This window comes from Mycobacterium sp. SMC-18 (genome assembly GCF_045310895.1).
In the GTDB taxonomy this organism is placed as follows: domain Bacteria; phylum Actinomycetota; class Actinomycetes; order Mycobacteriales; family Mycobacteriaceae; genus Mycobacterium.
In genome coordinates this window covers 1-114095 of record NZ_JBJIAL010000016.1, presented here as the reverse complement: position 1 = coordinate 114095, position 114095 = coordinate 1, and the positions used below count along the sequence as shown (strand labels likewise).

At 68.3% G+C, this 114095-nt stretch carries 106 protein-coding genes (1 of these 106 running past the window's edge); 50 read left to right on the top strand and 56 right to left on the bottom strand.

Going from position 1 to position 114095, the window contains the following annotated elements; genetic code table 11:
* A protein-coding gene (locus tag ACJH6J_RS16400; protein WP_212812599.1) for a DUF6461 domain-containing protein crosses the window boundary here: on the top strand, positions 1 to 619 show its 3' portion. It extends 59 nt beyond the left edge of the window; only the last 619 of its 678 coding nucleotides appear in the window; its start codon lies beyond the left edge, outside the window; its stop codon occupies positions 617 to 619.
* Between the two features lie 51 nt (positions 620 to 670).
* Here ACJH6J_RS16400 and ACJH6J_RS16395 read toward each other — a convergent pair whose 3' ends face one another.
* Positions 671 to 1051, bottom strand: a complete 381-nt coding sequence (locus ACJH6J_RS16395) for a DUF2200 domain-containing protein (protein ID WP_212812600.1) — start codon at positions 1049 to 1051, stop codon at positions 671 to 673.
* An 11-nt stretch (positions 1052 to 1062) separates the two neighbouring features.
* Between ACJH6J_RS16395 and ACJH6J_RS16390 the strand changes: the two genes are divergently transcribed.
* From ACJH6J_RS16390 to ACJH6J_RS16375, 4 genes are read left to right on the top strand one after another with little or no spacing between them, the layout of a single operon-like run.
* Positions 1063 to 4482 carry a TM0106 family RecB-like putative nuclease gene (locus tag ACJH6J_RS16390; RefSeq protein WP_212812601.1) on the top strand — a complete coding sequence of 1140 codons (3420 nt, stop codon included), beginning with the start codon at positions 1063 to 1065 and terminating at the stop codon, positions 4480 to 4482.
* Positions 4479 to 4994, top strand: coding sequence for a hypothetical protein (locus tag ACJH6J_RS16385; protein ID WP_212812602.1), 516 nt, complete (start codon positions 4479 to 4481; stop codon positions 4992 to 4994). The genes ACJH6J_RS16390 and ACJH6J_RS16385 overlap by 4 nt, the downstream gene beginning before the upstream one ends.
* Positions 4991 to 6343 (top strand): FAD-binding oxidoreductase, encoded by a 1353-nt coding sequence (locus tag ACJH6J_RS16380; RefSeq protein ID WP_212812603.1) that lies wholly within the window; start codon positions 4991 to 4993, stop codon positions 6341 to 6343. Before ACJH6J_RS16385 ends, ACJH6J_RS16380 begins: the two co-directional genes overlap by 4 nt.
* 33 nt (positions 6344 to 6376) lie before the next feature.
* Positions 6377 to 6985 (top strand): hypothetical protein, encoded by a 609-nt coding sequence (locus ACJH6J_RS16375; protein ID WP_212812604.1) that lies wholly within the window; start codon positions 6377 to 6379, stop codon positions 6983 to 6985.
* A gap of 184 nt (positions 6986 to 7169) precedes the next feature.
* Here ACJH6J_RS16375 and ACJH6J_RS16370 read toward each other — a convergent pair whose 3' ends face one another.
* Complete coding sequence (locus ACJH6J_RS16370) at positions 7170 to 8933, bottom strand: MFS transporter (protein ID WP_212814931.1); 1764 nt, start codon at positions 8931 to 8933, stop codon at positions 7170 to 7172.
* Between the two features lie 185 nt (positions 8934 to 9118).
* Positions 9119 to 10405 carry a multidrug effflux MFS transporter gene (locus tag ACJH6J_RS16365; RefSeq protein ID WP_371824521.1) on the bottom strand — a complete coding sequence of 429 codons (1287 nt, stop codon included), beginning with the start codon at positions 10403 to 10405 and terminating at the stop codon, positions 9119 to 9121.
* 160 nt (positions 10406 to 10565) lie between these two features.
* Between ACJH6J_RS16365 and ACJH6J_RS16360 the strand changes: the two genes are divergently transcribed.
* Together ACJH6J_RS16360 and ACJH6J_RS16355 are read left to right on the top strand one after the other, a co-directional pair.
* Entirely contained in the window at positions 10566 to 11336 is a 771-nt protein-coding gene (locus ACJH6J_RS16360; protein ID WP_212812605.1) for a hypothetical protein, read from the top strand.
* Positions 11337 to 11543: 207 nt separating this feature from the next.
* Positions 11544 to 15215, top strand: a complete 3672-nt coding sequence (locus ACJH6J_RS16355) for a multifunctional oxoglutarate decarboxylase/oxoglutarate dehydrogenase thiamine pyrophosphate-binding subunit/dihydrolipoyllysine-residue succinyltransferase subunit (protein WP_406775653.1) — start codon at positions 11544 to 11546, stop codon at positions 15213 to 15215.
* On the opposite strand, the gene ACJH6J_RS16350 is transcribed toward ACJH6J_RS16355, so the two are convergent.
* Positions 15190 to 16305: a DUF692 domain-containing protein gene (locus ACJH6J_RS16350; RefSeq protein WP_406775651.1), complete on the bottom strand. Its 1116-nt coding sequence runs from the start codon at positions 16303 to 16305 to the stop codon at positions 15190 to 15192. The two genes, ACJH6J_RS16355 and ACJH6J_RS16350, sit on opposite strands and share 26 nt — an antisense overlap.
* Entirely contained in the window at positions 16302 to 17213 is a 912-nt protein-coding gene (locus ACJH6J_RS16345; RefSeq protein ID WP_406775652.1) for a TIGR04222 domain-containing membrane protein, read from the bottom strand. The genes ACJH6J_RS16350 and ACJH6J_RS16345 overlap by 4 nt, the downstream gene beginning before the upstream one ends.
* 242 nt (positions 17214 to 17455) lie before the next feature.
* Between ACJH6J_RS16345 and ACJH6J_RS16340 the strand changes: the two genes are divergently transcribed.
* Positions 17456 to 18292: an SDR family NAD(P)-dependent oxidoreductase gene (locus ACJH6J_RS16340; protein ID WP_318986603.1), complete on the top strand. Its 837-nt coding sequence runs from the start codon at positions 17456 to 17458 to the stop codon at positions 18290 to 18292.
* A 29-nt stretch (positions 18293 to 18321) separates the two neighbouring features.
* Positions 18322 to 19152 carry an SDR family oxidoreductase gene (locus ACJH6J_RS16335; protein ID WP_212812610.1) on the top strand — a complete coding sequence of 277 codons (831 nt, stop codon included), beginning with the start codon at positions 18322 to 18324 and terminating at the stop codon, positions 19150 to 19152.
* A 281-nt stretch (positions 19153 to 19433) separates the two neighbouring features.
* On the opposite strand, the gene ACJH6J_RS16330 is transcribed toward ACJH6J_RS16335, so the two are convergent.
* Both ACJH6J_RS16330 and ACJH6J_RS16325 read right to left on the bottom strand, forming a co-directional pair.
* The gene (locus ACJH6J_RS16330) at positions 19434 to 20294 is read right to left on the bottom strand and encodes a glycine betaine ABC transporter substrate-binding protein (protein ID WP_212812611.1); all 861 of its coding nucleotides are present in this window, start codon (positions 20292 to 20294) and stop codon (positions 19434 to 19436) included.
* 5 nt (positions 20295 to 20299) lie between these two features.
* Positions 20300 to 21442, bottom strand: a complete 1143-nt coding sequence (locus ACJH6J_RS16325; RefSeq protein WP_212814933.1) for an NADP-dependent malic enzyme — start codon at positions 21440 to 21442, stop codon at positions 20300 to 20302.
* Positions 21443 to 21578: 136 nt separating this feature from the next.
* Here ACJH6J_RS16325 and corA point away from each other — a divergent pair, with 136 nt between their 5' ends.
* The 3 genes from corA (at position 21579) to ACJH6J_RS16310 (ending at position 24606) form a co-directional block, all read left to right on the top strand.
* Complete coding sequence (corA, locus tag ACJH6J_RS16320) at positions 21579 to 22685, top strand: magnesium/cobalt transporter CorA (RefSeq protein WP_212812612.1); 1107 nt, start codon at positions 21579 to 21581, stop codon at positions 22683 to 22685.
* A gap of 201 nt (positions 22686 to 22886) precedes the next feature.
* A complete protein-coding gene (locus tag ACJH6J_RS16315; RefSeq protein WP_346416936.1) occupies positions 22887 to 24284 on the top strand; it encodes an NAD(P)/FAD-dependent oxidoreductase in 1398 nt (465 codons plus the stop codon).
* A gap of 43 nt (positions 24285 to 24327) precedes the next feature.
* Positions 24328 to 24606 carry a hypothetical protein gene (locus ACJH6J_RS16310; RefSeq protein ID WP_318986183.1) on the top strand — a complete coding sequence of 93 codons (279 nt, stop codon included), beginning with the start codon at positions 24328 to 24330 and terminating at the stop codon, positions 24604 to 24606.
* On the opposite strand, the gene ACJH6J_RS16305 is transcribed toward ACJH6J_RS16310, so the two are convergent.
* The 6 genes from ACJH6J_RS16305 to ACJH6J_RS16280 all read right to left on the bottom strand — a co-directional run bounded on the left by ACJH6J_RS16305 (position 24603) and on the right by ACJH6J_RS16280 (position 30144).
* Positions 24603 to 25199: a suppressor of fused domain protein gene (locus ACJH6J_RS16305; protein ID WP_318986184.1), complete on the bottom strand. Its 597-nt coding sequence runs from the start codon at positions 25197 to 25199 to the stop codon at positions 24603 to 24605. The two genes, ACJH6J_RS16310 and ACJH6J_RS16305, sit on opposite strands and share 4 nt — an antisense overlap.
* On the bottom strand, positions 25196 to 26371 hold the full coding sequence (locus ACJH6J_RS16300; RefSeq protein WP_406775620.1) for an ABC transporter ATP-binding protein: 1176 nt from the start codon (positions 26369 to 26371) through the stop codon (positions 25196 to 25198). Before ACJH6J_RS16300 ends, ACJH6J_RS16305 begins: the two co-directional genes overlap by 4 nt.
* Before the next feature lie 3 nt (positions 26372 to 26374).
* Positions 26375 to 27211, bottom strand: a complete 837-nt coding sequence (locus ACJH6J_RS16295; RefSeq protein WP_346416938.1) for a carbohydrate ABC transporter permease — start codon at positions 27209 to 27211, stop codon at positions 26375 to 26377.
* Between the two features lie 13 nt (positions 27212 to 27224).
* Positions 27225 to 28124, bottom strand: coding sequence for a sugar ABC transporter permease (locus ACJH6J_RS16290; RefSeq protein WP_346416939.1), 900 nt, complete (start codon positions 28122 to 28124; stop codon positions 27225 to 27227).
* Positions 28121 to 29530 (bottom strand): ABC transporter substrate-binding protein, encoded by a 1410-nt coding sequence (locus ACJH6J_RS16285; protein WP_346416972.1) that lies wholly within the window; start codon positions 29528 to 29530, stop codon positions 28121 to 28123. The genes ACJH6J_RS16290 and ACJH6J_RS16285 overlap by 4 nt, the downstream gene beginning before the upstream one ends.
* Positions 29531 to 29643: 113 nt before the next feature.
* The gene (locus ACJH6J_RS16280; protein ID WP_212812619.1) at positions 29644 to 30144 is read right to left on the bottom strand and encodes a general stress protein; all 501 of its coding nucleotides are present in this window, start codon (positions 30142 to 30144) and stop codon (positions 29644 to 29646) included.
* An 80-nt stretch (positions 30145 to 30224) separates the two neighbouring features.
* Between ACJH6J_RS16280 and ACJH6J_RS16275 the strand changes: the two genes are divergently transcribed.
* Positions 30225 to 30884: a DUF4190 domain-containing protein gene (locus ACJH6J_RS16275; protein ID WP_406775619.1), complete on the top strand. Its 660-nt coding sequence runs from the start codon at positions 30225 to 30227 to the stop codon at positions 30882 to 30884.
* A complete protein-coding gene (locus ACJH6J_RS16270; RefSeq protein WP_212812621.1) occupies positions 30881 to 31111 on the top strand; it encodes a DUF4190 domain-containing protein in 231 nt (76 codons plus the stop codon). The genes ACJH6J_RS16275 and ACJH6J_RS16270 overlap by 4 nt, the downstream gene beginning before the upstream one ends.
* 9 nt (positions 31112 to 31120) lie before the next feature.
* On the opposite strand, the gene ACJH6J_RS16265 is transcribed toward ACJH6J_RS16270, so the two are convergent.
* Positions 31121 to 32086: a CoA ester lyase gene (locus ACJH6J_RS16265; RefSeq protein ID WP_212812622.1), complete on the bottom strand. Its 966-nt coding sequence runs from the start codon at positions 32084 to 32086 to the stop codon at positions 31121 to 31123.
* A gap of 25 nt (positions 32087 to 32111) precedes the next feature.
* Between ACJH6J_RS16265 and ACJH6J_RS16260 the strand changes: the two genes are divergently transcribed.
* From ACJH6J_RS16260 to ACJH6J_RS16240, 5 genes are all read left to right on the top strand, one after another.
* On the top strand, positions 32112 to 33425 hold the full coding sequence (locus tag ACJH6J_RS16260) for a magnesium transporter MgtE N-terminal domain-containing protein (protein WP_406804208.1): 1314 nt from the start codon (positions 32112 to 32114) through the stop codon (positions 33423 to 33425).
* Positions 33422 to 34015: a DUF1003 domain-containing protein gene (locus ACJH6J_RS16255; protein ID WP_133425612.1), complete on the top strand. Its 594-nt coding sequence runs from the start codon at positions 33422 to 33424 to the stop codon at positions 34013 to 34015. Before ACJH6J_RS16260 ends, ACJH6J_RS16255 begins: the two co-directional genes overlap by 4 nt.
* A gap of 119 nt (positions 34016 to 34134) precedes the next feature.
* The gene (locus ACJH6J_RS16250) at positions 34135 to 35637 is read left to right on the top strand and encodes a lytic transglycosylase domain-containing protein (RefSeq protein ID WP_406804207.1); all 1503 of its coding nucleotides are present in this window, start codon (positions 34135 to 34137) and stop codon (positions 35635 to 35637) included.
* 43 nt (positions 35638 to 35680) lie between these two features.
* Positions 35681 to 36814: an Mrp/NBP35 family ATP-binding protein gene (locus tag ACJH6J_RS16245; protein ID WP_061007146.1), complete on the top strand. Its 1134-nt coding sequence runs from the start codon at positions 35681 to 35683 to the stop codon at positions 36812 to 36814.
* Between the two features lie 29 nt (positions 36815 to 36843).
* Positions 36844 to 37848 (top strand): beta-ketoacyl-ACP synthase III, encoded by a 1005-nt coding sequence (locus tag ACJH6J_RS16240; protein WP_061007147.1) that lies wholly within the window; start codon positions 36844 to 36846, stop codon positions 37846 to 37848.
* A 3-nt stretch (positions 37849 to 37851) separates the two neighbouring features.
* Here ACJH6J_RS16240 and ACJH6J_RS16235 read toward each other — a convergent pair whose 3' ends face one another.
* The 3 genes from ACJH6J_RS16235 to ACJH6J_RS16225 all read right to left on the bottom strand — a co-directional run bounded on the left by ACJH6J_RS16235 (position 37852) and on the right by ACJH6J_RS16225 (position 41765).
* Entirely contained in the window at positions 37852 to 38763 is a 912-nt protein-coding gene (locus ACJH6J_RS16235) for an acyl-ACP desaturase (RefSeq protein ID WP_061007148.1), read from the bottom strand.
* Positions 38764 to 38946: 183 nt separating this feature from the next.
* Positions 38947 to 40638 (bottom strand): aldehyde dehydrogenase family protein, encoded by a 1692-nt coding sequence (locus tag ACJH6J_RS16230; protein WP_061007149.1) that lies wholly within the window; start codon positions 40636 to 40638, stop codon positions 38947 to 38949.
* A 41-nt stretch (positions 40639 to 40679) separates the two neighbouring features.
* Entirely contained in the window at positions 40680 to 41765 is a 1086-nt protein-coding gene (locus tag ACJH6J_RS16225; RefSeq protein WP_061007150.1) for an oxygenase MpaB family protein, read from the bottom strand.
* Between the two features lie 143 nt (positions 41766 to 41908).
* On the opposite strand from ACJH6J_RS16225, the gene ACJH6J_RS16220 reads away from it, so the two are divergent.
* Entirely contained in the window at positions 41909 to 42616 is a 708-nt protein-coding gene (locus ACJH6J_RS16220) for a TetR/AcrR family transcriptional regulator (RefSeq protein ID WP_212812629.1), read from the top strand.
* A gap of 5 nt (positions 42617 to 42621) precedes the next feature.
* Here ACJH6J_RS16220 and tatB read toward each other — a convergent pair whose 3' ends face one another.
* From tatB to sigE, 4 genes are all read right to left on the bottom strand, one after another.
* Positions 42622 to 43044: a Sec-independent protein translocase protein TatB gene (gene tatB / locus ACJH6J_RS16215; RefSeq protein WP_406775611.1), complete on the bottom strand. Its 423-nt coding sequence runs from the start codon at positions 43042 to 43044 to the stop codon at positions 42622 to 42624.
* Positions 43044 to 44537, bottom strand: coding sequence for a trypsin-like peptidase domain-containing protein (locus ACJH6J_RS16210; RefSeq protein ID WP_346416948.1), 1494 nt, complete (start codon positions 44535 to 44537; stop codon positions 43044 to 43046). The genes tatB and ACJH6J_RS16210 overlap by 1 nt, the downstream gene beginning before the upstream one ends.
* 84 nt (positions 44538 to 44621) lie before the next feature.
* Complete coding sequence (rseA, locus tag ACJH6J_RS16205; RefSeq protein ID WP_212812631.1) at positions 44622 to 45029, bottom strand: anti-sigma E factor RseA; 408 nt, start codon at positions 45027 to 45029, stop codon at positions 44622 to 44624.
* Positions 45030 to 45119: 90 nt separating this feature from the next.
* The gene (sigE, locus tag ACJH6J_RS16200; protein WP_406784229.1) at positions 45120 to 45953 is read right to left on the bottom strand and encodes an RNA polymerase sigma factor SigE; all 834 of its coding nucleotides are present in this window, start codon (positions 45951 to 45953) and stop codon (positions 45120 to 45122) included.
* Positions 45954 to 46190: 237 nt separating this feature from the next.
* On the opposite strand from sigE, the gene ACJH6J_RS16195 reads away from it, so the two are divergent.
* The 6 genes from ACJH6J_RS16195 (at position 46191) to ACJH6J_RS16170 (ending at position 51753) form a co-directional block, all read left to right on the top strand.
* Positions 46191 to 46940: an O-methyltransferase gene (locus ACJH6J_RS16195; protein ID WP_346416949.1), complete on the top strand. Its 750-nt coding sequence runs from the start codon at positions 46191 to 46193 to the stop codon at positions 46938 to 46940.
* Between the two features lie 259 nt (positions 46941 to 47199).
* Positions 47200 to 47853, top strand: coding sequence for a TetR/AcrR family transcriptional regulator (locus ACJH6J_RS16190; RefSeq protein ID WP_212812633.1), 654 nt, complete (start codon positions 47200 to 47202; stop codon positions 47851 to 47853).
* The gene (locus ACJH6J_RS16185) at positions 47850 to 48773 is read left to right on the top strand and encodes an ATP-binding cassette domain-containing protein (RefSeq protein WP_406804206.1); all 924 of its coding nucleotides are present in this window, start codon (positions 47850 to 47852) and stop codon (positions 48771 to 48773) included. Before ACJH6J_RS16190 ends, ACJH6J_RS16185 begins: the two co-directional genes overlap by 4 nt.
* Positions 48770 to 50407 (top strand): ABC transporter permease, encoded by a 1638-nt coding sequence (locus ACJH6J_RS16180; protein ID WP_212812635.1) that lies wholly within the window; start codon positions 48770 to 48772, stop codon positions 50405 to 50407. The genes ACJH6J_RS16185 and ACJH6J_RS16180 overlap by 4 nt, the downstream gene beginning before the upstream one ends.
* An 8-nt stretch (positions 50408 to 50415) precedes the next feature.
* Positions 50416 to 51090: an isoprenylcysteine carboxylmethyltransferase family protein gene (locus ACJH6J_RS16175; RefSeq protein ID WP_212812636.1), complete on the top strand. Its 675-nt coding sequence runs from the start codon at positions 50416 to 50418 to the stop codon at positions 51088 to 51090.
* A 72-nt stretch (positions 51091 to 51162) separates the two neighbouring features.
* On the top strand, positions 51163 to 51753 hold the full coding sequence (locus tag ACJH6J_RS16170) for a DUF4126 domain-containing protein (protein ID WP_212812637.1): 591 nt from the start codon (positions 51163 to 51165) through the stop codon (positions 51751 to 51753).
* Here ACJH6J_RS16170 and glgC read toward each other — a convergent pair.
* Entirely contained in the window at positions 51750 to 52964 is a 1215-nt protein-coding gene (glgC, locus tag ACJH6J_RS16165; protein ID WP_064857802.1) for a glucose-1-phosphate adenylyltransferase, read from the bottom strand. The genes ACJH6J_RS16170 and glgC overlap by 4 nt on opposite strands.
* A 77-nt stretch (positions 52965 to 53041) precedes the next feature.
* Here glgC and glgA point away from each other — a divergent pair, with 77 nt between their 5' ends.
* Positions 53042 to 54211 (top strand): glycogen synthase, encoded by a 1170-nt coding sequence (gene glgA, locus ACJH6J_RS16160; protein ID WP_212812638.1) that lies wholly within the window; start codon positions 53042 to 53044, stop codon positions 54209 to 54211.
* A gap of 1 nt (position 54212) precedes the next feature.
* Here glgA and ACJH6J_RS16155 read toward each other — a convergent pair whose 3' ends face one another.
* The 5 genes from ACJH6J_RS16155 to folP all read right to left on the bottom strand — a co-directional run bounded on the left by ACJH6J_RS16155 (position 54213) and on the right by folP (position 57226).
* Complete coding sequence (locus ACJH6J_RS16155) at positions 54213 to 54380, bottom strand: DUF3117 domain-containing protein (RefSeq protein ID WP_005059648.1); 168 nt, start codon at positions 54378 to 54380, stop codon at positions 54213 to 54215.
* Positions 54381 to 54533: 153 nt separating this feature from the next.
* Positions 54534 to 55115, bottom strand: a complete 582-nt coding sequence (locus ACJH6J_RS16150; protein ID WP_212812639.1) for a DNA-3-methyladenine glycosylase I — start codon at positions 55113 to 55115, stop codon at positions 54534 to 54536.
* Entirely contained in the window at positions 55112 to 55417 is a 306-nt protein-coding gene (locus tag ACJH6J_RS16145; protein ID WP_212812640.1) for a DivIVA domain-containing protein, read from the bottom strand. Before ACJH6J_RS16145 ends, ACJH6J_RS16150 begins: the two co-directional genes overlap by 4 nt.
* 46 nt (positions 55418 to 55463) lie before the next feature.
* A complete protein-coding gene (locus ACJH6J_RS16140) occupies positions 55464 to 56396 on the bottom strand; it encodes a glucosyl-3-phosphoglycerate synthase (protein ID WP_212814938.1) in 933 nt (310 codons plus the stop codon).
* Between the two features lie 5 nt (positions 56397 to 56401).
* Positions 56402 to 57226: a dihydropteroate synthase gene (folP, locus tag ACJH6J_RS16135; protein WP_212814939.1), complete on the bottom strand. Its 825-nt coding sequence runs from the start codon at positions 57224 to 57226 to the stop codon at positions 56402 to 56404.
* Positions 57227 to 57451: 225 nt separating this feature from the next.
* Between folP and ACJH6J_RS16130 the strand changes: the two genes are divergently transcribed.
* Positions 57452 to 58276: a hypothetical protein gene (locus ACJH6J_RS16130; RefSeq protein ID WP_212812641.1), complete on the top strand. Its 825-nt coding sequence runs from the start codon at positions 57452 to 57454 to the stop codon at positions 58274 to 58276.
* An 86-nt stretch (positions 58277 to 58362) separates the two neighbouring features.
* Here ACJH6J_RS16130 and fadD6 read toward each other — a convergent pair whose 3' ends face one another.
* A complete protein-coding gene (gene fadD6 / locus ACJH6J_RS16125; protein ID WP_212812642.1) occupies positions 58363 to 60144 on the bottom strand; it encodes a long-chain-acyl-CoA synthetase FadD6 in 1782 nt (593 codons plus the stop codon).
* Between the two features lie 11 nt (positions 60145 to 60155).
* Positions 60156 to 60719 (bottom strand): TIGR00730 family Rossman fold protein, encoded by a 564-nt coding sequence (locus tag ACJH6J_RS16120; protein WP_212812643.1) that lies wholly within the window; start codon positions 60717 to 60719, stop codon positions 60156 to 60158.
* A gap of 101 nt (positions 60720 to 60820) precedes the next feature.
* Between ACJH6J_RS16120 and ACJH6J_RS16115 the strand changes: the two genes are divergently transcribed.
* Both ACJH6J_RS16115 and ACJH6J_RS16110 read left to right on the top strand, forming a co-directional pair.
* The gene (locus ACJH6J_RS16115; RefSeq protein ID WP_371824596.1) at positions 60821 to 62479 is read left to right on the top strand and encodes a tetratricopeptide repeat protein; all 1659 of its coding nucleotides are present in this window, start codon (positions 60821 to 60823) and stop codon (positions 62477 to 62479) included.
* A 71-nt stretch (positions 62480 to 62550) separates the two neighbouring features.
* A complete protein-coding gene (locus ACJH6J_RS16110; protein ID WP_212812645.1) occupies positions 62551 to 63417 on the top strand; it encodes a type VII secretion target in 867 nt (288 codons plus the stop codon).
* 126 nt (positions 63418 to 63543) lie between these two features.
* Here the strand turns inward: ACJH6J_RS16110 and abc-f are convergent, their stop codons facing one another.
* The 6 genes from abc-f to ACJH6J_RS16080 all read right to left on the bottom strand — a co-directional run bounded on the left by abc-f (position 63544) and on the right by ACJH6J_RS16080 (position 69977).
* Positions 63544 to 65133: a ribosomal protection-like ABC-F family protein gene (gene abc-f / locus ACJH6J_RS16105; RefSeq protein ID WP_406775602.1), complete on the bottom strand. Its 1590-nt coding sequence runs from the start codon at positions 65131 to 65133 to the stop codon at positions 63544 to 63546.
* Positions 65134 to 65275: 142 nt separating this feature from the next.
* Positions 65276 to 65638, bottom strand: coding sequence for an RNA-binding S4 domain-containing protein (locus ACJH6J_RS16100; RefSeq protein WP_073697652.1), 363 nt, complete (start codon positions 65636 to 65638; stop codon positions 65276 to 65278).
* Entirely contained in the window at positions 65635 to 66699 is a 1065-nt protein-coding gene (gene dapE / locus ACJH6J_RS16095; protein ID WP_406784226.1) for a succinyl-diaminopimelate desuccinylase, read from the bottom strand. The genes ACJH6J_RS16100 and dapE overlap by 4 nt, the downstream gene beginning before the upstream one ends.
* 118 nt (positions 66700 to 66817) lie before the next feature.
* Positions 66818 to 68098 (bottom strand): GAF domain-containing protein, encoded by a 1281-nt coding sequence (locus ACJH6J_RS16090; protein ID WP_318986206.1) that lies wholly within the window; start codon positions 68096 to 68098, stop codon positions 66818 to 66820.
* Positions 68099 to 68121: 23 nt separating this feature from the next.
* Positions 68122 to 68916 (bottom strand): acetoin reductase, encoded by a 795-nt coding sequence (locus ACJH6J_RS16085; protein ID WP_318986207.1) that lies wholly within the window; start codon positions 68914 to 68916, stop codon positions 68122 to 68124.
* A gap of 14 nt (positions 68917 to 68930) precedes the next feature.
* Entirely contained in the window at positions 68931 to 69977 is a 1047-nt protein-coding gene (locus ACJH6J_RS16080) for a 2,3-butanediol dehydrogenase (protein WP_318986208.1), read from the bottom strand.
* A 114-nt stretch (positions 69978 to 70091) separates the two neighbouring features.
* Here ACJH6J_RS16080 and ACJH6J_RS16075 point away from each other — a divergent pair, with 114 nt between their 5' ends.
* Together ACJH6J_RS16075 and dapD are read left to right on the top strand one after the other, a co-directional pair.
* The gene (locus ACJH6J_RS16075) at positions 70092 to 71906 is read left to right on the top strand and encodes an NAD(P)/FAD-dependent oxidoreductase (protein ID WP_318986209.1); all 1815 of its coding nucleotides are present in this window, start codon (positions 70092 to 70094) and stop codon (positions 71904 to 71906) included.
* A gap of 82 nt (positions 71907 to 71988) precedes the next feature.
* A complete protein-coding gene (gene dapD / locus ACJH6J_RS16070) occupies positions 71989 to 72921 on the top strand; it encodes a 2,3,4,5-tetrahydropyridine-2,6-dicarboxylate N-succinyltransferase (RefSeq protein ID WP_318986210.1) in 933 nt (310 codons plus the stop codon).
* Between the two features lie 72 nt (positions 72922 to 72993).
* Here the strand turns inward: dapD and ACJH6J_RS16065 are convergent, their stop codons facing one another.
* Positions 72994 to 73407 (bottom strand): PPOX class F420-dependent oxidoreductase, encoded by a 414-nt coding sequence (locus ACJH6J_RS16065; protein WP_318986211.1) that lies wholly within the window; start codon positions 73405 to 73407, stop codon positions 72994 to 72996.
* Positions 73408 to 73550: 143 nt separating this feature from the next.
* Between ACJH6J_RS16065 and ACJH6J_RS16060 the strand changes: the two genes are divergently transcribed.
* The gene (locus ACJH6J_RS16060; protein WP_318986212.1) at positions 73551 to 74876 is read left to right on the top strand and encodes a hypothetical protein; all 1326 of its coding nucleotides are present in this window, start codon (positions 73551 to 73553) and stop codon (positions 74874 to 74876) included.
* On the opposite strand, the gene ACJH6J_RS16055 is transcribed toward ACJH6J_RS16060, so the two are convergent.
* Positions 74873 to 76270, bottom strand: coding sequence for an acyl-CoA synthetase (locus ACJH6J_RS16055; RefSeq protein ID WP_406784224.1), 1398 nt, complete (start codon positions 76268 to 76270; stop codon positions 74873 to 74875). The genes ACJH6J_RS16060 and ACJH6J_RS16055 overlap by 4 nt on opposite strands.
* A gap of 141 nt (positions 76271 to 76411) precedes the next feature.
* Between ACJH6J_RS16055 and ACJH6J_RS16050 the strand changes: the two genes are divergently transcribed.
* From ACJH6J_RS16050 to ACJH6J_RS16035, 4 genes are all read left to right on the top strand, one after another.
* Positions 76412 to 77395: an NAD-dependent epimerase/dehydratase family protein gene (locus tag ACJH6J_RS16050; RefSeq protein WP_406784223.1), complete on the top strand. Its 984-nt coding sequence runs from the start codon at positions 76412 to 76414 to the stop codon at positions 77393 to 77395.
* Between the two features lie 68 nt (positions 77396 to 77463).
* Positions 77464 to 77961 (top strand): NUDIX hydrolase, encoded by a 498-nt coding sequence (locus tag ACJH6J_RS16045; protein ID WP_318986276.1) that lies wholly within the window; start codon positions 77464 to 77466, stop codon positions 77959 to 77961.
* Positions 77962 to 78075: 114 nt separating this feature from the next.
* A complete protein-coding gene (locus tag ACJH6J_RS16040) occupies positions 78076 to 78312 on the top strand; it encodes a hypothetical protein (RefSeq protein ID WP_318986215.1) in 237 nt (78 codons plus the stop codon).
* Between the two features lie 83 nt (positions 78313 to 78395).
* Complete coding sequence (locus ACJH6J_RS16035; RefSeq protein WP_406784222.1) at positions 78396 to 79415, top strand: isopenicillin N synthase family dioxygenase; 1020 nt, start codon at positions 78396 to 78398, stop codon at positions 79413 to 79415.
* Here ACJH6J_RS16035 and ACJH6J_RS16030 read toward each other — a convergent pair.
* Positions 79403 to 82858: a proline dehydrogenase family protein gene (locus tag ACJH6J_RS16030; protein WP_406784221.1), complete on the bottom strand. Its 3456-nt coding sequence runs from the start codon at positions 82856 to 82858 to the stop codon at positions 79403 to 79405. The two genes, ACJH6J_RS16035 and ACJH6J_RS16030, sit on opposite strands and share 13 nt — an antisense overlap.
* A 69-nt stretch (positions 82859 to 82927) precedes the next feature.
* On the opposite strand from ACJH6J_RS16030, the gene ACJH6J_RS16025 reads away from it, so the two are divergent.
* A complete protein-coding gene (locus tag ACJH6J_RS16025; RefSeq protein ID WP_318986218.1) occupies positions 82928 to 83854 on the top strand; it encodes a LysR family transcriptional regulator in 927 nt (308 codons plus the stop codon).
* 5 nt (positions 83855 to 83859) lie between these two features.
* Here the strand turns inward: ACJH6J_RS16025 and ACJH6J_RS16020 are convergent, their stop codons facing one another.
* Both ACJH6J_RS16020 and ACJH6J_RS16015 read right to left on the bottom strand, forming a co-directional pair.
* Entirely contained in the window at positions 83860 to 84333 is a 474-nt protein-coding gene (locus ACJH6J_RS16020; protein ID WP_318986219.1) for a MarR family winged helix-turn-helix transcriptional regulator, read from the bottom strand.
* Positions 84320 to 85360: a TIGR03617 family F420-dependent LLM class oxidoreductase gene (locus tag ACJH6J_RS16015; protein WP_318986220.1), complete on the bottom strand. Its 1041-nt coding sequence runs from the start codon at positions 85358 to 85360 to the stop codon at positions 84320 to 84322. The genes ACJH6J_RS16020 and ACJH6J_RS16015 overlap by 14 nt, the downstream gene beginning before the upstream one ends.
* A gap of 150 nt (positions 85361 to 85510) precedes the next feature.
* Here ACJH6J_RS16015 and ACJH6J_RS16010 point away from each other — a divergent pair, with 150 nt between their 5' ends.
* Both ACJH6J_RS16010 and ACJH6J_RS16005 read left to right on the top strand, forming a co-directional pair.
* Complete coding sequence (locus tag ACJH6J_RS16010) at positions 85511 to 86635, top strand: sulfotransferase (protein WP_406804216.1); 1125 nt, start codon at positions 85511 to 85513, stop codon at positions 86633 to 86635.
* Positions 86625 to 87917, top strand: a complete 1293-nt coding sequence (locus tag ACJH6J_RS16005) for a hypothetical protein (protein ID WP_318986221.1) — start codon at positions 86625 to 86627, stop codon at positions 87915 to 87917. The genes ACJH6J_RS16010 and ACJH6J_RS16005 overlap by 11 nt, the downstream gene beginning before the upstream one ends.
* A 112-nt stretch (positions 87918 to 88029) precedes the next feature.
* Here the strand turns inward: ACJH6J_RS16005 and dapC are convergent, their stop codons facing one another.
* Together dapC and fdxA are read right to left on the bottom strand one after the other, a co-directional pair.
* Positions 88030 to 89133, bottom strand: a complete 1104-nt coding sequence (dapC, locus tag ACJH6J_RS16000; protein ID WP_406804215.1) for a succinyldiaminopimelate transaminase — start codon at positions 89131 to 89133, stop codon at positions 88030 to 88032.
* A gap of 2 nt (positions 89134 to 89135) precedes the next feature.
* On the bottom strand, positions 89136 to 89456 hold the full coding sequence (gene fdxA / locus ACJH6J_RS15995; RefSeq protein ID WP_029121628.1) for a ferredoxin: 321 nt from the start codon (positions 89454 to 89456) through the stop codon (positions 89136 to 89138).
* A gap of 257 nt (positions 89457 to 89713) precedes the next feature.
* Here fdxA and ACJH6J_RS15990 point away from each other — a divergent pair, with 257 nt between their 5' ends.
* Positions 89714 to 90280, top strand: coding sequence for a PadR family transcriptional regulator (locus ACJH6J_RS15990; protein WP_406775587.1), 567 nt, complete (start codon positions 89714 to 89716; stop codon positions 90278 to 90280).
* The gene (locus ACJH6J_RS15985) at positions 90277 to 92292 is read left to right on the top strand and encodes an FAD-dependent oxidoreductase (RefSeq protein WP_406775586.1); all 2016 of its coding nucleotides are present in this window, start codon (positions 90277 to 90279) and stop codon (positions 92290 to 92292) included. The genes ACJH6J_RS15990 and ACJH6J_RS15985 overlap by 4 nt, the downstream gene beginning before the upstream one ends.
* A 119-nt stretch (positions 92293 to 92411) precedes the next feature.
* On the opposite strand, the gene ACJH6J_RS15980 is transcribed toward ACJH6J_RS15985, so the two are convergent.
* Entirely contained in the window at positions 92412 to 92873 is a 462-nt protein-coding gene (locus ACJH6J_RS15980) for a DUF2231 domain-containing protein (protein ID WP_406804205.1), read from the bottom strand.
* A 128-nt stretch (positions 92874 to 93001) separates the two neighbouring features.
* Complete coding sequence (locus ACJH6J_RS15975) at positions 93002 to 95581, bottom strand: bifunctional FO biosynthesis protein CofGH (RefSeq protein ID WP_406804204.1); 2580 nt, start codon at positions 95579 to 95581, stop codon at positions 93002 to 93004.
* Between the two features lie 213 nt (positions 95582 to 95794).
* Here ACJH6J_RS15975 and ACJH6J_RS15970 point away from each other — a divergent pair, with 213 nt between their 5' ends.
* Positions 95795 to 97126 carry a hypothetical protein gene (locus ACJH6J_RS15970; protein WP_406804203.1) on the top strand — a complete coding sequence of 444 codons (1332 nt, stop codon included), beginning with the start codon at positions 95795 to 95797 and terminating at the stop codon, positions 97124 to 97126.
* A 302-nt stretch (positions 97127 to 97428) separates the two neighbouring features.
* Here ACJH6J_RS15970 and ACJH6J_RS15965 read toward each other — a convergent pair whose 3' ends face one another.
* Both ACJH6J_RS15965 and mshB read right to left on the bottom strand, forming a co-directional pair.
* A complete protein-coding gene (locus ACJH6J_RS15965) occupies positions 97429 to 97881 on the bottom strand; it encodes a hypothetical protein (protein ID WP_082761914.1) in 453 nt (150 codons plus the stop codon).
* Between the two features lie 90 nt (positions 97882 to 97971).
* Positions 97972 to 98859 (bottom strand): N-acetyl-1-D-myo-inositol-2-amino-2-deoxy-alpha-D-glucopyranoside deacetylase, encoded by an 888-nt coding sequence (mshB, locus tag ACJH6J_RS15960; RefSeq protein WP_406804214.1) that lies wholly within the window; start codon positions 98857 to 98859, stop codon positions 97972 to 97974.
* Positions 98860 to 98878: 19 nt separating this feature from the next.
* Between mshB and ACJH6J_RS15955 the strand changes: the two genes are divergently transcribed.
* The gene (locus tag ACJH6J_RS15955; RefSeq protein WP_406804202.1) at positions 98879 to 100180 is read left to right on the top strand and encodes a chloride channel protein; all 1302 of its coding nucleotides are present in this window, start codon (positions 98879 to 98881) and stop codon (positions 100178 to 100180) included.
* Here the strand turns inward: ACJH6J_RS15955 and ACJH6J_RS15950 are convergent.
* A complete protein-coding gene (locus ACJH6J_RS15950) occupies positions 100167 to 102074 on the bottom strand; it encodes an ABC transporter family substrate-binding protein (RefSeq protein ID WP_406804201.1) in 1908 nt (635 codons plus the stop codon). The genes ACJH6J_RS15955 and ACJH6J_RS15950 overlap by 14 nt on opposite strands.
* Before the next feature lie 64 nt (positions 102075 to 102138).
* On the opposite strand from ACJH6J_RS15950, the gene ACJH6J_RS15945 reads away from it, so the two are divergent.
* Positions 102139 to 103011, top strand: a complete 873-nt coding sequence (locus ACJH6J_RS15945) for a hypothetical protein (RefSeq protein ID WP_061001922.1) — start codon at positions 102139 to 102141, stop codon at positions 103009 to 103011.
* A 48-nt stretch (positions 103012 to 103059) separates the two neighbouring features.
* Here the strand turns inward: ACJH6J_RS15945 and typA are convergent, their stop codons facing one another.
* Positions 103060 to 104964, bottom strand: a complete 1905-nt coding sequence (gene typA, locus ACJH6J_RS15940; protein ID WP_061001920.1) for a translational GTPase TypA — start codon at positions 104962 to 104964, stop codon at positions 103060 to 103062.
* A 68-nt stretch (positions 104965 to 105032) separates the two neighbouring features.
* Between typA and ACJH6J_RS15935 the strand changes: the two genes are divergently transcribed.
* Both ACJH6J_RS15935 and ACJH6J_RS15930 read left to right on the top strand, forming a co-directional pair.
* Entirely contained in the window at positions 105033 to 105200 is a 168-nt protein-coding gene (locus tag ACJH6J_RS15935; RefSeq protein WP_110767632.1) for a hypothetical protein, read from the top strand.
* Between the two features lie 93 nt (positions 105201 to 105293).
* On the top strand, positions 105294 to 105566 hold the full coding sequence (locus ACJH6J_RS15930) for a hypothetical protein (protein WP_061001917.1): 273 nt from the start codon (positions 105294 to 105296) through the stop codon (positions 105564 to 105566).
* Here the strand turns inward: ACJH6J_RS15930 and ACJH6J_RS15925 are convergent.
* Both ACJH6J_RS15925 and ACJH6J_RS15920 read right to left on the bottom strand, forming a co-directional pair.
* Positions 105560 to 105946, bottom strand: coding sequence for a (deoxy)nucleoside triphosphate pyrophosphohydrolase (locus tag ACJH6J_RS15925; protein WP_346415227.1), 387 nt, complete (start codon positions 105944 to 105946; stop codon positions 105560 to 105562). The genes ACJH6J_RS15930 and ACJH6J_RS15925 overlap by 7 nt on opposite strands.
* Positions 105947 to 106020: 74 nt before the next feature.
* Complete coding sequence (locus ACJH6J_RS15920; protein ID WP_318986231.1) at positions 106021 to 106875, bottom strand: DUF559 domain-containing protein; 855 nt, start codon at positions 106873 to 106875, stop codon at positions 106021 to 106023.
* A gap of 144 nt (positions 106876 to 107019) precedes the next feature.
* Between ACJH6J_RS15920 and ACJH6J_RS15915 the strand changes: the two genes are divergently transcribed.
* Positions 107020 to 107295, top strand: a complete 276-nt coding sequence (locus tag ACJH6J_RS15915; RefSeq protein WP_064979105.1) for a 4a-hydroxytetrahydrobiopterin dehydratase — start codon at positions 107020 to 107022, stop codon at positions 107293 to 107295.
* Here ACJH6J_RS15915 and ACJH6J_RS15910 read toward each other — a convergent pair.
* Positions 107276 to 108454, bottom strand: coding sequence for a mannosyltransferase (locus ACJH6J_RS15910; protein WP_318986232.1), 1179 nt, complete (start codon positions 108452 to 108454; stop codon positions 107276 to 107278). The genes ACJH6J_RS15915 and ACJH6J_RS15910 overlap by 20 nt on opposite strands.
* Positions 108455 to 108637: 183 nt before the next feature.
* Between ACJH6J_RS15910 and ACJH6J_RS15905 the strand changes: the two genes are divergently transcribed.
* A complete protein-coding gene (locus ACJH6J_RS15905; RefSeq protein WP_318986233.1) occupies positions 108638 to 109423 on the top strand; it encodes a hypothetical protein in 786 nt (261 codons plus the stop codon).
* Positions 109424 to 109468: 45 nt separating this feature from the next.
* On the top strand, positions 109469 to 110515 hold the full coding sequence (locus ACJH6J_RS15900; RefSeq protein WP_406775581.1) for a hypothetical protein: 1047 nt from the start codon (positions 109469 to 109471) through the stop codon (positions 110513 to 110515).
* On the opposite strand, the gene ACJH6J_RS15895 is transcribed toward ACJH6J_RS15900, so the two are convergent.
* The 5 genes from ACJH6J_RS15895 to ACJH6J_RS15875 form a co-directional block, all read right to left on the bottom strand.
* The gene (locus ACJH6J_RS15895; protein ID WP_406775622.1) at positions 110516 to 111931 is read right to left on the bottom strand and encodes a CHAD domain-containing protein; all 1416 of its coding nucleotides are present in this window, start codon (positions 111929 to 111931) and stop codon (positions 110516 to 110518) included.
* A 98-nt stretch (positions 111932 to 112029) separates the two neighbouring features.
* Positions 112030 to 112770, bottom strand: a complete 741-nt coding sequence (locus ACJH6J_RS15890) for an SDR family oxidoreductase (RefSeq protein WP_318986236.1) — start codon at positions 112768 to 112770, stop codon at positions 112030 to 112032.
* A gap of 58 nt (positions 112771 to 112828) precedes the next feature.
* A complete protein-coding gene (locus ACJH6J_RS15885) occupies positions 112829 to 113191 on the bottom strand; it encodes a nuclear transport factor 2 family protein (RefSeq protein ID WP_406775580.1) in 363 nt (120 codons plus the stop codon).
* A 32-nt stretch (positions 113192 to 113223) separates the two neighbouring features.
* A complete protein-coding gene (locus tag ACJH6J_RS15880) occupies positions 113224 to 113652 on the bottom strand; it encodes a MarR family winged helix-turn-helix transcriptional regulator (RefSeq protein ID WP_406775621.1) in 429 nt (142 codons plus the stop codon).
* A 172-nt stretch (positions 113653 to 113824) separates the two neighbouring features.
* A complete protein-coding gene (locus ACJH6J_RS15875) occupies positions 113825 to 113974 on the bottom strand; it encodes a DUF1059 domain-containing protein (RefSeq protein WP_064859942.1) in 150 nt (49 codons plus the stop codon).
* Positions 113975 to 114095 lie beyond the last annotated feature (121 nt).

The following is a 114095-nucleotide window of genomic DNA, read 5'->3' as shown; positions in this document are numbered from 1 at the left end:
GGCGCACTGCCTGACGCTCGTCGGCGACATCACTGCGGCGGAGGTCGTCAACCGTCTCGGCGCCGACGTGCTGGATTCGGTGCAGGGCATCGATGCGCTCTACGAACTGGCTGTGGCCGATGAGGCCGGTGGTTTCGACCCTGGCCTCATCGGCGTGACCGAGATCGGCGGCGCGTGGACGCTGATTGCCGAGATCAACGGCTTCGTCGGGGTCACCGAGCGACTGATCGGACCCCTGTCCCCCGGCCGAACGATTGTTTCGCACTTCAGCAATATCAACGCGGTCCGCCGGTTCCATTGGTGGCGCGACGGGGAACTCGTGGTCGATTTCGACCTGTTGTTTCCGGCCGAGCGGTTCGGCGCCGATCCGGAGGCAGTACGTGACGATCTTGCTGCGATAGGCGTGCCGGTGGATGCCGACCCGGTGGAGATCGCCGGAATCGACTTGGGCGCGGCCGGTTTTGCGCTTGCCGAGCGTCTCACCGACGTACGGTGCACGCCGGACCTGTTCGAGCGCAGCAACTTCGCGGTGGCGCGGGTGGCGACACCCGGCACCGAGGAGGAGCAACGATACGGAGCTGCTCTCCGAACCTCGTGGCGCCACCCGGCGAGCTGGTGATTCCCGGTGCGGAGGCACCAACCTGCGGGAACCAGATGACGCCCGGCCGGATCAGGCCCTGAGCACCTTCTCCATGGCCTTGCCCTTGGCCAGTTCGTCGACCAGCTTGTCGAGGTAGCGGATTTTCTGCATCAACGGGTCCTCGACGTTCTCGACGCGGACGCCGCACACCAGACCGGTGATCAGGGTGGCATTCGGATTCAGTGTCGCCGCAGCGAAGAAGTCCTCGAACGTCGTCTCTGCTTTCAGGTGCTCGGCCAGGGTGGCCTGGTCGAATCCGGTCAGCCAGCAGATGACCTGGTCGAGTTCGGCGGACGTGCGCCCCTTCTTCGCCACCTTGTTGACGTAGTGGGGATAGACCGACGCGACGCTCGTGGTGAAAATCCTGCTCACTCCAGCCAAGGTAACCCCGGTCTGTCGGCGGGCTGCCATATGGTGGCGACGTGTTCCTCAGTCCGACCGATCACGCTGCGCCGGTCATCTACAGCGCATCGGATCTCGCGGCCGCGGCGCGCTGCGAGTACGCGCTGCTGCGCCGGTTCAACGGGCTGCTGGGCTGGGGACCGAAGGCCGTCGTGGACGACGACCTGCTGGCCCGCACCGCAGAACTGGGCGACGCGCATGAGCAGCGGCATCTGGAACAGCTGCGGGAGGCGTCCGGCGACAACGTCACGATGATCGGCCGGCCGCGACCGTACACCGTCGCCGGCCTGCTGGCCGCGGCCGAAGCCACCCGCGCTGCCGTCGACCGCCGGGCACCGGTGATCTATCAGGCCGCGATGTTCGACGGCCGTTTCCTGGGATTCGCCGACTTCCTGATCCTGGAGGACGGCCGCTACCGCCTGCGGGACACGAAACTGGCCCGGTCGGTGAAGGTCGAGGCGCTCCTGCAGTTGGCGGCCTACGCAGACGCGCTGACACAGGCCGGCGTGCCGGTGGCCCCCGAGGTTGACCTGGTGCTCGGTGACGGCACCATCGCCAGTTATCCGGTGGCCGAGCTGCTTCCGGTCTACCTGCCGCGGCGCGCGGCGCTGCAGCGGCTGCTCGACGAGCACCGCACCGGTGGAACACCGGTGTCCTGGGAGACGCCGACGCTGCGGGCCTGCCACCAGTGCGAGGACTGCGAAGTCGAAGTCCGCGAGCGGGACGACCTGCTGCTGGTGGCCGGGATGCGGGTGAGCCAGCGGGCCCGGCTGCTCGACGCCGGCATCACCACCATGCACCAGCTGGCCGAGCACAGCGGCGCGGTGCCGGGGCTCTCGTCGCGCATCGTGGCCAATCTCGTCGGGCAGGCGCGGCTGCAGGTCGCGCCGCCGATCGACGACAAGCCGCAGTTCGAGGTCATCGACCCACAGCCACTCACCGCGCTGCCCGAACCCGACCGCGGCGACCTGTTCTTCGACTACGAAGGCGACCCGCTGTGGACCGAGAACGGCCGGGACTGGGGCCTGGAATACCTGTGGGGCACCCTGACCGCGACGGGACAGTTCCACCCGTTGTGGGCGCACGACCGGACCAGTGAACGGCAGGCGCTCATCGATTTCCTGGCGCTGGTACGCAAGCAACGCAAGCGGTACCCGAACATGCACATCTACCACTACGCGGCCTACGAGAAGAGCACGCTGCTGCGGCTGTCCGGGCGCTACGGCGTCGGCGAGGCCGAGGTGGACGAGTTGCTGCGCAGCGGTGTGCTGGTCGACCTGCTGCCGTTGGTGCGCAAGAGTATTCGCGTCGGGACCGAGAGCTACAGCATCAAGTACCTGGAGCCGCTGTACATGGGCGGTGAGCTGCGTGTCGGTGAGGTCACCAAGGCCACCGACTCCATCACGCAGTACGCGCGCTACACCGAACTCGAGGCGGCCGGCGAACACGAGGAAGCCGCGACCGTCCTCAAGGAGATCGAGGACTACAACCACTACGACTGCCGCTCCACGTTGCGGCTGCGCGAGTGGCTGCTCGGCGTGGCATGGGCCGCGGGCATCGCGCCGCGCGGCCCGGCAGTCGGTGGCCCCGCGCAACCGGAGGCGGCCGCGCCGGCCGACGACGCCACTCAGCGTGCGCTGGCGAAGTACGCGGGCGACGGCACCACGGCTCGCTCGGACAAGCAGCAGGCCGTCGCCATGATCGCGGCCGCCCGCGGGTACCACCAGCGCGAGGAAAAGCCGTTCTGGTGGGAGCATTTCGACCGGCTCAACAACCCGGTGGACGAATGGGCCGACTGCACAGACGTTTTCGTGTCCACGGCAACCCCGCACGTCGCCGTCGACTGGAACATTCCGCCCAAGGCCCGCAAGCCGCAGCGCCAGGTGTTGCTGCGCGGCGAGATCGCTGCCGGCTCGCTCCGGCCCGGCGCCGAGGTGTTCGCACTCTACGAGCCACCTTCTCCGGCAGGACTTTCCGATGATCCCGATGTCCGGGCCGCCGGTACCGCCACGGTGGTGGACTGCAACGAGGACGGCACCGAGGTGCTGATCGTGCACCGCACCGGCAAGGACGGCGACGAGTTCGGCCAACTGCCCTTCGCCCTGACGCCGGGTCCGCCGCCGAACACCAAACCGCTGCGGACCTCGATCGAGACGACGGCTGCCGAGCTCGCCGCCGGGTTGCCGTCGCTGCCGCCCAATGCGCCGCTCGACATCCTGCTGCGGTCCGCCCCGCGCACCCGGTCCACCGGCCCGCTCCCCCGCACCGGCGACGCAGCGCGCGATATCGTCGCCGCCCTGCGGGACTTGGACTCGTCGTACCTTGCGGTGCACGGCCCGCCGGGGACCGGGAAGACCTACACCGCCTCGAAGGTCATCGCCGACCTGGTCAACCTCGACCACTGGCGCATCGGCGTCGTGGCGCAGGCGCACGCCGTCGTGGAGAACGTGCTGAGCAGCGTGGTCAAGGCCGGGGTGGACGGCCGGGTCGTCGGCAAGAAGCGTGCCCCCGAGGGCGCACCGTTCAGCGACGTGCCGGACAACCAGTACGCGCGCTTCATCGAGGACAACAACGGCTGCGTGATCGGCGGCACCGCTTGGGATTTCGCCAACGACGGCCGAGTCCCGCGCGGCAGCCTGGATCTGCTCGTCATCGAGGAGGCCGGCCAGTTCAGCCTGGCCAACACCATTGCCGTCGCACCCGCGGCGAGCAATCTGCTGCTGCTCGGCGACCCGCAGCAGCTGCCGCAGGTCAGCCAGGGCACCCACCCCGAGCCGGTCGACGAGTCGGCGCTGAGCTGGCTGGTCGAGGGCCGCCACACCCTGCCCGCCGAACGCGGCTATTTCCTCGACGTGTCGTACCGGATGCACCCGGCGGTGTGCGCCCCGGTATCGGCACTGTCCTACGACAACCGGTTGCTGGCGGCCGAAAGTGTCAGCGGCGCACGGCGATTGGCCGGTATCGAACCCGGCGTGCACCTGATGACCGTCGAGCACGAGGGCAATGCGACCGACAGTCCCGAGGAGGCCGAGGCGATCATCACCGCCATCGGCGGCCTCGTGGGGAGGCAGTGGACCGACGAGGATGGCACGAAAACCCTTGGCCCCGAAGACGTTCTGATCGTGGCGCCGTACAACGCGCAGGTGGTGCTGCTGCGCGAGCGGATGGACGCGGCGGGCTACGGTGACGTCCAGGTGGGTACCGTCGACAAATTCCAGGGGCGGCAGGCCCCCGTGGTGTTCGTCTCGATGACGGCGTCGTCCATCGCCGAGGTGCCCCGCGGCATGGGCTTTCTGCTGAACCGCAACCGGCTCAACGTGGCGATCAGCCGCGCCAAATACGCTGCGTACGTGGTGCGCTCGGCGCTCTTGACCGACTACCTGCCGTCGACGCCGGACGGGATGATCGAACTCGGCGCGTTCCTGTCGGTGACGGCATGACCATGCCGCAGCCGGGCATACCGGTGCCGCCCGTTCACCACGTCTGGACCGCGGGACCGTCCGATCGTCGGCACTTCACGTGGCTCTCCACCCAGCGAGCCCTGACCCGGTGGCAGCTGTGGTTGATCATCGTCGTCGGCATCGGTTTTGTCTCAGCCGGCGCCGGGTCCATACCGGCGGCCATCGGCATCGCGGTCGTCCTGCTGCTGGTGTTCTTCGGGCTCATCACGGCAATGATCTGGTTCCGCAGCTATCGAGCCTTGGGCCACAACATGTTTCCCGGCGCGAAGTGGGCCTCCGGGTTCAACGACCAGGGGTTCATGCTGGCCACCCCGACCGGAACGGTGACGCTCGACTGGGGTTCGGTCATCGCGATCCGGCCCTCCGCCGCGATGGTGACCCTCCAGACCAAGACCGGCCGCATCGGCATCCCCGCGCCGCTCGTCCCGCCACCGGCTGTCGCATACGCCGCCGGCCAGATCGCCCGTCGACGGCCGGTGTCACGGCCATGACGCTCTTGGATCAGCTGGCATCGATCGTCGGCACCGGGTACGTCACGACCGATCCCGACGTGCTCGCCGGACGCGTCGTCGACCAGACCGGGCGCTACCGCGGCCAGGCCCAGGCGCTGGTCCGCCCCGGCGGCGAGGACGAGGTTGCCGCAGTGCTGCGCGCGTGCCGCGATGCGGGCGCCTGCGTCACGGTGCAGGGCGGGCGGACGTCACTCGTGGCCGGCACCGTTCCCGAGCACGACGACATCCTGCTCTCCACCGAACGGTTGTCGGCGGTCGGCGCTGTCGACACCGCGGAACGTCGCATCCGGGTCGGCGCCGGAGCGACCTGCGCCGCCGTACAGCACGCCGCGACCGCCGCGGGCCTGGTGTTCGGCGTCGACCTCGCGTCCCGCGATTCGGCGACCGTCGGTGGCATGGCGTCGACCAATGCCGGCGGCCTGCGGACCGTGCGCTACGGCAATATGCGCGAACAGGTTTTGGGCCTCGAGGTGGCGTTGCCCGACGGCACGCTGGTGCGGCGGCACAGCCAAGTGCGCAGCGACAACACCGGTTACGACCTGACCTCGTTGTTCGTCGGCGCGGAAGGCACGCTCGGGGTCATCACCGGCCTCGACCTACGGCTGCGCCCCGTCCCGCCCCATCGGGTGACCGCGGTGGCCGGGTTCGACGACCTCGACGCCCTGATCACCACCGGGCGACGGCTCCGGGACACCGACGGCATCGCGGCACTGGAACTGGTCGACGCGCGCGCCAGCGCCCTGACCGCGGAGCACCTCGGTGTGCACGCCGCCGTCGGCGGCGCCTGGCAGCTGCTGGTCGAAATCGCCGGTGACACCGACCAATCCGACATTCTGGCCGACGTGTTGGGCGATGCGGAGCTGACCCGAGAACCCGCGGTGGGCGTCGACGTCAGCGCACAGCAGCGGCTGTGGCAGGTCCGCGAAGCCATCGGCGAGGTGCTGGGCTGGTATGGCCCGCCACTGAAATTCGATGTGTCGCTGCCACTTTCCTCGGTCGCACGGTTTGCCCGTGCGGCGGTGGCGGTCACCGAAGCGCACGCGCCCGAGGCCATCCCCGTACTGTTCGGCCATATCGGCGAGGGCAACCTGCATCTGAACCTGGTGCGCTGCAACGTCTCCGGCGAAACCGAACGAGCCCTCTACACCGCGATGATGAACCTGATCGCCGACTGCGGTGGCAACGTCAGCTCCGAACACGGCGTCGGCACCCGCAAGCGCGACTACCTGACCATGTCGCGCACCGACGCCGACGTCGCGGCCATGCGCACGGTGAAGGCGGCGTTCGACCCGACCGGGTACCTCAACCCCGCGGTGCTGTTCCGCTGATCCGGTCCCAGAGGCTCCGGTAGCGTCAATATGGTGCGCCGATTCGCCGTGGTTGTTGCTCTCGGGCTGCCCTTGCTCGCGATCACCTCAGCACCCGACGGCCACGCCGCCCCGGCCTGCGGCACCACCGATCCGAGCCGCGCGCCCGCGGTCATCACCGGGTTCGACGGCTACGCCGCGGTGCACCTCTGCGACTACGCCGGGCCCAAGCACTACGGCTGGTCGTCGTACCGGTTCAAGACCGCCGGCGGCGTGCACTGCGAGCTGTACGACGGACCGAACTCGTGGCAGTACTACTCCAGCATCACGTGCTGGGGGACGCTGCCGGGCGTACCCGCGGACGTGACCCAGGTGGAAGTCGCGGCCGGCAGCGTGGCGAGTTTCGGCCAGGCCGATGTGAAGCAGAAGGAAACGCAAAACGGTGGCGTGCCCGTCGACCCGGCCAGTTACCGGGAGCTGGCACCCGGCCAGAAGATCGTCGTCCCCGGTGCAAAGGGCTCGGTCGACGAGAACGACGAAGTGTGCGCGACGGCGGGCGACGGCGCCCTCACCTGTGAAATCCAGAATCCCGGCGAGGCCTGGGGCCAGGACAGGAAGACCCACGGCTTCGTGCTGTCGGCGCAGGGTAGCCGCGTCTACTGAGCACGCGCAGAGACCGCCGCTGAGGCATCCGCGAGTGTGCGGACAGATCACAGATCTGCCGTTCCACGCGCGCTGATTGCACACTCGCATGGATTGGTGGCGATCCTGCGGCACGAGCGTGCGAAGAGATCACCGATTCAGCGATTTCGGCGATCTGACTGCACGCTCGCGAACCGATCTTGACTCACATCGAATGCAAACCGTAGACGCCTGGGTCGTCGGCCTCGTCGTCTTCGCGGTAATGCCGCCCCCGGCGCGGTGCCGAAGGCGCATCGGCCTTCATGACCTCCGGCCGACGCGGGCTGTGCCAGTGGTCGACGCGCATCGGGATAGGTGAGGTGCGCGGCTCGTCGGCGTCCTCGGACTCGTAGGGCGCGTAGTCGTCCTCGTAGTCCTCGTCGGGTTCGGCGGGCGCGTCGTACCAGTCCCACGGGTCGGAATCGTCCACGGCGTCGAACTCGGTGCGATCGACGGTGTATTCGACGTAGTCGTCGTCGTCGGGAAAGTAGTTGGGCTCGGGCGGTTCCGGCACGGAGGTCCGGGGCCGCACCAGCGGCGCCGCCGTCGCCTGACCCCGCAGGAACAGCGCGGCGACGACACCGAACAACGCGACGAACGCCGGCAGCAGCAGCGACTGCGACATCGCGGTGGCGAACGGTTCGTGCAGGAACGGCGGCAGGGTCACCGGTGTGCCTTCGCCGGCGACGGGCCGTCCGCCGGCCGGCATCTCGGCGCTGATCCGGGACGTCATGTAGGCAGCCATGCCGGCGCTGCCGAGTACCGAACCGACCTGCCGCGTCGCGTTGTAGACGCCGGATCCGGCGCCGGCCAGCCGCGGCGGCAGGTTGCGGGTGGCGGTGGCCGCCAAGGGCGACCAGATGAACGCCATGCCGATGCCCATGGCGATGAACGGCAGCACCAGCTGCCACAGCGGGGTATCGGGGGTCAGCCCGAACGACAGCCACGTCAGCCCGATCGCCAGCGCCGAAAAGCCCGATCCGACGATCGGCTGCGGCGGGTAGCGGTCGATGAGCTTGCCCACGAGCGGCGCGAGCATCCCGGACACCACCGCCATGGGCGCGGTGAGCAGAGCCGACTCCGTCGCGCTCAAGCCGAGGACGGCCTGGGCATGGAACATCACCGGCAGGATCATGGCGGTGACGCAGAAGCCGATGGTGGCCACGGCGACGTTGGACAGGCAGAAGTCGTTGTCGTGGAACACCGTGAGCGGGATCAGCGGCTCGTCCGGGTTGACCGACTGCCAGTACACGAAGGCGGCCATGAAGCCCAGGCCGGCGAGGATCACCAGCCAGATCCACCAGGCCCAGTCGTGGGTCTGCCCTTCCTGCAGGCCGAACACGATGCCGAACATGCCGACGCCCGACAGCACCACGCCGAGGATGTCGAAGCGGTGGCGCTCGGTCGGCAACTGCGGGACCAGCACCCAGGCCAGCGCCAGGCCGACGATGCCGATCGGCACGTTGACGAAGAAGATCCACTGCCAGCCGAGGTGGTCGACCAGGACGCCACCGGCCAGCGGGCCGACCAGCGTCGCCACCCCGGCCGTGGCGCCCCACACGCTCATGGCCGCGCCCCGGCGTTCGGGCGGGAAGATTCGCGTGATCGTGGACAGGGTCTGCGGCGTCAACAGCGCCGCGCCCAAACCCTGCACGACGCGTGCTGCGATCAGCATCCCGATACTGCCGGACAAACCGCACCACAACGACGCCAGCGTGAACACCGCCAGGCCCGTCAGGTACAGGTTGCGCGGCCCGAAGCGGTCACCGAGCCGGCCCGCGACGAGCAGCGGTACCGCATACGCCAGCAGATAGGCGCTGGTCACCCAGATGACACCGTCGTAGTCAGTGCCGAGCTTCTGCATGATGACGACGTTGGCGACGGCAACGATCGTGGAGTCGACCAGGATCATGAAGAAGCCGAACATCATGGCCCAGAGGGCATGCCACGGCCGACTCACTTGCGCAGCACTCACCGACGAACTCCGGCGGAAATCAACGTATGCATGCAGTGGGTATCAAGTCTGGTGGCCGGCCGATGTGCCGGTCTCGACTTCGACGCTACGGACAGTCGCGGATCCGAACAAGTCAGCAGTTCGGCGCCGCGACCACAGACCTAATGGCGGTGGCGTTCGTGTCCCGATTCGCCCTTGTCGCCGACGGCCAGCAGCGCGAACAGCGCGACCACGACGCCCGTCGTCATCACGCCCGCGAGCGCCAACTCACCGTTGCCCAGTGCGCCGACAAGTGGCGCCACTGCGGCGCCGAGCCCGAACTGGGCAGCACCCAGCGCGGCCGCCGCGGTGCCGGCAGCATCCGGGTGACGAGCCAGCGCGACAGCAGGTGTGTTCGGAATCACGAGCCCCATCGCGGCCAGCATCGCCCACACCGGAATCAGGAAACCGGCCAGCCCGCCCACATGCAGGACGGCCAGCGCGACGAACACCAGGCCGAACACCGACGCGGCGATCAGGGCGACCACAGCGATCTTCTGCGGCTCGAACCGGCGCAGCAGCACGACGTTGAACTGCGTGGAACCGATCAGCGCGATGGCACCGGCCGCGAATACCAAGGCGAACGTCTGCTGATCCAGGCCGTAGCGGCCCTGGAGCACGAAGGCAGCACCGGCGATGTACGCGAACAGGCCCGACATGCCCAGGGCACCGACGAGGACCAGCACCACGAAACGGATATCGCTCAGCACCTCGACGTAAGTCCGCAGGATGGCGCGCAGTTGCAGCGGGCGCCGGTCGGCGACGGCGAGGGTCTCGGGCAGGGCCAGCACCGCGACCGCCAGGATCGCGCCGCCCAGCACGGCGAGCGCGGCGAACACCCAGTGCCACGAACCGCGCAGCAGCACGGCCGCGCCCAGCGACGGCGCCAGCACCGGCGCCACGCCCAGGACCAGGATCAACCGCGACATCACGACGGCCGCGACCGACTCTTCGAACAGGTCACTCACGACAGCGACGGCCACTACAGATGCCGCGGCGGCACCCACACCCTGCAACGCGCGGGCGATGCCCAGCACCTCGATGTTCGGCGCGAACAGGCACAGCAGCGAGGCCGCCATGTGCAGCAGGATGCCGGCGACCAGCGGGCGCCGACGGCCCAGCGCGTCCGACAGCGGACCGACGATCAGCTGGCCGAGGGCCAGGCCGCCCAGCGTCCCGGTCAGCGTCAGCTGCGCGACCGACGACGACAACCCCAGCTCAGAGGCGATGCGGGGCAGCGCCGGCAGGTACATGTCGATGGTCAGCGGGCCGAGTGCGACCAACAGGCCCAGCACCACGATCATCCGGGTACGGCTCGGCGCCGGACGTACTTCCGGGGCCTCGGCGGGCACGCCACTATCGGTCGCGTCGCCTACCGCTGTCAGATCCACAAGGGGCGATGCTGCCATGAATATGGTTAGCAATGCATACCGGTTTTTTCTTCCCGGCAAATCGGCAGCATTCAGATGTGATCGCCGGCTCAGCTGGTGCCGGGCACTCAGATGGCACGCCGATCGTTGACCACGCGTTAGCCTGAATTCCTGTGTACGGAGATGGAGAGGCCGGCCGATGAGTGCTCGCTCCAGCATGAAGGGGCAGTTGCCTGTGAAGCATGACGCCCACACCGAGAACCCTGGCGCTGCCGCCAAGGCGCTCTCGCACATCCTCGAGGGCGGGGCCCGGGTGCAGGCGCCGGCTGTGGCCGCCTACGTGAACCGGCTACGGGAGCACAACCCCGGTGCCACCCCGGCCGAGATCATCACCAAGCTCGAGAAGCACTACATGGCCGCGACCATGGCCAGCGGTGCCGCCGTCGGATCGGCCGCGGCCTTCCCCGGCATTGGCACGCTCGTCGCGATGTCGGCGGTCGCCGGTGAGACCGTGGTGTTCCTCGAAGCGACCGCGGTGTTCGCCCTCGCGGTGGCCGAAGTGCACGGCATCCCGGTCACCGAGCGGGAGCGTCGTCGCGCGCTGGTGCTCGCCGTTCTCGTCGGCGATGAAGGCAAGCACGCCATCGGAGACTTGCTCGGCACCGGCCGCACCAGCGGCGCGTGGCTGGCCGACGGCGCGGCGACCGTACCGCTACCGGCTGTCTCGCAATTGAATTCGCGGCTGCTGAAGTTCTTCGTGAAGAAGTACACACTCAAGCGCGGCGCCATCGCCTTCGGCAAGCTGCTGCCGGTGGGCGTCGGCGCGGTGATCGGCGGCGTCGGCAACCGGTTGATGAGCAAGAAGATCATCGAGAACGCCCGCGCGGCGTTCGGGCCCGCCCCCGCGCGGTGGCGCCAGACGCTGCTCGTGCTGCCGGAGGCGCGGGATAGCAAACCCTCCGCAGATTGATCCACCAATAGGTGGGCTTCCGCCGTCCGCGGAATCGGCCGACGGGTTAGCCTTAGGCGGCACGGGGGCGGGCGACCGCCAACACAACAGAGGGCGGGTACGCCGGGCTGAGGTCCGGCGCTCGTCGGACAGAAGGAAACGAGGCGAATAGCGGCCGTGAGCACATCACCTTCACCATTCGGTCAGAACGAGTGGCTGGTCGAAGAGATGTATCGCAAATTCCGTGAGGACCCGTCCTCGGTGGACCCGAGTTGGCACGACTTCCTTCGTGACTACAACCCCGAACCCATCACGGACACAACGGATTCCGTAACCGTGGCAACCCCCGCGCCCGCCGCCGCACCCGCGGCTCCGGCGGCCGCGCCGGCTCCCGCCGCGGCCCCTGCCGCTCCGGCTGCCCCGGCCGCCGCGCCTGCCAAGGCCGCCCCTGCCAAGGCTGCCCCCGCCAAGGCCGCCGCCGGACCCGCGCCCGCAGAGGACTCCGAGACGCAGACACTGCGCGGCGCCGCGGCCGCCGTCGTCAAGAACATGAACGCGTCGCTGGACGTGCCGACCGCCACGAGCGTGCGCGCCATCCCCGCGAAGCTGATGATCGACAACCGCGTCGTCATCAACAACCACCTCAAGCGCACCCGCGGCGGCAAGATCAGCTTCACCCACCTGCTGGGCTACGCGATCGTCCAGGCCGTCAAGCAGTTCCCGAACATGAACCGGTACTTCGCCGAGGTCGACGGCAAGCCGACGGCCGTCACACCGGCGCACACCAACCTCGGTCTGGCCATCGACCTGCAGAACAAGGACGGTTCGCGCCAGCTCGTCGTCGCGGCCATCAAGCGTTGCGAGACAATGCAATTCGGCCAGTTCATCGCCGCGTACGAAGACATCGTCCGGCGCGCCCGCGACGGCAAGCTGACCGCCGAGGACTTCAGCGGCGTCACCATCTCGCTGACCAACCCGGGCACCATCGGCACCGTGCACTCGGTGCCGCGCCTGATGCGCGGCCAGGGCGCCATCATCGGCGCCGGCGCCATGGAGTACCCGGCCGAGTTCCAGGGCGCGAGCGAAGAGCGCATCGCCGAGCTCGGCGTCGGCAAGCTCATCACCCTGACGTCGACCTACGACCACCGCATCATCCAGGGCGCCGAGTCCGGTGACTTCCTGCGCACCGTGCACCACCTGCTGCTCGACGACGACTTCTACGACGAGATCTTCCGCGAGCTGGGCATCCCCTACGAGCCGGTGCGCTGGCGGATCGACAACCCGGACTCGATCGCCCACAAGAACGCCCGCATCATCGAGCTGATCGCGGCCTACCGCAACCGCGGCCATCTGATGGCCGACATCGACCCGCTGCGGCTGGACAAGACCCGCTTCCGCAGCCACCCCGACCTCGACGTCAACACCCACGGCCTGACGCTGTGGGACCTGGACCGCGAGTTCAAGGTCGACGGCTTCGCCGGCAAGCAGTTCATGAAGCTGCGCGATGTGCTGTCGGTGCTGCGCGACGCCTACTGCCGCCACGTCGGTGTCGAGTACACCCACATCCTCGAACCCGAGCAGCAGAAGTGGCTGCAGGAGCGCGTCGAGGTCAAGCACGACAAGCCCACGGTCGGTGAGCAGAAGTACATCCTGTCCAAGCTCAACGCCGCCGAGGCCTTCGAGACCTTCCTGCACACCAAATACGTTGGGCAGAAACGCTTCTCGCTGGAAGGCGCGGAGGCCGTCATCCCGATGATGGACGCCGCCATCGACCAGGCGGCCGAACACAACCTCGACGAAGTGGTCATCGGCATGCCGCACCGCGGCCGCCTCAACGTGCTGGCCAACATCGTCGGCAAGCCGTACTCGAAGATCTTCAGCGAGTTCGAGGGCAACCTGAACCCGGCGCTGGCGCACGGCTCCGGCGACGTCAAGTACCACCTCGGCGCCACCGGCCACTACCTGCAGATGTTCGGCGACAACGAGATCGACGTGTCGCTGGTCGCCAACCCCAGCCACCTCGAGGCCGTCGACCCGGTTCTGGAGGGCCTGGTCCGCGCCAAGCAGGACCTGCTCGTCGGCGACGAGCACGACGACAGCGACGCCCACGGCCGCTTCTCGATCATGCCGATGATGCTGCACGGCGACGCCGCGTTCGCCGGCCAGGGCGTGGTCGCCGAGACCCTCAACCTGGCGCTGCTCAAGGGCTACCGCACCGGCGGCACCGTCCACATCATCGTGAACAACCAAATCGGATTCACCACGGCGCCAACGGATTCACGCTCCAGCGAGTACTGCACCGACGTGGCGAAGATGATCGGCGCGCCGATCTTCCACGTCAACGGCGACGACCCCGAGGCCTGCGCCTGGGTCGCCCGCCTCGCCGTCGACTTCCGTGAGGCGTTCAAGAAGGACGTCGTCATCGACATGCTGTGCTACCGCCGCCGCGGTCACAACGAGGGCGACGACCCGTCGATGACCCAGCCGTACATGTACGACGTCATCGACACCAAGCGTGGCGTCCGCAAGACCTACACCGAAGCCCTCATCGGCCGTGGTGACATCTCCATGAAAGAGGCCGAAGACGCCCTGCGCGACTACCAGGGCCAGTTGGAGCGGGTCTTCAACGAGGTCCGCGAGCTCGAGAAGCACGAGCTCGCCCCCAGCGAGTCGGTGGAAACCGACCAGACCATCCCGCAGCGCCTGCTGACGGCGGTCGACAAGTCGCTGCTCGCCCGCATCGGCGACGCGCACCTGGCGGTGCCCGAGGGCTTCAACGTGCACCCGCGTGTCAAGCCGGTGCTGGAGAAGCGCCGCGAGATGGCCTACGAAGGCAAGATCGACTGGGCGTTCGCCGAGCTGCTCGCCCTGGGCTCGATGGTCGCCGAGGGCCGGCTGATCCGGTTCTCCGGACAGGACACGCAGCGCGGCACCTTCACGCAGCGGCACGCGGTGCTCATCGACCGCGTCACCGGCGAGGAGTTCATCCCGCTGCAACTGCTGGCCACCAACACCGACGGCACCCCGACCGGCGGCAAGCTGCTGATCTACAACTCGGCGCTGTCGGAGTTCGCCGCGGTGGGCTTCGAGTACGGCTACTCGGTGGGCAACCCTGACGCCATGGTGCTGTGGGAAGCCCAGTTCGGTGACTTCGTCAACGGCGCGCAGTCGATCATCGACGAGTTCATCAGCTCCGGCGAGGCCAAGTGGGGCCAGCTGTCCGACGTCGTGCTGCTGCTGCCGCACGGCCACGAGGGCCAGGGCCCGGACCACACGTCGGGCCGCATCGAGCGGTTCCTGCAGGTGTGCGCCGAAGGTTCGATGACGGTCGCCATGCCGTCGACCCCGGCCAACTACTTCCACCTGCTGCGCCGGCACGGTCTCGACGGCATCCACCGCCCGCTCATCGTCTTCACCCCGAAGTCCATGCTGCGCAACAAGGCCGCGGTCAGCGACATCAAGGACTTCACCGAGATCAAGTTCCGCTCGGTGCTCGAGGAGCCGACCTACGAAGACGGCGTCGGCGACCGGTCGAAGGTCACCCGGGTGCTGCTCACCAGCGGCAAGCTGTACTACGAGCTGGTGGCCCGCAAGGCCAAGGACAAGCGCGATGACATCGCGATCGTGCGCATCGAGCAGCTGTACCCGCTGCCCAAGCGCCGGCTCAACGCCACGCTGGACCAGTACCCGAACGTGCAGCAGTACTTCTGGGTGCAAGAAGAGCCGGCCAACCAGGGCGCCTGGCCGACCTTCGGCCTGAGCCTGCCCGAATTGCTGCCCGAGAAGCTGACCGGCATCAAGCGCATCTCCCGCCGGGCCATGAGCGCGCCGTCGTCGGGCAGCTCGAAGGTGCACGCCATCGAGCAGCAGGCGATCATCGACGAGGCGTTCGCCCCGTAGCGTCGAACCTGAGCTTGGGTGCGAACTTCCGCCGGAATTTCGCACCCAAGCTCATTTTCGGCTGAGTATGGGCTCGCTTGTGGGCCAATGCAGCGCCGGCCACCGCAACACGGTCGGCATCGAATCCCGCCGGCGGGCCGGACAGCCCCAGCAGTGCCTGCAGCAGCGTGTCCTCGGCATCGGCCAGCGCACTCCGGGTGAGGTCCGACGGCTCGGCCCCCACTCGACCGGGTCGCCGCTGTGGTCCCGCGGCCCAGGGCCGTACCACGTCATCGCCGACTCGTCCGACAGCCGACCTGATTGCGGCCAACTCCCGAGCCAGCACGCTGGGCGCCGGGTAGGCGCCGTCGCGTTCCAGCATGACGGCGGGTAGCACGGTTCGGCTCGCGAGCTCGGCGAGCAGGTCCAGGATCGGCTCGGCGACGTCGGCGGTGTGGGTGTCGTGCCAGATGCCGTCGCGCAAGGCTCCCCCGGCGACGTGGACGTAGGCGATCCGATCCAACGGCAACGTATCGAGCGCAGCGATCGGATCGGCGCCGAAGTTGACGGCGGACGTGTACAGGTTGGCCACGTCCAGCAGCAGGAGCGCGCCCGTGCGCTCGATGATCTCGCACAGGAACTGCGCTTCGGTGAACTCGTCGTCGGGCCAGGACACGACGGACGCCACGTGTTCGAGGGCCAGCGGGACGGCCAACGCGTCCTGAGCGATCCGGACGTTGGCCACGACGACGTCGAGCGCGGCACGGCTGCGCGGCACCGGCAGGAGATGCCCGGCTTCGCGGTTTCCGGCACGCACGAAGGCGATGTGCTCGCTGACCAACGGGGCACCCAGGGCCGCCGCACACGCGCCGAGGTGCTCGAGCCGGGCGGGGTCGGGCCGCTCCGCACCGCCCAACGAGAGCGAAATTCCATGTGGCACAACGGGAATTCCGCGACTACGGACCGCCTCCAGCGAAGCCGGCAGGGCGCCGGGCCGGATGCCTTCGGCGATCACCTCCATGAACTCGACACCGGGCAGTCGCTCGATGGTGAGGTCGATCTCGGGCCGCCAGCCGATACCGACGGCAGGCCCGGGAGCTCCGGTGGTCATCCGCCGCACCCGCCGCAGCCGCCACAGCCACCGCCGCCACATCCCCCACCACCACCGCCGCAGCTGCTGCCGCTGCCGCAACCGCCGCCGCCCGTGACACCGACGCTGCCGAGCAACGAGGTACGCAGATCGTCGTCGGTCAGCGCGACGAAACCGAGCAGCGCGACGCCGACAACCTGTGCCTGACGGGCCGCGTCGGTGCGTCCGGTCTCCGCCGCAGGCTCGGCCAGGGCCACCCCGGACTCATACCGGTTGCGCATGCCCTGCAGGGCGAGTTGCCCTTCGGCGGACGGGCGGTGTGCCGCATCGGCAAGGAAAGCGCGCACCAGGACGAGTGTCGACAGACCGGTTGCCACCAGGAAAACGAACAGCAGAATGACCTTGTGGTGCAGCTCGATGCCGTTGATCAACCGGAGCACACCGACGACCCACACCGCGCACGGCAGCAGCGCACACGCCCGCAGGACGGTGGTCGACCCGCTGTCCAGAAGCAGGCCCCGGGCACGCAACCGCTCACCGATCGCCACGATCCGGGGATGCTTGCGCAGCCGCTTCATCGCCGTCCTCCGGCGGTGCGTGGCGGACACACCGTCGGCCACGGCAGCGTCCACATCGTCGATCAGCGTGGCGCCGGCGGCGACGGTGAGCGTGCCGCCGCGGGAAACCAGAAGCCGGTCGCTCAAGGCCAGGTTCGCGATCGCCGTGCTGACGGTACGGCCCGGCCCGCCGGCCAGATACGCGGTCTCATAAGGGTCCAGCAGCGGCCGCGGATTCGCGGCAGCGGTTTCCGCCGTTCCCGAGTGCGTCAACACGGCCCGGAAGCCGTACATCAACGCCAGCGCAAGCAGATACGTGACGAGATAGACGCCCAGAAACTGCGGTCCGGTCAGGCCCCACGATGCTGTCATCGGAATCAACTCCCTGCCGTCGGGTCGAAGAAGAGAAGCAATGCAGCGAGCGTCGCGGCAGGGGCGGCGTGCGTCGATGAAAATGGGCCCGCACCGGCCATTTCCTAGCATGATTCACAGGTTGAGGGCGGTTTGGTACCGTTTGGTACCGCAGCTCTCGCAGCGCCACCCGGTGCTATCCGACACCGGCGGTACCGGCTACTGTCGCTAGCAGCACGCGCATCGACCACAAGGGAGTGAACATGTCGGGCTTCGCCGGGAAAGTCTGTGTCGTCACCGGAGCCGGATCGGGTATCGGTCAGGCCCTCGCCATCGAGCTCGCCCGCTCGGGCGCCAAACTGGCGATCAGTGACGTCAACACGGAGGGCCTCGCCGAGACCGAGGAGCGGATCAAGGCCATCGGCGCCCCCGTCAAGGCCGACCGCCTCAACGTCACCGAGCGCGAGGCCTTCGCCCTCTACGCCGACGCCGTCGCCGAGCACTTCGGCAAGGTCAACCAGATCTACAACAACGCCGGCATCGCCTTCACCGGCGACATCGAGGTCAGCCAGTTCAAGGACATCGAACGGGTCATGGACGTCAACTTCTGGGGCGTCGTCAACGGCACCAAGGAATTCCTGCCGCACCTCATCGCCTCCGGCGACGGGCACGTCGTCAACGTCTCGAGCGTCTTCGGCCTGTTCGCCGTCCCCGGCCAGGCCGCCTACAACGCCTCCAAGTTCGCCGTCCGCGGCTTCACCGAGGCGCTGCGCCAGGAGATGAAGCTCGCCGGCCACCCCGTCAAGGTCACCACCGTGCACCCCGGCGGCGTGAAGACCGGTATCGCGCGCAACTCCACCGCGGTCGAAGGCATCGACCCGAAGGAACTGGCGAAGACCTTCGACGCGAAGCTGGCCAAGACCACGCCCGAACGCGCCGCCAAGATCATCCTGGAGGCCGTCCGCAAGGGCCACGCCCGCGTGCTCGTCGGACCGGACGCCAAGCTGCTGGACCTCATCATCCGGGCCACCGGCTCGGGCGCGTACCAGGATCTGTTCTCCCGCGTCACGTCCCGCGTGATGCCGTCGCGCTCGCACTGACACCCACCACCCAACGCAAAGGAGCGGTCATGGAGGGATTCGCCGGCAAGGTCTGTGTGATCACCGGAGCCGGGTCGGGTATCGGTCAGGCGCTGGCCATCGAGCTGGCGCGCTCGGGCGCGTCGCTGGCGATCAGTGACATCGACACCGAGGGCCTGGCCAAGACCGAGGAACAGGTCAAGGCCATCGGCGCACCGGTGAAAGCCGACCGGCTCAACGTCGCCGAGCGGGAAGCCTTCGAGCTCTACGCCGACGAGGTGGTCAAGCACTTCGGCAAGGTCAATCAGGTCTACAACAACGCCGGCATCGCCTTCACCGGTGATCTCGAGGTCAGCCAGTTCAAGGACATCGAGCGGGTCATGGACGTCGACTTCTGGGGCGTTGTGAACGGCACCAAGGTCTTTCTGCCGCACCTGATCGCCTCGGGTGACGGGCACGTCGTCAACGTCTCGAGCATCTTCGGCCTGTTCGCGGTACCCAGCCAATCCGCTTACAACGCAGCCAAATTCGCCGTCCGCGGCTTCACCGAGGCGCTGCGCCAGGAGATGAAGCTCGCCGGGCATCCGGTGAAGGTCACCACGGTGCACCCCGGCGGCATCAAGACGAACATCGTGCGCAACTCGACCGCGGCGTCCGACATCGACTCCGCTGGCCTGAACAAGCTCTTCGACAGGGCGGCCCTGACCACGCCCGAACGCGCCGCGCAGATCATTCTCGAGTCGGTCCGCAAGGGCCACGCCCGGGTGCTGGTCGGGCCCGACGCCAAGATCGTCGACGTGATCGTCCGCATCACCGGGTCGGGCGCCTACCAGGGTCTCTTCGCGGCCATCGCCGGACGGGTGCTGCCGAAGCTCGGTTGACTCCCGGGCCAGTTGTGCGACCCCTGCCCGCGGGCGCCGAGACACGGGTGGACTTGTTCACCAACAGCGGCGGGGCGATAAGTCCCTGAGCGCAACCGGGACGACGATCCGCGGGTTGTTGTTGAAGCCAGGGACGTTTCGCGGCGCGGAACGGTGCGTGGCTTCAATCAGAATGGCTACTGCTCCCCGCGATTGAAACCACGCACTTCGCACCAGGTTCACCCACTACTGGTGAGCAGCGCGAGGGCATGTGAACCCCTGACCGCGGATTGCCCGCGCGGCTAGTGGTCCAGCGGATGCTGGGCCAGCCACGCACCCGCCACGGCCGCCGGATCGGCACCCTTGTCGACCTGACCGATCATGTCGGTCAGCGTCGCGGTGTCCAGTTCGCCGGCAATTCCGTTGAGCGCCAACACCTGTTGCTCGGCCAGGACATTGCGCCGGTACAAGGGCACCACGTTCTCGGCGCGGATCAGCGACGTCCGGTCGGTCAGTACCGTCACCCCGGACGGTACCGCGGGCGCCGCCGTCGAGGTCCAGGCCACCGTCACCGCACCCGCCTGCAACGCGTCGAAAAGGCTTGCGCTGTCCTTGAATTCACGAGCGGCCGGCAGGATGCAGTCCCCCACCCGAGCCGGATGCGCGTCGCCCGTCACCACCCCGACGGACAATCCGCCGCAGTGCCCCGGCAGCGCCGCGACATCCCGCTTGGCCCAGCGGTCCGCGGTCGCCGCGGTGACCGCGACGGCCGGCTTGTCCTGTGCCGACGCCGTGTAGTCGGCGGCGGCGACACCTTCGGGCAGCGCCGAGATCATCGACCGGTACACCTGCTCGTCGGCCCGTGCCGTGGCATGCGGGACGAATCTGACGAGCAGTTCACCGGTCAGCCCGGGCGCCACCGTCACATCGGCGGAGTCAAGTGCCGCAACAGGATCCGGGACCAGGTGCACCCGGGTCGGGATACCGAAGTACCCCAGCGCCGCCGAGTACAGATGCGCGAGCAGTTTCGACTCGGCGGTCGGTGCCGCGCCGACGGTCAACGCCGGAGGCCCGGGCACGGACTGCCCGCTGCTGCAGCCCGCCGTCGCCGCGGTGAGCAGTGCGGCCAGCGCCACACCGCCCGCCGCGACCCGGCGGCTCATGGTGTTCAGGCTTGCGAGGCAGCCGCCACCGCGGCCGCCACGGCCGGCCCCACGCGCGGGTCGAGCGCGCTGGGCACGATGTAGTCGACCGACAGATCGTCACCGACGACCGAGAAGATGGCTTCTGCGGCAGCCACTTTCATGGCCTCGGTGATCCGGCGGGCACCGGCGTCCAGGGCGCCACGGAACACGCCCGGGAACGCCAGCACGTTGTTGATCTGGTTCGGGAAGTCGCTGCGACCGGTCGCCACCACCGCGGCGTACTTGCGCGCGACATCCGGGTGGATCTCCGGGTCCGGGTTGGACAGGGCGAACACGATGCTGTTGGGCGCCATCTCGGCGATGAATTCCTCGGGCACCAGGCCGGCCGAGACGCCGAGGAAGACGTCGGCGCCGTCGAGCGCCTCGGCGATGCCACCGGTGACGCCACGGGGGTTGGTGCGGCCGGCGAGTTCGGCCTTGAAGGAGTTCAGGTCGTTACGACCGGAGTGCACGACACCCTTGCTGTCGAGGACGATGATGTCGCGAATGCCGCTGGCCAGCATGATGTTGGTGCAGGCCACACCGGCCGCACCGGCGCCGGAGACCACGACCTTGAGGTTGTGCATGTCGCGCTCGAGCACCTTGGTGGCGCCCAGCAGCGCGGCGAGGACCACGATGGCGGTGCCGTGCTGGTCGTCATGCATGACGGGGCAGTCCAGCGCCTCGATGACGCCGCGCTCGATCTCGAAACATCGCGGCGCGGAGATGTCCTCCAGGTTGACGGCGCCGAACGTCGGACGCAGCCGGATCAGGGTCTCGACGATCTCGTCGGGGTCCTTGGTGTCCAGCACGATCGGGATGGAGTCGAGGCCGCCGAAGGTCTTGAACAGGGCGCTCTTGCCCTCCATGACCGGCAGCGAGGCCGCCGGGCCGATATCGCCGAGGCCCAGCACGGCGCTGCCGTCGCTGACGACCGCGACCAGGCGGTTGGCCCAGGTGTACTTCTTGGCCAGGGTCGCGTCGGCCGCGATGGCACGGCTGACCTGCGCGACGCCGGGGGTGTAGGCGATCGACAACGCACGCTGGGTATCCAGCGGCTCGTTGAGGGCTACGGAGAGCTTGCCCCCTTCGTGGGCGGCGAAAATTTCCGCATCTTCGATGACCACCTGGGGTGTGCGCACAGCACCTGACTTATCTGACACCGCGTCAGGCTACTTCACTCAATTGTTACTCGCCGGTTCCGCGTAGCATTTGCGACTGGTCTACAGATCCGAGAAGTCCGCCCCACGGGAGGTCAGCCGCATGCCCTCGTTCCGCGCGCTCCAACCATCGAACTTCCGTCCCGTCCCGAAAAAGACGCACGCCGGCCCCGATGCCAGCTCCATCCACGTTCCGGTCGCCCGCGCCACTGTCGACTGCGGCGTCTACTCCATGGGCGCGCGGCTGCCCGGCAAGTACACCCACGGTGCCGCCGTCGCCAAGGTGCGCGAACTGCGCGCGGCCGGCGCCGAGGCCTTCGTGTGGATCGGGCTCCACGAGCCCGACCAGCACCAGATGCAGGCCGTCGCCGATGTCTTCGGGCTGCACGAACTGGCCGTCGAAGACGCGGTCTGCGCCCATCAGCGGCCCAAGCTGGAACGGTACGACCAGACCCTGTTCCTGGTGCTCAAGACGGTCAGCTACGTTGAACACGAGTCCGTGGCCAATGCCCGCGAGATCGTCGAGACCGGCGAGATCATGGTGTTCGTCGGGCCCGACTTCGTCGTCACCGTGCGGCACGGCGAGCACAGCGGACTGGCCGGTGTGCGGCACCGGCTCGACGAGTCGCCCACCATCCTCACGCTGGGGCCGTACGCGGTGATGCACGCCATCGCCGACCATGTGGTGGACAGCTACCTCGAAGTCACCGCGCTGGTCGAGACCGACATCGACACCATCGAACAGAGCGTCTTCTCCTCACACACCCAGACCGACATCGAGAGCATCTACCTGCTCAAGCGCGAAGTGGTCGAGCTGCGGCACTCGGTGAATCCGCTGACGATGGCGCTGCAGCGACTGCTGTCCGACCACAACGACCTGATCTCCAAAGAAGTCCGCCGTTACATCCGCGACGTCCACGACCACAACAGCCAGGCCGCCGATCAGATCACCGGGTTCGACGACATGCTGAGCTCACTGGTGCAGGCCGCGCTCGGCAAGGTCGGGATGGAACAGAACGCGGACATGCGCAAAATCTCGGCGTGGGTCGCCATCGCCGCGATGCCCACGATGATCGCCGGCATCTACGGCATGAACTTCGACAACATGCCCGAACTACATTGGCATTACGGCTATTTCGCCGTGCTGACGGTGATGGTGCTGGTGTGCACGGCGTTGTACCGGACGTTCCGCCACAACCACTGGCTGTAATTCAGCTCGGGCGATGAGCGCGCGCCGTAGCCGCTGACGGCAATTCGCTTGGCACGCAGGGCCCGGGTTGGCTGATGTTGCCGTCCGGCCCAAAACCGATCTCGGATCGATTTTTCCTTGACGGCGACGATCGCCGACACCTAAACTCAATATCGAATCGAGTTTTGGTTTTACGAGCGGGCGGCCAGGAGGCAGCGAGAAATGACCAACCCACAGAGTGTCGACCGTGACGTCGACGTGGTCGTCGTAGGCGCCGGGCTGTCCGGCCTCACCGCGGCGTATCGGCTTTCCCAACAAGGACTTTCGGTAGTGGTACTCGAAGCCGGTGATCGGGTGGGCGGCCGGACCGTCAATGTCGACGTCGGCAACGGCGCCGTCACCGATGGTGGCGGTCAATGGATCGGCGCCCTGCACACGCGGATGTACGCGCTGATCGAAGAGCTGGGACTGTCGACCTTCCAGACGTACACCGCGGGAAACACCATCTACCTGCAGCACGGGAAGCGTCGCACCTACACGGGCACCATCCCGCCGCTGGGCCCCCTCGCCCTGCTCGACTTCGCGCAGGCCCAGTTCCGGCTGGAACGAATGGCCAAGCGGGTGCCCGCCAAGACACCGTGGACGGCGAAGAAGGCCGGCGCCTGGGACAGTACGACGCTCGGCCACTGGCTGGACACGAACTGCCTCGTCGACGAGGCACGACACCTGTTCACCACCTGCTTCACCATGATGTATGCCGAAGACCCGCACCGGGTCTCACTGCTCAAGGTGCTGCACCAGATCGCCACCTCGGGCGGAATCAGCTTCATGGTCAACACCCGAGACGGTGCACAGGACTCCCGGGTGGTCGGTGGCATGCAGCTGGTGTCCACGACGCTCGCCGACCGGCTGGATGACCGGGTGCTGCTGGACTCTCCCGTCACCGAGATTCACCAGCTCGACCACGAGGTGCTGGTCCGGTCGGCGCGTGCGGACGTGCGCTGTCGGCGCGTCATCGTGGCCATGAGCCCGGCCGACGCGGGCCGGATTCGTGTCACTCCCGAACTGCCGGTGCGTCGCTCGGCCCTGCAGCGGGCCTGGCACAACGGCACCGAAACCAAGGTGTTCGCGGTCTACGACAAGCCGTTCTGGCGCAAGCAGGGCTTCAACGGATCGGCCCTCACCGACCTGCCGATCGCGCATTTCGTGGTCGACAACTCCCCGGCGGACGGCAGTGTGGGCGTCTTGCTGGTCTTCGTCGGCACGGCAGGCGCAGGTCCGGGCTTCACCTGGACCGACGAGGTACTCAACGATCCCGCGGCGCGCCACGCGGCATTCGTGCGCGACCTGGTCACGCTGTTCGGCCCCGAAGCGGCGAATCCCGTTGAAGTGGTGGAGAAGTCCTGGGTCGACGAACCGTGGATCAACGGTTGTGTCGGCACGCGCGCACCGGGGGTGCTGACGGGATACACCGACGCCGCGACCGTCCCGGTGGATCGGCTGCACTGGGCCGGCACCGAGACCGCGCCCGAGTTCGAGAGCTACCTCGAAGGAGCGGTACGCGCGGCCGAACGCGCCGTGGCCGAGGTTCGCACCGCGCTGAGTGACACCGTCCTCTAGCAAAACGGACCGCCGGTGACAACCGTTCGGGCATGATCTTCCAATGAAAATTGGGCGCAGCTCCACCGTAGTCGCGTTGGTCGTTGCCAGTGGTGTGCTCACCGGCATCACCGCACCCGCCGCCCACGCCAATGGCGCGGACGCCGTGATCAGAGACCTCGAGGCCGAGGGCTACACCGTCAGGATCAACTGGCTCAACGGCAACAAGCCGGTGCTCCTGCCCCGCTGCACCGTGGTCCGCGTCAACAACCCGTCCTCCGACGAACCGGCCGAGGGTGACGTCGTGTGGGCCGACGTCACCTGTCCGAACAACACGTCCTAGGCCCGAGGTTCGGCGGCCCGGCGTCGCTGATCGAGGACGTCGACGCCGTCCTGCTGCCACGCATCCCGCATGGCGGCGGCGCCTTTGAGCCGCACCCAGGCGGCCTCGGTCGCGGTGATCGGTGTGGCGCTGAGGATCCGCACCGGCTGGTACGGCTCAGGCAGCTCGACGTCACCGATCTCGCTGACGCCCAACAGGAATGCGGTGAACGCCGCCCCCTGCCAGACCGGCTGCTGCAGATCGATCAGCGCATCCGGTTCCAGGATCAGGCCTTCGACGGCCGGTGCCGACGCCAACACCGCGATCGAGCGAGCCAGCGCCGTCGGGGTCGGACCGCGCAGGGACAGCACCGCCTCCGCCCGCGGGCCGCTGATCCCGTCGGCCACCATGTCCATCGGGTCCGTCATGGGGTAGCGCGAACAGCCCAGGGACGCATAGTGATACACGTCCCCGTCGGTCGGCCCGTAACGCAGTACCTCGATGGGGTCGGCACCGAGGAACGTGACGCTGGCGCCCACCGGATCGGCGGTGCTGCCGCGATCGGCGAAATGCGTTGTCAGACGGGCACGAACCGCGCCGAGGACGTCGGTCACTGCGGCAACGACAGGTTGCGGCCCGTGGCCGGGTCGAACAGCGTCAGCTTGGAGGTGTCCAGGGCCAGCTCGATCCGGCTGCCCGCCGTCGCGGGCGACTTGGCCGAAACCCGTGCCACATAGGTGTTTTCGCTCGATCCGGCGTCCGCGGTGTCGTCGGCCAGCTGTTCCAACTGGGCGGCCTGGGCGCCGGCGCCTTCGAGCCGGAAGTGCACGTACTTGTCCGCACCGAGCGATTCCACCAGCTCGGCGTCGACCTCGAAGGTCAGCGACTGGATGCGCGCGTAGGCGTCGATCACCGAGGCGTCGTCGAACTGTTCGGGGCGCACGCCCGCGATCAGGTCGGCCGACGGCCGCTGCCGCTCCAGCGCCGCGCGCGCGTCGTCGCTCAAGGTGACCTCGCCGAAGGGCAGCTGCACGCCGACGTCGGTCCGCGTGGCCGGGAAGAAGTTCATCGACGGGGAGCCGATGAAGCCGGCGACGAACAGGTTCGCGGGCTCGTTGTACAGCTCATCGGGGGTGCCGACCTGTTGTGCGACACCGCCGCTCATCACCACCACCCGGTCCCCCAGCGTCATCGCCTCGGTCTGGTCGTGCGTGACGTAGACGGTGGTGGTGCCGAGGCGGGCCTGCAGCCGGGCGATCTCGGTGCGCATCTGCACCCGCAGCTTGGCGTCCAGGTTGGACAGCGGCTCGTCCATCAGGAAGGCCTTGGGGCTGCGCACGATGGCGCGTCCCATCGCCACGCGCTGACGCTGGCCACCGGAAAGCTGGGCGGGCTTGCGGTCCAGAAGTGCGGTCAGGTCAAGGATTTTCGCGGTCTCCTCGACCTTGGCCGCGATCTCGGCCTTCGGCAGCTTCGCGAGGGTGAGCGGGAACGCGATGTTCTGCCGCACCGTCATGTGCGGGTAGAGCGCGTAGGACTGGAACACCATCGCGATGTCCCGGTCCCGGGGCTCCTTCTCGTTGACCCGCTCGCCACCGATGCGCAGTTCGCCGGAGCTGATGTCCTCGAGCCCGGCAATCATGTTGAGCGTGGTCGACTTTCCGCACCCCGACGGCCCGACGAGGATCAGGAACTCACCGTCGGCGATGGTCAGCGACAGGTCCTGCACCGCGGTCGCCCCGCCGGTGTAACTCTTGGTGACGTGGTCCAAAACGATTTCGGCCATGAACTACCCCTTCACCGCACCGGACGTCAGGCCCGCGACGATCCGTCGTTGGAAGATCAGAACAAAGATGATGATCGGCACCGTGATGACCATCGCCCCGGCGGCGATGGAACCGGTCGGCTCCTCGAATTGCGAACTGCCCGTGAAGTTCGCGATTGCCACGGGCGCGGTGATGGCCCGCTGCGTGGCGGTCAGCGACAACGCCAGCAGCAGGTCGTTCCAGGCGAAGATGAACACCAGGATCGCCGCGGTGACGATGCCGGGCGCCGCCAGCGGCGCGATGACCTTCCGGAAGGCCTGCCCCGGCGTGGCACCGTCCATCTTGGCGGCCTTCTCCAAATCCCAAGGGATTTCCCGGAAGAACGCCGACAGGGTGTAGATCGCCAGCGGCAGTGCGAAGGTGATGTACGGCAGGATCAGGCCCGGCCAGGTGTCGAACAGCCCGACGGTGCGCTCGATGTTGAACAGCGGTGTCACCAGCGAGATCTGGGGGAACATCGAGATCAGCAACGCCAGGCCGACCAGCAGCCGCTTGCCCGGAAAGTCCAGGCGCGCCACGGCGTAGGCGGCCATGCCACCGATCGTGACGGCGATGGCGGTGGTGATGAGCCCGATACCGATCGAGTTGAACAATGCCGAGCCGAAGGCGCCGCCGGTGAAGATGCCCTTGTAGTTGTCGAAGGTGATCTGACGCGGAATCAGGTTGCCGTCCTTGACCGATGACGTCGGCTTGAGGGACAGCGAAAAGATCCAGAGCACCGGCAGCAGCGCGTAGATGACCACCAGGACGTTGACCACGCCCCAGCCGGCCAGCCGGCCGCCACTTCTCTGCCCGCTCATCGCCCCACCCATTTCACTGCACCTCGGCCTGCGCACCGGGCGCCGCAGCACCGAAGATCTTGATGTAGATGAAGGCGATGATCGCGACGGTCGCGAAGATCAGCACGCTGATCGCCGAGCCGAGCCCGATGTTGAACGCCTTGAACAGGTTGTCGTAACCCAGGATCGACACCGAACCGGTGTTGTTGGTGCCGCCGGTGAGCACATAGATGTTGTCGAAGATCCGGAACGCGTCCAGCGTGCGGAACAACAGGGCCACCAGGATGGCCGGTTTCATCAGCGGCAGAGTCACTTTGGCGAACCGCTGCCAGCGGCTCGCGCCGTCCATCTCGGCGGCGTCGAGCAGTTCCCGGGGCACCAGCACCAGCCCGGCCAACAGCAGCAGCGACATGAACGGCGTCGTCTTCCACACCTCGGCGAGCACCACGATGGCCAGCGACGGCAACTGTTCGGTCAGCGGCGCGGTGCCCGTGGGCAGCAGGTTCGCGAGGTATCCGGTGCCCGGCGTCCACGCGTAATACCAACTGTAAGAGGCGGCCACGGTCACGATGCCGTACGGAATGAGGATGGCCGTGCGCACGACGGCACTGCCGAACATGGTCCGGTGCATCACCACCGCCAGCGCCATGCCGAGCACGAACTCGATGGCCACCGATACCACCGTGATGCCGAGGGTGACCACGAACGCCGTCCACCAGTAGTGGTCGGTGAGGATCGTCGTGTAGTTGTCCAGCCCCACGAACCGCGTCTCCGCCGGCGCCGCGAGGTTGTCCCGGTGCAGGCTCAGCCACACCGCATAGGCGACGGGATACGCGGCCACCGCCAGCATGACCAGCACGGCTGGGGCGATCAGGAGGTAGGCGAGCCGGCGCTCGGGGTTGGCTGCCGCGTTCGCAACTCCGGTGTCGCTCACGGGATCAGCCCCTTGCCGTCGATCGCCTGTTGCACCTCGGACGCCAGCTTGTCGGCGGTGCGCTCCGGGTCGATCTTGGTGACCGGGGCCAGCGTCGCCGAAATCCGCGTCGACACCGCCTGATACTGCGGCGTGGCCGGCCGGACCGCGGCGTCGGCGAGCTGGCGGCGGATCACCGCGTACTGCGGGTACTTGGCCTGGAACTTGGCATCGTCATACAGCGACGCGCGGACCGCGGGCAGTCCGCCCTCCACCGACGTGAACTGCTGGTTGGTCGCGCTGCGCATGCACCGGATGGCCTCGAAGGCCTCGGCCTTGTGCGTACTGGTCTTGCTCACCGCAAGATTCAGGCCACCGATGGTGACCTTGGCCGGCACCCCGGGCTGCACCGACGGGTAATCCGCGAAGCCGAACACCTTCTTGCTCTCGTCGTAGGCGGTGGCGAACTGCGCATCGTCGGGTGCGAAGGTGCCGACATCGTTGATGGCGCCCTTGAGCTCCGCGTGCTGATCGAGCGGCAGGAACGGCACGCCGCCCTTGACCGCGTTCTCCAGCAGCGACGGCAGCACGAACGGCCAGTTCACCTCGAGCGCGGCCTTGCCCTGCTCGAGAGCGAGCCGCGCCGTCCCCTCGTCGGTCTGGGTGATCGACGGGTCGGCGCCGGGTGCGGTGGCCACCGACTTGATGACCTGCAGGGCCTTGACCGTCGCGGCGCGGTGCTCAGGGGTGTCGGTCAAGGTGACGGTCTTGCCGTCGTCGGACAGCACGCTGCCGCCGGCACTGGTCAGCAGGGTGTTGAACCAGACCACCAGGCCCTCGTACTGCTTGGCCTGCACGGCAATCCAGCTGGGTCCGCCGGCGGCGTGCAGCCGCGTCGCCTGCGCCACCATGTCGTCCCAGGTGGCCGGCGCTTCGGGCATCAGATCGGCCCGGTACCAGAGCATTTGGGTGTTGGTCGTGATGGGCGCGGCGAACAGCCGGCCCTGCCACTGCGCGGTCTTCAGCGGTCCAGGCAAGGTGTCGTCGGCAGCGTCGGCTTCCGCTTTTCCGGCCGGGTCGTCGGCAAGCGGCACGGCCCAGCCGGCCTCGGCGAACTCGGCGGTCCACACGACGTCCAGGCCCATGATGTCGAGGGTCTTGTCGTTGCCGGTCAGCCGGCGCGCCAGTTGCAGCCGCTGATCGTCGGCTCCCTTGGGCAGACTGACCTGCTTGATGCTGAAGCGGCCGCCGAGTTCGGCGTTGCACCGCCTGGCGAGGGCCGAGAACGTCGCCTTCTCATTGGCCGACGTGTAGACGCTGACGACGGTGCCGCCCCCACCGGAACCGCAGGCGGAGACCAACGTGGCGGCCGTGCACGCCGCCGCACCCGCTGCCAGCGCAGCCCGCAGCTTTCCCGCGCGCACCACGGACGCCTCCTGTCTCACGGGAACCTCCCGCGCGCAAACCGTAGAGCGCCGCGGGTGTGCCGTGCAACATATCGCCGCTCAGTGGCGGATATGGCGACCGAGGCCCGAAGGCCCTAGAGCGACAGGCGGCCCAGCAGGTCGCGGCCCTGTTCGGCGCACACCGGATCGCACAGCACGTCGTAGCGGCCCGCGACGAGTTGCATGGTGGAGCTGAAATCCCTTGTGCCGCGGGACATCGCGTACTGCACGCCCGAGGTGATCAAGCCGAAGAAGATGCCGGCGATCAGGCCGGTGAGCAGCGAGCCCCACGCGTTCGTGCCGAAAAGCCCGAGCACCAGGCCGATGAACAGACCCAGCCACGCCCCGGTCAGGATGCCGCCGGCGAGTACCCGCGGCCAGGTGAGCCGCCCGGTGACGCGCTCCACCTGCATCAGGTCGACGCCCACGATGGTCACGTGCTGCACCGGAAACTCTTGATCCGACAGGTAATCGACGGCGCGCTGCGCCTCGGCATAGGTCGGGTACGAACCGATGGGCCAGCCCTTGGGCGGGGTCGGCAATCCGGGCTGACCACCCGGGCCCGGGGTCCGGTCAGGCTGCAGCGGATTCGTCATGCCCCTGGTCTCCTGTCACTCGCCGCGGAACGCACTTCGGCTACCACGATGCCATGAACTCGTGCGCTAGGTTGGTCGGCATGACAAGTCCGGGCGGGCAGTCGGGCCAACCCTCCTGGGATCCGTCGAGACCGGCCGGATCCGTGCCGCCGCCGACCGGCACCGATGCCGAAGCGACCAGCGACTACCCGGTGTACGAGTACCCGGCGACAGAAGAGCCGGGGCCCACTTCCGCGCCATGGCAGCAGGGTCCGCCCGCGCCCGCGCCACAGGTCCCACCGCAGCCACCGACGGGTCCGTTTCCGGTGCCTCCCGGGCCGCCGTCCATGCCTCCCGGCCCGCCGCCGGGCTTCTACGGTGCGCCGCCTGCCGGGCCGTACGGCCCGCCGCCGGGCGCGGCACCGCCGGGATACCTGCCACCGGCCGGATACCTGCCGCCCCCGCTGTACTCGTCGTATCCGGCGCCGAAGTCGAACGACGGCATGGCCATCGGGTCGCTGGTGTCGTCGCTGGTCGCCTTGCCGCTTTACTTCATCTGCTTCGTATTCGGTCCGGTCGGCTCGGTACTGGGCATCGTGCTGGGCACCGTGGCCTTGGCACAGGCTAAAGGCCGGCCGCGCACCAGCGGCAGAACCATGGCCATCGCGGGCATCGTCATCGGTGCCGTCACGCTCGTCGTCGGCCTGGTCGGCTTCCTGCTGTTGGTCGACTGGGCCTCACGCCAAGAACCGACCTTGTGATCGGCGCCCGCGTGAACCGGCTGGCGGTCGGCTCGATCGTGTGCGCGCTGACCGGCGTGGTGTTCGGCCCCCTGGCGCTCATCGGCGTCGGGCTCGGCGTGGTGGCCTACGAGCGCATCCCCGGCAGCGGCACCCGCGGGAGCCTGCTGGCCCTGACCGGCATCGGGTGCGGCGCGCTGGCGTTCCTGCTCAACCTGTTCCTGGTCGTCCGCGTCCTCGGCGGCTAGCCGGCGCGCTCACGCCGGCGGCGTGAACCGCTCACCGGTGCGCGTCATCCCGGCGGCCCGGCCCTTGCCCGCGATCACCAGCGCCATCTTGCGGCTGGCCTCGTCGATCATCTCGTCGCCCAGCAGCACGGCGCCGCGGGCACCGCCCGCCTGCGAGGTGTGCCATTCGTACGCCTCGAGAATCAGCTCGGCATGGTCGTAGTCGGCCTGCCGCGGACTGAAGATCTCGTTTCCGGCGGCGATCTGGTCTGGGTGCAGCACCCACTTGCCGTCGTACCCCAGCGCCGCGGTCTGCCCCGCGACGCGCGTGAACGCCTCGGTGTCCTTCACCTTGAAATACGGGCCGTCGATTGCGTTGATGCCGTGTGCCCGCGCCGCCACCAGGATCGTCATCAACACGTGGTGATAGGCATCGCCGACGCCGTAACCGACGGGCTGCTCGCCGACGACGAGGGTGCGCATGTTGAGGCTCGCCATCAGATCGCCCGGCCCGAAGATCAGCGCCTGCACCCGCGGCCCGCCGGCGATGGCGTGGGCGTTCACGAGCCCCTTGGCGTCTTCGATCTGCGCCTCGATGCCGATGCCGCCGACCGGCAGCCCGAGCGTGCGCTCCAGTTGGGTCAGCAACAGATCGAGCGCCTGCACGTGCGAGACGTCGCTGACCTTCGGTAGCACGATGATGTCCAGCACGCCGCCGCCGTGCGCCACCGCGGTGACGACCTCGATCACGTCTGCGTACGTCCACGGCGTGGTCCAGTCGTTGACCCGGAGGCCGCGCAGCTGGCCCGCCCAGCCCGGCTCGCACAACGCCTGCGCCACCCGGGTCCGCGCCGCGGCCTTGGCGTCGGCAGCCACCGCGTCCTCGAGGTCGAGGAACACCTGATCGGCAGGCAGCGTCTTGGCCTTGGCGATCATCTTGTCGCTACTACCCGGAACGGACAGGCAGGTACGGCGGGGCCGATACAGGTTCTCCACGACCCCACTCTCTACCCTGTGGAGCATGGTGGCGGTCAACAGGGTCTACGTGGCCAGACTCGCTGGACTGGTCGTGCTGGGCCCCGACGGAGAGTCGGTCGGCCGGGTCCGCGACGTGGTCGTGAGCATGGGCATCGTCCGCCAGCAGCCGCGGGTGCTCGGCCTCGTCGTGGAATTGACCACGCGCCGAAGGATATTCGTCCCGATCCTGCGGGTGACCTCCATCGAGCACAACTCGGTCACCCTCACGGGAGCGACCATCTCGCTGCGTCGCTTCGAGCAGCGCCCCGGCGAGGCGCTGGTACTCGGGCAGATTCTGGACACCCGCGTCCGCGTCACCGACCCGGAGCTGCAACAGCTCGCCGGCATCGACGTCGTCGTGGTCGACCTCGCGATCGAGCAGGCCCGGTCGCGTGACTGGCTGGTGACCCGCGTCGCCGTGCGTCACCGCCGCCTGGGCCGGCGCACCACGGTGCACGTTGTCGACTGGAAGAACGTCACGGGGCTGACGCCGTCGGCGCTCGCGCTACCGGGACAGGGCGTCGCGCAGCTGCTGGAGCAGTTCGAGGGTCAGCGTCCCGTCGAGGTCGCCGATGCCCTGCGCGACCTGCCGGCCAAGCGCCGGCACGAAGTCGTCAAGGCCCTCGACGACGACCGGCTGGCCGACATCCTGCAGGAGCTCTCCGAACCCGAGCAGGCCGAGTTGCTCAACCAGCTGGGCACCGAGCGCGCCGCCGACGTGCTCGAGGAGATGGACCCCGACGACGCCGCCGACCTCCTCGGTGAGCTCGACGCCACCCGGGCCGCCGTGCTGCTGGACCGCATGGACCCCGAGGATTCCGAGCCGGTGCGCCGCCTGCTGCAGCACTCGCCCGACACCGCCGGTGGTCTGATGACGCCCGAGCCCGTCGTGCTCACCCCGGACACCACCGTCGCCGAGGCGCTGGCCCGCGTCCGCGACCCCGAGCTGACGCCGGCACTGGCGTCGCTGACGTTCGTCACCCGGCCACCGACCGCGACGCCGACCGGCCACTACCTGGGCTGTGTACACACCCAGCGGCTGCTGCGCGAACCGCCGGCCAGCCAGGTCGGCGGCATCATCGACAGCGACCTGCCGGTGCTGTCCCCGACCAGCTCACTGGCCGAGGTCACGCGCTACTTCGCCGCGTACAACCTCGTGTCCGCACCGGTGGTCGACGACGAGAACCACCTGCTGGGCGCCGTCACCGTCGACGACCTGCTCGACCACCTGCTGCCGTCTGGCTGGCGCAGCGCGGACGAACCCGGGCCGGACTCGACGCAGGCCATCACTGACAACATCTCGGGAGCCGGCCGGTGAGCGAGCCTTCGGCGCGGCAGCGCCTGGACATCCCGCGCACGTCCCGTTTCCGGTTGACCCCACGGGTCGACGTCGAGGCCGTCGGCCAGTTCAGTGAGTCGATCGCCCGGTTCCTGGGCACGGGCAAATATCTGCTCATCCAGACGGTGATCGTGGTCATCTGGATCGCCTTCAACCTGATCGCGATCAGCCTGCAATTCGACCCGTATCCGTTCATCCTGCTGAACCTGGCGTTCTCGACCCAGGCCGCGTACGCCGCGCCGCTGATCCTGCTGGCACAGAACCGCCAGGAGAACCGGGACCGCGTGTCGCTCGAAGAGGACCGCAGGCGCGCGGCCCAGACCAAGGCCGACACCGAATTCCTGGCCCGCGAACTGGCCGCGCTGCGGCTGGCCGTCGGCGAGGTGGCGACCCGCGACTACCTCCGCCGCGAACTCGACGAGCTGCGGGCGTTGATTGCTCAGCAGAACGGCGGCAAGAGCGGATCCGGCAAGCGCAAGACCGGAAAATCCCGGCCGCCGGTCGAGGAAGACGACGCTTTCAGCGGCACGCCGGCCGACTCTGCCGACTCCGCCACCGCAGCCGAATAAGAGATTCCATTGTCCGGAATCATTGCTACGACAAGCGACCGTGGAGTAGGTATGGTGACTTGGATCACAACACAGGTCACCGGGGTCACTCCGGTATTCCACTTTCATAGGATGGCTTAGTGCACAACGGGGGCGACACCGCTGATTTCGCGGACGACGCTGCGCCTACTACTGAATCCCACGCACTTTCCGGCGACTCCGCGCTGGTCGACGACGCCATCGAGGATTACGACGCCGCCGTCGACGACGACTCCGGCGTCGTTGCCGAAACCGCACCCGGCCGTCGCCGACAGATCGCCAGGGCGCTGCGCCGGCCGCTGGCCGGTGTCGCCGTCGTCGCGCCGCTCGTCTTGATGCTTGCCGTCGGCGGTTCCGCGCCGACTCGGCAAACAACCGCACACAACAGCGCCACCACGGGCGTCACGCCGCTGGCGGCCGTCACCCCCACCACGCCCGGCCCACGCAACCGGGCCGGTATGACGGTCGTCGCGTCCGATCAGATTCCCCGCGCGCTGCACATGGATCCCACCACCGCCCTGTCACCGCCGCCGGCGTCGCTGGTGATGGCGCCCGGCGGACTGCGGATCCCGCCGGTCGTCCTCAACGCCTACCGCACCGCCGAGAAGATCATGGCGACCAACGCACCGGGCTGCGGGATCAGCTGGAACCTGCTGGCCGGTATCGGCCGCATCGAGTCCGGCCACGCCAACAGCGGCGCCACCGACGCGCGGGGCACCGCGCTCACCCCGATCCTCGGACCTGTCCTCGACGGCACGCTGGCCGGCAACGAGGTCATCGTGCAGAGCATCTCGGCCGGGCGGGTGACCTACGCCCGGGCGCTGGGACCCATGCAGTTCCTGCCCGGCACCTGGGCCCGGTATGCCGCGGACGCCATCGGCGACGGCAAGCCCGACGTGCAGAACGTCTACGATGCCTCGCTGGCCGCGGCCCGCTACCTGTGCAGCGGTGGGCTGAACCTGCGTGATCCGTCGCAGGTGCTGACCGCGATCCTGCGCTACAACAACTCGATGCCGTACGCCCAGAACGTGCTCGGCTGGGCCAAGGCCTATGTCACCGGTATCGCCCCGGTCGACCTGCCGCCGATCGTCGGCCCGCCGCCCGCCATCGGCGACCAGCACCTGGACAACCCCGAGGGACTGGGGCCGGGACTGCCGATCAACGCCATGGGCCTGCCGTCCGACGATCCGCTGGCGATGACGCCCGCGCTGCAGATGGGCCGCATGGGTCCGCTGCCCGGCCCGGCCGAACCGAAACAGAACTGCGCGGTGTTCTGCCTGCAGGGCGGCCCGGCGCCGAGCGCGGCGCCCATCCCCGCCCTGGACGCGCCGGCGCTGGACGCACCCGCGCCCAACCCGTTCAACCTGCCGCCGTTCCTGCTGCCGCAAGCTCCGCCGCCCGCGCCCGTCGCGCCGGCACCGGCTCCCCCGGGACCCATCCCGGTCACCGCAGTGGGCGTCGGCACGCCGGCCGCCGGACCGGTCGGCGCCGCACCGGGACCCGCGCCCGGTCCCGCCGCGGTCCCGGCAGCACCGGCTCCCGCCGGTCCGCTGCCCGCGGAGGCCATGGGTCCGCCGCCGCCCGCCTTCCCCGGCCTACCATGACCAGCTGCCGGTGCGCTGACCGGCAGTTATAAACTCGCGGGTAATGTCTGCTGAGCTGAAAGCCGCCGTGCGCGCCGCACTGGGCAAAGTCATCGATCCTGAACTGCGCCGTCCGATCACCGAGGTCGGCATGGTCAAGGACATCACGGTCGAGTCCGATGGCGCGGTGCACGTCGAGATCTACCTGACCACGTCGGCCTGCCCGAAGAAAACCGAGATCACCGATCGGGTCACCGCGGCCGTCACCGACGTGCCGGGCACCGGGGCCGTCAAGGTCACCCTCGACGTGATGAACGACGAGCAGCGCGCCGAGCTGCGCAAGCTGCTGCGCGGCGACGACAAGGAACCGGTCATCCCGTTCGCCCAGCCCGGCTCGCTGACCCGGGTGTACGCTGTGGCGTCGGGCAAGGGTGGCGTCGGCAAGTCCAGCGTGACGGTGAACTTGGCGGCCGCGCTGGCCGCCAAGGGCCTGTCGGTCGGCCTGCTCGACGCCGACATCTACGGCCACTCGGTGCCCCGGATGATGGGTGTGCAGGATCGCCCCACCCAGGTGGATTCGATGATCCTGCCGCCGGTTTCGCACGATGTGAAGGTCATCTCCATCGCGATGTTCACCCAGGGCAACACCCCGGTGGTGTGGCGCGGGCCGATGCTGCACCGGGCGCTGCAGCAGTTCCTGGCCGACGTGTACTGGGGTGACCTCGACGTCCTGCTGCTCGACCTGCCGCCCGGCACGGGCGACATCGCCATCTCGGTGGCGCAGTTGATCCCCGGCGCCGAAATCCTCGTCGTCACCACACCGCAGATGGCTGCCGCCGAGGTCGCCGAGCGCGCCGGCGCCATCGCGGTCCAGACCCGTCAGCGCATCGTCGGCGTCGTCGAGAACATGTCCGGACTGACCCTGCCCGACGGCACCACGATGCAGCTGTTCGGCGCGGGCGGCGGCGCGCAGGTCGCCGAAAGCCTCACGCGCACAGTCGGTGCCGAGGTTCCGCTGTTGGGCCAGGTCCCGCTGGACCCGCAGCTCGTGAGCGCCGGCGACACCGGTGTGCCCCTGGTGCTGTCCGATCCCGACTCGGCTGCCGGAAAAGCACTGCGCGGTGTCGCCGACAAATTGTCCAGCCGCAAGCGCGGACTGGCGGGCATGTCGCTCGGGCTCGACCCGGCCGGGCGCTGACCCCTCCCTCGTCCGACAGGAAACCTCAAGTGACACATATCCATACGCGCAGCGGCGCACAGAACGTCGGCCTGCTGAGCGTGGCGGCCTACCGCCCGGGCCGCGTCGTCACCAACGACGAGATCTGTCAGACCATCGAGTCGTCGGACGAGTGGATCTACTCCCGCACCGGTATCAAGAACCGGCGATTCGCCGGTCCCGACGAGTCCGCAGTCACGATGGCGTGCGAGGCCGGACGCCGCGCCTGTGCCGCGGCGGAGCTGTCCGGCTCGGACATCGACGCCGTCATCGTGGCCACCAGCACCAACTTCCGCAACACCCCGCCGTGCGGCCCCCAGGTCGCCACCGAGATTGGCGCACAGGGCATTCCGGCATTCGACATCGCCGCGGGCTGCGCGGGATTCGGCTACTCGCTGGGCGTGGCCGCCGACATGATCCGGTCCGGTAGCGCGGGCCGCATCCTCGTGGTGGGCTCGGAGAAGCTGTCCGACGCCATCGACATGACCGACCGCAGCAATGCCTTCATCTTCGCCGACGGCGCCGCCGCGGTGGTCGTCGGACCGACCGAGGAGCAGGGCATCGGGCCGACCGTCGCCGGCAGCGACGGCGAGCAGTCCAGCGCCATCGTGCAGGACCTCAGCTGGATCGACTACACCGAGAACCCGGCCGGCCCAAGGCCTTTCCTGCGCATGGAGGGCCAGACCGTCTTCCGCTGGGCGGCCTTCCAGATGGTCGACGTCGGCAAGCGTGCCATCGCGGCCGCCGGCCTGACGGTCGACGACATCGACGTGTTCATCCCCCATCAGGCCAACGGCCGGATCAACGAGCTGCTCACCAAGGGGCTCGGACTCAGCCCGGAAACCGTTGTCGCCCAAGATATCCAGGATGCCGGCAACACCTCGGCCGCCTCGATTCCACTGGCGATGTACACCCTGCTGGACACCGGTGAGGCAAAGCCCGGCAGCGTTGCGCTACTCCTGGGGTACGGCGCGGGCCTGGCCTACGCCGCTCAGGTGATCCGGCTCCCCGGATAGCCCTCAGCCCGCCACGGCAGCGAGTCTGCGCTTCTCCTCGTAGAACCGCGCCCGCTCGTCGAGCATGCCCAGGAACCCGACGAGTTCCTCGCGTGCCCGTTCGCCGATGGGGCCGAAATCGTTGCGCTCGAAGATGTTCCAGAAGCGCAGCACCGGCACCAGCACGTCGTCGTGGTGGATGCGCAGGTCGTAGATGCCGGCCTTGGCGATGGTGAGCGCGTTCTTCGCGAAGTCGGCCATGCCCAGACCCGGCATGGCGAAGTTGATGACCTCGTCGCGGATGGCGACCATCGCGTCGTCCGGGGCGATGTCGAGCGCCGCGGCCATCAGGTTGCGGTAGAAGGCCATGTGCAGGTTCTCGTCGGCCGCGATCCGGGCCAGGAGCTGGTCGGCCAGTGGGCATCCCGACGCCCGGCCGGTGTTGCGGTGCGAGACGCGGGTGGCCAACTCCTGGAACGACACATAGGCCAGCACCGACAACGCGCTGCGGTCCCCGGCGTCGTAGCCGGCGACGGTGTGCTCCATGCGCAGTCGTTCCAGGGCGACGGGATCGACGCCGCGAGTGACCACCAGGTAGTCCCGCAGCGCGATGCTGTGGCGACCTTCCTCGGCCGTCCACTGCCCGATCCAGGTGCCCCAGGCGCCGTCGCGGGAGAAGCGGGTGGCGATCTCACGGTGATATGACGGCAGATTGTCCTCGGTCAGCAGGTTGACGGTCAGGGCGGTCTTGGCGACCGGGTCCAGCGGCGAGTCCTCCGGCTGCCAGTCCTCGCCGCCCAGGAAAGCGAAGTCCCGCCCGCGGCTCCACGGCACGTAGTCGTGCGGGAACCATTCCTTCGCCATCTTCAGGTGCCGGTCGAGGTTCTGCGCGACGACGGGCTCCAGTTCGTACAGCACTGCGGCCTGGGTATCCATGGGTCAATCCCTTCATCGGTGGTCGGCGTCGGTCCACACCTTCACGAACCTACGGTACCGTAAACTACGGTACCGTAGGTTAGCGTGCGATGACCAGATGGTGACGACCACTTCACGAAAAAGCCCGGCCTGTGGCATGACCACAGACCGGGCTTTTTGATCAACAACCCCTGGGGAAACCCATCAGCCCCGCAGCGCCGAGACGAAGATCGCGGGCAGCTTGGCCCAGCTCGGCTTGCCCGTGAACGCCGTGAGGAGCCGTCCGGTCGAGGCAGCCGTGCGGTTGTTGACGAACCACGGCGGCTTCGGCGAGATGGAGAGTTCTCCCCCGACCAGCGAGCGCGGCGACGGGCGGAACGGCCCCCGCACCACGGTGCGCTCGGGCTTCTCGAGCAGGAAACCGTTGTGCACCACACCGATTCCGCTCTGCACGTCGCTCAGCGTGTGGCCGGGGAAGGCGCCCCAGGTGGCGTGCGGCGTCAGGTAGCCGACGCCGGTCCAGGCGTTGACCGCCACGGTGCCGTAGTGCAGCGTCTCGATCATGGCGTCGAACGCCTTGCCCAGCGCCTTGATGGTGGCCGGCGCCGCGACGATGTTGACGCCCAGGGTGCCGACGAAGTCCTCGTTGGCCAGGCGGGTGGCCTCGCGGACGAACTCGACACCGTCACTGTCGAGATCGACGACGCCGTACACCGGCGAGAAGTACTCGGTGTTGAGCAGTGCGGTGCGGTCCTCGGGATCCACGACCAGCACGCGGTCGCCCAGGCGTTGCGCCTTCGGATACGTGGCCTCGGCGCTGGCGACGCGGGAGTCGGAGCCCGGGTAGTAGGCGGCGCGGTTGGGCGCGGCGGCGATGGCCTTGGTCAGGGCCGCCACGAACTCATCGCGCTGCGCCCACTTCGAGGACAGCACCACGACCTGCGACGCCACGCAGTTGTAGCCGTTGTTGTGCAGCCGCTGCGTGGCAATGTGGTTGGCCTGGAACGCGATATCGGCCTTGCTCCACTTGCCGGGCACCACGATGGTCGGCGACACCCCGCCGAGCTCGCTGGTGATGTCCTTGTGCAGGATCGGCTCGCCGGCGGCCTTGCGCCGGGCGCCCTCTTCCCCGACGCCGAAGACGATGGCGTCGTGCGTCAGCGCACTGCCGGTCATGTGCACGTGGTCCACCGCGTCGTGCTGCACCAGGTAGGTGCCGACATCTGCGCCACCGGTGAGGATCCGCACCGCGCCGAGCGCGATGAACGGCGCCAGCACCTTCGTCAGCACCGGTAGGAGCGGATCGGTGACCGGGTTGAGCTTGAGCGCCACCACCCGGTTGCCCGCGATCAGCTCGTAGATGGTGTCCAGCGGCGCGATCGAGGTGATGTTGCCGGCGCCGAGCACGGCGCCGATCCCGTTGGTCTTGCCCGGATCCCGCTGCGCAAGGCCGGCGGTCCGGATGGCTTCGTCGCGGCTGACGCCCGGCTGCAGCCACACCTGTGCGCTGAATCCCGACAGCAACAGCTTGTCGAATACGTTGAGCGGCAACACGTTAACCGTCGTGCGGCCCGCCGCGGTGCCGAACGTCGCACCGTCCAGCGGACTCTTGCCGGCCTCCAGCTTGGCCAGGCTCGCGGACAACGCCGTGGCCCCGGCGGCCAGCGGGTACGGGCCGGAAATCCATTCCTCACCGACCAGCGGCGACTCCGGATTCAGTTGTTTGATCCGGATCGCGGCCTCGACCCACTCGGCGCCGTGCTGCACCGCCAACTGCTGCACGTCATCGAGAATCTCGCGCCGCCGCGCCAGAGAGGTTGCCGCCCAGGCCTTCTCGCCCTCGGCGAGCTCATTCAGCGCCTGGTCCACCAGGGCTGTGTACGCAATTTCCGTCATGTACTGAATTCTCCCGGTGGTGCGGTCGGTATGGGCCGGAATCAGCCGGCGTGCGCTTCGAATTCCAGCAGCGCGTCGCTGTGGTTGTGCTCGTACGGCTTGGGGCCCTTGCCGAGTGCCCGCTTGGCAACGAGCTGCTGGTACTGCTCGAACGGCGTCGTCCGGCCCCACTTCGCCCGCGCCTCGGCCGGGGTGTAGGTGACGGGGTTCTGGGCGGGAATCTTCATCAGCGTCGGGCCGACGATCGGCGTGGTGTGCGGGGTGGTGAAATCCAGGATCGCCAGTTCCAGGCGCGGGACGCTCGCCACCGCGCGCAGGAGCGGCCGCGCGATGAGCTTGGCGACGAAGTCGTCAGAGTAGTTCTGCGGGATACCGCCGAGGGTGCGCATCCACTTCGGCATGGTCGCGATGATGGCCCGGCGCATCGGCCAGTTGAACACGCGGCGCATCCAGCTCGGCACCCGCTCGGGCAGGATGTGATAGCCCAGGTCGACGAGGTAGTTCATCATGTTCTGGGCGACCTCGGAGCCGGCCATCTGCGGCCGGTACTGCTCGAAGTACTGCTGGATGCCCTCCCGCGTGCGCGGCACGTCGTCGGGGTTGATCGTCTGGAATTCCGCGGCCCGCGCGCACTCTTCCCAGTACTGCCGTTCCTCGGCCTCGGTCAGCTTGCCCGGGCCGAACATCTCGTAGGTGTAGAGGATCGAGTGCCACGCGGTCAGGTGGATCCACAGCTGCGAGTACGGGTCGTTGGCGTCGAACGGCTTGCCGGTGATCGGCTCCGTGCCGATGGCCTTGCCGTGAATCTTGACCAGGATCTCCGAAGCGTCCAGCACGGCCTCGGCGTCACCGAAGGCCACCAGCGCGAAGTACTGCATGGTGCGGTCGTAGCGCAACCGGGTGCGGGCGTACACCTGGCCGCTGGCGTCCACGGCGGCGGCCAGGTAGGGGTCGAGGTGCTCGATGGTCACGGCGCGGGCGAAGCCCAGCAGCAGCGACGTCGGGTAGCTCCACACCCGCCAGGTGACGGAGTCGGGTCCGAAGAAGCCGTAGTCGACCGCGGGCGTCAGCTCTGTGTCCGTGACCGGTAGCCCGGCGACGCGGCGAAAAGTGGCGACAGCATCCATCGTCGTTCCCCTTTGAACATGAAGGCGCCACCCACTGGCGCGGTGCGCTTAATGGTACGGCACGTACCACTAGATAGCTAGACTCCCACTGATTGGCTGCATCAGGTAACTCCCGACCAGGTACATGAGGTAAACAAGGAGCCATGGCGGATGCCACCACCGGTCGCTGGGCCGGCCAACGCGAGCGCAGGCGCGCTGAGTTCATCGACGCTGCCCTCGTCGTGATCGAGCAACACGGGCCCCAGACCTCGACCGAGCAGATCGCCGCCCACGTCGGCGTCAGCCGGACCAAGCTCTATCGGCACTTCGTCGACGCCGCGGACCTGCAACGCGAGGTCGCGCACCGGACCAGCGAGATGATCACCGCCGAACTCGCGCCGGTGTGGCGGCCCGAGGGCAGCATGGCGCAGATCGTCAGGGCCGGCGTGAGCGCGCACGTCCACTTCCTGACGCAACACCCGAACCTGTACCGGTACCTGCAGCGATGCTCCATCGATGAGGGCTTCAACGCGTTCGCCGACATCAAGATCACCATCGCCAACCTGCTGACCGCGGTCCTCAAGGTGTACGTGGCCGCCTTCGATGTGAAGGCTGATGCCGAGCGGTTGTCGTATGGCATCGTCGGCCTCGTCGAGACCGCCGCGGGGCACTGGCTCGAACAACCGCTGCGCGACACCCAGGACGCGCTGGTCGACGACCTGACCCGCTGGATCTGGTTGATGCTCGACGACTCACTGCGCGCGGGCGGCGTCTACGTCGCCGCGGACGAAATCCTGCCGCCGGCAGCAGAGATCGCCGAGAACGCCGATCGCTACCGCGACCCGGCCCGCCTGCAGGCCCTGAATCTCTAGCGGCGTCAGGTCGCGTCGGGGTCGAACTGCGGCGTCTGCGACTGCGGGGCCGCCCCCGGAGCGCCCGGTGTGGGCGGGATGCCGTTGACCTCGGGCGTGGTCAGCGGCTTGGTCTGGTCCGGCGGCGCGGGAGTGTCGAAGGCGCTGGTGAGGAACGAGTCGTCACCGTCGAGCAGATGCTTGGTCAGCGCCGCGCGCGGTGTCATGCCGCGCAGTTTCTGCAGCTCACTGAGGGGCTGGCGCAGGTCCTCGAACTCCGGCCCGAGATCCTGACGCAGCTGACTGGTCGCACCGCTGAGGTACTCGCGCACCTGTTTGAGGCTGCCGGCCGTCCACCGGATGGCGCCGGGCAACCGCTCCGGGCCCAGGATCACGAGGCCCGCGATGACCAGCACGAGCATCTCGCCCCATCCGATGTTGCCGAACATCAGCTGGCCGGGGTGTCTGCGTTGGGAACGACGGTGAGCGTCACGTGCCGGCCGTCGCGGATCACCTCGATGGGCGCGGGCTGACCGATCTGCAGCTGACGCACCGCGACCACGAACTCGTCGGCGTCGGCGACCTTGCGGTTGCCGACCTTGACCACGACGTCGTTCTCGAGGATGCCGCCCTTCTCCGCGGGGCTGCCGGCGACGACGTTCACGACCTGGGCACCCGAGGCGACCTTGTCGCTGGCCGACTTGGCGTTGAGGCCCAGCGTCGGGTGGAAGATCTTGCCGTCCTTGATCAGGACCTCGACGGTGGCCTTGACCTCGTTCACGGGGATGGCGAACCCGAGACCACTTGCGCTGTCGGACAACGACTTTCCGGCCGTGTTGATCCCGATGACCTCGGAGTTCATGTTGATCAGCGGGCCACCCGAGTTGCCGTGGTTGATCGAGGCGTCGGTCTGGATGCCATCGATGACGGTGTCGGTGTCGGAGCCTTCACCGGACAGCGGCACCGGACGGTGCAGTGCGCTGATGATGCCGTGCGTGACGGTGCTGCGCAGACCCAGCGGGGCGCCGGCCGCGATGACCTCGTCGCCGACCTTGACCTTCTCGGCGTCACCGAACTTCGCCACGGTCAGGTTGTCGACGTTGTCGACCTTCAGCACCGCGAGGTCGGTCTTGGGATCCCGGCCGACGAGGTTCGCCGGCACCTGCTTGCCGTCGTTGAACACCACGGAGATGTGGTACTGGCTGGGGTTCTTGGCCGCGTCGGAGATGACGTGGTTGTTGGTGACGACGTAGCCGCGGCCGTCGACCACGACACCGGAACCCTGCGATCCGTCGGTGTCGCCCATCGCCTCGATGGTGACCACCGAATCCGCCACGGCGGCAGCGACTTTCGCGAACCGCCCCTCGGGCAGGTCGCCGCCGTCACTGGTCTTCAAGGTGACCTTGGACGTGGTGAAGGCCTCGACCACCTCGGCGGTCTTGCGCCCGACGACACCGCCGAGCACGCCGATGACCAACGCCAGCAGGGCCAGCACCGCGAGCGCCGTCATCGAGACCTTGCGGCCGAACAGCACGTCACGCACACCGAGCTTGCCGACAGGAGCGGCGACCACCACCGGCGGCGGCGGGGGCAGTGCCGGGGTGCCGAGCGACGGCGCGGCCGACGGATCCCGCCACGGGTCGGCAACAGCGTCGTCGTCGTCCTGGGCCTCGGCCTCCAGCGCGCCGGCGTCGGCGGGGTGGCGCTGCAGGGAATCGACGCCACCGGCGGGCCGGCCGAAGGCTTCGGCGAGCACGGGATCGGGCGCCTGGTTGGTCGGGGTGTACTCGCCCTGGTTACGAATCTGATCCTCGGCGAGGAAGGAACCGGTGAAGCCCTCTGGCCGGCCGAACGCGCGCTGCGACGCCGGGTCCACCGGGGTACGCGTCACCGGACGCGGAGCCAGACGGGGGCGATCTCCGGACATGTCCTGATTCGTCACCGGTTTTCCACTCCCCATCTGCTGGCTCTATCCGCACGACCCGCATTGACGGGCGTCTCGGTCACTCAAAATTCAGGGTCAACCCTACCGGCGCCGACGACGTTCCCGCGGCGGCCGATCGGCAAAGTCCTGGTCATCGATTCCGGATGTCTGGATTTCCGCGAACTGCATCGATGTGTCGTTGGGGATGTTCGCCAACGCACCCAGCAACGCAGTGGGCGCGATGATCGGGCACGAATCGCGCAATGCGCTCCGGGCTTGCCCCTGGGCATCGACCTCGGCGGCGCAATCCGGGCACTGAGACAGGTGATGGGCGGCGCGCAGATGCGCACCCATCTGCAGCTCACCATCGACGAATGCGGCGATGGCCTCGATCGACAGGTGCTCCGTCGACCCGAAGCGGCGTGGGCCGACGGGTCCGTCAGTCTGGGAGGCGAACTGCGCGGGTAGCCAGGAGAACGCACGACGGAACAACTGTCCCCGGTCGACCATCACCGAGCTCCTCTCCGCGCCACGCCTTCGTCCGTGTTGCCGTTACTACTGAATGTAGCGCGACAACCTGGGACGGATACGTCACAACGCTCAGGCGGACTTGGCGGAGATGGCCGCGGCCGCCTCGGAGTAGTCACCCGGATGACTGGCGAGGTACTCGCGCAGCGCCTGCCGGCCCCGGTGGATACGGCTGCGCACGGTGCCGAGCTTGACGTCGAGCGTCGCGCCGATCTCCTCGTACGACAGACCCTCGATGTCACACAGCACCACGGCGGCACGGAACTCCGGCGGCAGCGAGTCGAGCGCGGCCTGCAGGTCCGGTCCCAGCCGCGAGTCGTGGTACAGCTCCTCGGGGTTCGGGTCATCGGCCGGCACGCGGTCGTAGTCCTCGGGCAGCGCCTCCATCCGGATGCGGGTGCGGCGGCGGACCATGTCCAGGAACAGGTTGGTGGTGATGCGGTGCAGCCAGCCTTCGAAGGTGCCGGGCTGGTAGTTCTGCACCGAGCGGAACACCCGGATGAACGTCTCCTGCGTGAGGTCCTCGGCGTCCTGCGGGTTACCCGACAGACGGTAGGCCAGCCGGTACACCCGGTCGGCGTGCTGGCGGACCAGCTCGTCCCAGGACGGCATGGTGGCCACATCGCCGGTGGCATCGAAGACGGCGGTGCCGGTCAATTCGTCGCTGACTTCAGCCCAATCCACTTCGGCGTCGGCGACCGGGACATGGGACATGTGGGTCGGGGCGAGCTTTGTGGGGGCCGGCATGGCGGTCGTGGCAATCTCCAGTTCCGTAGTTTCCGCGTCGTTGGCACATGACGCATCAGCAGAAACCGGTACCTGGAGTCCGATATTCCCGATTCCGCGGATGTCCGGCGACTGCCGAACTCCGGAATCGGCTTGCAGATCGTTCACACTCGCGTGCATGGCGATTACGGTTCCCCACCCTGGTGAGGTTGATGTATGAGCAAACTGAACTTTTCCTGAGAAACCCCGCGTCAGCTCCATGACCTGCGAATACCCGTTATATGTTCGCCAAAACTTAACCTTGGGTCTCGGGCGTGGCGCGTCGCCGCTCAGGATTGCTCCGCCGCCGCCCGAGAGCGCGGCCGTATTGCGCGTGTACTGAGCGGCGGCACGCTGGGCGTTCGTTACGCTGCGCACATGTCCAGCACCGATGACCCGACGGTTTCGGCCGGTAGCAACCAGCCTGACCCGGCGCAGCCGGCCCCGGCGGCACCCGCCCAGGCACCGGCCCAGCCCGTCGCTGCTGCCGCTCCCAAAGCGAGCACGGCCGAGGCCATCGTCAAGCACGCCGAGCGGTCCATCACCGAAGAACCCATCACCGCCGCGGCCCGGGAGCGGGCCGAGGAGAGTGGGGCCAACCCCGTCACCCCGGCGGTCGGCGCACTGCTGAGCGTGCTGGCGAAGATCGCGTCGGCCAAGGCCGTCGTCGAGGTCGGCACCGGCGCCGGCGTCAGCGGGCTGTGGCTGCTGTCCGGCATGCGCGAAGACGGCGTGCTGACCACCATCGACATCGAGCCCGAGCATCAGCGGCTGGCCAAGCAGGCGTTCGTCGCCGCGGGTGTCGGGCCGTCGCGGACCCGGCTGATCGTGGGCCGCGCGCAGGAAGTGCTCACCCGGCTGGCCGACGAGTCCTACGACCTGGTGTTCATCGACGGCGAGCCCGTGGACCAGCCGCAGTTCGTCACCGAGGGCGTCCGCCTGCTGCGACCGGGCGGCGTGATCGTGGTGCACCGCGCCGCGCTCGGCGGCCGTGCCGGCGACGCCGCCGCCAACGACCGCGACGTGACGGCCGTGCGGGAGGCCACCCGCGCCATCGCCGAGGACGAGCGGCTGACCCCGGTCCTGGTCCCGCTGGGCGACGGGCTCCTGGCCGCCGTCCGCGACTAGCCATTCCCGCGAGCGTGCGTGTCTGCACCTAGACACGCCGCTCCACCCGTGCTGTTCGCGCACGTTCGCCGCCGCTGAGCGGGACCAAAATGCACACGCCTGACGGCGTGGCGGCTGCAGACACGCACGCTCGCCGCTGGATCAACGGCCGCCAAGCATCGGCTCACGCCGCGCCGTTGACGTCGCTGTCGAATCTTTACGAGCTCTTGACGGGTCAGATCCTTGACGACCGACTGAACGCGTGTTTAGCGTATTGAACATGCGTTCAGTCGAGGACCTCACCACCGTCGCCCGTATCCGCGATGCGGCCATCGAACAGTTCGGCCAGCACGGGTTCTCGGCCAGCGTCCGCAGCATTGCGACGGCCGCCGGGGTCAGCGCGGCTTTGGTGATCCACCACTTCGGCTCCAAGGAGAAACTGCGCGAAGCCTGCGACGCCTACGTCATCGAGACCGTCCGGGCCGCCAAGACCGAGTCGATGCAGAACGCCAGCCCGAGCGCGTGGTTCGCGCAGCTCGCCGAGATCGAATCCTTCGCACCCATGACCGCCTACCTGATGCAGGCATTGCAGACCGGCGGCGAACTGTCGAAGTCGCTGTGGCAGAACATGATCGAGAACACCGAAGGCTATCTCGAAGAGGGCGTCCGCGCCGGCACCATCAAGCCGAGTCACGACCCCAGGGCGCGCGCCCGCTTCCTGGCCCTGACCAGTGGCGGTGCCTTCCTGACGTACATCCAGTTGCACGACAACCCGACGGACTATCGCCAGGTGCTGCACGACTACGCGCAGGACATGGTGCTGCCCGCACTCGAGGTGTACACCGAGGGCCTGATGGCCGATTCGACGATGTACGAAGCCTTTCTGGCGCAACAGGAATCAGGCCAACCCATCGTCACCAGCACCGAGGAGTGAATGTGAACGCCGCTATCGAAATCGACACCCTGACAAAGAACTTCGGGGCGGTCCGGGCACTCGACGGACTGAACCTGAGGGTCGAGCGGGGTGAGGTGCACGGCTTCCTGGGGCCCAACGGCGCAGGCAAGTCGACGACGATCCGCATCCTGCTGGGGCTCGTTCGCGCCGACTCCGGTTCGGTCCGGCTGCTCGGCGGTGACCCGTGGACCGACTCCGTGGCATTGCACCGCCACATCGCTTATGTACCAGGCGATGTCACGCTGTGGCCGACGCTGACCGGCGGCGAGACAATCGATCTGCTGGCCCGGATGCGCGGTGGCATCGACGAAAAACGCCGCGCCGAACTCACCGAGCGGTTCGACCTGGACACCACCAAGAAGACCCGTACGTACTCCAAGGGCAACCGGCAGAAGATCTCCCTGGTCTCGGCTTTCGCCTCCAACGCCGACCTGCTGTTACTCGACGAACCCAGCAGCGGCCTGGATCCATTGATGGAGAACATCTTCCAGCAGTGCGTCGCCGAGGCCGCCGGACGGGGCACCACCGTCCTGCTGTCGAGCCACATCCTGGCCGAGACCGAGCGACTGTGCCAGCGGGTGACGATCATCAGGGCCGGCCGGACCGTCGAGAGCGGAACGCTGGAGTCGATGCGGCACCTGTCGAGCACCACCATCAAGGCCGACATGATCAACAACCCGGGCCGGATCGACCACCTCCCAGGGGTTTCCGACATCTTCTTCGACGGCCGGATGCTCACAGCCCGCGTCGAATCGGAGAGTCTCGGCGCGGTCATCAAGGCACTCGGCGATGCCGGTGTGCGCTCACTGGTGAGCCAGCCGCCCACGCTGGAGGATCTGTTCCTGCGGCACTACGACAGTGGCCGGAACCGCCGCGAACCCGAGCAGGTGCGGGCATGACCGCCGTCCTGGACCGCCCGGCCCGGCCCGCCCGGCCGGCCGCCGGGGCCTCCAGCTTCACCGGAACCCTTGGGCTGCTTCGTCTTTACCTGCGCACCGACCGGATCGTGCTGCCCCTGTGGGTGCTGCTGCTGTCTCTGCCACTGTCCACGGTGTACATCGGCAGCATCGAGGCCGTCTACCCCACCGCGGCGGCCCGCGCCGGATTCGCGGCGAGCATCATGGCCAGCCCGGCCCAGCGCGCGATCTACGGCAACATCTACAACGACAGCCTGGGCGCGGCCGGCATCTGGAAAGCCGGCATGTTCCACGTGCTGATCGCCGTCGCCGTGATCCTCACGATGATCCGGCACACCCGCGCCGATGAAGAGGCCGGCCGCACCGAACTCATCGACTCGACGGCCGTCGGCCGCAACGCGAGCCTGACCGCCGCGCTGCTGTTGACCGGTGGCGGCTCGCTGCTCACCGGTTGGCTCGGCTTCCTCGGCCTCCTGAATACCGATGTGCCCGTGGCGGGTTCACTGGCGTTCAGCTGCGCGCTGGCCGCCTCCGGGTTGGTGTTCACCGCCGTCGCCGCCGTGGCCGCGCAGCTCTCGGCCAGCGCGCGCGTCGCCCGCGGTATCGCCTTCGGCGTTCTCGGCGCCGCGTTCACGCTGCGCGCGGTGGGCGACGCCAGTGGCAGCGAACTGTCCTGGGCCTCTCCCCTGGGCTGGTCACTGCTGGTCCGCCCGTATGCCGGTGACCGGTTCGGTGTGCTGGCACTGCACCTGACACTGACCGTCGCCCTGGTGGTACTGGCGTACCAATTGCAGGGCGCCCGCGATGTCGGAGCCGGGATGTTCGCCGAGCGGCGCGGCCGGCCTCGGGCCACCGGAATGCTCAGCGGCCCAACAGGGTTGGCCTGGCGGCTGACCCGCGGCTCGGTCCTGGTATGGACCGTCGGGCTGGGGCTGTACGGGCTGCTCGTCGGCAGCGTCGTACACGGCATCGGCGACGAGCTGGGCGGCAGCGGCTCGGCACGCGACATCATCACGCGTCTCGGCGGTACCAGCGCACTGGAGGAAGCGTTCATCTCGATCGCCTTCAACATGCTCGGCATGGTCGCCGCCGCGTTCGCGGTATCGCTGGCCCTGCGGCCGCATCAAGAGGAGACCGGCCAGCGCGCCGAGACGTTACTCGCCGGAGCCGTGAGCCGGATCCGTTGGCTGACCGGCTATCTGGCCATCGCGCTCGCCGGCACCACGGTCGCGATGCTGACGTCGGGCCTGCTGGCCGGCCTGACGTACGGCGCGGCGGCCGACGACCTCGGCGGCAAACTGCCCCTGGTGCTGGGCTCGGCAGCAGTGCAACTGCCCGCCATCTGGCTCCTGATCGCAGTGACGACCGTGTTGTTCGGGGCAGCGCCGCGATTCACTCCGGTGGCGTGGGGCGCCCTGGTCGGCTTCATCGCGGTGTATCTGCTTGGTTCGCTGGCGAATTCACCGCACTGGGTGCTGGACCTCGATCCGTTCAGCCATATCCCGCGGGTTGGTTCGGGTACCTTCACCGCGACGCCACTGGTCTGGCTGCTGGCTCTGGACGCAACTCTGATCATCCTGGGCGCCTTGGCTTTCCGGCGCCGTGATCTACGGTAGGAGAAATCATGAAACTCGCTCTGCAGGCGCTCGCCTCGGCGGCCGGGGGCATCGTCTTCTTCGCGGTGCTGCTGTGCGTGCCGGCCGGCACCATCCACTATTGGCAGGCTTGGGTTTTCATCGCGGTCTTCATGGTCGCGACCATGGGCCCGAGCATGTACCTGGCCATCAAGCGCCCCGAGGCGCTGGCGCGACGGATGCACGGCGGCCCGACGGCCGAGACGCGCCCGATTCAGAAGGTGGCGATCTGGGCGATCCTCGCGTCGGTGATCGGAACCGGCATCGTCAGCGCACTCGACTGGCGTTTCGGGTGGTCCTACGTGCCGACGGCCGTCGTCATCCTCGGCAACGTCGTCGTCGCGGTGTCGCTGCTGGCGGCCCAGTGGGTCGTCATCCAGAACAACTTCGCGGGCGCGAGCATCTCGGTCGAGGAAAACCAGCCGGTCATCTCCACCGGCCTGTACGGCATCGTGCGGCACCCGATGTACATCTGCGCACTGATCATGATGCTCGCGACCCCGCTGGCACTGGGCTCCTACTGGGGGCTCATCCCGGTGCTGGCCGCCGCCCCGGCGCTCATGGCGCGCATCTTCGACGAGGAGAAGATGCTGCGCGCCGAACTGCCCGGCTACGTCGATTACACCCACAAGGTGCGCTACCGGTTGCTCCCCTACGTCTGGTGACACCGCGGGATTTGTGCACGAAAATCCGCGGACAGCGCGGGAAATCGTGCACAAATCCCGGAGACTGAACGGGTGGAACTGTTCACCGGCCTCGGTCTGGCCACCGCGTCGGGCCTCAACGCCTACATTCCCCTGCTGGCGATGGGCCTGCTGGGACGCTTCACCAACCTCGTGGAGCTCCCGCACCCGTGGGCGTGGTTGACCAACGGCTGGGTGATCGGCATCGTGGCCGTGCTGTTGGTCGTCGAGATCGTCGCCGACAAGGTGCCCGCCCTCGACAGCGTCAACGACGTCATCCAGACGTTCGTGCGGCCGACGTCCGGCGGCATCGTCTTCGGCTCCGGCACCGCGGCACAGACTGCCGCCGTCACCGATCCCGGCGCGTTCGCCAGTTCCGGTCAGTGGATTCCCGTGGTGATCGGGGCCGTCACCGCGCTCGTGGTGTCGCTGACCAAGTCGACGGTGCGGCCCGTCGCCAATGTCGCCACCGGCGGGCTCGCGGCACCCGTGCTGAGCACGGTGGAAGACGTGGCCAGCGTCGGGCTGGTGATCGTCGCGATCGTGCTGCCGGTGCTGGTTGTCGTCGCGCTCGCGCTGCTGGTCTGGGCGGCGGTGGCGCTACTCCGCCGCAGACGCCGCCGGACGCCCGATGCGGCCGTCTAGATCCAGACGCCCTTACCGACCGCGACGACGCCGCCGGCACTGACCGAGAAGCGTTCGCGGTCCTTCTCCAGGTCCACGCCGACCATCTCGCCGGGGCCGACGACGACGTTCTTGTCCAGGATGGCGTGCCGCACCACGGCACCGCGCCCGACGCGGGCGCCGGGCATGATCACGCTGCCCTCCACGATGGCGCCGTCGTCGATCACGACGTTGGACGACAACACCGAATTGCGCACCGACGCAGCCGAGATGATGCTGCCCGCGCCGACGACCGATTCCTGGGCCGAGCCGCCGTTGACGAACTTGGCCGGGGCCAGATGCTCCGACTCACCGAGGATGGGCCAGCGCCGGTTGTAGAGGTTGAACACCGGGTGCACCGACACCAGGTCCATATGGGCGTCGTAGAACGCGTCGAGCGTGCCGACGTCGCGCCAGTAGCCGTGGTCGCGCTCGGTGGCGCCGGGCACCTCGTTGTCGTTGAAGTCGTAGACGGCGGCCATTCCGTCGGCCACCATCTGCGGGATGATGTTGCCGCCCATGTCGTGGTCGGAGTCGTGGTTCTCGGCGTCCACCCGGATGGCGTCAATGAGCGCCTTGGTGGTGAACACGTAGTTGCCCATGGAGACGAACGTCTGCTCGGGGTCGTCGGGCGTGCCCGGCGGGTCGGCCGGCTTCTCGACGAAGCTGCGGATGCGGCCGGACTCGTCGGCGTCGATGCAGCCGAACGCCGACGCCTCGGCGCGCGGCACCCGGATGCCGGCGACCGTCGCGCCCGCTCCGCTCTCGATGTGGAACCGCACCATCTGCTCGGGGTCCATGCGGTACACGTGATCGGCCCCGAAGACCACGATGTAGTCGGGGTCCTCGTCGTAGATGAGGTTCATCGACTGATAGATGGCGTCGGCCGAGCCGGTGTACCAGCGCGGGCCCAGGCGCTGCTGCGCCGGGACCGGGGTGATGTACTCGCCGGCCAGGCCCGACAGCCGCCAGTTCTGCGAGATGTGCCGGTCCAGTGAGTGCGACTTGTATTGCGTCAGAACACAAATCCGCAGGTATCGGGCGTTGACGAGGTTCGACAGGACGAAGTCGATGAGGCGGTAGGCGCCGCCGAACGGGACGGCGGGCTTTGCGCGGTCCGCCGTCAGCGGATACAGCCGTTTGCCCTCACCGCCGGCCAAGACGATTCCCAGCACCTGCGGCTGTTCCCTCATGCCACCAAACCTAGTAGCCACCAACCGAAGCGGCCAGACATACGCCCCAACCCGTCGCACGCGTTAACGTCATCGACATGCGGGTGGCGATGATGACGCGGGAGTATCCACCGGAGGTCTACGGCGGCGCGGGCGTGCATGTGACCGAGCTCGTCGGGCAGCTCACGAAGCTGTGCGACGTCGACGTGCACTGCATGGGCGTGCAGCGGCGGGACGCCTTCGTGGCCCAGCCCGATCCCCTGCTCGCCGGCGCCAATGCGGCCCTGACGACGCTGTCGGCAGATCTGGCGATGGTCAACAACGCGTTCGCCGGGCCGGCTGCCATGCCGAACGTGGTGCATTCGCACACCTGGTACACCGGCATGGCCGGGCATCTCACCGCGCTGCTCCACGGCATCCCGCACGTGCTGACCGCGCACTCGCTCGAGCCGCGGCGGCCGTGGAAGGCCGAGCAGCTCGGTGGCGGCTACCGCATCTCCTCGTGGGTCGAGCGCACGGCGATCGAAGCGGCCGACGCCGTCATCGCGGTCAGTGCCGGCATGCGGGCCGACGTCCTGGCCACCTACCCGCAGCTGGACCCCGCGCGAGTGCACGTGGTGCGCAACGGGATCGACACCGACGACTGGTATCCGGTCGAGGCGGGCCAGACCCTGGTTGACCTCGGGATCGACCCGGACCGGCCGATCGTGGCGTTCGTCGGGCGGATCACCCGGCAGAAGGGTGTCGGTCACCTCATCGCGGCGGCCCACCGGTTCGACCCGGACGTGCAGCTGGTGCTGTGTGCGGGCGCACCCGACACCCCGGAGATCGCGGCCGAGGTGGCGGCCGCGGTGAAAGAGCTCAGCGCGACGCGCGCCGGCGTGCACTGGATCCAGGAGATGCTGCCGCTCGAGAAGATCCGCGAAATCCTGGCGACGGCAACAGTTTTCGTCTGTCCGTCGGTCTACGAACCGCTCGGCATCGTCAACCTCGAAGCGATGGCCTGCGGCACCGCCGTGGTCGCCTCGGACGTCGGCGGCATTCCCGAGGTGGTCGACGAAGGCAGCACAGGGTCACTTGTGCACTACGACGCCGCGGATGCGGTGGGGTTTGAGACAGGGCTCGCGGACGCGGTCAATGCGTTGGTCCGGAACCCGGAACAGGCCCGCACGTTCGGGCAGGCCGGCCGTCGGCGGTGCATCGAGGAGTTCTCCTGGATGCAGGTCGCCCAGCAGACGCTCGACATCTATCGGAGCGTCTGCGGCTGAACTAGCTGGTGACGTTCTTCAGTTCGTCGCCCAGGGCTGCGGCCTCATCCGGGGTCAGCTCGACCACCAGACGACCGCCACCCTCCAGCGGTACCCGCATGACGATGCCGCGCCCCTCTTTGGTTGCTTCCAGTGGACCGTCGCCGGTCCGGGGCTTCATCGCCGCCATCGGGTGCTCCCTCCGCACGCGCCCGGACCGCATCCACGGTCCCGGATCAAGGCCGGATCTACCCACTCAGTGGGTCGGATCACGGCACTGAACTGCAACTGAACTATGTCTATTGTTCCCTATCGCTACCTGAGGGTGTGAAAGACCCGCCCGTCACGCCTCCGACAAGCTGTAACGGGGCACCCAACAGGCCTCGACATGGTCGTCCACCATCCCGGTGGCCTGCATCAACGCATACGCCGTGGTCGGGCCGACGAACCGGAAACCGCGGCGCTTCAGCTCCTTGGCCATGGCCACCGACTCCGGTGTGGTCGCCGGAACCTGCGCCAGGTCGGCCGGCCGCGGCCGCGCCGGTGGCGCGAACGACCACAGCAGCTCGTCGAGGTCCAGGCCCCCGTCGATCACGCGGGCGTTGGCGATGGTCGCCTCGATCTTGGCGCGGTTGCGGACGATGCCCGGGTCGGCCAATAGCCGGTCGATGTCCTTCTCCCCGAAGCCGGCGACCGTGGCCACGTCGAACCCCTTGAACGCCGCCCGGAAGTTCTCCCGCTTGCGCAGGATGACCAGCCACGACAGGCCGCTCTGGAACGCCTCGAGCGAGACCCGTTCGAACAGCGCCTGGGTGCCGCGCAGCGGACGCCCCCATTCGGTGTCGTGGTAGTCGCGGTACAGCACCGCGTCCGCCGACTCACCGATGTTGACCCACCCGCAGCGGGTCCGCTCGGCACTCGTCATTGGTCGGCGTCCGCGGTCTGCGCCCGCAGCGTTGTCAGCTCGCCGCGCAGCGAGTCCAGTTCCTGCGCCAGCCGGTCCAGCACCCAGTCGACCTCGCTGGTCTTGTAGCCGCGCAGGGTCTGCGTGAACTTGACGGCGTCGACGTCGGCGCCGGTGACACCGGATGCGGGGAGCACGGTGGCCGTGGTGCCGCGTGCCAGCGGCGGCAGCTGCTCGCTGCGCCCGAACAGCACGGTGCCCAGCGCGAAGAGCACCACCGCGACGAGGATCAGCACCACGAGGTAGATCAAAATCAGTGTCACACCGACGATCCTGCCGGATGGCACCGACAAGCGCCGCGAGGGCGGGTCAGCGCAGGGTGTTCATGGCGGGACGGTCGATCAGTGACACCGTCGACGTGCGGGGCGTGAAGGTGTCGCCGTCGGCGAAGAACTGTGTCAGGCCGACGCCCGAGTCGCTGATGCCGCAGCGCGACAGCAACGTCGCGATCACCTGACGGCTCATCGAGGCCAACTCGTTCAACGGCCGGTTGCGGTGCGTGCGCACCCCGAGATTGACCTGCGCGATGGCGTCGAGGCCCAGCTTGTCGTAGGTGTCGATCAGCAGACCGATCTCGACGCCGTAGCCCGGCGCGAACCCGACCGACGTCAACAGCTCCCGGGTGCCGGCGTATTCGCCGCCCAACGGCTGCAGCAGGCACGTCAGCTCGGGCCGCAGGGATGCCAACAGGGGCCGTGCCACGAGTTCGGTGACCCGGCCGCCGCCGTTGGCGTCTTCAGTGCCGCCGACCTTCAGCGGCCGCCGGTAGAAGCCCTTGACCAGATGCACCCCGTCGGCGAGCAGCAGGGGGCCCAGGAGCTTGGGCACGAACATCGGGTCGGGGTCGAGCAGGTCGGAGTCGACGAACACGATGATGTCGCCGGTGGTGGCCGCCAGCGAGCGCCACAGCGCCTCACCCTTGCCGGGCTGTACCGGCACCTCGGGCAGCGCCTGTTCCCGGCTGACGACCCGGGCGCCGGCCTCGATGGCACGCAGTTCGGTCTCGTCGGTGGAACCGGAGTCGAGCACGACGAGCTCGTCGACCAGACCACCCAGCAGCGGGCTGATGCTGTCGATGACGTCGGCGACGGTGTCTTCCTCGTTCAGCGCGGGCAACACGACAGAGACGGTCCGGCCAGCCTTGGCGGCCTCGAGCTCGGCGATGGTCCACGCCGGCCGGCTCCAGCTGCGTTCGGCCAGCCACGCATGGCGAGCGATGGATTCAGCAGTCATCTCGGGCATTAGGGTCACGCGAGTCCCCTCACTGTTCGGCTCGGTGGACGCCCGCCCTGGATCGACGCGACCATTTCCAGCACGCGTCGGGTGGGGCCCACCTCGTGCACCCGGAACATGGCGGCGCCGTCAGCGGCGGCGAGTGCCGTCGCGGCCAGCGTCCCCTCCAGGCGCTCGGTCAGTTCGACACCTAAAGTCTCCCCCACGAAATCCTTGTTACTGAGGGCCATCAGGACTGGCCATCCGGTATTTACAAGATCTTTTACGTGGCGCAACAAACTAAGACCGTGGTAAGTGTTCTTGCCGAAATCGTGCGTCGGGTCGATCAGGATGGCGTCCCGCGCGACGCCGACATCGACGGCATGATGCGCCGCTGAGGTGACCTCGGCGATGACGTCGTCCACCACGCCGCGTTCGGTGACGCCGTAGTTGACGCGAAAGGGCCGGGTTCGCGGCACGGCCCCGCCGGTGTGCGAGCAGACCAGTCCCGCGCCGAATTCGGCGGCCACCTCGGGCAGTCCCGGATCGGCGCCGGCCCAGGTGTCGTTGATCAGGTCGGCCCCGGCCGCGCAGGCCTGCTTGGCCACGTTCGCGCGCCAGGTATCGACGCTGATGAGTTGGTCGGGGTACTCGCCGCGGAGCCATTCGATGAACGGCACGACGCGCGCGATCTCCTCGTCGGCGTCCACGGTGCTGCCCGGACCCGCTTTGACGCCGCCGATGTCGATGACGTCGGCCCCGTCGGCGATCTTCTGGTGCGCGGCGTCCTTGGCCGCGCCGTCGCTGAAGGTCGCCCCCCGGTCATAGAAGGAATCCGGGGTGCGGTTGACGATCGCCATGATCAGCGCGCGATCGCCGGCCACCTGGCGACCCAGGAACTGGCCCCTTGCGGAGGACTGCACGACTCCCAGGCTATCGGGCTGCCGCAAATCCGCTCATTCCGCGGCCACCGCTGTGGCAAATGCCGCGAAGTGTAGGGAATTCCCTGATTCGAGGAGGTGCCGCGGTCAATAGGTTCGATTCACGTCCAATCGGATCGAGAGCAAACTCCCAGGAGGCCGCAGATGAGCAAGCGAGCACTGTATTTGACGCGCGTCGCCGTCGTTGCCGCGATGACGAGCTTCCCCGTGTTGGCACCGGCGCCCGCCGGGGCCCTACCCAACGGTCTCGACGTGAACTGCAATCAGGAACCCGGCGAGATCACCACCGCGATCTGCGTCATCAGCGGCTGCCCCCGGGTGCACGGCGACTATGTCGTCGACGCGGTGCACTGGAAGATCGACGGCGGCGAGCAGCAAGAAGAGGGCTTCAAGTGCATCAACGGCGCGACCACCCGATTCACCCTCGGCGGCGGTCCGGGTGCCCACTGGAACATCGCGGTGCAGGCGTGCCGCAAGAAGGATCTCGAGGGCGACTGGTGCGGTCCGTGGTCGAACACGACGTTCACCATGCCCGGGAACGCGAAACCCACACCACAGGCACCGCCCGTCGTGACCCCGCCACCGGCGGAGAAGCCCCCGGTGCAGTGCCCCGCGGGCTCCCCCACCCCGACGGTGCCGGCCGGCCAGACCTGCGCCCCGATCCCTGACGTCACCAACGCGATTCAGGCGTCGTTCGGCGCACCCGGCGTCTCCAGCATCGCGTTCAACGTCACCAACACCTCCAACATCGCGGCTACGTGCAACTACACCGCGACGGCGGATTCGATCAACCCGCTGGTCCCGAAGAAGACGACGCGGCAGTTCAACGTTCCCGCCAACGGCAGCCACACCGAATCCTTCAGTGGCGCACCAACATTGAGCACCTACAACGTGGTGCTGTCATGCAAGGACGCCAGCGGCAGGCAGAAAGCCGAACTCGGCCACGTCGAGACGTCGGTGACGTGGTGATCAGCTGACCGAATTCGGCTCGCCACCCGTGTGATTTGTGCACGATTTTCCGCGGTAAGCGCGGAAAATCGTGCACAAATCCCTGACTAACGCGGCTTCTTGCCGTCCTTCACCTCGGCGGGGTACTCGGGGTAGAACGGCACGTAGCCCTCGTCGCGGCCGGCCAGCACGTAGATCGGGTCCTTCACCTCGTCGCCGTAGCCCTGCTTGCGCAGGTCGACCTTCTGGCTCTTGAACGTCGAGGTGTGCGCCAGGGCGGGCACGACCCGGATGAACAGCGGTACCGCGTAGGCGGGCAGGTGCTCGAAGCCGGCTTTGGCCAGGCGGGCTCCGTCGAACTCGGCGCCCTCGCGCAACTGCACCGACGCCATGCCGGCGCGGCCGCCGCAGCCCGGCACCTCGACGCCGTACACCGTGCACTCCTCCACCTGGTCGTCGGCGCCGAGCGCGGCCTCGACCTCGGTGGTGGCGACGTTCTCGCCCTTCCACCGGAAGGTGTCGCCGAGACGGTCGGCGAACGCGGCATGCGCGAAGCCCTGCGACCGCATCAGGTCACCGGTGTTGAACCAAACGTCGCCGTCCTTGAATGCGTTGCGCACCAACTTCTTCTCGCTGGCGGCCTTGTCGGTGTAGCCGTCGAACGGCTGCAGGTTGTTGACCTTGCTGAGCAGCAGGCCCGGCTGGCCGCGCTTGACCTTGCGCAGCCGGCCGTCGGGTCCGCGGGCCGGCTCGCCGGTCTCCAGGTCGTATTCCACGTAGACGACGGGCGACGGGCAGATGCCCGTCGTCTTGTCGATGTTGAAGACGTTGACGAAGCCGGTGTTGCCCTCGCTGGCGGCGTAGAACTCGCACACCCGCTTGATGCCGAAGCGCGAGGTGAACTCGTCCCAGATGGCGGGGCGCAGCCCGTTGCCGGCGATGACCCGGACCTTGTGTGCCCGGTCGGTGGGCTTGGGCGGCTGGTTCAGCAGGTAGCCGCAGATCTCGCCGATGTAGATGAACGCGGTGGCGTCGTACTTGATGACCTCGTCCCAGAACCGCGAGGCGGAGAACGACTTGCCCAGCGCGAGCGCCGCACCGGCGTTGAGGGCCGACGACGTCGCGACCGTCAGCGCGTTGTTGTGGTACAGCGGCAGGCAGCAGTACAGGGTGTCGCTGCTATTCAGACGCAGCCCCAACCCGCCGAACCCGCCGAGGGCGCGCAGCCAGCGGTAGTGCGTCATGACACTGGCCTTGGGCATGCCGGTCGTGCCCGAGGTGAAGATGTAGAACGCCTTCTCCTTGGCCAGGATCTGGCTGGTGCCCACCGGGTTGGCGGTCGACTGGCCGACGGCCTGCTCGCGCAGTTCCTCCACCGACATGAGACCCGCGGTCAGCTCCGGAGCGGCACCGCACTCGATGACGGGCTCGTGGAAGTCCGGCTCGGTGACGAGCACCTTGGCGCCGAGCAGGCCCAGGCTGTGCGCCAGCACGTTGCCGCGCTGGTTGTAGTTGATCATTCCGGCGATCGCGCCGCACTTGACCGTCGCCAGCATCAGCAGCACGGCGTCCGGCGAGTTGCGCAGCATGATGCCGACGACCGAACCCGGGCCGACGCCCTTGGCCGCCAGCACCGCCGCGTAGCGGTTCACCGTCGCGTTGGCCTGGCCGTAGGTGATGCGCTGGTCCTCGAACTTGATGAAGACCTTGTCCTTGTTGGCCTCTGCGCGTTCCTGGAAGACCTTGCCGATGGACGTCTTCGCCGTCGGGGTCGCACCGAAGCCGGTGATCAGGCCGCGCAGGATCACCGGGGCGTCGGACAGGAAACCGGGCAGTTGCTTAGCAATATCGAGCAGCCCGACGCCGGTGCGTGATGTCTCGTCACTCATGCCCGGTGAGCCTAGTGAGCGATGTCACGCGGCGCACAAGCAGCCATGGCCGCGTCGACGTCTTTGACGACTATGAGCCGGTCGAGCGCGGCCCGCTGGACATAGCCGGTGTCGACCAGCGTGTGCAGCCACGCCAGCAGGCCGTCGTAGTGGCCGTGCGGATCGAGCATCACCAGCGGCTTGTCGTGCATGTTGAGGTAGCCGGCCGTCCAGGCCTCGAAGAACTCCTCGAGGGTGCCGATCCCGCCCGGCAGCGCGATGAACGCGTCGGACCGGTCCTCCATGATCTGCTTGCGCTCGCGCATCGTGTCGGTGACGATCAGTTCGCTGGCGTTCACATCGGCCAGCTCACGGTGCACCAGCTTCTTCGGGATGACACCGATGGTGCGGCCGCCGTTCTCCCGGGCTCCGTCGGCGACGGCGCCCATGGCCGAGACGTTGCCGCCGCCGGACACCAGCGTCCAGCCCCGGGCCGCGATCGCCCGGCCGACATCGCCGGCGAGGGTGAGCAATTCGGGATGACGGGGACCAGCGGCGCAGTAGACACAGACGGCGTAGGCGTTTTCGGTTGTCACACCGCAACGCTAATCGAGCCGTGCCGGGCATCGCGCAGCCATAGGATCGGACCGTGGTGCTGAGCCAGCTCGAAGCGGGCGTCGAAACCCGGTCCGGTGCGCTGCTCACCGGTGCCCGCGGGTCCGGCAAGACCACATGGGCACGGGCCGCATACGACGAGCTGGCGCCCGGCTTCGAGCGCGCCGCCTGGATCACCGGCACCGCGGCCGACTCCCGCGTACCGTTCGGCGCCTTCGAGCGGTTGTTCACGGTGCCCGAGACCGGCCGGACGGTTCAGGTGCTGAGCGCGGCCCGCGAGGCCCTCGGGACCGGACTGCTGTTGGTCGTCGACGACGGGCATCTGCTCGACCGGTTGTCGGCGTCGCTGGTCTACCAGCTCGCGGTGTCGGGGGCGGCCCGGGTCATCGTCACCGCGGAATCGAATCAGTCTCTGCCCGAAGGCATTTCGGCACTGGTACGGGACCGGCTGGTGATGCCGGTGACCGCCGACGGGCCGGTCCCGCCCGTTGCGTCCCCCGCTGCCGACCCGCTGCCGACGCCGGACGACGACGGTGTCGTCGGTCGGCTGCGGCGTGCGGTGCGGGCACTCGACGGCGGTGACGCCCTACCCGTCGCCGAGCTGGCTGCCGCCGCCGACGATGCCCTGCGGCTGGGTGATCTCGAGCTGGCGGAACGCCTGGGCCGCGCCGCGCTGCCGGGCGGCGGCCTGGCCACCCGGGTGACGCTGAGCTACGCCCTGGCCTGGCAGGGTCGCGGTCCGGATGCCGATGCCGTGCTGGCCGAGGTCGACGCGACCGCACTGACCGAACCCGCGTTGCTGATGTGGGCGCTGCCCCGCGCGGCCAACCAGTTCTGGATGCTGTCCGAGCCCGAGCGGGCGACGGCCTTCCTGCGCACCGTCCGCAGCCGGGTCCAGACGCCGACGGCGCAGGTCACCCTGGACGCCTTGTCGGCGACGTTCGCGATGAACGCGGGCAATCTCAATCGGGCGATGCAGCTGGCCGACTCGGTGCTGTCCAGTCCTGATCCGAGCGACACCGCCGTCGGCTGGGCGGCATCGGCGGCGGCGCTGAGCTGTGCGCGAACGGGCCGGTTGACCGAGGTGGACGGCTTCGCCGAGCGCGCGCTGGCCGCCGGCCAGCCGGGCCTGTTGCGGTTCACCAGTGGCTTCGGGCAGACGACGGCCCTGCTGTTGGCCGGCGAGCCCGACAACGCGCAGCGGCTGGCGCAGGAGCTGATCGATTTCACGCAGTCCCAACAGCCCGGGCGGGCCATCGGTGAGGTGCTGTTGGCCGATGTGTTGATCTCGCGGGGCGAACTCGACTCGGCGATCGAACTGCTTGAGAACGCGGCGAAAGCGCTGGCGCGCACCGGGTATTCGTGGGGCCCGCTGGCATGGATGCTGCTGGCGCGAGCCCTCGGACAGCGCGGGGCGACCGCCGAGGCGGGCCGGGCACTGGCCCGCGCCGAGGCCAGGCACGGCTTGAAGTCGATGTTGTTCGCTCCCGAACTGGCCCTGGCTCGCGCCTGGACCAACGCGGCGCGGCGGGACCGGCACGGCGCGATCGCCGCCGCCCGCGAGGCGTTCCGTGCCGCCGAGCGCGGCGGCCAGTCGGCCGTGGCGCTGCGTGCGTTGCACGACGCGGCGTTGTTGGGCGATGTCCGCGCCGCAGACTGTTTCGGCCGCGTCGGCGTCGACTGTGCGTTCGCCAGGCAGGCTCGCGCGGTGGCGGCGGAGGTTGCCGCCGATCGCACCTGACCATTTGCCGCAGGGCAGGTCGTCGACGCCGCCATAGGATTGACCGCAACAGATCTTCGAGGGGTCAGGTCATGGGCGATCCGCTGTACGTCAATACCGAGGGTGTGCTGGGCATGGCCCGGGTGCACGACGCCGTGGCGGCCGGGCTCGGTCAGCTGCAGAACGGCGCGGGTCTCGGCCAGTCGGTCGGCCCGGCCGGTCCGGCGGCGACGCACGGGCTGATCGCCCACGGCATGAATTCGGCACTTGGTGGGGTCATGGCGCGACGCGACAGCATCCTGCAGTCGACGGGCGCCGCCGGTCAGCAGCTGTCCGAGCAGCTGCACCGCGCCGCCGAGGCCTACCGCGCCGGTGACGAGCAGGGTGCGCGTGGGCTGTCCTCGGCCGCCGAGGGCATTCCCGGCGGTGGTGGCGGTGGTGGCGGTGGTGGCGTCAGTGCCGGCGCGCCCGGGGGACTCGGTGCCGCGGTGCCGGGTTCCCCCGCCGCCGGTGGTGGTGACGCCGCGCAGACGCTCGGGCAGGTGGGCCAGCAGGCCGGTCAGATCGCGCAGGGTGTGGCGCAGACGTTGGGGCAGATTCCGGGACAGATCGCCCAGGGCGTGAGTGGCGTGTTGGGCGGGTTGCTCGGCGGACTGGGCGGGGCTGACGGTGTCGGCGCCGGCCATGCGGCGGGCACGGGACTGGGCGGAGCGAGCGGCTCGGGTGGCGTGGATTCCGTTGGGGAACATGACAAGCCGGACACCGACGACCGGGAACGGGAACGCCGGGATCCCGAACGCCACGAGAAGGGTGACGACGACAAGCGGATCCTGTCGGTCGAGCACCGCGGTCCGGCAAGCGGCACCGCCGACGGGAGCGGGGACCCGGCGGCCGGTCCGTCGGGCGTCGCCGCTCCCCCGCCGCGGCGTCCGGCCCAGACCCGGCCGCAGGACATCTAGATCGGGGCCGGGGCCTCACCCGGTGACCCGGAGCTGTCACCAAACCCGACATTGTCAGCCGATGTTGACAGTTTCAAATCGCAAGCGCCGCAGGAGAGCCGACACGCGGACCCGTGCACGCCGGTTTCACTCCAGCGTCATCCGCCGCTCGATGCCGATCGCATCGAGGAAGCGCTCGTCGTGACTGACCACGATGAAGGCGCCGCGGTAGGCGTTGAGCGCCGACTCCAGCTGCGCGACGCTGACCAGGTCCAGGTTGTTGGTCGGTTCGTCGAGCAGCAGCAGGTGCGGCGCCGGTTCGGCGTACAGCACGCACGCCAGTGTGGCGCGCAGCCGCTCGCCGCCGGACAGCACCGACACCGGTAGGTCGATCCTGTTGTCCTGGAACAGGAACTGCGCCAGCAGATGCCGCCTGCGGGTGATGCTGAGGGTCGGCGCCCAGGCCATCAGGTTCTCCAGGACACTGCGCTCCTCATCGAGCAGGTCGAGGCGCTGCGACAGGTAGGCGATGCGGCCGTCGCCTCGGATCAGGGTTCCGGCGTCGGGTTCGAGGTCGCCGTTGATCATCTTGAGCAGCGTCGACTTGCCCGCACCGTTCCGGCCGGTCAGGGCGATCCGCTCGGGTCCACGGATGTCGAGGTCGATTCCGTTGCCGGCGAACAACGTCCGGCCGCCGCGCTGGATGTTCAGGCCGGCCGCGCTCAGCACCGTCCGGCCTGCGGGCACTTCCGTGTCCGGCAGGTCGAGGGCGATGACGTCGTCGTCGCGCACCGCACGCTCGGCGGCGTCGAGGCGCGCCCGGGCATCGTCGACGCGCTGGGAGTGGACCTCGTCGGCGCGGCCTGCCGACTCCTGGGCATTGCGCTTGAGCTTTCCGGCAATGATTTTCGGCAGCCCGGCGTCCTTGACGTTGCGGGCAGCAGTGCCGGCCCGGCGGGCGGCGCGCTCGCGGGCCTGCTGCATCTGCCGCTTCTGCAGCTTCAGTTGCGACTCGGCGTTACGCATCTCATCGACAGCCGCTCGCTGCAATTCAGCGATCGCATCCTGGTACGCCGTGAAGTTGCCGCCGTAGAACTGGACGTCACCGTCACGTAGTTCGGCGATGCGGTCCATGCGGTCCAGTAGTGCGCGGTCGTGACTGATCAGCAGTAGAACGCCTGGGTAGCGGTCCAGCTCGTCGTAGAGCCGTTGCCGTGCAGCAGAATCCAGGTTGTTGGTCGGTTCGTCGAGCAGCAGGACATCGGGACGCCGCAGCAGTTGCGCGGCCAGGCCGAGGGTGACGACCTCACCGCCCGACAGCGTGCCGAGCACCCGATCGAGCGGGACGTCGAGACCGAGCCGGGCCAGCTGCGCCGTGCTGCGTTCCTCGATGTCCCAGTCGTCACCGATGGTGGCGAACACGGCCTCGGAGGCGTCACCCTCGGCGAGTGCCGCCAAAGCCGCCAAAACGGGTGCCACGCCGAGCATTTCGGCGACGGTCAGATCGGTGGCGAACGGCAGTGTCTGCGGCAGGTAGCCGAGCGTGCCGTCGACGGTCACATTGCCGCCAGTCGGCTGCAGTTCTCCGGCAATGAGTTTGAGCAGCGTGCTCTTCCCGGCGCCGTTGGGAGCGACCAGTCCGGTGTGACCGGCACCGACCGTGAACGACAGATCCGAGAACACTTCGGTGCCATCGGGCCAGGAAAACGACAAATGGGAACAGGAGATAGAAGACATGCAAGAGCTCTCGTGAGAGTGACAGGGCGAGGGCGCACTCCGGTTATCCGGAGATGTCTTCTCCCAGCATGTTTCGGCCCACCTCGGTTGGCAGCAGTTGCAAAGCCCACAGTACTCACGGGCGCAACTGATTTATTGCCGCTCAGTACCCGCGCAACTGATCCAGCTGTCGCCGTTCACGTTTGGTGGGCCGGCCGGCTCCGCGATCCCGGACGGGCACTGCCGGCATCGTCTCTTTGGCCGGTGGCGGCGGGCTGCGGTCGATCAGGCATTCCGGCACGACGGCCGCGCCGACCCGCTTGGCGATCGGGCGGATGACCTCGACGATGCGCTCGCGGCCATCGAGCCGGACCCGGACCTCGTCGCCCGGGCTGACCAGCTGCGCCGGTTTGACGGTGACGCCATTGACGCGGACGTGGCCGGCCCGGCAGGCGGCGGCCGCCAAAGACCGGGTCTTGGTGATCCGGACGGCGAAAATCCAGCTGTCGACGCGGACGCTACTCAACTTGTCAGATACCGCCGCAGCATCTCGGTGACGGCGGTGATGTCCGCCGTCGTCACGCGCTCGTCGACCTTGTGCGCCAGGTTCGGGTCGCCCGGTCCGTAGTTGACGGCCGGAATGCCCAGGGCGGCAAAGCGTGCCACGTCGGTCCAGCCGTACTTGGCTCGCACCTGGTCCCCGGCCGCGGCCACCAGCGCGGCGGCGGCCGGCTGCGTCAGACCGGGCAGCGCGCCGGCAGCCGAGTCGGTGAGCTCGATGCGGACGTCGAGACCGGCGAACACCTCGTGGACGTGCGCGAGGGCCTGCTCAACGCTGCGGTCCGGCGCGAACCGGAAGTTGACGGTGACCGACGCGGCGTCGGGGATGACGTTGCCGGCGATGCCGCCGTCGATCCGGACCGCGGACAGTCCCTCGCGGTAGACGCAGCCGTCGATGTCGACCGAGCGCGCCTGGTAGGCGGTGAGCCGGTCGAGGACGGCACCGAGCTTGTGAATCGCGTTGTCGCCCAGCCACGATCGCGCCGAATGCGCGCGGGTACCGGTGGCGTGGATGATGACGCGCAGGGTGCCCTGGCACCCGGCTTCGATGAGACCACCCGACGGCTCGCCGAGGATCGCGACGTCGGCTTTGAGCCAGTCGGGCAGTTCACGCTCGATGCGGCCGAGACCGTTGGCGCTGGATTCGATCTCCTCGCAGTCGTACATGACGAGGGTGATGTCGTGCGTCGGCTCGGCGATGGTGGCCGCCAGGTGCAGGAACACCGCGTCGCCGGCCTTCATGTCGGAGGTACCGCAGCCCCAGAGCTCGCCGCCGACGAGCCGACTGGGGAGGTTGTCGGCCGCCGGGACGGTGTCGGTGTGCCCGGCCAGCAGCACGCGCGACGGCCGGCCCAGATTGGTCCGGGCCAGCACCGCGTCGCCGTTGCGGATCACCTCGAAGTGCGGAGCCTGGGCCTTGATTGCGGCCTCGATCTCGTCGGCGATGAGCTGCTCGTGCCGCGATTCGCTGGGGATGTCGACCAGGGCGGCGGTCAGAGCGATCGGGTCGGCGGTGAGATCGAGCATTCAGCCAGATTAGCTGGTCACCTTTCACCCGCGAGCAGACGCAAAACTGTCGTTTTCACGGCCGAAAACGACAGTTTTACGTCTGCTCGCGAGGGGAGAGTGCCCCAGCTCACGAGGTTCAGGCGACGGCGCGCAGGGCCCGGATGGCAGGTGCCGTCGAGGCGCCGAGCAGTGTCGAGCGGTCGGCCGGGTAGCGCACGTCGATGACGGCGTCGTCACCGAACCGGTAGGGCTTGCCGAGAATCAAGCCCGCCAACTGCTTTCGCATCCGGGACAGCTCGGCCCGCACCGTGACCACCCGGCTCCGGTCGCCGTACAGGTCTTCGGCGAGCTCCGACGCCGAGCGCCCGTTCCGGTGGATCGCCAGCACCAGCAGGATTTCGGCGTGCCGTAGCGAGATGTCATGGCGCCATCCCCCGAACTCCCCGGCCATCTCGAGGACCGGGGCGGCGCGCAGGTCCAGGACGACGCGGGTGGCGGTGGCGTCGTCGTCGGCCGCGGCGGTGGACGGCCGGACCAGCCACCCGCCGGGCAGCATCTCGACGTCGCATCGTCCGAGGGTCGGGATCCACGCCCGCCCCGGGGCCAGTTCGTCGGGCAGCAGAATCCGATTGTGCAGTGGCATCTGGTCGACGGCGGCCACCCAGCCGTCGGCGTCGACCGCCAGCGCCGGACTGCCGATGCGGGCCAGGATGGGCGCGGCGACCATCCGCAGCCGGTTCAGCGTGCCCTCGTGCTGCTCGCGCAGGTGCGCTTCGGCCAGCCGGGCGACCGCGTCGACGAGCGCGACGGTGGTGGGATGCACCGTCGCGGCCGGGCCGGAGACGTCGACGACGCCGATGACCTGGCCGGTGCGCGGGTCACGGACCGGAGCGCCCGCGCAGGTCCAGGCGTGGTGGCTGCGCAGGAAATGCTCGGCGGAGAACACCTGCACGGCCCGGTTGGACGCCAGCGCGGTCCCGATGGCGTTGGTGCCGACGGCGCCCTCACCCCAGTTGGCGCCTTCGACGAACCCGAGCCGGTCGGCCTTGCCCAGCACGGCCGCGGACCCGGACCGCCACAGCACACGACCCCGCGCATCCGCCAGCACGAGGATGTTGTCCCCTTCGGCGACAATGGATTCCAGCCCGCGTGACACGTCGTCGAGCACGGCGAGCAGCCCCGACGACTTGCGCAGCGCATCCAGACCGGACGATTCGATGACCGGCGGGATGTGGGTGTCGGGGTTGACGCCGCGGGCCAGCATCCGCTGCCACGACTCGCCGATGACGTCGCGGGGCCGAGCCGGCGCGCGGCCGCCGGACATGGTCGCGTCGTAGACAGCCGACATCAACCGCGCGTAACTGCGCGGGTCCTCGCCAACAGCTACCGCTGGTTCAGGCACGGCCGGGCTCTGCATCAACGCCGATTGTGCTCCGCATGTCAGCGATAAACCAGGCCGCCGTCGATGAGACCGGCCTGCCCGGTCATGTAGTCGGCGTCGGGCCCGGCCAGGTACGACACGAACCCGGCGACGTCATCCGGGGTTTCCGCACGGCCCAGCGCGATGCCGCCGACGAACTTCGCGTACGTCTCGCCGACCGGGGCGCCGGTGAGTTCGGCGAACCGCTTGTCGATCTCCACCCACATGTCGGTCCCCACCACGCCGGGGCAGTAGGCGTTGACGGTGATGCCGTCGGCGGCGTGCTCCTTCGCGGCGGCCTGGGTCAGGGCGCGCACGGCGAATTTGGTGGCGCTGTACGGCCCCAGCATGGCGAAGCCGTCATGCCCGGCGATCGATGAGGCGTTGATGATCTTGCTGACCTTGCCGTGCGCCTGGTTGCCGAGTTCCTTGAATTTCGCGACCGCGGCCTGGATGCCCCACAGCACGCCGTCGACGTTGATCGACCACAACCGCTGCAGGTCATCGGGCGTGACGTCGGCGAGCGGGCCGACCAGTGCGACACCGGCATTGTTGACCATGATGTCGAGCCCGCCGAGTTCGGTTGCCACATAGTCGACGGCGGCGAACACCTGGTCCCGAGCACTGACATCGGCGACGAAAGTGGTGAATTTGGAACCGATTTCGGATATCTCGGCGGCCACCTCCGCCAAGGGATCGGCTTCGACGTCGACGAGCGCGACGTCGGCGCCGTCACGCGCCAGCCGTAGGGCGATACCGCGACCGATGCCACGCCCGGCCCCGGTGACCAGGGCTACCTGTCCTGCCAATGTCATTGCTGTTTCTCCGCTCATCGCGTCGGGTCGACCAGAACTTTCATCTTGTTCCCCGCATGCAGGGCCTCGAATCCTTCGGAAACCACGTCACCGATCGGGATCTGGGCCACCCATCCGGTGGTGTCATAGGCGCCCTGCGCCATCAACGCGATGACGGCCTCGAAGTCGGCGCCCGTGTAGCACAGCGAGCCCTGGATGCGGGACTCGTTCATCACCAGGTTCAAAAGCGGTGTCTGCAGCGGCTTTTCGTAGATCGCGACGCTAACCATCGGCTTGCGGGATCCGACGCAGGCCAGTGCGGTCTCCACAGCGGGCGTGACACCGGCGGCGTCGTACACCGCGTCGGCGCCGGCGCCGTAGGTGTGGTCGGCGATGAAGCCGGGCACATCGATGACCGTCGGGTCGAGCGTGACGGCGCCGAGCGCTTCGATGGCCGCGCGCCGTGTCGGCGACGGCTCGACGACGAACACTTCCTGAAGTCCCTTGCCGCGCAAGGCGAACCACAATCCGATGCCGATGGGACCGGCGCCGAACACCATAGCGGTGTCACCGGGTTTGACGTCGCCGAGGGTTGCCGCGTGGTAGGCCACCGACATCGGTTCGACGAGCGCGCCGAGTTCCAGCGAGACGTTGTCGGGCAGCCGGTGCAGCATGTTCGTCGGCACCACGGTGTACTCGGCCATGCCGCCGTCGGACATCAGGCCATGGAAACCGATCTGCTGACAGACGTTGTAGTTGCCTGCCGCGCAGGGGCCGCAGTGGCCGCATTTGTAGATCGGCTCGACGGCCACCCGGTCGCCCTCGCGCCACTCGGTGACACCGGCGCCGACGGCCGTGATGGTGCCGGAGAACTCGTGGCCCAGCGTGAGCGGCAGCTCTTGATGCGTCAGGGGGTGCGGCTGTGTGGGGACGAAGATGGGGCCGGCGTAGTACTCGTGCAGGTCGGTGCCGCAGATGCCGTTGAAGCCGACCTGCAGTTGCACCTGGCCCGGCCCGGGAGTCGGGATGGCGACGTCCTCGACAGCGAGTTTGTTGGGTCCGTAGTAGACAGCAGCTCTCATGCGACCAGTTGTATGTGACCGCGGCCACACACCGACAGAGTTGCAGGAGGTTGCAACGCTGCAACGTGCTGCAACTCTTGTCGGGAGTTGCGCCCTGGCTGTGTTCTGAGTCACATGACCGCAACACTGGAACCCACCACCGCCATGTCGCCGCAGCAGCGCGTCGAGAACTGGCTCGCCAACTTCGAGGCGGCACTGGCCGCACAGGACATCGACGGCGTCGTCGGGATGTTCGCCGTCGACAGCTTCTGGCGTGACCTCGTCGCCTTCACCTGGAACATCAAGACCGTGGAAGGCCGCGACCAGATCGCCGGCATGCTGCGCGCGCGGCTGGCCGACACCACCCCGTCCGGGTTCCGGACCCGTGAACCCGCCACCGCCGACGGCGACGTGACGTCGGCGTTCATCGAGTTCGAGACGGCCACCGGGCGCGGCTCGGGCCACCTGCGGCTGCGCGGCGACGAAGGTTGGACGCTGCTGACCACGCTGCAGGAACTCAAGGGCCATGAGGAGCGCAAGGGTGCGACGCGGGTACTCGGCGCGGTGCACGGGTCCGACCCCGACCCGCGCTCGTGGGCCGAGAAGCGCGCCGAGGAAGAGGCGACGCTGGGACGCGAGAAGCAGCCCTATGTGCTGGTGATCGGCGGTGGTCAGGGCGGTATCGCGTTGGGTGCGCGGCTGCGGCAACTCGGAGTGCCGTCGATCGTCGTCGACAAGCACGAGCGGCCCGGCGACCAGTGGCGCAAGCGGTACAAGTCGCTGTGCCTGCACGACCCCGTCTGGTACGACCACCTGCCCTACCTGCCGTTCCCGGCCAACTGGCCGGTCTTCGCGCCCAAGGACAAGGTCGGCGACTGGCTGGAGTTCTACACCAAGGTCATGGAGGTGCCGTACTGGTCGCGCACCGAATGCCTCTCGGCCACTTACGATTCCGAGGCCGGCCGGTGGAGCGTCGAGGTGAACCGCGACGGCGAGCGCATGACGCTGCACCCGACCCAGCTGGTGCTGGCGACCGGTATGTCCGGAAAGCCAAGCATCCCAACACTTCCGGGTCAGGACATCTTTGCCGGGGAACAGCACCACTCGAGTCAGCACCCGGGCCCGGACCGGTACGTCGGCAAGAAGGTCGTCGTGGTGGGGTCGAACAACTCCGCGCACGACATCTGTAAAGCGCTGTACGAGAACGGCGTCGACGTGACGATGCTGCAGCGCTCGTCGACGCACGTCGTGAAGTCCGACTCGCTGATGGAGCTCGGCCTCGGCGACCTGTACTCGGAGCGTGCAGTGGCCGCCGGCATGACGACCGAGAAGGCCGACCTGACGTTCGCGTCGCTGCCGTACGCGATCATGGCCGATTTCCAGCGACCGATCTACGACGCGATCCGGGTGCGGGACAAGGACTTCTACGACCGGTTGGAGGCGGCCGGCTTCGAGCTGGACTTCGGCGACGACGACTCCGGCCTGTTCATGAAGTACCTGCGCCGCGGCTCGGGCTACTACATCGACGTCGGTGCGTGCGAGCTGGTGGCCAACGGTTCCATCAAGCTGGCGCACGGCCAGGTGTCGCACCTGACCGAGAACGCGGTGGTGCTGGCCGACGGCACCGAACTGCCCGCCGACGTCGTCGTCTACGCGACTGGCTACGGCTCGATGAACGGCTGGGCCGCCGACCTCATGGGCCAGGAGATCGCCGACCGCGTCGGCAAGGTGTGGGGCCTGGGCAGCGGGACCGCCAAGGACCCCGGCCCGTGGGAGGGCGAACAGCGCAACATGTGGAAGCCGACGCAGCAGGAGAACCTGTGGTTCCACGGCGGCAACCTGCACCAGTCACGGCACTACTCGCTGTATCTGGCGCTGCAGCTCAAGGCCCGGTACGAGGGCATCCCGACGCCGGTGTACGGGCTGCAGGAGGTCCATCACCTGCAGTGAGGGTTCCCTCGCCGGACCGGGGGCACCGCCCGCTCGTGGGTGGTGCCCCCAGTTCAGCGCTGGTTCAGTAGCCTTTAGCAACGTGACTTCTTCTTCTGGTGCATCCGGCATCGGCATCGCCACCATCACCTCCGACGGAACCGTCCTCGACACCTGGTTCCCGGCACCCGAACTCAACGCCGACGCCGCGGCCGGCCCGGTCCCCGCTGAGCTGGAAGCCCTCGTCGGCACCGACGAGGACCGCGGCGTGCGCACCGAGATCGTGCGCACCACCATCGCCTCGCTCGACGACAAGCCCGCCGACACGCACGATGTCTGGCTACGCCTGCACCTGCTGTCGCACCGCCTGATCGCGCCGCACGGCGCCAACTTGGACGGCATCTTCGGCCTGCTGACGAACGTGGTGTGGACCAACTTCGGCCCCTGCGCGGTCGAGGGCTTCGAGACCGTCCGCGCCAAGCTGCGTCGTCGCGGCACGGTCACCGTGTTCGGCGTCGACAAGTTCCCGCGCATGGTCGACTACGTGCTGCCGAGCGGCGTGCGCATCGCCGACGCCGACCGCGTCCGACTGGGCGCGCACCTGGCGTCGGGCACCACCGTCATGCACGAGGGCTTCGTCAACTTCAACGCCGGCACGCTGGGCACCTCGATGGTCGAGGGTCGTATCTCGGCGGGCGTCGTCGTCGATGACGGCTCCGACGTCGGCGGCGGCGCGTCGATCATGGGCACGCTGTCGGGCGGCGGCAAGGAAGTCATCTCGGTGGGCAAGCGCTGCCTGCTGGGCGCCAACGCCGGTCTGGGCATCTCGCTGGGCGACGACTGCGTCATCGAGGCCGGCCTGTACGTCACCGGCGGCACCAAGGTGACCACCGCCGACGGCCAGACCGTCAAGGCCAAGGAACTGTCCGGCTCGAACAACCTGCTGTTCCGCCGGAACTCGGTCAGTGGCGCGGTCGAGGTCGTCAAGCGCGACGGCACCGGCATCACGCTCAACGAGGCGCTGCACGCCAACTAGCGTCTGCTCACCGAAAGTGAGCTTGTGTGCGTGGTTTCATCGAAAGCTCGCACACGAGCTCACTTTCGTCGTTCAGGCCCAGGGGCCGACGCCCGTCACCTTGTCGATGGTGATGCGGGTGAGGTATCCCGGCGGCGCGCCGGCCGGTGGGAACTGGCCGTTGAACTCGGGCGCCATCACGTTGGTCAGTCGGGTCAGCACTTCCGGCGCCCCACCCTCGACGATGCGGGCGGTACCGCTGATCGCGAGGTACGGATTCACCGATGCGGCGCCCCGGTCGGTGCCGATGATGGTGACCGCCACACGCGGGTCGCGGCGCATGTTGCGCAGCTTCTTGTAGTCGCCGAGGTGCGCGCTGACCAGTTCGTCGCCCTGCAGTTCGACCCACACCACCGAAACCTGCGGGCTGCCATCGGCATTCAGAGTCACCAGCGTTGCGTTGGCCCCGTCCCCGATCAGGGCGCGGGCTTCGTCTGTGAGTTGCATGGGATCTACAAGGCTGCGGCGGCGTGTGGCATTCCCGCCGGGAAAGAGCTTGTGCGCGTGGATCCGCCCAGCTCGTCGCCGCCGGGAAGTTGGAGGTTTTCCCCCAGGGACATCGGCGCACATTCATCGCTAGCGTCAATCCGGTGAGCACGACGACCGGCGACGCGGACACCTTGACACCTACCGAACCCGACAAGATTTCGGCGCCCGAGTGGACCGGCGCGCAGAAGCTGGCGTTCCGGCTGTTCTTCACCATCGGCGGCGGAATCCTGATCCTTTCGGTTTACGGCAATCTGGGCCTGAGCGTCTTGATGGCCCCGCTTCTGCAGGGGCTCGCAAACCTGGGCAGTTTCGTGACCCGCGGCGAGGGCGCGTACCTGAACATCGACGGCGGCGCTGATTCCCTGGCGGAGTGGTGCCTGCACCTCGGCTGGATCCTGGTGGCTCTGGTGATCACCGCGGTGTGGACCGCCCTGGACCAGCATCGGCCGAACTACCGCAGCCTTGCCGCGCTGCTGCTGGTGTTCGCGCGGTTCGGTCTGGCCGTCTCGATGCTGCTCTACGGTCTGGCCAAGCTCATTCCCACGCAGATGGCCTACATGATGCTGCCCGGCTACCAGATCCAGATGGTCGGCGACGTCAGCATGATGAACACGCTGTGGGGTTTCATGGGCGCCTCGGACCCCTACTCGGTGGCCACCGGTCTGGTCGAATTCGCCGCCGGTGCCCTATTGCTGTGGCGGCGCACGTGGCTGCTGGGCGCGCTGATCGCGATCGTGGCCATGGCCCAGGTGTTCCTGCTCAACCTCTTCTACGACGTCCCGGTGAAGCTGGTGTCCGGCCAGCTGTTGTTCATTGCCGTCGCGATCACCACGCCGTACTGGAAAAGCCTGGCTCAAACGGTATTCCAGCTTGGCGCTCCCGAACCGGTCGCGCTGTGGCCGGCGCTGGGTTCCGGCAGGCGGTGGTTGCGCCGGACCGGCATCGTGGCGAAGTTCGCCATCGCAGGCGTCGTCGTCGTGCTGGTCACGACGTTCAGCGTCGTGACCTACCAGCAGATTCGGCACCGGGAATCGGACATCGACGGAGTCTGGCGCGCAACGTCATTCACCGTGGAAGGCGAACAGGCGACGCTGAAGCAGACCTCGCCGGCGCCGTGGACGAATGTCGCGATCGCGGACCGGCCCGGCGACTACACGAGCTTCGTCACTCAGGTCCCGGCGGGTTACGTGACCGTGTACCTGTTCGAGATCCGCGGCGACCGGCTCGAGATCAAGAGGCACGAAGCGGATCCGCCCACTGTGCTGCACTTTCGCCTCGACGGTCCCGACCGGCTGACGTTGACCGGCACGGTCGACGGCAAGCACATCGAAGGCGACTACCAGCGACGGCACATGCAGCGCAGCGAATCTCACTTCCGGTTGATCCAGCCGGAGATCGAGGGTGGGCCGGCCAGTCGTCTGCCCTAGACGAGGAGCTTCTTCTGCACCTTGCCCATGGCGTTACGCGGCAGGCTGTCGACGAGGCGCACCTCGCGCGGCCGTTTGTGCACCGAAAGCTGTTGCGCCACAAAGTCGATGAGTTCCTGCGCCGATGCGGAGCCGACCACGAACGCGACGATGCGCTGGCCCAGGTCGTCGTCGGGCACGCCGACCACCGCGGCCTCCGATACACCCGGGTGCCCCAGCAGGACGGTCTCGATCTCGCCGGCACCGACCCGAAAACCACCGGACTTGATCAGGTCCACCGACTCACGGCCGACGATGCGATGCATGCCCTCGGCGTCGACGACGGCCACGTCGCCGGTGCGGTACCAGCCGTCGTCACCGAGCACCTCCGCCGTCGCCTCGGGCCGGTTGAGGTACCCGCTGAACAACGTCGGCGTGGAAACCTCCAGGCGGCCAATGGTTTCCCCGTCGTGCGGCACCGGCGACCCGTCCTCGGCGACCAGCCGGGTCTGCACGCCGTCGAGCGGCAAGCCGACCCAGCCGGGCCGGCGTTCACCGTCGACCCGGGTCGACAGGGTGATCAGCGATTCGGTGCTGCCGTAGCGCTCGACGGGTGCGTGCCCGGTGAGCCGCACCAGGTCGTCGAACACCGGTACGGGCAGCGCCGCACTGCCGGACACCAGCAGCCGGGCGCCCCGCAACGCCTCGGCGGCGGCGGCATCGGCCACGACGCGGGACCACACGGTCGGCACGCCGAAGTACAACGAGCCGCCCGCCTCCGCATACGCGGCCGGTGTGGGTTTCCCGGTGTGCACGAAGCGATTTCCGATGCGCAGCGAGCCCAGCAGGCCGAGGATCAGGCCGTGCACGTGGAACAACGGCAGGCCGTGCACCAGCGTGTCGGCCGGGGTCCAGGCCCAGGCTTTGGCCAGCGCATCGATGTCGGCCGCGATGGCGCGACGGCTGATCAGCACGCCTTTCGGCAGACCCGTGGTGCCCGAGGTGTACATGATCAGCGCCGTCGAATCCGGCGAGGGCTCGGCGTAGCGGTGCCAGGACCGGGCGTGCAACCGGACCGGAACAACCGGTAGTCCTTCAGTCTCCTCGGGCGCCTCCCCCAGCCAGGCCTGCGCGCCGGAATCGGTGATCATGTGTCGGCGTTCGGCCGCACCGACATCGGCCGGCACCGGAACCACCGGCACCCCCGCGATGAGGCAGCCGGCGATCGCCAGCACCGTCTTGGCGGTAGGCCGTGCCAGGACGGCGACCAGCGACGCCCCCGCGACCCGCTCGGCGACCGATGTCGCAGCCCCGACCAGATCGCTGCGTGACAGCACCGCGCCGTCGATCCGCACCGCGTCTTCGAGGTCGTGTCCGGCAGCGACAACGGCGGGGTTCAGAGAGGTCAGCAGCACATCGCGAGGCTACTCGCCTATCCGATTCCAGCGAAGGACCCGCGTCAAAAATGACTCGCGCTCGGCCGTCGGCGCCAATAGGTTCGAAGCCGTGAGGGCGGGACATCGTCCGTTCGGCAGGGCAACCGGGGACCAGCGACAATGAAGATTCTCGTGACCGGCAGTTCGGGTCACCTGGGTGAGGCACTGATGCTGCGCTTGCAGCAGACGAACCACGAGGTCGTCGGCCTCGATACGACGGCGTCGGTCTTCACCCGCCACCAGGCATCGGTCACCGACCCGGTGGCCGTCGCCGAAGCGATACGCGGGGTCGATGCTGTTGTGCACACCGCGACGCTGCACAAGCCGCACGTCGCGACCCACACCCGGCGGGAATTCGTCGATACGAACATCACCGGCACGCTCAACCTTCTCGAGCACGCGGTCGCGGCCGGGGTGACCCGATTCGTCTACACCAGCACGACGAGCGCATTCGGGGACGCACTGGTTCCTGCTGCGCACGAACCCGCCGCGTGGATCACCGAGGACGTCGCGGACAGGCCCAAGAACATCTACGGCGTCACCAAAGCAGCCGCCGAAGACCTGTGTGAACTGTTTGCGCGCCGGCGCGGACTCCCCTGCGTGGTGTTGCGGACCTCGCGGTTCTTTCCGGAATCCGATGACAGCAAGGACATTCGGGACAGCTACGACGATGCCAACGCAAAGGTCAACGAATTCCTCTACCGCCGTGTCGATCTCGAAGATGTCGTCGAAGCCCACCTGCGGGCCATCGAGCGCGCACCTGTTATCGGGTTCGGGCGCTACATCATCAGCGCGACGTCGCCGTTCACCGTCGCGGATCTGCCGCAGTTGCGGCTGGACGCACCGGCGGTCGTGGCACGCTGCGTGCCCGGGTACGTGGACGAATACCGGCGCCGCGGCTGGACCATGTTCCCGTCGATCGACCGGGTCTACGTCAACGACCGCGCCAGGACCGAACTGGGTTGGCACCCGCGGCACACCTTCGCCGAGCTGATCGGAGCACTCGCGCAGGGTCGCGAGTTCCGCAGTTCCCTGGCGCTGTCGGTCGGCTCGAAGGGATATCACTCGCAGGTCTTCTCCGACGGCCCATACCCGGTCGAATAGCGGCACTCCGCGATACTGGAGCTGTGATCGAACGCGTCGGCTCCCGTGAGGTCTACCGCAACGCCTGGATGTCTGTGCGCGAAGACGACATCCGTCGTCCCGACGGCACCACCGGCATCTACGGCGTGGTGGACAAGCCCACCTATGCCCTGGTGATCGCCCGCGACGGCGACCGCTACCGGATGGTGGAGCAGTTCCGCTACCCGATCGGGTTGCGGCGCTGGGAGTTTGTGCAGGGCACCGCGCCGGGCACCTTGGACGGCGACGAGCCTGCGCCCGGCGATCTGGCGGCGCAGGAACTCCGCGAGGAGACCGGGCTGCGTGCCGAGACGTGGGAGGTGTTGGGCCAGTTGGACGTCGCACCCGGGATGTGCAGCCAACGCGGCTGGGCCTACCTCGCGACCGGCATCACCGAGGGCGAACACGAACGTGAGCATGAGGAGCAGGACATGCACAGCGAGTGGTTCACCGCCGATCAGATCGAGGACATGATCCGCCGCGGCGACATCACCGATGCGCAATCGTTGGCGGCGTGGACGTTGTTGCGGTTGCACACGGGCCGATAAGCGATCCTGCCAACTCCGATAAACATCGCGCCACCTGGGATGACGCCGTTTCGGGCGCCTGTTGATCTGGGCATCGCACCCAGGCACCCAGCAGGAGGCAACGGCATGAAAACGATGAGCAGTAGTACACGGCAGGCACTGGGCCGTTACGTTCTCGCAGGCGCACTCGGAGTCGGAGTCCTGGTGTCCCCGATCGTGTGGTCGTTCGCCGAGGACACGCAGAAGGCGCTGCCGGAAACCGTTGTGGCATCGCACAACAACCACGGCATCGATCAGCTGCAGTGGCTCCAGGACATCCAGCCGCACGCGCAGGCGCCACGGGTCGACACCACGGTGCACCAGAGCCAGTAGTCGGCGTCACAGACCGACTGTGTTGCGCGAGAAGAATTTTCACACTTGATCTCAACTTAGGTTGAGGTTCTAGCGTCGACAGCATGACCCAACCAGAAGTGATCGTCGACCGCGTCGTCCTGCAGGACGGCTTCGTCCCAGTGATAGACATCAGCAGCGCCCGCACCGGCGACCCGACGCACCGCCAGGCGGTGGCCGATGCGATCGGCCGGTGCTGCGAGACGAGCGGCTTCCTGATCCTGGTCGGGCACGGCGTGCCGTACAAGGCCATCAACGACGTCAACCGCGCCCTGCGCGAATTCTTCGCGCTACCGCAGGCCGAAAAGGACAGCGTCCGAGCACTTCCGGGCGACCCGCTGGCCCGTGGATTCAGCAGCGCGGGCAAGCTCGCGGCCACCAACGATGGCGCGGACGTCGCGGCCGAACACCAAGCGCCGGACCGGGTCGAGAAGTTCGTCCACTTCCCGCTGGGCAACCCGGAGGGTCTGGGCGGCGACGGCTGGACCGACGAGCGGGTGGCCGTCGCCGACCGCTGGCCCGACCTCCCGGGATTCCGCGCGGCCTACGAGCGCTACTACGCCGAAATGGAATTACTGGCGACCGAATTGTCGCGGCTGTTCGCGCTTGCCCTCGGCCTGCGCGAGGACTGGTTCGACGCGTCGATCGACCGCCACAACTCCAACCTGATGGCCAACTACTACCCGGCCGACAATCGGCCGGCCGGCGAAGTCCGGCTGAGCCAGCACAGCGACTGGGGCAATCTCACGATCCTGTTGCAGGACGAATCTCAGCGCGGGCTACAGGTTCGGGGTGACCAAGGCGAATGGATCGATGTGCCCATCGTCCCCGGATCATTCGTCATCAACATCGGCGACCTGCTGGCCCGGTGGACCAACGACCGCTGGGTCAGCACCGTGCACCGTGTAGTGAGCAACGGCGCGGGCGGAGAGCGGTTCAGCCTGCCGTTCTTCCACCAGCCCAACTTCGACGCCGTCATCGAGTGCATCCCCACGTGCACGACGGCCGACAATCCGCCGCGCTACGCACCGGTGGTGTCGGGGCCCTATCTGCTCGACAAGTTCAAGCTCGCCTACGCGCTCTGAGTTACCGCGTCACCGAACAGGTTCTCGGACAACGGCGTCGGAGAACCGAATCGGTGCGCCGTCACGGCGATCGCCTGCTCGTGCAGGAATGTCAGCAGCTCGACGCGCCCGGCTTCGACAACCGGCCCCGCGTAGAGCGCGGTGCCGACAGCGCCGGCACTGTCGCGCGCGAACTGTTCGCGGCTGCCGCCGAGCAGGCGAACCCGTCCAGGTGCGTTGCCGCGCAGGGTGTTCCGCCACGACACCGCATCCTCCACCCGGTAGACGACGCCGGCGGTGGCCAGCGTGCCGGCGATCGCCGGAGCGAGCGGAACCGGGGTGGAGACGGTCACGCGGGAGCCGGCCAGGATGCCCGCGCCGACCACGCGCAACAAGGCTGCCGGATCGGCATTCTCGGCGCGCACCGTGACCGGGACGGGCAGGTACCGGAAGACGTTCTTCTCCGCCATCAGACCGGAGACATCGCGCGCGACGCCGAACTCCGTCGCCCAGGCATGTGCGTCGGCTCCGAAGGACCGTTCGAGGAAATCGATTTCCGCGGAATCCAGCGCGAAAGTCTGTGCGGCGTCGAGGATCGCTTGTACGGCCGGCGAAACCGGAGCAGTCTGGGTCGCCGGCGCGGAACGCCAGTCACTCAGCCCGACAAGGTAGTTCGGGCCGCCCGCCTTCGTGCCCGCACCGACCGCCGATTTCTTCCACCCGCCGAAGGGCTGACGCTGCACGATCGCGCCGACGGTCGAGCGGTTCACATAGGCGTTGCCCGCCTCGACCCGGTCGAGCCAGTGTTCGATCTCCTCGCGGTCCAGACTGAAGAGGCCTGCCGTCAGTCCATAGTCGACCTGATTCTGGATGGCGATCGCCTCATCGAGATCGGCGGCGGCGATGAGGCCCAGAACCGGTCCGAAGTATTCGGTGAGGTGGAACTCCGAGCCGCGCCGAACCCCGGTCTTCACTCCCGGCGACCAGAGCCGGCCGGTGTCATCGAGTTGGCGGGGCTCCACCAGCCACTGCTCCCCCGGTCCGAGCTGCGTGAGCGCCTTCAGCAGTTTGCCGTGCGCGGGTTCGATGACGGGCCCCACCTGAACGGTCGGGTCCGACGGGTAGCCGACCTTCAGCGACGTGACGGCATCGACCAGCTGGTCGCGGAACCGCGCGGACCGCGCGACCGAGCCCACCAGAATGCCCAGCGACGCTGCCGAACACTTCTGTCCGGCATGCCCGAAGGCCGAGTACACCAGGTCTTTCACCGCGAGATCGAGATCGGCATGGGGAGTGACGATGATGGAGTTCTTGCCGCTGGTCTCGGCCAGCAGCGGCAGGTCGGGCCGGAAGCCGCGGAACAGTTCGGCGGTCTCGAACGCGCCGGTGAGGATCAGCCGGGCGACGCGCGGGTCCGATACCAACCGGGTGCCGAGATCGCCCTCGTCGAGATGCACCAACCGCAGCACGTCGCGCGGCACGCCGGCGTCCCAAAGTGCTTGCACCATGACGGATCCACACCGCCTGGCCTGCGTGGCGGGTTTGATGATGACGGGACTGCCCGCGGCCAGCGCGGCCAGCACCGACCCGGCGGGGATCGCCACCGGGAAGTTCCATGGCGGCGTCACCACCACCAATCCCGCAGGCACCGCGACGGCGCCGTCCACAGCATCGAGTTTTTCCGCCTGTGCCGCATAATAATTCGCGAAATCGATGGCCTCGGAGACCTCCGGATCGCCTTGATCCAGCGTCTTGCCGCACTCGGACGCCATCACCTCCAGCAACACCGCCCGCGCTGCCTGCAACGAGGCCGCCGCGCGCCGCAGGACCGCCGCCCGCTCAGCACCGGTCCGCTTCGCCCACACCGCACCCGCGGTGACGGCCTCGGCGATGATTCCGTCGAGCGCGGCCGTGCTCGTCACGGTGTGCTCGGCCACCAGCTCCACACCGGTCGACGACGCGGCGATCCGCTCGGTGATCGCCCGCCCCCACAACCGATTTCCGGGCAGCGCCGGATCGGTGTCGGCGACATTCGCGAACCGGCCGGCCGGGCACATTGCCGCGCGCGGATCGTCGGTACGGCGATCCTGACGACGGTTGGGCACCGGAATGACAGTCTCCCCCACGAGATCCGCGAGCGACGCGATGAACCGGTCCTTCTCGCGCTGGAACAGCGACTGGTCGTCGTGCAGCTCGAACACCGCCGACATGAAGTTGTCCTGGCTGGCACCTTCCTCCAACCGCCGCACGAGGTAGGCGATCGCGACGTCAAAGTCCTTGGGGTGCACCACCGGTACGTACAGCAATAGACCGCCGACGGTGCGCCGGACGGCTTCGGCCTGGGCCTCCGCCATCCCCAGCAGCATCTCGAACTCCACCCGGTCCCGGACGCCGCGACGCCCCGCGAGCGTCCACGCGTACGCGATGTCGAAGAGGTTGTGCCCGGCGACACCGATCCGCACGTTCGCCGTGTGTTCGGGCCGCAGCGCGTAATCCAGCACCCGTTTGTAATTGGTGTCCGTGTCCCGTTTGGTCGGCAGGGTCGCCACGGGCCAGCCGTGCAGCGAGGCCTCCACGTGTTCCATGGGCAGGTTGGCGCCCTTGACCAACCGGACCTTGATGCCCGCGCCGCCCCGCTCGCGGCGCGCGCGAGCCCAGTCCTGCAGGCGCATCATCGCGCTCAGCGCATCGGGCAGGTAGGCCTGCAGCACGATCCCGGCTTCGAGGTCCAGCAGATCGGCCCGGTCGAGCAGCTTGGTGAACACCGCGATCGTCAACTCCAGGTCGCGGTACTCCTCCATGTCGAGGTTGATGAACTTCTTCGTCGGCGCGGTCGCCGCCTGCGTGAACAACGGCAGCAGGTTCTGCGCGATGTGGTCGACGGCTTCATCGAACGCCCACGGCGAGTGCGGTGGCACGGTGGCCGAGACCTTGATCGACACGTAGTCGACGTCGGGGCGGGCGAGCAGCCGTTCGGTGCCCTGCAGCCGTCGGGCCGCCTCGGCCTGGCCGAGCACGGCCTCACCGAGCAGGTTGATGTTGAGTCCGACACCACGGCTGCGGATCCGTGCGATGGATCGTCCGAGACGGGCATCGGTTGCGTCGACGAGAAGGTGACCGACCATCTGGCGCAACGCCTTCCGGGCGACTGGGATGACCAGGCCGGGCGCGATCACCGACACCAGGGCGCCGAGCTTGATCAACAGCCGTTCGTGCAGCGGCAGGAAGGCAGGCGCGTTGCGCGCGAGGGCCCGGAGGTTGGCCGCCGCGACGCGATGGTCTTCGGGCCGGATCACCCGGTCGACGAAGCCGACGGTGAAATCCAGGCCGTGCGGATCGCGCAGGACGTCGGCCAACCGTCTGCCGGCCGGGGCGACAGGCAGGCGGGCGGCGTCGTCGAGCCAGGACCGGACCTGACTCACGACATCGGTCAGCAGATCTTCGTCACTGCCTAGCTGGGTCATCTGCCCATCATGAGCTCGTCAGACACTTAAAATAAAGCGATGATTTCTGACAGAAAAGATTAAGCAGAAATGAAACATCAGCGCGCTGATCTGCTCGACACCCGACGGCTGCGTCTGCTGCACGAGCTGAGCCTGCGTGGCACGTTGTCCGAGGTCGCCGAGGCACTGCACCAAAGCCCGTCGTCGATATCGCAGGCGCTGAGCCAGCTCGAACGCGAAGTCGGCGTGCCGCTGCTCGAAAAGGTCGGGCGCCGGCTGCGGCTCACGCCCGCCGCCGAGGTGCTCGTCGAACACACCGCGGTCATCTTGGCGCGGCTCGAGCAGGCCGCCTCCGATGTCGCGGTGCAGAGCGACGAGGCGTCCGGCACCGTTCGGCTGGCCGTCTTCCAATCGGCGGCCTCGGCCTTCATGCCGCAGATGTTGACGGAGCTGGCGACCCGCCATCCGCGGCTGCGCGTGACCATGTCGCAGCGCGAACCGGAGCAGGCGCTCTACGAGACCTGGCTGCGCGAGTTCGATCTCGTGATCGCCGAGGAGTATCCGGGGCACGCCGCGCGCGCGTATCCCGATCTGCACCGGGCACCGCTGACCACCGACCTGCTGCGGCTGGCCGTCCCACCGAGCGGAGACCCCTGGGACCGCATCTCGTCGGTCGAGGATGCCGCCGACCTGCCGTGGACGATGGAGCCCGAAGGCACCGCTTCCCGGCACTGGGCCGAACAGCTCTGCCGGAAAGCAGGTTTCGAGCCCGACGTCCGCTTCGAGACCGACGATCTCGAAGCCCAGATCGCCCTGATCGAGAACGGCAACGCCGTCGCCATCCTGCCCGACCTGATGCGCGTCCGGCGCCGTCCCGATGTCCGCGTCATCGACGTCGATCCGCGTCGGCGCGTGGTGTTCACGGCGACGCGGACCGCCATCAGCAAGACGCCGGCCATCGTGGCGTGCCGGGCCGCACTGGCTTCGGCCGTGCCCGCGCAGCTCGATGTCGACTGAACGCCCTAAATCGGGGTTTCCTTGGTGTCGTTGACGAACCTGTTCAGCAGCACGTCGAGCTGACGCAGATCGTCGGCGCTCCAGTCCGCGAGCGCACGCGCCAGGTGTTCGCGGCGCACTTCCTGCAGTGCGTCGGCCGCCCGCTGCCCCGCCGCGGTGACCTGCACGATGGACACGCGACCGTCATTGCCGTCGGCGTGCCGGGTCACGTGCCCGGCGTCGACCAGGGCCTGCACCCGCCGCGTGGTCATGCCGACGTCCATGTGCGCGGTGGTCGCCAACTGCCCGACGGGCTGCGGCCCGTCATCGATCAGCACCCGCAGCAGCGCGTACGACGGCTGCGACAGTTCGGTGTCGGCACTGGCGGCCTGCCGCTTGAAGGCCGCACGGCTCAAGCTCAACCGCACCACCTGGGCGAGGGCGGCGCTGATCGAATCCACCGACTCCATCTTGCGTTTCGACGCCCTAATCGAGACCATGGCGCGCTCCGTTCTGCAGGTCCCGGACGCAGGCCCGCACGGGTTGATCCTCGTTCTCGTCCGCACGGACCGGCGGTAGTACCACCCCGTCCGCGATGCCGTCGTACTTGGCACGCAGCAGATCCGGTAGCTGATCGTATCGCCCGGCGGTCACGAGCTGATCGAGTACGGCGTCGTCGAGGACGGCGGGCAGGTCTTCCCACCGTTGCTGTTTGATGAGGGCGCGAAGGTCGTCGGCCAAGGCGTGCCAGCCTTTTCGTTTCAGTGTCGCCGCGTAGGCGGGGGTCGAGAGCAGGAAGGCCAGCATCCGGCGTTGGCGCTCGCGGTCCTGCGCGACCAGCAGGTCGGTGCTGCCGGTGGCGACCGCGGTCGATGCCACGAGCGCCGGCAGTTCCGCGCGACCCGCCGCCGCGGCCCCACGCTGAAGTGCCGGGCGGACAACGTCTCTGAGGTAGTCCGGGTCGGAATTGGTGGAATGGGTGACGACGCCGTCCGCCACCCCGCCGGCCAGTTCACACATGCGTCCGTTGACTGCGCCCAGCCAGATGCGTGGTGGCGCGAGGTCATTCGGCCCCGGGTTGAAGTACGGCTGGAGCCGGGTGATGCGGTAGGCGTCGCCCTCGTGCCGGACGGGCTCGCCAGTGCGGAACGCTTCGAAGATCGCCTTGAGGGCACCGACGTATTCGGCCATCCGGGCCCGCGGTTCGCTCCAGGGCATGCCGAAGCGGTCTTCGATGTTCTGGCGGATCTGGGTGCCCAGGCCCAATTCGAAGCGCCCACCCGAGAAGGTCTGCAGGTCCCAGGCCGCGTAGGCGGTGAGCATGGGGCTGCGGACGAAAGCCAGGGTGACGGCCGTGCGGATGGTCAGCCGCTCGGTGTGTTCGGCGGCCAGTAGTGCCACGGCTAGCGAGTCATGCGTCGTCTCGGCGATGTGCAGGCCGTCGAAGCCAAGTCGCTCGATCCGGCGTGCGTAGGCCGGCACCTGGGTCAGCGGCAGCTCAGGCGACATGGCGGCGAATACCTGCATACGCCAGGACGCTAGCCAGCTTGGTTGACATTGTCAATTGATTGACAATGTCAACTAAAGCTACTTACGTTGTGGCCGCTCCCATTCCGACTCCACGCTCGAGGAACACCTGTGTCGCGTTTCTACTTCGACTGGTCCAACTACTTCACGATGCTGCGTCTGCTGCGCCGTGACGCCCGTTCACAGCGCCGGTGGGCGCCCTTCGTGCGATTCGCCGCCGGGGTACCACTGATGGCCGGCCTGCATGCGCTGTGCTTCGCACTCGACCCGCTCCTGTTTCCGTCATTGCGCCGCACCGAGGTTCGCGCCCCCACGTTCTGTATCGGGCACGCGCGCAGCGGCACGACGTACCTGCACCGCTTGATGGCACAGGACCAGCAGTTCAGCTACGCCCTGATGTATGAGCTGTTCTTCCCGTCGCTACTGGAAAAGAAGCTGCTGCGCTTGTTGTTTCGTGTCGACGCGGCGACCGGCGGGAGGTTGCGTCGCCGGCTCGACGAGATCGAGGAGCGGGCTTTCGCGCCGACCGAGGACATCCACAAGACCGGTTTCTTCGTGCCCGAAGAGGACGACGCGTTCCTGACGTGGTCGCTGAGTTCCGGATTCTGGATCGTGGCGTTCCCCTACATGGGCGAGTTGGACTTCTATCACGTCGACCGCTGGCCCGCGGCGAAGCGGCGCCGCATGATGGCGTTCTACAAGGAATGCGTGCGGCGCCAGATCGCCCTGAACGGCGGCGGCACCCACCTGAGCAAGAACCCGACCTTCTGCGGCCGCGTGGAGACCCTGATCGAGACCTTCCCCGACGCGAGAATCATTGTGCCGATGCGCAATCCGTACGAGACCATTCCGAGCCTGCTGAAACTGATGCAGACCGAATGGTCGCTTCGCGGGCGCGATGACCAGCTCGTCGCCGGCTCGCTGCGCGTACTCGCCGACCAATCGGTCGACACCTACCTGCATCCGCTCGAAGTGCTGGCGCGCCATCCCGAGGTGCGGGCGAGCGTCGTCGACTACCGCGAACTCGTCGGCGCGCCGTCCGCGACCATGCGCCGCGTCTATGCCGACCTCGACCTCGACGTCGGCGCAGAAGCCGAGCAGGCCTTCACCGCCGCCGAACGCCGGCCCGGCCACGAGACGACGCACCGGTACAGCCTGGCCGAGTTCGGGCTCGATCCGAATGACATTCACCGGCGACTGGCCGGCCTGTTTGACGAATACCACTGGGCCACCCTGGTAGAGGACAAAGGAGAAAGCAACGCTCATGTCAGCTGAACTCGAAACGATGCGCGCGGCGTGGACCGACATGATGGCCGCGCTGAACCGCGCCCGCGATGCCGTCGACTCCCCCGACCTGCACGCACCACCCGTGACAGCCCTCGGGGTCGCCGAAGGCTACCGGTACCTCATGGGTTTCGCGTTCAGCGCCATCGAACGCGCCTTCCACGAAGACCCCGCGTTCCCCTATTTCCGCCGCACCATCCAGCCCGTCGACAAAGCCACCATCGACAACGCCGACGCGCTGTACCTGTCGGCGGCGATCGACGGCGCCCACAATTACCTGATCCGCGGATCATTGGGACCAAATGCACCGCACTACCTCATCTTTGAGACGCACACGGTGTATGCGGGCGATACCGGCACGTTGGCCGAGCTGGGGCCGGGTGGGCGCGTCGTCACCGGGATGCTGGACTCTGCAACGCTTCTCGTCGACGACGGCGGCCGGTTCGAAATCCTGCTGGCCCCGGAGCGGCCGGCCGGCCACACCGGCAATTTCATCGCCACGGCGTCCGACGGGAACACCGCCGGATATGTCATCGCGCGCATGCTCTTTCATGACTGGGAGCACGAAACCTGCCCCGATCTGCACATCGCGCAGATCGGCGCCGAGGGCACGCATCCGGCAGCGCTGACACCGTCGTCCACGGCGGCCCGGCTACGGCGCACCGGTGAACTCGTCGAGAATCAGATGAAGTTCTGGAATGAGTTCTACGACGTCGTCCTCGAAGCACACGGCGACAAGAACGGCGACGGCATCACCTTCATGCCCCGCAACGCACTCAACGCACCCATGCCCGCCAACCTCGCGACGGGCGGCGGCCAGTGCACCAACGTCTACTCGGGCGGTACCTACGATCTGGGACCCGACGACGCACTGCTGGTCGAGCTCAATGTCCCTGTGCCACCGGCATATCTGGGTTTTCACCTGTCGAACCTCTGGGGTGAGTCACTCGACTACGCCAATCACGTCAGCAGCCTCAACGGATTTCAGACCGAACCCGACCTGGACGGCCGGCTGCGCTACGTCATCACCGGTGTCGATCCCCAGGTGCCGAATTGGCTTGACACCGCGGGACATTCGCAGGGCTTCCTCACGGTGCGGTGGACGTACAGCGCGCCGCCCGCGGAGTTGCCGACGGCGACAGTGACGGTGATCAGCCGCGACGAGGTGCGCAAGCATCTGCCCGAATCCACCCGCACCGTCAGCGCCGACGAACGTCGCGAGCAGATCAGAATCCGGCAGGAGCACGTCCAGCGGCGCTACCGCCAGTACTGATCGCGGGGTCACCACCCACTCGCGAGATGGGGGTACCTCCCGCTTGCGAGCAGACGCAAAGCTGTCCCTCTTCTCGAGAAGAGGGACAGCTTTGCGTCTGCTCGCGGAAGAACTAAGCCAAGCGGGAAACCGCGGCGGCGATGCGCTCGTCGGTCGCGGTGAGTGCGATGCGTACGAACTGCTCGCCCGCGGGGCCGTAGAACTCGCCGGGGGCGACGAGGATGCCGCGTTCGGCCAGCCACGCGACCGTTGCGCGTCCGGACTCACCGCGGGTGGCCCACAGGTAGAGGCCGGCCTCGGAGTGCTCGACGGTGAAGCCGGCGCCCCGGACCGCCGCCAGCAGCGCGTCGCGGCGCTTGGCGTACCGGTCGCGCTGGACGCGTTCGTGTTCGTCGTCGTCGAGGGCCGCGACCATCGCGGACTGCACGGGCGTCGGGACGATCATCCCGACGTGCTTGCGCACCGCCAGCAGTTCCGCGACAAGTTCCGGGTCGCCGGCGACGAAACCGGCGCGGTAGCCGGCCAGCGAGGAGGTCTTGGACAGCGAGTGCACGGCCAGCAGACCGGTGTGGTCGCCGTCGCAGACGTCGGGATGCAGCACCGACAACGGCTGGGCATCCCACGACAGGCCGAGGTAGCACTCGTCGGACGCGACGACGACGCCGCGCTCACGCGCCCAGCCGACAACCTTGCGCAGGTGGTCGACACCCAGCACCCTGCCGGTCGGGTTGCTGGGCGAGTTGAGGTACACCAGCGCGGGCACCTGGGGCCCGACCTGGGTCAGCGAATCGGCCCGCAGTACCTGTGCGCCGGCCAGCCGCGCGCCGACGTCGTACGTCGGGTAGGCCAGCTCGGGCACCACGACGGTGTCGGCGGCTCCCAAACCGAGCAGCGTCGGCAGCCAGGCGATGACCTCTTTGGTGCCGATGACGGGCAGTACCGCCTGCTCCGGCAGGCCGGTGATGCCGTAACGGCGCTGCAGGGCAGCCACCGCCGACGCGCGCACGGCCGGCGTACCGGCCGTCGTCGGGTAACCCGGTGAGGCACTGGCAGCGGCCAGCGCGTCCCGGATGACATCGGCGACCGGATCCACCGGCGTGCCGACGGACAGATCGACGATGCCGTCCGGGTGGGCACGAGCGGTCGCGGTCGCCTCCGCCAGGGTGTCCCAGGGGAACACCGGCAATGCGGCCGAGACCTTGGCTCTAGCGGACAGGGTCACTCGCCCTGCGGCGCGAGATCCTTGACCGCCTGCGGGTCGTTGTCGGTCTGGCCGACCTTCGACGCACCACCCGGCGAGCCGAGCTCGGCGAAGAAGTCGGCATTGTTCTGGGTGTACCCGCTCCACTGATCGGGGACGTCGTCCTCGTAGTAGATGGCCTCGACGGGGCAGACGGGCTCGCACGCGCCGCAGTCCACGCACTCATCGGGGTGGATGTACAGCATGCGTGCACCCTCGTAGATGCAATCGACCGGGCATTCTTCGATACATGCCTTGTCTTTGACGTCGACGCAGGGTTCGGCAATGACGTACGTCACCGGTAGTTCTCCTGTTCCAGTGGGCTGCTGGCTCGTCAGGATTACAACGAGCAGACGTCAGTATGGTGCGCCCGTACCGAAGCGTCTGGCTCAGTGTTACCTAACTTTACGCGCCGCCCGGGAAGGGTGGCGCGTGGTTACTGATACTAGACGTTGCACATACCGTCCGACTAGTTCCCACCACAGCTTTTTACGCGTGTCATTTTTGGCTTTGCAATTTGTTGCATAGGACCGTCGGTAGCACCTACGCTCATGCCGTGGCCCTCCCCCACGCCATCCTCGTGGCGTTGTGCGAACAAGCCGGTTCCGGTTACGAACTGGCCAGCCGGTTCGACCGATCGATCGGCTACTTCTGGGCCGCCACTCACCAGCAGATCTACAAGACGCTGCGCACCATGGACACCGAAGGCTGGGTCAGTGTCGAGGTCGTCGCGCAGCACGGCCGTCCGGACAAGAAGGTCTATTCGGTGACCGACGCCGGCCGGGCCGAACTCGAACGCTGGATCGCCGAACCGCTCACCGGCCGTGGTAGTTCCGTGACCGACGCTCGCACCCGCGAACTCGCGGTTAAGCTGCGCGGCGCGACGTACGGCTCCGCGAACAGCACCGCCGCCCTGCGCGAGCAGATTCGCGCGCTGCGCGCCGAACGCGCCGCGCTGCTCGACACCTATCGCGGCTACGAAAAACGTCAGTTCCCCGATCCCTCCGCACTGACCGCCAGCGCGCTGCACCAATACCTGGTGCTGCGCGGCGGTATCCGCGCCGAGCAGGGATCGGTGGACTGGTTGGACGAAATCCTGTTCGCCCTAGAAGGAACACCATGACCAACCCCTATCCGAACCTGTTGTCGCCGTTGGACCTTGGCTTCACCACGCTGCGCAATCGAGTGATCATGGGCTCGATGCACACCGGCCTCGAAGACCGCGCCCGCGACACCGGAAAGCTGGCCGAGTACTTCGCCGAGCGGGCCCGCGGCCGTGTCGGCCTGATCATCACCGGCGGCTACGCCCCCAACCGCACCGGCTGGCTGCTGCCGTTCGCCGCCGAGATGCTGTCGTCGAGCGACGCCCGCCGGCACCGCCGGATCACAGGCGCGGTGCACGCCGAAGGCGGCAAGATTCTGCTGCAGGTACTGCACGCGGGACGCTATGCGTACCACCCGCTTTCGGTCAGCGCGTCGTCGATCAAGGCCCCCATCAACCCATTCCGGCCGCGGGCCCTGCGCGATGTCGAGGGCACCATCAATGACTTCGTGCGGTGCGCGCTGCTGGCCCGCGAAGCCGGGTACGACGGCGTCGAGATCATGGGCAGCGAAGGCTATCTGCTGAACCAGTTCCTGGCGCCGCGCACCAACAAGCGCACCGACGCCTGGGGCGGCACACCCGAGAAGCGCCGCCGCTTCCCGGTCGAGATCGTCCGCCGCACGCGCGAGGCCGTCGGCCACGACTTCATCATCTGCTACCGGCTGTCGATGGCCGACTACGTCGAGGACGGCCAGACGTGGGAGGAAATCCTCACGCTGGCAACGGAAATCGAAGCCGCTGGGGCGACGATCATCAACACCGGCATCGGTTGGCACGAAGCGCGCGTACCCACCATCGTCACGTCGGTCCCCAACAGCGCGTTCGCGGACATCAGCAACGCGGTGGCGCAACACGTCACCATCCCGGTGGTCGCGTCCAACCGGATCAACATGCCCCAGTCCGCCGAACAGATCCTGGCCGACGGTGCGGTGCAACTGATCTCGATGGCGCGACCGCTGCTGAGCGACCCGGATTGGGTCCGCAAGGCACAGCGCGATGCCGCCGACGAGATCAACACCTGCATCGCCTGCAACCAGGCCTGCCTGGACCACGCGTTCGTGCACAAGACCGTGTCATGCCTGCTGAATCCGCGGGCCGGGCACGAAACCACGTTGGTACTGGGCAAGACTCGGGTGACGAAGCGCGTCGCAGTCGTCGGCGCCGGCCCCGCCGGCCTGGCCGCCGCCGTCACCGCCGCCGAGCGCGGCCACGATGTGACACTGTTCGAGGCCGGCGACCACATCGGCGGCCAATTCGATTTGGCCCGAAGGATTCCCGGCAAAGAGGAGTTCAACGAGACCCTCCGCTACTACACCACGATGCTGGCCAAGCACCGCGTGGATGTCCGGCTGAACACCCGGGCGTCGGCCGACGAACTGTCCGGCTACGACGACGTCGTGCTCGCCACCGGCGTCGCGCCGCGCATGCCTGCGATCCCGGGCATCGATCATCCGATGGTGCTGTCGTACGCGGAGGCCCTCACGGGCGCAGCGGTCGGCAAGCGCGTGGCGGTGATCGGCGCCGGCGGAATCGGTTTCGACGTCAGCGAGTTCCTCACCGTCGACGAATCGCCCACCTTGAACCTCAAGGAATGGCGCGCCGAGTGGGGCATCGCCGACGGCGGCGACTCCCGCGGCGGGTTGGCCACGCCGATCCCGCTGCCACCGGCCCGCGAGGTGTACCTGCTGCAGCGCACCAAGGGCGCCCAGGGACGCGGGCTCGGCAAAACTACGGGCTGGGTGCACCGGGCATCGGTCAAAGCCAAAGGCGTCCAGCAGCTTTCCGGCGTGAACTACGAGAAGATCGATGACGCCGGCCTGCACATCAGCTTCGGCCCCGACCGGTCCGATGCCCGCATCCTCGAGGTCGACAACGTGGTGATCTGCGCCGGCCAGGAGTCGGTGCGTGACCTCGAGGAAGGCCTGCGGCGCAACGGGATCACCCCACACGTCATCGGCGGTGCAGCGGTGGCCGCCGAGCTCGACGCCAAGCGCGCCATCCGCCAGGGCACCGAGTTGGCGGCCAAGCTCTAGTCGGCCGCTGTCCCGGCCACGGCCCTACGTCGAGCGTGGGCGTTGCCGCGCTCCGTGCGGCGTGTCGTCACCACCAAGCGCCACGCTCGGCGTAGGACGGCCGCCTTGTCGGGTTCGGGCTACAGACTGAAGCCGCCCCAGACGGCTCGGGCCCCGGTGTGCCCGATCCGCACGATCTGGTAGATCGTGGCCACGCCGACGACCACAGCCAGCACCGCCACTATGACGCGGGCCAGCGTCTCCTTGTCCCCCAGTCGTGCACCCCAGCGGTGCAGGAAAGCCACGGCCAGCGACACCACGAGCAGACCGATGACGAAAAAGACTGCGGTATCGCCGAGTTCGGCGTGCTCACGCAGCACCGGGTTGTCGGGGAGCTGCTTGATCAGCGCCTCGCCGGCTTCGATGGCGAACGGCGTCAGGATGACCGTCGTCACCGACAACGCCAGCGTCAGCCAGACCAGCCGCTCCCGAGCGGCCGTCCACACGGCGCACAGGATCGTCAGGACAGCCGTCAGCGGCGTCAGGACGACGATCGCGTGCACCAGCAGCGGATGAGCGGGCAGGTCACCAATGGTGTTCACGCCTCACAGCGTGACACTCGTGGCGCGCGAGCGTGCGCAAAGTGCACGCGACACACCGCGAAAGCCCGTACAGACACGCCCGCTCGCGGGAGAGGGCGCGGGGCAGCACCCCTGCTCGCGGGAGAGGGCTAGGCCGCGAGGGGCGAGTAGTCGGTGCTGCGCTGGCGGGCCGGGCGGCCGATGCCTTCGGCGATGGCGACCAGCTCGGCGACGGTCTTGGCCGAGCCGTTCTCCGAACCGGCCATGCGGGAGATCGTCTCCTCCATCAGCGTGCCGCCGAGGTCGTTGGCGCCGCCCTGCAGCATCACCTGGGTGCGCTCGACGCCAAGCTTGACCCATGAGGTCTGGATGCTCGGAATCCGGCCGTGCAGCATTATCCGCGCCAGTGCGTGCACGGCGCGGTTGTCGCGGTGCGTCGGGCCCGGGCGCGCCCCGCCGGCCAGATATAGCGGGCTGCTCTGGTGCACGAACGGCAGCGGCACGAACTCGGTGAAACCGCCTGTGCGGTCCTGGATTCCGCGCAGCACGTTGAGGTGTCCCACCCAGTGCTTGGGGGTGTCGACGTGCCCGTACATCATCGTCGACGACGACCGCAGCCCCACCTCGTGCGCGGTGGTCACCACGTTGATCCACTCGGCGGTCGGCAGCTTGCCCTTGGTCAGCACCCAGCGGACCTCGTCGTCGAGGATCTCGGCCGCGGTGCCCGGGATGGTGTCCAGGCCGGCCTCGCGCAGCGACGTCAGCCACTCCCGCACCGACATGCCGCTGCGCGTGACGCCGTTGGCGATCTCCATGGGCGAGAAGGCATGCACGTGCATCGACGGCACCCGCTTCTTCACTGCGCGGACCAGGTCGGCATATCCGGTGACGGGCAACTCGGGGTCGATGCCGCCCTGCATGCAGACCTCGGTGGCCCCGGCGACATGCGCCTCCCAGGCCCGGTCGGCGACCTCGTCGGTCGACAGTGAGTACGCGTCGGCGTCACCCTTGCGCTGCGCGAAGGCGCAGAACCGGCAGCCGGTGTAGCAGATGTTGGTGAAGTTGATGTTCCGGTTCACCACGAACGTGACATCGTCGCCGACGACTTCCCGCCGCAACGAATCCGCCAGCGCCGCAACGGCATCGAGCGCCGGACCGTCAGCGGTGGCGAGGGCAAGGTACTCGTCGTCGGAGCAGCCGCCCGGGTTGCGCTCCGCCGACCGCAGGGCAGCGAGCACGTCGGTGTCGATCCGCTCCGGCGCACGGGCCGCGAGCTCGGAGACCTTCTCCCGGATGGACTCCCAGTCGCCGAACGCGCTACCCAGGTCGCTGCGCGTCTCGGTCAGCCGGCCCTCGGTGTCGATCGCGGTGTGCAGATCGGTGCGGCCCAACGACTCTGACGCCTCGTCGGGTTCCTGCCACGGCAGACCGACGGGGTTGACGTCGCGCGCCCACCCGGTCTCCGGATCGGCCAGGGCGTCGACATGTCCGCGCACGCGCGGGTCGATCCACGCCGCCCCGGCCTGTACGTAGGACGGCTGCGCCGTCAGCCGCTGCACCAGGTCGTAACCGGCCTCGGCGGTGACGTCGGCCAGATCGTCGAGCGCCGGCCAGGGACGTTCGGGGTTGACGTGATCGGGGGTCAGCGGCGACACGCCACCCCAGTCGTCGACCCCGGCACCGATCAGCGCCAGGCACTCCTCGCGCGACACCAGATTCGGTGGCGCCTGGATCCGCATCTTGGGTCCGAGCACCAGTCGGGTCACCGCGATGGTGGCCAGGAAATCGTCGATCCCGGCATCGGGCGTCGCCGCCATGGCGGTGTGATCCTTGGCCCGGAAGTTCTGCACGATGACTTCCTGCACGTGCCCGAATTCCTTGTGCGACTTGCGGATCGCGTGCATGGTCTCGGCTCGCTCGGTGAGGGTCTCACCGATACCCACCAACAGGCCCGTCGTGAACGGGATGGACAGCCGGCCGGCGTCGTCCAAGGTGCGCAGTCGCACCGCCGGGTCTTTGTCGGGGCTGCCGTAGTGCGCCAGGCCCTTGGTCTCGAACAGCCGGCGCGACGTGGTCTCGAGCATCATGCCCATGGACGGTGCGACGGGCTTGAGCCGCGACAGTTCCGACCAGCTCATGACGCCGGGGTTCAGGTGCGGCAGCAGACCGGTTTCCTCGAGGACGCGAATCGCCATGGCCCGCACGTAATCCAGGGTCGAGTCGTAGCCACGCTCGTCGAGCCACTGCTTGGCCTCGTCCCAGCGGTCCTCCGGGCGGTCGCCGAGGGTGAAAAGCGCCTCCTGGCAACCCATCTCGGCGCCGCGGCGGGCGACATCGAGAATCTCGTCGGGCTCCATGTACATGCCCATGCCCTGCGTGCGCAGCTTGCCGGGCACCGTTACGAACGTGCAGTAGTGGCAGGTGTCGCGGCACAGATGCGTGACGGGGATGAACACCTTGCGCGAATACGACACCGGCAACCGGCCGGCGGCGCCGCGCCGTCCCGCTGCTTCGAGGCCGGCGTCACGGACGCGGGCCGCGCTCGCACAGAGGTCGACGAGGTCGTCGCCGCGGGCCGTCATCGCGATGGCGGCCTCGTCCACATTCAGTGACACACCATCACGGGCGCGGCGCAGGACGCGGCGCAAGGCGGACGACGGTGCGGGGACGGCGAGCGGTGGGACCACGGGAAGAGGCAGGTCTGCGCCGTTCTGGGGGTTCAGAGCCACTTCCGTGTAACCCCGCTGAAGTCGACGTTCATCCACGCGTCTCACATTCTGAAACCACTGCGCCTGGCATACCGGCCACAGTAGCGCCAGCAGGTCGGCGCGGCGCGCGCCCCATGCCCAGACACACACAGCAAACCCGCAGACTGTTAGCCGAATTTGGTGACGACCGCGTAAGTTCAGAGGGTCGGGACGCGATCATTTCGAGGAGCCATGGTGTCCGTTTCTGTCCGTTCGTATGTGATGGCGGGCGCCGCTGCTGCGACCGCCACGGCCCTCGCACTGACCCCGGTGCAGGTGGTTCCCGCCGACGTCGCGGTGCCGGCGCACCCGACCACAGTCCAACCGCACCTGACCGAGGCCATGGTCAAATTGCTGGCCGCGGCGAGCAACATGGCGCCGCCGGCGCCGAAGCTCCCTGCCGCGGGTGTCGTCCCCAAGGTGGGGCCGAACCCGTTGGCGGCCGCACCGTTGGCAGCCGGGCCGGTCGTCACCCCGCAGAACGCGGCCAGTGACTGGCTGACCAACGCGTACACCGGCATTCAGGCGTGGGTCGACTGGGGCGTCGACTACGCCACCGACGTTCTCTACTGGCTGAACTGGTTCGTGCCGTTCGCGGGCACGATCGCGGCGCAGACCGACATCTTCTACTGGACGCTGATCCGGCCCGTGTCGGACGACATCTTCTACCAGGCGGTCGTCCCGATCGTGAACGATCCGCTCAACCTGGGCGTGTGGGTCAACGGCATCGGCAATGCGATCCGCTACTCGGTCAATGACGTCATCAACTTCGGTATCGCGGAGTTCAACTACTTCTTCGGTTGGATCATCCCGCCGATTCCGCCGCTGCCGCCCATCGGCTCGCTGGCCGCCACGCAGACGACGCTCGAGTCGATCGCCAAGACGGTGCAGACCACGCTGACCAGCCTGGCCGCCGGCCTGGCCCCCGCCAAGGCCGCCGCGCAGACCGACCCGGCGACCAAGCTCGCGCCGACCGCCGCGCAGAACCCGGCGGACAAGGCTGCGGAAAAGTCCACCGAGAAGGCCGCGGAGACGCCGACGAAGGCGGACGACAAGGGCAAGGCCGACGACAAGGGCGCGCAGCCCGCGGGCACCGAGGCCGGACAGCAGGCCGAGCCCAAGGCGGACCCGAAGACCGAACCCAAGGCCGATCCGAAAGCCACCGACCCGAAGACCGAACCCAAGACCGACCCGAAGACCGAGCCCAAGACCGACGAGCCCAAGGCCGGCGCTCCGGCCGCCGGCGACCCCGCGGGATCGGCCCAGCCGCAGGACGAGGTCAAGGCGCCCAAGCCCACCAAGACCCGCGACAAGAAGCCCGGCGACAAGACCGAGGTCAAGAACAACAACGCCGGCGCAGATAACCAGACCGGCACCACCGGAACGACGAAGCCCGCCAAGGGCGACAAGGGCGGCGGCGGCAAGGCGAAGGGCGAGAAGGCCAAGGGTGAGAAGGGCGCCGGCCAGTCGCAGGGTGCCGCCGGCGGCCAGAAGGCCGGTTCGGGAAGTCACACAGCCAATAGCTGAGCCAGGCGCCCAGGTTCGCCTGCTCTTGTCACACGCCGATCACCGCCCTGACCGCAGAATCACCGACACCGTCGTTGGCTCTGCGTCAGCGGCGTCAGGCACTCAACCTTTACCGCCACAACCGCAGGATCAACCAGGCACCACGATCGACCCTGCGGCCACGGCGTCATCTACTCGATGGTTGTCGCCCTCAGTGCGGAGTCGATGCGGAAATGCCGCGTCGGTGCACACAGATCGTCCCTCCCGACGGTTCAGGCGACCTGGTCGCACATTCGCCGATTACGAGGCAGGCAGAGCGGACGCTAATCCGGCAGTGCGGCGCGCCGCTGAGCATGGCGCCACAGCACCACACCGGGCGGCGTCGCACCGAGGAGCAGGAAGATCAACGGTGAGGCCTGCATGATTCCGGCGCCGCCGAACACGACGTCATCGCCGGGGCCACCGAGCAGCAGGATCACGACGGTCGACAACCAGGCCCACATCGGGAGCGCGGCCAGGCGAGGGCGGGACGTCCACTGCAGGCCGGCCCAGACCAGGGCCGCGTTGACGAGACCACTGAGCAGGCCACTGATCGGGAACGGCACGGGGCCGAGATAGAGCGGTAGGAACAGTGCGCCGGCGACGGCCGACAAGGCGCCATCGAACGCCAGCACACCGAGCATCAATGAGCGCGCCCGACCGGAGTCGGCGCGCGGCGGGGCAGACGTCAGGTCGGGATGCTGTCGAGCAGCCCGACGAGGGAGCCGACGACCCACTGATAGTTGTCGCCGAGGCCCTGCAGGTGCTGCAAGTTGGGGTCCAGATCCGCGTCCATGGCGGCTACCCTACTCCCCCGCTTCCCGGTGTCACGCGAGGTTTATCCCGCTGAGTAGGTCAGTTTCCACACCACGGTCGTCGCGTTCGCCCGCCGTGCCGTCGACCAACAGGTAGTGCTCGACGGGGCTGATCGGCAGCGCGATGTTGTTGGACAGCGCAAAGACCCGGCCGCTCGGCTCGACCGTCACCTGCGTCTGGTGGGCCCGCATGGCGGCGACCTTGGCCGGCAGGCTGTCCTGCGCGTCGATGACGGCGTCGATGCGGTGACCGAGATCGAACGGCAGCGCACTGGCCGGGATCCGCACCCAGCTGTCGGGCAGCTCGACCTCGTTGATGGACTCCAGCGCCTCGGCCATCGACTCACCGTCCATCACGGTCCAGTAGAACTTCGGGACCTGCCACGGCTCGCCCGGATGACCGTCCCCGGCCGACGCGGCGACCGCAGCCGTCGTCACCCGGTGCGCCTGGACATGGTCGGGATGCCCGTAGCCGCCGTTGGGGTCATAGGTGACGACGACGTGCGGGCGGAAATCCCGCAGCACCGCCACCAGTTCGGAGACGGCCTCGTCCATGTCGGCGTCCGCGAACCGCTGACGGTGCCGCGCCGGGCTGCCTTCCATGCCGGAATCGCGCCAATGGCCGGCCCCACCCAGATACCGCGGCCGGTCGACGCCCAATTCCCTGAGCGCCGAAGTCAATTCGCCGATGCGGTAGCCACCCAGCTGGTCGGCTCCGTCGACCGCCAGCTGCGCCCACTGCGAACCGATGACCTCGCCCTCTTCGCCCAGCGTGCACGTGAGCACCCGCACGTCGGCGCCGCGGGCGGCGTAGTGCGCGATGGTCGCTCCGGTAGTCAGTGTCTCGTCATCCGGATGGGCATGGACGAACAGCAGCCGTGGGGTCTCCATGTCCCCCAGGCTGGCATACATTCACCGGGTGACGCGACGTGCGCTGGAGTTCGGCAGTGCGGTGCTGCTCACCGGCCTGCTCGCCGGGGTCGCCGGGGCACTGACGGTCTCGTTGCTGCACGCCGTCGAACATCTCGCCTACCACTATTCGTACGGGCTGCTGCTCGACGGCATCGGCGCCAGTTCGCCGGTTCGGCGCGCGCTGGCACCGGCGATCGGCGGAGCGCTGGCGGGGCTCGGCTGGTGGATCCTGCGTCGCCGCAGCGGGACTCCGTCACTGTCGGCGACCATCGCCGGGAAGAAGCCGATGCAGCACCTGCCGATGGCGGCCGACGCGGCGCTGCAGGCCGTGGCCGTCGGCAGCGGTGCGTCGCTCGGCCGCGAGACGGCGCCGCGCCAATTGGCCGCGGTGCTCAGCAGTTACGGGACGACGTGGCTCGGGCGGCTCACGTCATCGACGCTCGGGACGCTGACGGCCCGCGACCGCGAGATTCTGCTGTCCTGCGCCGCGGGCGCCGGCCTGGGCGCGGTGTACAGCGTGCCGCTGGGCGGGGCGTTCTTCGCCGCGCGCGTCATGATGGGCACCTGGCATCCCAAGGTCGTCGGCACGGCGCTCATCACGTCGAGCCTGGCGGTCGCGGTGTCGCATCCGGTCACCCATTTCGAGCGCGACCTCACCTGGCCGGATCCGGCACTGTCGTACCAATTCACCATGCTGGCACTGGCCATCGCACCGCTGGCGGTGGTGATCGGCCTGACGTTCAACCGGTTGATGACGTCAGCGGGGCCCAAGCCGCAGCTGACCTCCTGGCTGCTCATCCCGGGCGTCGCGCTGGCGGGGCTGGTGACCGGCATCTGCTCGATCTACCGGCCCGAGCTGCCGGGCAACGGCCGCAGCGTGCTGATCGTCAGCGTCGACGCGCAGCTGAGCCTCGCCGCCGCGGTCGTTCTCCTGGTGCTCAAACCACTGCTCACCGCGCTGTATCTGCGGGTCGGCGCGGTCGGCGGCCTGATCACGCCGGCGCTGGCCACCGGCGCCGCCGCGGGCACCGTCGCGACGTTCGCCCTCAACGGCCTGGCCGATACGCATCTGCACGTACCGGCGGTGGCACTGACCTGCGCGGCGGGCGTCCTCGCGATCACCCAGCGGGCACCGGCATTCGCGGCGTTGTTCGTCTGGGAGCTGGCGCATCCGCCGATCTGGCTGCTGCTCGTCTTCGCGGTGGCCGCGTACTCGTCGCACGGCATCCGGCTGCTGCGGGAACAGTCGGCCGCTCGCGCGAAGACCACCGAGCCGAAGCCGGCGCACAAACAACTCAGGGGACCTTGACCCACTTGCCGGCGTCGCCCACGATCCCGACCGGGACAGCGCCGGTGAGGCTGACGTTCTGCACCGTCGGGCCCGCCGCGACGATCGTGGTGTCCTGCAGGATCGGCAGCACCGTCTCCATCGCCCAGAGCTTGGGCTCCAGCTCGTTCAGCACGTCGGCGATCTTCTCGGTGCCGGCCAGCGCCGCGTCGATCTTCGGCTGGATCGCGTGGTCGCAGATGCCGGTCAAGTTACTGGGCGCCTGCACGAGCTGATCGCCGCCGAGCGGCTTGGGCAGCGGAATGGTCGGCGCCGTCGACGTCACCGTCGGCGTCGAGGGCTGCGGCACAGCGGTTTTCGAGGTTGACGCCGTCGGCTGCCCCGTGGGCGCCGGCGGCGTGGCGGTGGAGACCGCCGTCGCATCCAATCCCGGGCAGCCGTAGCGCGATGCCAGCACCGTCGCCAGGTCGCCCCCGGCATGACGCCAGCCGACGATCGCGTCTACCCGCTCCAGTCCCTCGGCGTACAGCGCCACCGGATCCATGGCCAGCACGGTGGCCTCGATCCCGACGCTGCGCAGTTGGTCGGCGGCCGTGTTCGCCACCGCGACCGACGTCGGGTCGTTGGCGGCGACGCCGATGGCCAGCCCCAGCGGCTTGCCGTCCTTGACCAGCCGATCGTGGCCCGGCGGTGGTGGCACGCCGGGAGGTGACGGTGGCGCGACGTCCGGCTCGATGTTGTACCCGGCGCGCACCAACAGGTCCATCGCGGCGTTGCGGTCCAGCGCCGGTGGCGCCGTCGGCACGTAGCCGGGGTCCGACGGCGTCCGGATCTGAGCCTGCGCCAGCGTCACGGTGTTGTCGCTGCCCGCGCCGACGGCGGCCAGCAGGCCGACGTCGAGGAGACCCAGCAGTGCCTTGCGGACCTGGACGTCGGTCAGTGCGGGCCGCTGCGCACGCAGCGTCAGCTGCATGACCCGCGGCGTGACGATCCGCGCGGTCCGCACGCCCGGGATGGCCGCGAGTTGCGCGAAAGTCGCCTGCCCACCGTGCACCTGGGCCACCTGGGTGTCCCGGTTACGGATCGAATCTGCAAGCGCCGCAGGCGATCCCCCGCGCCGGAACAGCACCTGGTCGGGCACCGACGGCACACTCCAGTACCGGTCGTTGCGCGCCAGCAGGATTTCGTCACGCTGCGGGTCGATGCTCTCGACACGGAACTGGCCGCCGGTCACCGGCATGGCCCGCGCCAGCCCGGCGCCGAACCCGCCCGGCACATCCTTGACGATGTGCGCCGGCAGGATGTTGTTGAACAGCTCCCGCCACGCCGGGTAGGGCTTGGCGAACGTCACCACGGCCGTCTTACCGCCGTCGACCGACTGGACACCGGTCACCAGGTCGTAGCCGGCGGGGTCGACGACGCCGGGCTGGCTGACCATCTGGCGCCACTGGTACCAGTAGTCGTCGGCGGCGATGGGCGCGTTGTCGGTCCACTGCGCCTCGGGACGAATCTTGTACGTGACGGTGAACGGGTTCTGATTGGTCACGTCGGCCGACAGCAGCAGCGACGGGTCGAGTTCCCAGCGTGACCCCGAGGGCGACGCCGGATCTGCGATGGGCCGGAACGAGCTCGGCAGGACCAGCGCCGAGATGGCCGCATTGACCGGCGACTGGTCGGACTGCAGATGCGGGTTGAACCCGGGCCCGATCCAGTCGATGGCCATGATGATCTGGCTCATCTTGGGCGGCGGCGGGACGACGGTCTTGGTCGTCTCGGTGCTGCGCGGCGCCGGCGGCGGACTGACGGTGCAGCCCGCAAGCGCCAGGACCGACACCAGTGCGCCTGTCGTCATCAGCTGGCGGCGGGCGGTCGGCACGCCGTTCAGGGTATCCGCCGGGTGAGCCCGAGCCACCATCCGAGGCCCCCGCCGCAAATCCCCGTCGCGCCGCTCGCCCCTGATGTGGTCCACAATCTCCGGTATGGGCCTGCTGCCGAAGCCGTACACCCCGCTGTCCGATGCCGACGTCGCCGACGCGCTGAGCCGTGCCGTCGCCGTCATCAACCCATTGCTCAACGTGCTGTCGCAAGCCGATCCGATCGGGCTCCGCAGGCGCACCCACCGGCTCCTGACCCCGCCGCGCGGTTTGGTCGGCCTGGTCCGTCGGCTGCGGGTGGGGCACCGGCGTGCCGAGGCCGGCCGCAGCCCCAGCACCGCGGACCGGGCGCTGAACGCGGGCGCCCACCTGATGAACGCCGCTGACCTGCCGGGTACCGCCGCGTGGGAGCGGCTGAGCCGGGACGAGCGCATCCACTGGTGGGTGCACCGCGTCGGCGCGTTGAACACCGTGCTGGTGGCCACGCCGGGGGCGTTCGGTGTGCTGGCCCGGGTACTGCCGGTCAGCGAATTGGCCGGTTTCATCAACCACGCCATCGTGCTGTGTGCGGTGGCCCGCGAATACGGCGTCACCGATCGGGGCGAGCAGGTGCGGCTGCTCGCCGCGGTGTTGTGCCGACGCCAGCTGCCGGCGGACTTGCTAGACGACCTGGCCGTGCCGCAGGCCCCGGAGCCGGAGACGCTGCCCGACACCCCGCCCGACGGCTGGAAGCCCCTGGAGGCCGTCACGTCGTCGCTGCCGGTCGTCGTCGTCAAGAGCATCTGGCAGCTGGCGGGCATCCTGCGCGCGACGTTCGACGAGATCGCCAAGCGGCCGCAGCCGACCAAGTGGTGGCAGCGCCTGAGCGCGCTGCCGTGGGTCGGCGCGGTGTCCACGTACTTCGGAGAGCGCGGTGCGCTGATCAAGGCGGCCGACGAGGGTGTCGCCTGGCTGGACCAAAACCAGAAGGCCGGCTAGCGCTTCGCGAAAACGCGTGCGCCGGCCGGCCTTTCGGTTCGGTGAGAGTTAGTTGCGGGCCTTCTCGCGGGCCTTGGCGCGAGCGCGCAGGCTGGCGGTCAGCTCGACCTTGCGCACGCGCACGACCTCGGGGGTGACCTCGACGCACTCGTCCTCGGCGCAGAACTCCATGGCCTGCTCCAGGCCGAGCTCCAGCGGCCGCGCCAGCGTCTCCATGACGTCGGCGGTCGAGCTGCGCATGTTGGTCAGCTTCTTCTCACGGGTGACGTTGATGTCGAGGTCCTCGGCGCGCGGGTTGATGCCCACGACCTGGCCCTCGTAGGTGTCCTGGCCCGGCTCGACGAAGAACTGACCGCGGTCGGCCAGCTGGATCATCGCGAACGGGGTCACCGAGCCGCTGCGGTCGGAGACCAGCGAGCCGGTGTGGCGGGCACGGATCTCGCCGGCCCACGGGCGGTAGCCGTCGAACACGGCGTTGGCGATGCCGGTACCGCGCGTCAGGGTGAGGAAGTCGGTGCGGAAGCCGATCAGGCCACGCGACGGCACGATGAAGTCCATGCGGACCCAGCCGGCGGCGTGGTTCGTCATCTCTTCCATGCGGCCCTTGCGGGCGGCCATCAGCTGGGTGATGGCGCCGACGAACTCTTCGGGACAGTCGATGGTCATGGCTTCGAACGGCTCGTGCAGCTTGCCGTCGATCTGCCGGGTGACCACCTGAGGCTTGCCGACCGTCAGCTCGAAGCCCTCGCGGCGCATCTGCTCGACGAGGATGGCCAGCGCCAGCTCACCACGGCCCTGGACTTCCCAGGCATCCGGCCTGCCGATGTCGACGACGCGGATCGAGACGTTACCGACCAGCTCGGAATCCAAGCGGGACTTGACCATTCGCGCGGTCAGCTTGTGACCGGAAACCTTGCCCGCCAGCGGCGAGCTGTTGGTGCCGACGGTCACCGAGATGGCCGGCTCGTCGACGGTGATGCGCGGCAGGGCGTGCGCGTGCTCGAGGTCGGCGAGGGTGTCACCGATCATGATCTCGGACATACCGGCGACGGCGACGATGTCGCCGGCGACGGCCTCGGTGGTCGGGGTGCGCTCGACACCGACGGTGACGAGCAGCTCGGTGATCTTGCCGGTGGTGATGACGGGCGCGCCGTCTACCTCACGCATCCAGGCCACCTGCTGGCCCTTCTTGATCTTGCCGTTGTAGACGCGCACCAGCGCCAGACGACCGAGGAAGGCCGACGCGTCGAGGTTGGTCACCAGCGCCTGCAGCGGGGCATCCGGGTTGCCCTTGGGCGCCGGGATGTGCTCGAGCAGCACGTCGAACAGCGGGTCCAGGTTCTCGCTGTCGGGCACCTCGCCGTTGGCGGGCTGGACGGTCGAGGCGACACCGGCGCGGCCCGAGGCGTACAGGGTCGGCAGGTCGAGGGCCTTCTCGGCCGCGGCCTGGGCTTCCTCGTCCAGGTCGGAGGCGACGTCGAGCAGCAGGTCGTGGCTCTCCTCGACGACCTCGGCGATGCGGGCGTCGGGCCGGTCGGTCTTGTTCACCACGAGGATGACGGGCAGGTGCGCGGCCAGGGCCTTGCGCAGCACGAAGCGGGTCTGCGGGAGCGGGCCCTCGGAGGCGTCGACCAGCAGCACGACACCGTCGACCATGGACAGGCCGCGCTCGACCTCGCCACCGAAGTCGGCGTGGCCGGGGGTGTCGATCACGTTGATGACCGTCACGGTGCCGTCGGCGTTGTGCCGGTGCACCGCGGTGTTCTTGGCCAGGATCGTGATGCCCTTTTCCTTTTCAAGGTCACCCGAGTCCATGATGCGTTCGGTGGAGTCGTCACCCCGGTCCAGGGCTCCGGACTGCCGCAGCATGGCATCGACGAGGGTCGTCTTGCCGTGGTCGACGTGTGCGACGATGGCGACATTTCTGAATCCGGCGCTGGCCTGCTCACTCACGCCAAAGATTGTCGCAGCGAGGGGGCCGGTTTGCGAAACCGCGGACGGCCTGGCAAAACTGCTAATCGATGAAGGCCAGCAAGCTCGCCGGGGCTAAACCGAAGAAGAAGTGCTGCCGCAGCAAGCCCCGGTGCAAGCGGTGTCCGCTGGTGCTGCACAAGGTGCAGAAGGCGGCACACCACGGGATCCACGGCAAGGATCTCGAGAAGGTTTACAAGCGCGCCCGCAAGGCCTGATATACAGCGATTGACCTGCTTCTTTACTGGTTTCGCGAGTACCGTGGAAGCGTCTCGTCAGTTCCAGAGAACCAGCGCGAGGAGGTCGTCGTCATGACCATCTACGAAGTGTTGACCGGCTTGGTCGGATTCGTGCTGGCGCTCGGCGCAACGGCCGCGATATTCGCCGGATTGGCCAATTGGGCCGGCGGATTCTTCGTGGTGCGGTGTGCTGCGTGTCACCATTTGGCGTTCTCCACGGTGAACAAACCGAAGACCGACTGCCCGCATTGCAAGTACCCTGCGCTGCTGCACCCGCTGTACACCGCGCAGCACGGCACCGCGATGGCGTCGGCGCGCGTCGTCGGCGACAAGCTGCACTACTGAGTCAGCGCGGCCGTCAGCTCGGCCAGCCACGCGCGGTCGGCGGGCACCCAGGGCAGGTCTTCGAGTTCGGCCGCCCCCACCCAGCGGACGGCGTGGTGGTCATGGGCATGGGGCGCGTCGTCGGTCGACACCCGGTACGCCCGCAACGTGACGGTGTCGGACAACGGCACGTCCTCGCCCACCTTTTCCCCGACGGTCACGATGACGCCAAGTTCCTCGTGGAGTTCCCGGGCCAGCGCCTGCGCGTCGGTCTCCCCCGGCGCGACCTTCCCACCCGGCAGCTCCCAGAGGCCCGCGAGTTCCGGCGGCCGATTGCGCTGAGCGACCAGCAGTCTGGCGTCGGCGATAAGGGCTCCGGCGACGACGATCACGTCGGCCAGGCTACTGGCTCGTCGAACGTGGGGGTTTACGCGAATATTCGGCCGAAGTACCTCGTAAACCCCCACGCTCGGCGTCAGACCGGGCATCCGGCGGCTCGCAGCTTCGCGCGCACTCTCGCGACCAGCTTTTCGGGCTCGCGCAACATCGCCGCACTGACCCGGATGACCACCCACCCCATGGCTTCCAGGATCGCGAGACGTTCGATATCCCAGGCCCGCTGCCGACTGTCGTTCCAGTGCTGGACACCGTCGTACTCGACTGCCACCTTCCACTGACGCCACCCCATGTCGACGCGGATGAACGCCTCGCCGTAATCGTCGAAGAAGCGGATCTGCGTCTCGGGAAACGGAAGGCCGCCGGCGACCAGCCCCAGCCGCAGCCGCGATTCCTGCGGCGATTCAGCACCACCGTCCACCAACGTCAGAGCAGACTGCGCCCGATGCACACCGCGGGTACCTGGATTCGCCGCGATCAACGGTTCGATGTCGACGAGTTTCAGATCGGTTGCGTTCATCAGCGCATCCACTATCGGCACGGCCCGGTGCTGCGGCAGCAGTCGCGCGAGGTCGAAGGCCGTGCGGGCGGCAGTTGTGACACGCATACCGCGCCGCACACAAATGTCTTGCGGAGCAAGGGCATACGAATGAGTCGTCAGCCCTCGTGGGCTATGGCGATCTGGCCGGACCACCACCGCGGGCGCATCGGGGTCGAGCCACTTCGTACCGTGCACCGCAGCCGCAGACACCCCGGCAATCACCGCATCCGGCCCTGCGAACAGCCAACCGGCGCGCGCCTTCAACTCGGCCGTCATCTCGACGCCCTTGGCCAGGTACACGTTGCGATAAACCATGCGATACCGGGTACGCAACTGATGCTCCGTCAGGCGTCCTGTCCGCAGCGCCTGCGACCCGAGGATGAGTTGGTCCATGACGTCACCCTCGACGGGACGGGCGACAAATCTGACGCCCAGCGACCCGGTTATCCACAGGTCAGGCCGTCGAGCGTGGGGGTTTACGCGGAAAATCGCAAACGATTCCTCGTAATCCCCCACTCTCGCCGCAACAATGGGGTCATGGCCGTCCTCACCGATGAACAAGTAGACGCCGCACTGCCCGAAGGCTGGGAACGCGCCGACGGCGCGCTACGCAGGTCCGTGAAGTTCCCGGCGTTCCTCGACGGTATCGATGCCGTCCGCCGAGTGGCGATCCACGCGGAAGCCAAGGATCATCATCCGGACATCGACATCCGTTGGCGGACAGTTACTTTCACCCTGGTCACACATTCCGAGGGTGGTATCACCGACAAGGACGTGGAGATGGCCACGGACATCAACGGACTGGTCGTCTAGTCCTGGTTCGCAGGGCCATCCACGCCAGCGTCACCACCGTCATCACCGGGTAGATCAACCCCGCCCAGGACAGGTACCACGGACGGCTGATCACCCAGATCGTCGGCTGCGCGAAACTCAGCAGCCACGGCACGCCGACCAGCAGCAGCACCAGCCAGATCCAACGCAAGACGCGCGCGGAAGCGAGCTCCGCGAACGGCCCGTGCCACAACCACATCATCAGCGGGATCAGCCACACCCAGTGGTGGGTCCACGAGATCGGCGAGAACAGCAGGCCGAACAACTGCACGACGAGCAGCGCGCCCAGTCGATCCGGCCGGCCGGGACCGTAGACGGCGCGCCAGGCGAACACCGCCAGCACGGCCGTCAGCACCACCGCGATCAGCACCGCGGGCTCGAAACCGGCGTCGTGGCCGACGATCCGCGAGATCGCGCCGCGCCAGGACTGGTTGAACGACGTCGCGACGGGACCGATCCGGTGGGCGTCGCCGAGCAGGTCCGTGAAGTAGTAGAGCGCCTGGTCGCGCAGCACCAGCCACGACACCAGCACGGTGCCGGCGAAGGTGACGGCCGCGAACACCGCAGCGCCCCACCGGCGGACGCCGAGGAAGTACAGCCCCGTGACCGCGGGCGTCAGCTTCACCCCGGCGGCCAGACCCACCAGCAGACCGGACCACCACCAGCGGGTGCTGTAGACGGCGTAGAGAACGGCCAGTACGAGGACGACGTTGATCTGCCCGTAGTCGAACGTGCTGCGCAGCGGCTCGGTCCAGATGCCGACGGCCGTCCAGGCCATGGCCAGCCGGTGCGAGGGATCGACTGGACATTTCCCGTCGCTTCGCTCGCCCCGAAACCCGATGAGCCGCAAGCTGATCCACACCACGCCGTAGAGCGCACCGATGATCCCGACCTGCCAGCAGAACGCCAGCAAACCGAACGGCACGAAGTGCAGCGGATAGAACAGCACTGCCGCGAACGGCGGATAGGTGAACGGCAGCGGGAAGTCCGGGGTCTGGTCGGCGTAGACGTAGTCGTACAGCGGGCGACCACTGCCGAGGGTCGCCGCGCCGCCGAAGTAGACGTGGAGGTCGACGAAGTTGGCCCCGTTGGGGACCAGGTAGGTCCACGCGAAGCGCGCGGCGACGCTGAGCGCCAGCATCAGCGGCGCCCATCGGAGAACTGATCGCGTGGCGGTGTTTATCGCATGACTGTAACGGTCGGTCACCCTTCGCCTTCCGATCAGTAACGGATCCATAAATGCCACACGTGTCACTTGAGTAACACCAGTAACTGAATAGCTTCGGTGATGACGCGCCACGACTGGACCGGGAGGACCCCCAAAATGCGCACACGCACCACTGGAAAATTGTTGGCCACCAGCATGATTGCCGCCGCCGGCGCAGTCCCGGTGGCGATCGCCCTGAGCGCGGTCGCCGCCGCCGACCCGGCCCCCGCGGCCCCGGCCCCCGTCGTGCCCGGCACGCCGCTGGTCAACGAACTCGCCCAGGCTCCGGTCCAGGCGCTGTCGGGTGTCACCCAGGCCCTGACCTCGGGCGCGCCGGCCGCCGCTCCGGCCGCTCCGGCCGCCACTGCATCGGTGACCCTGCCGCAGAACCTGGTCCCCGGCGCCACCGCTCCGGCGGCCGCTGCCCCGGCCGCCGCTGCTGCGCCGGCCCCGGCCCAGGGCCTGATCCCGTCGGCCAACATCAACCTGCCGCAGATTCCGGGCTCGCCCGTCCCGCTGCCGAAGCAGGTCGCCTTCCCCGGTGACCTGACCTCGCTGCTGCCGGCCGGTACCCCGCTGGCGAACCTGCTGCCGCAGCCCGCTGCTGCTGCCGCGCCCGCTGCGACCGCCGCAACCGCTGCGACCTCGCCGCTGACTGCCCCGCTCGCCGCCGCGACCGCACCGCTGGCCGCACCGCTGGCTGCCGCTGCTCCGGCCGCTGCCGCCCCGCTGGCCGCCGCCACGGCACCGCTCGCCGCTCCGGCTGCGGCGGCGTCGCCGCTGGCCACCGCACCCGCCGCCGTGGCGGCTGCCGCACCGGCTGCACAGGCCATCCCGGGCGTCGTCCCGGGGATCATGAGCCTGACCAGCCTCGCGCCGGTCATCACCTCCGGCTTGCCGTGATCCGCGCCGTAACCAGATAACCGATACGAAACCGGGGAGAGAGTCATGCAATCGAGGAAGCTGTTCGTCGCACTCGGCGCATCCGTCGCACTCACGATCAGCGCGGCCACCGTCGCCCACGCTGATCCGGCGTCGCCACTGCCGTTGCCGCTGCCCATCGATGGCCTGCAGGCTCCTGGTCTGCCGGCCATGCAGACTCTCGCCCCGGTGATCCAGCAGGCCGCCGCTGACCCGGCGGGCGCCGCGGAGCTGCTCATGGCAGCAGCCCGGGCGTTCGCCGGGAACAAGGCGGCACCGTCGGATTCGAAGAATCTGGCCAACGCCGTGAACCAGTTCGCCGCCGACCCGGCCGCGAACCACGTGCCCGCCCCGGGCGCCGTTCCTGGTGCCGAGGCCCACCTGCCGGCCGGCGTCGACCCGGTGCACGCCGTCGGCCCGGTGGCCGAGGCCGCTCCGGCACCGGCCCCGGAGGCTGCCCCGGCTCCGGCCCCCGAGGCCGCACCCGCACCCGCCGCAGCGCCTGCTCCGGCACCCGCCCCTGCCCCGGCACCTGCGCCGGCGCCGGCTCCTGAGGCCGCCCCGGCCGCTGCCCCGGTCACCCAGGCCGCGGCGACGGTCCCCGCCCCCGAAGCCGCCCCGGCCGCTGCGCCGGCCCCCGCGCCGGCCGGCGCGTTCGGCCCGGGCACGCCGATCACGCAGGACTTCATGTACCCGTCGATCAGCAACGGCTGCGGCGCTGACGGCGGCAATGTGCTGGCGACTGCGATCAGCGTGGCGGGCCCCGCGAAGATTCCGACCCCGGGCCCCGGCCCCGGCCAGACCGCCTACGTGTTCACCGCGGTCGGCACGCCCGGCCCGGCCGCCGAGCAGAAGCTGCCGCTGAACGTCACCTGGGTCAACCTGACGACCGGCAAGTCGGGCAGCGCGACCCTCAAGCCGCAGGCCGACATCAACCCGCAGGGCCCGACGACGCTGACCGCCATCGTCGACACCGGCTCGGGCAGCATCATGTCGACCATCTTCGGTCAGGTGACCACGACCGAGAAGCAGTGCCAGTTCATGCCCACCATCGGTTCCTCGGTGGTGCCGTAATCACAACATCGCTCGGGCCTGCTGTCGGCACGCGTCGGCTATCCGCTGTTCGCGGCCGTACAGCAGGCCGAAGGTGAAGCCGTTCTCACCGGCCGTCGTGCCACTCGCCAGCGCCAGGCGGCGCAAGATGTCAGATGCGACCACGGTGTCCTGGTGATCGCCCAGGATCGACTGAAATCGCTTGTAATGCTTGACCGTTCGCTTCGAGCCCTCGACATCGCGGCATAGCTCCGCCGCGTACCGGGCGCGCTTGGCGGCCTTGCGGGCGCGGTGCAACAGCGCGGCGTCGACGTCATCGCCACCGAGCGCTGCGACGAGCCGTCGGTCAGCTTTCCGTTGGGCCTTACGTGCCCGCTTGACCAGTGCGGCGGTGCTCGTCTCGAGATCGACCGGTGGCGCCGTGCGCCATGACCGCAGCACCGTCATCATCGCCCGGTAACGCGGCGAGTCCATGGCCTCGGTGATGCGCGCCCGCGCGGGCAGCTCGACGGCCTGCAGGTCATTGCGGATGCGGGCCCGGACCGGACCCAGGATCAATTCTTCCGGCAACTCTTCGAGCGCTTCGGTGAATCTGAACTGCTGCACCTGACAATCACGAACCTCGCCGAGCAGCCCCGCGAACCATCGCAGGTCCTCATCGAGCTCTTCGACAGCGGCCTGATCCAGCAGCTTGCCGAACACCCGCAGCGTGCTCCGCAGCCGCCGGATCGCCACCCGCGTGTCGTGGATGGGGTCCTGTCCCCGCCGTAATTCGATGTCGCCCAACACGATCTGGTCGATCTGGGCGTTGAGGTACCCGAGCAACGCACGCGCCGCGGGCGACACGCGCTCGACGGACCGAATCTGCGGCAGGACGTGGGCGAGCTTCGACGGAAAGCGCGACGGCCGGGCGCCCGCGGCTTTCAGACGGCGGACGAGGCGCTTCGGCATCGACGGGGTGTGCGGCCCCAGTTCGACTTCGACCTCACGCCAGGCGAGTAGCCGCTCGTTCGCCGACGCCCGCACCGAATCGTCGGCAATCTCGGCATAGAGTTCGCCGGACCCGGGCTCGGCGAGCCGGTACCGATCCCGGACGGTGTGGATCGTGGCGACGCTCGCCAGTTGCTTGCCGAGGCTGATGCCGCCGAGGAGCTCAGCGGCCGCATCGGGCAACTTCTCCGTCAACGCCCAGTGCAGTTCGACGCGCCCATCGGCGGCCGGCACCTTCAGCTGCCACCCCGTGTCACCGTCGCCGGAGCGACGGCGCAGCTGGACGCGGTGCGCCAGCAGGTCGCGGTCGCTGGTGTCGTAGTAGTCGCTGGTGAGGTCGACGGTGTCGTGCTCGATGTCGGCGTCCGGGACGATGCCGCGTAGGTCGGGCAACCGAAACCGGTCATCGACGTCCCACTTGCCTTCGCGTTCCAGAACCTCGTGCATACCCAGGGGCATAGCCGCGTGCTCCGGCGATCAAACCAGCCGTGGTGTCGAGACGATGCCGAGGTCAACCAGCCGACGGCATCGTCTCGACGTGGCGGTCAGAGCTGGATCTGGCCGCCGTCGACGGCCAATTCGGCACCGGTCATGAAGCTGCTCTGGTCCGAGGCCAGGAACAGCACCGCGGCCGCGATCTCCTCAGGGCGTCCCAACCGCTTCAGCGGCACCTGCGCCGCCATGCCGTCGAGGAGATCCTGCTTCTGCTCGGCCGGTGCCAAGCCGGTCAGTCCAGGGGTTTCGATCGGTCCCGGGACGACGGTGTTGACCCGGATCTTGCGGTCGGCGAGCTCCGCTGCCCACGTGCGACCGAGCGACCGGATGGCAGCTTTGGACGCGGCGTAGAGCCCGAACGCCGGAACGCCTTCGGACGCGGCGGTGGAGCCGGCGAGGATGATCGACGCGCCGTCGTTCAGCAGCGGCAGCGTCTTCTGCACGGTGAACACCGTGCCGGCCACATTGCGGTCGAAGTTGTCGCGGTAGTGCTGGGGTGTCACATCGGCGAGGGTGGCGAAGTCGCCGCCGCCGGCATTGGCGAAGACGACGTCGAGGCCCGCGCCGTGCTCGGCGATCGCGGCGGCGAGGACGTCGAGCTCCTCTGGCTTGCTGATGTCGCTCTGGACACCGTGCGCGCCGATGGCTGCGGCCGCCTCATCGAGCCGCGTGCGATCACGTCCGGTGATGAACACGTACGCGCCCTCATCCGCGAGGCGCTTTGCGGTCGCCAGGCCGATGCCCGACGTTCCCCCGGTGACCAGTGCTGTCTTGCCGTCGAGCTGTCCCATGATCGTTGTCCTCACTGTTGTGTGCCGTTCGGCAGTCACAACATAGGTGATGTGTCACCTATTCCGCGGCATTCAGCACAGTCCACAGCCGAACGATGCGCTCGTCGACGATCTCCGCGACGTCGAAACCCGACGCCACCGTGGCGTCGTCCGGAGTACGTACCTCCCACGCCAGGAAGCCCAGGCCACGGGTCCGGCGCACCGGGCCGGCCTTCACGAAATGCAAGCCTGCCAGCTTTTCCTGCAGCTCAGCCACCTTGGCATTCAACCGGTCGCGGCCGACGGTCACGCCGTCATCATCGACCCACGTGACATCGTCCGAGTAGGTCTCCGCGATCGCGGCGGCACGGAGCCGTGGGTCGCGTTCATCGAACACGGCGAGCAGATTGGCTTCCATCAAGCGGGTGATGACTTCACTCATGACGCTCCCTATAGGTGATTTATCACCTAATTCTAACCCGGCGCGGGCGGGAGCGAGCTGTGGTGATCGAGGTTGACGTGAATGTGCTCCAGTGCCGCGGTGAACGGTCCGAGCAGGTTCTCCGGCAGCGGGTCGAAGAACAGACTGCGCACGAGGTCGACGTGCCCGGGTGCGGCCTCGGCGATCGCCCGCCGGCCGTCGGCGGTCAGCACGACATTGGTGGTGCGGCCATCCGCGGCGCTCGGTCGGCGCTCGGTCAAGCCGCGTTGTTCCATGCGACGCAATTGGTGCGAGAGCCGGCTGCGTTCCCAGCCGATCTGCGCGGCCAGGTCACTGACACGCAGGCCGCCGCCGGTGTCGCCGCTGAGCGCGACCAGCACGTCGTAGTCGGCGAGCGAGAGCCCCGAGTCGGCTTGCAGCTGCCGGTTCATCTCGTAGTTCATCCGAAGCTGTACCCGCATGTAGGCGACCCAGGCCCGCTGCTGCTTCGGCGTCAGCCAGCCCCGCTCGGGAGTCGGCTCCCCTGCCTTTCTCGGCGTCACGGTCGCCAGTATGACGGTCGGACAGACCCGACTACGCAACAGCGAGCGTGGCCACCCCCCAACGGCAGCCACGCTCGCCTTGGTTGATGGCTCAGTAGGCCATGAAGAGAATCATCTCGCGGTCGTACTCCCGACCGGGGTGTTGCTCAGCGAGGTGGGCCTGGGCCTTCTCGACCAGATCGTCCTCGTCACTGCCGGAAATCGCCTCGCCGCAGGGGCAATTCAAGTGTGTCTTAGCCATACACATCACCTTCCCATACGCATGATGGTCGGTATGGAGATTTACGGGCTCTTCACAGATGAGGGTGTAGAGGTGGTTGGCGCGTCGTTGCCGGGATAGAGGTCGAGGTCTCTCGAAAATG

Coding starts and splice junctions, on each gene's coding strand:
- ACJH6J_RS16395 (WP_212812600.1), bottom strand. CDS start 1,051: ATGGCAGCCCGCCGACAGACCGGGGTTACCTTGGCTGGAGTGAGCAGG.
- ACJH6J_RS16385 (WP_212812602.1), top strand. CDS start 4,479: ATGACCATGCCGCAGCCGGGCATACCGGTGCCGCCCGTTCACCACGTC.
- ACJH6J_RS16380 (WP_212812603.1), top strand. CDS start 4,991: ATGACGCTCTTGGATCAGCTGGCATCGATCGTCGGCACCGGGTACGTC.
- ACJH6J_RS16370 (WP_212814931.1), bottom strand. CDS start 8,933: ATGATGTTCGGCTTCTTCATGATCCTGGTCGACTCCACGATCGTTGCC.
- ACJH6J_RS16365 (WP_371824521.1), bottom strand. CDS start 10,405: ATGGCAGCATCGCCCCTTGTGGATCTGACAGCGGTAGGCGACGCGACC.
- ACJH6J_RS16360 (WP_212812605.1), top strand. CDS start 10,566: ATGAGTGCTCGCTCCAGCATGAAGGGGCAGTTGCCTGTGAAGCATGAC.
- ACJH6J_RS16355 (WP_406775653.1), top strand. CDS start 11,544: ATGTATCGCAAATTCCGTGAGGACCCGTCCTCGGTGGACCCGAGTTGG.
- ACJH6J_RS16350 (WP_406775651.1), bottom strand. CDS start 16,305: ATGACCACCGGAGCTCCCGGGCCTGCCGTCGGTATCGGCTGGCGGCCC.
- ACJH6J_RS16345 (WP_406775652.1), bottom strand. CDS start 17,213: ATGACAGCATCGTGGGGCCTGACCGGACCGCAGTTTCTGGGCGTCTAT.
- ACJH6J_RS16340 (WP_318986603.1), top strand. CDS start 17,456: ATGTCGGGCTTCGCCGGGAAAGTCTGTGTCGTCACCGGAGCCGGATCG.
- ACJH6J_RS16335 (WP_212812610.1), top strand. CDS start 18,322: ATGGAGGGATTCGCCGGCAAGGTCTGTGTGATCACCGGAGCCGGGTCG.
- ACJH6J_RS16330 (WP_212812611.1), bottom strand. CDS start 20,294: ATGAGCCGCCGGGTCGCGGCGGGCGGTGTGGCGCTGGCCGCACTGCTC.
- corA (WP_212812612.1), top strand. CDS start 21,579: ATGCCCTCGTTCCGCGCGCTCCAACCATCGAACTTCCGTCCCGTCCCG.
- ACJH6J_RS16315 (WP_346416936.1), top strand. CDS start 22,887: ATGACCAACCCACAGAGTGTCGACCGTGACGTCGACGTGGTCGTCGTA.
- ACJH6J_RS16310 (WP_318986183.1), top strand. CDS start 24,328: ATGAAAATTGGGCGCAGCTCCACCGTAGTCGCGTTGGTCGTTGCCAGT.
- ACJH6J_RS16300 (WP_406775620.1), bottom strand. CDS start 26,371: ATGGCCGAAATCGTTTTGGACCACGTCACCAAGAGTTACACCGGCGGG.
- ACJH6J_RS16295 (WP_346416938.1), bottom strand. CDS start 27,211: ATGAGCGGGCAGAGAAGTGGCGGCCGGCTGGCCGGCTGGGGCGTGGTC.
- ACJH6J_RS16280 (WP_212812619.1), bottom strand. CDS start 30,144: ATGACGAATCCGCTGCAGCCTGACCGGACCCCGGGCCCGGGTGGTCAG.
- ACJH6J_RS16275 (WP_406775619.1), top strand. CDS start 30,225: ATGACAAGTCCGGGCGGGCAGTCGGGCCAACCCTCCTGGGATCCGTCG.
- ACJH6J_RS16260 (WP_406804208.1), top strand. CDS start 32,112: ATGGTGGCGGTCAACAGGGTCTACGTGGCCAGACTCGCTGGACTGGTC.
- ACJH6J_RS16245 (WP_061007146.1), top strand. CDS start 35,681: ATGTCTGCTGAGCTGAAAGCCGCCGTGCGCGCCGCACTGGGCAAAGTC.
- ACJH6J_RS16235 (WP_061007148.1), bottom strand. CDS start 38,763: ATGGATACCCAGGCCGCAGTGCTGTACGAACTGGAGCCCGTCGTCGCG.
- ACJH6J_RS16230 (WP_061007149.1), bottom strand. CDS start 40,638: ATGACGGAAATTGCGTACACAGCCCTGGTGGACCAGGCGCTGAATGAG.
- ACJH6J_RS16225 (WP_061007150.1), bottom strand. CDS start 41,765: ATGGATGCTGTCGCCACTTTTCGCCGCGTCGCCGGGCTACCGGTCACG.
- ACJH6J_RS16220 (WP_212812629.1), top strand. CDS start 41,909: ATGGCGGATGCCACCACCGGTCGCTGGGCCGGCCAACGCGAGCGCAGG.
- tatB (WP_406775611.1), bottom strand. CDS start 43,044: ATGTTCGGCAACATCGGATGGGGCGAGATGCTCGTGCTGGTCATCGCG.
- rseA (WP_212812631.1), bottom strand. CDS start 45,029: ATGGTCGACCGGGGACAGTTGTTCCGTCGTGCGTTCTCCTGGCTACCC.
- sigE (WP_406784229.1), bottom strand. CDS start 45,953: ATGCACGCGAGTGTGAACGATCTGCAAGCCGATTCCGGAGTTCGGCAG.
- ACJH6J_RS16195 (WP_346416949.1), top strand. CDS start 46,191: ATGTCCAGCACCGATGACCCGACGGTTTCGGCCGGTAGCAACCAGCCT.
- ACJH6J_RS16190 (WP_212812633.1), top strand. CDS start 47,200: ATGCGTTCAGTCGAGGACCTCACCACCGTCGCCCGTATCCGCGATGCG.
- ACJH6J_RS16180 (WP_212812635.1), top strand. CDS start 48,770: ATGACCGCCGTCCTGGACCGCCCGGCCCGGCCCGCCCGGCCGGCCGCC.
- ACJH6J_RS16175 (WP_212812636.1), top strand. CDS start 50,416: ATGAAACTCGCTCTGCAGGCGCTCGCCTCGGCGGCCGGGGGCATCGTC.
- glgC (WP_064857802.1), bottom strand. CDS start 52,964: ATGAGGGAACAGCCGCAGGTGCTGGGAATCGTCTTGGCCGGCGGTGAG.
- glgA (WP_212812638.1), top strand. CDS start 53,042: ATGCGGGTGGCGATGATGACGCGGGAGTATCCACCGGAGGTCTACGGC.
- ACJH6J_RS16155 (WP_005059648.1), bottom strand. CDS start 54,380: ATGGCGGCGATGAAGCCCCGGACCGGCGACGGTCCACTGGAAGCAACC.
- ACJH6J_RS16150 (WP_212812639.1), bottom strand. CDS start 55,115: ATGACGAGTGCCGAGCGGACCCGCTGCGGGTGGGTCAACATCGGTGAG.
- ACJH6J_RS16140 (WP_212814938.1), bottom strand. CDS start 56,396: ATGCCCGAGATGACTGCTGAATCCATCGCTCGCCATGCGTGGCTGGCC.
- folP (WP_212814939.1), bottom strand. CDS start 57,226: ATGGCGATCGTCAACCGCACCCCGGATTCCTTCTATGACCGGGGGGCG.
- ACJH6J_RS16130 (WP_212812641.1), top strand. CDS start 57,452: ATGAGCAAGCGAGCACTGTATTTGACGCGCGTCGCCGTCGTTGCCGCG.
- fadD6 (WP_212812642.1), bottom strand. CDS start 60,144: ATGAGTGACGAGACATCACGCACCGGCGTCGGGCTGCTCGATATTGCT.
- ACJH6J_RS16110 (WP_212812645.1), top strand. CDS start 62,551: ATGGGCGATCCGCTGTACGTCAATACCGAGGGTGTGCTGGGCATGGCC.
- abc-f (WP_406775602.1), bottom strand. CDS start 65,133: ATGTCTTCTATCTCCTGTTCCCATTTGTCGTTTTCCTGGCCCGATGGC.
- dapE (WP_406784226.1), bottom strand. CDS start 66,699: ATGCTCGATCTCACCGCCGACCCGATCGCTCTGACCGCCGCCCTGGTC.
- ACJH6J_RS16090 (WP_318986206.1), bottom strand. CDS start 68,098: ATGCAGAGCCCGGCCGTGCCTGAACCAGCGGTAGCTGTTGGCGAGGAC.
- ACJH6J_RS16085 (WP_318986207.1), bottom strand. CDS start 68,916: ATGACATTGGCAGGACAGGTAGCCCTGGTCACCGGGGCCGGGCGTGGC.
- ACJH6J_RS16080 (WP_318986208.1), bottom strand. CDS start 69,977: ATGAGAGCTGCTGTCTACTACGGACCCAACAAACTCGCTGTCGAGGAC.
- ACJH6J_RS16075 (WP_318986209.1), top strand. CDS start 70,092: ATGACCGCAACACTGGAACCCACCACCGCCATGTCGCCGCAGCAGCGC.
- ACJH6J_RS16065 (WP_318986211.1), bottom strand. CDS start 73,407: ATGCAACTCACAGACGAAGCCCGCGCCCTGATCGGGGACGGGGCCAAC.
- ACJH6J_RS16050 (WP_406784223.1), top strand. CDS start 76,412: ATGAAGATTCTCGTGACCGGCAGTTCGGGTCACCTGGGTGAGGCACTG.
- ACJH6J_RS16045 (WP_318986276.1), top strand. CDS start 77,464: ATGTCTGTGCGCGAAGACGACATCCGTCGTCCCGACGGCACCACCGGC.
- ACJH6J_RS16040 (WP_318986215.1), top strand. CDS start 78,076: ATGAGCAGTAGTACACGGCAGGCACTGGGCCGTTACGTTCTCGCAGGC.
- ACJH6J_RS16035 (WP_406784222.1), top strand. CDS start 78,396: ATGACCCAACCAGAAGTGATCGTCGACCGCGTCGTCCTGCAGGACGGC.
- ACJH6J_RS16030 (WP_406784221.1), bottom strand. CDS start 82,858: ATGACCCAGCTAGGCAGTGACGAAGATCTGCTGACCGATGTCGTGAGT.
- ACJH6J_RS16025 (WP_318986218.1), top strand. CDS start 82,928: ATGAAACATCAGCGCGCTGATCTGCTCGACACCCGACGGCTGCGTCTG.
- ACJH6J_RS16020 (WP_318986219.1), bottom strand. CDS start 84,333: ATGGTCTCGATTAGGGCGTCGAAACGCAAGATGGAGTCGGTGGATTCG.
- ACJH6J_RS16015 (WP_318986220.1), bottom strand. CDS start 85,360: ATGCAGGTATTCGCCGCCATGTCGCCTGAGCTGCCGCTGACCCAGGTG.
- ACJH6J_RS16010 (WP_406804216.1), top strand. CDS start 85,511: ATGCTGCGTCTGCTGCGCCGTGACGCCCGTTCACAGCGCCGGTGGGCG.
- ACJH6J_RS16005 (WP_318986221.1), top strand. CDS start 86,625: ATGTCAGCTGAACTCGAAACGATGCGCGCGGCGTGGACCGACATGATG.
- ACJH6J_RS15985 (WP_406775586.1), top strand. CDS start 90,277: ATGACCAACCCCTATCCGAACCTGTTGTCGCCGTTGGACCTTGGCTTC.
- ACJH6J_RS15950 (WP_406804201.1), bottom strand. CDS start 102,074: ATGGTGGCTCGGGCTCACCCGGCGGATACCCTGAACGGCGTGCCGACC.
- ACJH6J_RS15945 (WP_061001922.1), top strand. CDS start 102,139: ATGGGCCTGCTGCCGAAGCCGTACACCCCGCTGTCCGATGCCGACGTC.
- ACJH6J_RS15935 (WP_110767632.1), top strand. CDS start 105,033: ATGAAGGCCAGCAAGCTCGCCGGGGCTAAACCGAAGAAGAAGTGCTGC.
- ACJH6J_RS15930 (WP_061001917.1), top strand. CDS start 105,294: ATGACCATCTACGAAGTGTTGACCGGCTTGGTCGGATTCGTGCTGGCG.
- ACJH6J_RS15920 (WP_318986231.1), bottom strand. CDS start 106,875: ATGGACCAACTCATCCTCGGGTCGCAGGCGCTGCGGACAGGACGCCTG.
- ACJH6J_RS15915 (WP_064979105.1), top strand. CDS start 107,020: ATGGCCGTCCTCACCGATGAACAAGTAGACGCCGCACTGCCCGAAGGC.
- ACJH6J_RS15910 (WP_318986232.1), bottom strand. CDS start 108,454: ATGCTGGCGCTCAGCGTCGCCGCGCGCTTCGCGTGGACCTACCTGGTC.
- ACJH6J_RS15905 (WP_318986233.1), top strand. CDS start 108,638: ATGCGCACACGCACCACTGGAAAATTGTTGGCCACCAGCATGATTGCC.
- ACJH6J_RS15900 (WP_406775581.1), top strand. CDS start 109,469: ATGCAATCGAGGAAGCTGTTCGTCGCACTCGGCGCATCCGTCGCACTC.
- ACJH6J_RS15895 (WP_406775622.1), bottom strand. CDS start 111,931: ATGCACGAGGTTCTGGAACGCGAAGGCAAGTGGGACGTCGATGACCGG.
- ACJH6J_RS15890 (WP_318986236.1), bottom strand. CDS start 112,770: ATGGGACAGCTCGACGGCAAGACAGCACTGGTCACCGGGGGAACGTCG.
- ACJH6J_RS15885 (WP_406775580.1), bottom strand. CDS start 113,191: ATGAGTGAAGTCATCACCCGCTTGATGGAAGCCAATCTGCTCGCCGTG.
- ACJH6J_RS15880 (WP_406775621.1), bottom strand. CDS start 113,652: ATGCGGGTACAGCTTCGGATGAACTACGAGATGAACCGGCAGCTGCAA.
- ACJH6J_RS15875 (WP_064859942.1), bottom strand. CDS start 113,974: ATGGCTAAGACACACTTGAATTGCCCCTGCGGCGAGGCGATTTCCGGC.